Genomic DNA, 115,343 nt, shown 5'->3' on the forward strand with positions numbered 1-115,343 from the left:
AGTAATTCACCCGAATACACGCTTAAATGTTTACTTGAGCAAATTGCCTGACTATTATTGGCGCACTGTCCCTGTCATCAGCGTTCTACATAAGGTAGTCCACATGTCCCTGATCAACGAATACCGCGCCACCGAAGAAGCCATCAAAGAGCTGCAAGCCCGTTTGAAGAATCTGTCCCAAGACGACAAACTGAAAACCGAGCTGGAATTTGAAGGCAAACTGCGCACCTTGATGGGTGAATACTCCAAGTCCCTGCGCGACATCATCGCGCTGCTCGATCCAGAGTCGAAAGTTAAAGCACCGCGTGGCGCTGTGAAAACTACCGGCACCAAACGTGCTCGCAAGGTCAAGCAATACAAAAACCCGCACAACGGTGAAGTGATTGAAACCAAAGGTGGCAACCACAAGACGCTGAAAGAGTGGAAAGCCAAGTGGGGCGGTGACGTGGTTGAAGGTTGGTCCACTCTGCTCGGCTAAGCCTTGCCAGGTCCTGCCTGATTTGCGACACCCTGAAACGCCAGCTTGCTGGCGTTTTTTTATTGCCGAAACAATTGCGCAATTATTTTCCTACAGATTCATCCGCTGCGCTAAAGCATCGACATACTCTTGCCATTGATCCAGCACCTCACGCTGAATCGATGTAGCACTAATCATCAACTCTCGTCGCGCAAGATTAAATGATTCCAGGGTATTGGGAGCGCCCCATTGTGCGTCCGACAAACGTTGCTGACAGAAAAGTTTCCAGCGTTGTTGCTCCTCGTGACTCAAGGTTTCAGCAAAGTTACGGGCGCGGTAGCGAAATAACAATTCCGGTAAACGGTGATCATCAAAGGGCCACTGTTGACGGGCGAGTTGTGCAGGTTCTGCGGCCCTGACTTGTTCACACAAGCGGCGGTCGCGGTCGCCGATAAAACCAGCGTACAGCTGCTGCTCGGGATCTTCATTTGCGGCAAAATCGTCCTCGGCATAAATAGCCATCAACTTGTCACGCCATACATCCTGTGCGTCAGTTAGCCGCAGCGCGCGTGCTTGATAACTGTCCATATCCAACTGCAACCGCTCACAGTCCTGGGCACGCAGCACACTCAAAGGGGCGACCACCGGACAACGGTTGATATGCACCAACTTGAGCGGCACAGGCAGTTCGCCCTCGGCCAGTTCGTCGCGGCGCGTATAGAGACGCTGACGTAAAGTTTCAGCGTCCAGCGCAAGCAGCCCCTGTGGATCGAGCCCCAGGTCGCACACGATCAAGGCATTGCGGTTGCGCGGGTGCCAGGCCAGCGGCAGCACCACACCCAGATAGTGACGCTCGGCGGAAAAGCGCCCGGAGATATGTACCATCGGCTGCAGCAGGCGTACCTGGTCCATGACGCGTTGCTTGCTGCGCAGTTGAAAGAGCCAGTCGAACAGCTTGGGCTGTTTCTTACGGACCAGGCGAGCCAGTGCAATCGTGGCGCGTACGTCTGACAACGCATCGTGCGCCTGGCCATGATCAATCCCGTTGGCCTGCGTCAGGCGATCAAGCTTGAGGGTGACGCGCCCGTCCTGTTCGGGCCAGGTGATCCCTTCGGGGCGCAACGCGTAGGCCGTGCGGACCACATCGATCAAGTCCCAGCGGCTGTTGCCGCCCTGCCATTCCCGCGCATAAGGGTCGAAAAAATTGCGGTAAAGGCTGTACCGCGTCATTTCATCATCAAACCGCAAGGTGTTGTAACCGGCGCCACAGGTGCCGGGGGCTGCCAGCTGCGCGTGCACACGGGTCATGAAGTCGGCCTCGGCCAGGCCCTTTTGCGCCAGTATCGCAGGCGTGATGCCTGTAATGGCACAGGCTGCCGGATGAGGCAGGATATCGTCGCTTGGCAGGCAAAACAGGTTGACCGGCGCGTCTATCTCGTTGAGGTCGTGATCGGTACGAATACCGGCGACCTGAAGAGGGCGATCGCTGCGAGGATTGATGCCGGTGGTTTCATAGTCGTACCAGAAAATCGAGGTCACGGGCCATTCCTGAGCTGAAGATTGCTAAAGTCTAGGCGCTGCAAGGCGTCCACAGCCAGCGCAAAATCGGCTGTACAAACATCCAGCAAAATCTTGGATGGTTGCTTCCGCCGCCGACGCTGCTAGCATCCGTGTCTTCCAGCCGCTCCGCACTGCCAGGGATCGCGATGCAATCAGCCCCATTGGACACCCGCTACCAGATCGAGACCCCGGAAGGCATCGACCTGCCCCTGCGTCCCGCCGGCCTGCTGCCACGGGCACTGGCCTTTGCCTTCGACCTGGGCGTACGCGGGCTGGCCATGGGTATCCTGCTGGTGCCCTTGGCGCTGTTGGGCAATATCGGCATCGGCCTGGGTTCGCTGCTGCTGTTTCTGGTCAGTTGGTGGTACATGGTGCTGTTCGAAGTGCTTAACCAGGGCTCCTCACCCGGCAAGCAAGTCATGGGCTTGCGCGTGGTGCAGGATGACGGCACCCCCATCGGATGGTCCGCCTCGCTTATCCGCAACCTGCTGCGCTTTGTCGACATGCTGCCTTTCGGCTACTTTTTTGGCGCCGTCAGTTGCCTGCAACATCCCCATTTCAAACGACTCGGCGATCTCGCCGCCGGTACGCTGGTGATTTATCGCCAACAGCCGGCGGCCCGCCCCAAAATACCCCAAGCCGCGCCTTTGGGCCTGCCCTTCACTCTGGAGCTCAACGAACAACGGGCCATCCTTGGATTCGCCGAGCGCCAGGGTGAACTGTCAGCAGAGCGAGTGCACGAACTGGCGTCCATCCTCGCAATGCCCCTGCAGGTGCCAGCGGCGCGCGCCGCAGAGCAACTCAATGGCGTTGCGCGTGGCTTATTGGGGCCGACATGAAGCAGAGCCTGTTCGAAAGCCGTCACCAACCGCAGTGGCAAGCCTTTGCCGAACAACTGAAGCAGTTGGAGCAAGGCAAGCGCAAGGCTGGCGATATGGCCGACTTTCCCCATCAGTACCGGCGCCTTTGCCAGCACCTGGCCCTGGCCCAGGAGCGCGGCTACAGCAGTTACCTGGTCGACCCGCTGCAACAACTGGCATTGCGCGGCCACCAGCAACTGTACCGGCATCGCAGCCGTTTGACCGCGAACATACTGAGCTTCGTATTGGCCGATTTTCCCCGACTGGTACGCGAGCAGTGGCGCTTCGTATTGATCGCCGGGCTGCTGTTCTTCGGCAGCCTGGTGGTGGTTGCGCTGCTGGTGTACCTGTTTCCCGAGTTGGTCTACAGCATTGTCAGCCCGCAGCAGGTCGCCGAGATGCAAGGCATGTATGACCCTGAGGCCAGTCGCCTGGGACGCCTTGCCGACCGCGCCGCCAGTGAAGACTGGATGATGTTCGGTTACTACGTGATGCATAACATCGGGATTGCCTTTCAGACGTTTGCCGCCGGCTTGCTGTTCGGGCTGGGCAGCGTGTTTTTCCTGATCTACAACGGCTTGATCATCGGCGCCATCTCCGGACACCTCACTGAAATCGGCTACGGCCAGACCTTCTGGTCGTTCGTTATCGGCCATGGCGCTTTCGAACTCACTGCCATCGCCCTCGCCGGCGCGGCCGGTCTGCAACTGGGCTGGGCACTGATCGCGCCCGGGCGCCTCACACGCGCCGAATCGCTGCGACTGGCGGCGCGCAAAAGCATGCAGATGCTCTGCGGCGTCATGCTATTGCTGCTGATTGCGGCGTTTATCGAAGCGTACTGGTCGTCCTCCACCACCACGGCCGCCTGGATCAAGTACCTGGTGGGCGCCGTGCTGTGGCTGCTGGTGGCCGCTTACCTGACATTGACCGGACGGACCCGCCATGCGCCTGAGTGACGCAAGCTGCGTGATTCGCCCGCGCACGCCCTGGGAAGCCATGGACCTTGGCGTACTCATGGCCCGTGAGCACCGTTTGCTGCTGATGGCCAGCTGGGCGATTGTAAGCTTGCCGCTATTCATTTTACTTAGTGCCGTGTTTTGGAAATATCCGTCCACCGCTGTGCTTGTTTTCTGGTGGCTGAAACCGGCGTTCGACCGCTTGCCGCTGTACATCCTGTCCAAATCTTTGTTTGGCGAGACTCCCAGCGTCAAGCAGGTCGTACGCCAGTGGCCGCGTCTGCTCAAAGGCCAGTTGTTGAGCAGCTTGATCTGGCGACGGCTCAGCCTGAGTCGCAGCTTTGTGATGCCCGTCAGCCAGCTCGAAGGACTCGATGGCGACGCGCGTCAGAAACGCCTGGGTGTGCTGCTGCAGCGCAACGGTGGAGCCGCACGCTGGCTCACCCTGCTTGGGATGTGCCTTGAAATAACGCTGTGGTTCGGCGCCATGGCATTGTTTTACCTGCTCATCCCCCAGCAGATCGAGCTGGATTGGGACTGGCAACGCCTGGCACAGGCGAGCGGTTCGCAAGCGCTGTGGCTGGAGCACATGAGCAACGCGTTCTATGCATTGATCCTGGTGTTCTGGGAACCGATCTACGTCGCCTGCGGTTTCAGCCTGTACCTCAACCGCCGGACCGTACTCGAGGCCTGGGACCTGGAGCTGGTCTTCCGCCGCCTTCGAGACCGCTTGGGCAGCGTCGCGCCGCTGTTGCTGCTGGTTGCAGGTCTGATGCTGGCGCCCCTCTTCAGCCAGTCGTCCATGGCGGCTGACGCCAGCCCGTCCAAACCGGTCAGCACCCAGGCCGCCAGCCAATCGATCAAGACCTTGCTGGAAAAGCCACCTTTCAAGAATCCAGAGACTGTCACGCGCTATCGTTTCGGCGAAGAAAAAACTGCGGTAAAAAACCAGGCGCGTGGCGATGGCAAACTTCCCGCCTGGCTTGAGGCACTGCTGGACAACTTCAACAGCAGCAGCTTCAAACATCTGGCTCGGGGCCTCGAAGTCCTGTTGTGGAGTTTGCTGGCGGGCGGCGTGGCGCTGCTGGTCTGGCGTTATCGCGACTGGCTGCGCACCTTTGTCAGCCGGCGCGGGCCGCTCAATCTCGACACCGACTTGCCTGTGCCCACGCAATTGTTCGGCCTCGCGGTAGGCGCCGAGACCCTGCCCGACGATATCGCCAGCGCCGCCGCGCAACTGTGGCCCACTCAACCACGTGAGGCCCTCGGACTGCTCTACCGTGGCCTGCTCAGCCGATTGCTGCACGACTTCAACCTGCCGCTGACAAACGCCGATACCGAGGGCCAGGTGCTGGAGCGCATTGAACACTTGCAACAACCAGACCTGCTTTCCTTCAGCAACGACCTGACTCGCCATTGGCAAAACCTCGCCTACGGTCACCGGCTGCCTCCCGCGTTTGCACAACAACAGCTGTGCAGCGATTGGCGCAGCTTGTTCAACGCAGGTGCTGCCCAATGAACCGGCCATTGCTGTGGGTGGGATTGCTACTGGCATGTCTGCTTGGGGCCGGCGGGTTGTTTCTGTGGAGCAAAGCCATTCCGTATGACGAAGTCGTCGACCGCGGCCCCTCGCCGGAGGCGCTGGCCAATCCCTACCTTGCGGCAGAACAGTTCCTGCGCCGGCAAGGCCTTGTGGTTGAGCATGCCAATGGCCTGGATAGGCTCGCCGACCTTCCCGCCGAGGGTAATAGCCTGTTGCTGCTGGGCGAGCGCGGCAACATGACCCCACGTCAGGCAGATCAACTATTGGACTGGGCGAGGTCAGGCGGACACCTGTTACTGGTCGCCGAAGCGCTCTGGGATGACGAGACCGATAAAAGCGGCGACTTGCTGCTCGATCGACTGCACCTCCATCAGTTGTTGAGTGACGAGCCCGAGGAACCGGCTCCCGCGCGCAAGCAGAACACGCCAGACCTGACCAAACTCTATGTCGACAATGAAACCGCACCGGCTTATTTCAGTTTCGACACCGACTTCAACTTGACCGACCCCAGGCATCTGGCCCAGTTTTCCGCCAACAGCGCCAGGGCCAGCCACCTGATGCAGCTCAATCTGGGGCAAGGCCGAGTCACGGTAGTCACCGACAGCGACCTTTGGAAAGCCCCCATAATCGGCCAACACGATAACGCCTGGCTGCTGTGGTACCTGAACCAGGACACGACCGTCACGTTGCTGCTCAACAGTGATGTCGACAACCTGCTCAGCCTGCTGATGCGCTACTTCCCCCAGGCCCTGGTAGCGCTTGCCGCGCTGATTGCCCTGGCACTCTGGCAGGCAGGCATGCGCCAGGGACCGGTGCAGGCGCCGACACCCAGAGCGCGTCGGCAATTGCAGGAACACCTGAAGGCCAGTGCGGACTTTCTGCTGCGCCGCAGTGGCCAGCGCACACTGTTGCAGGCCTTGCAGCGCGATATCCTGCGCGCCGCGCGGCGCCGCCACACCGGCTTTGAACACCTCGATAACGCGGCCCAGTGTCAGGTCCTCGAACACCTCACTCGCCAACCTCCTCACGCCATCAGCCAGGCCCTCGGGCCACTTGCGGCAAAACGGCTTTCCAGCGCCGATTTCAGCCGTCAGGTGGCGTGCCTGCAAACCCTCAGGAATGCCCTATGAGTGAATTTCCCAGCGCCACGCCCCTGACCAGCGCCACCTTGCTACAGGCCAGCGACTTGGCCAACGCTTTGCGCGTTGAACTGCGCAAGGCGGTGATTGGCCAGGACGTGGTGATTGATGACGTACTGACGGCATTGATTGCCGGCGGCCACATATTGCTTGAGGGCGTGCCGGGGTTGGGCAAGACGTTGCTCGTTCGCGCATTGGCCCGCTGCTTCGACGGTGATTTCGCACGTATCCAGTTCACCCCCGACCTGATGCCCAGCGACGTTACCGGTCACGCCGTCTACGACCTGCACACCGAACAATTCAAGCTGCGCAAGGGTCCGCTGTTCACTCACCTGCTGCTGGCCGACGAAATCAACCGCGCGCCCGCCAAAACCCAGGCGGCGCTGCTCGAGGCCATGCAGGAACGCCAAGTGACCCTGGAGGGCGAAGCGCTGCCCATCGGCCAGCCATTCATGGTGCTGGCCACTCAGAACCCCATTGAGCAGGAAGGTACTTATCCGTTGCCGGAAGCCGAACTGGACCGCTTCATGCTGAAGATTCGCATGGACTACCCGGATGCTCGGCAGGAACTGGACATGGTGCGCGAAGTCACGCGCTCCTCGCGTGCCGACATGCTGGATATACAACCGCTGCGTACCGTGCTGCAAGCTGCGGATGTGCTGCACCTGCAGCAGGTCGCTACTGAAATGCCGCTGGATGAGCAGGTGCTCGACTATGCCGTGCGCCTGGCTCGCGCCACCCGCAGTTGGCCCGGGCTGACCATCGGTGCGGGCCCGCGTGCCTCCATTGCCCTGGTCAGCGGCGCCCGCGCACGCGCCCTGTTGCGCGGCGGCGAGTTTGTCACCCCGGACGATATCAAGAGCTGCGCCATGGCAGTGCTTCGTCACCGGGTACGAATCGCTCCCGAACTGGACATCGATGGGCTGGACGTAGACCAGGTGCTCAAGCAACTGCTGGATCAGATTCCAGCACCGAGGCAATGAGCCACCTATGAAGCCAACCCGTCTGCTGCTGATCTGGCTCGGTGTCCTGCTGGGTTTGAGCACCCTGCTGGGTATCGCCGCTGCGTTGCAGTTCAAGCTGCCCGACACCCTGCACCAGGTGGCGTGGGGCCTGTTGCTGGCGCTGTTGCTGCTGGCCCTGCTGGACGCCGTTCGCCTGCGTCGCCGCCCGGGCATTAGCGTGCAACGGCAGATGCCTGGCAGTCTGGCCCTGGGCCGCTGGGGCGAAGTGCGCCTGACCCTGCACCACGATTATCTGCAGCCGCTGACCGTGCAGGTATTCGATCACGTACCCGATGGGCTGAGCGTGGAGAACATGCCTCAACTGGTTGAACTGCGCCCCGGCGCGCACAGCGAGTTGGGCTATCGCGTGCGTCCGCTGCGGCGCGGGCATTTCAGTTTCAGCCGGTGCGAGATTCACCTGCCCAGTCCGCTGGGGTTGTGGTCGGCTCGGCGCTTTGTGGACGTGGCCGATGCCACTCGCGTCTACCAGGACTTCGCGCGCCTGTATGGAGCACAGTTGCTCGGGGTGGACAGCTGGCTGAGCCAACTGGGCGTTCGACAGCATCCGCGACGCGGCTCAGGGCTGGAGTTTCACCAGTTGCGCGAGTTTCGCGAGGGCGACAGCCTGCGGCAGATTGACTGGAAGGCCACCGCACGCCAACGCACGCCCATCGCCCGGGAGTATCAGGACGAGCGCGACCAGCAAATCGTGTTCATGCTCGATTGCGGTCGGCGCATGCGCAGCCAGGATGCCGAGCTCTCCCATTTCGACCACGCGCTCAATGCCTGCCTGCTGCTCAGCTACGTCGCCCTGCGTCAAGGCGATGCGGTGGGGCTGTGCACCTTTGCCTGTGATCAGCCGCGTTACCTGGCGCCCGTCAAAGGCACCGGCCAGTTGACCCTGTTGCTCAATAGCGTCTACGACCTGGATACCACCCAACGCACCGCCGATTATGAAGCCGCTGCCAGCCAACTGCTGGCCCGACAAAAACGCCGTGCGCTGGTTATCGTGGTGAGTAACCTGCGGGACGAGGACGATGAGGCATTACTGACTGCCGTCAAGCGCATCAGCCGCCAACACCGGGTGCTGGTTGCCAGCCTGCGCGAGGAAGTGCTCGACCAACTGCGCCAGTTTCCCGTGCAAACATTGCCCGAGGCACTGGCCTACAGCGGCGCCGTCGATTACCTCACCCGGCGCGACGAATTGCATGATCGTCTGAGCGCCCACGGTTTGACCGTACTGGACACCCTGCCTTCAGCGCTGGGGCCGGCATTGGTGACGCGTTACATGGGCTGGAAAAAAGCTGGGGTGCTGTGAAAAATGCGCACGACCACGGCGAAAGCAAACACACCTGGCCGGGTCGACAACGCGCGGTGTCTAGGCGGAAGCCTGCATGGGATCAAAACTGAAGTAACGCAATAATGCGCTGATCAGTTGGCTGTAATCCGCAGGCGCCGCAACCACACTGAAACCTGAGTCGTAGTGCTGCGGGTTGACGTCCTCACGACTCCACAAACACTCAGCTGTGAGGTCAATTGTCTGAACGTCCCCATTCGCCATGGGGGCCTTCACGCACAGTTCGAACGTCGCGCCGACCATCATCGGCAACTGGCTGATCAACATCAGTCCATCTTCAGACACATTGCCCAGGTAACCAATCGGTTTGTCCGTAAACCGGTTGAATACTTGCAGGAAACGGGACAACTCATGCCGCTCAATACGTCGATCAGTAAACATGATGACTGCCATCCATTGGATATTACTCTGGCCGAGCCAGTGATTCGGAACGGCGATACAGGCCCGCTCTCCCTGAAATTGGCGCGACGAAAGTGTTGCCCATCATCACTATGAATCTACCAATTCCAAGCATTCCATCCGTTTGAAGATAAACACATCAAACAGACATTCAAATAATAGCTTAAGACACGAAACCGGCCAGTGGCAGTGTGACAAATATCGTCAAAGGGATGCGGGCCGGGGTTTAGCGACGCTGGCGCCGGGGTAATGACCCAACTGCTGCAGCGTGTCGAGTCGGGCGCGCGCGCGGTACGCGTATTCGCTGGACGGATACTGGCTGATGATGAACTGATAGGTTTGCACCGCATCCACGAACAGCTTCTGGCGCTCCAGGCACTGCCCGCGCAACATCGAAACCTCCGGCTGCACGTAGCGCCGGGTACGACTTTCACGGTCGACCTGGGACAATTCCAGGGTCACGCGCTCGCAGTCACCCACCTTGTACGCACGGTAGGCGTTGTTCAAATGATGGTCCATGGACCAGCGGGTGCAGCCGACTACACTGACGGCCAGGGCAGCAACGAGCAAAATTCGCATGGGGGTTCTCCTGTCTTGTGCAGTGTATCGACCCCTCGTCGAAAATCTTCAAGGATGTTGTCTATTCAATTGACGCTGAAACGGGCCAATCGTCGATAAGTAGTGCAAACGAACAATGACTACAACCAAAGAGCATAGTAGCCTTCCCCAGCGCTTGAACTCAGGAGTCCGTGCATGTCCGTCCGTCGCACCAAAATCGTCGCCACCCTTGGCCCGGCCAGTAACTCGCCGGAAGTCCTCGAACAGCTGATTCTGGCTGGTTTGGACGTTGCCCGTCTGAACTTCTCCCACGGCACCCCGGACGAGCACAAGGCTCGCGCCAAGCTGGTGCGTGACCTGGCCGCCAAGCACGGCCGCTTCGTCGCATTGCTGGGTGACCTGCAAGGCCCGAAAATTCGTATCGCCAAATTCGCAAACAAGCGCATCGAGCTGAAGATCGGTGACCCGTTCACCTTCTCCACCAGCCATCCGCTCACTGAAGGCAACCAGCAGGTCGTGGGTATCGACTACCCGGATCTGGTCAAGGACTGTGGCGTCGGCGACGAACTGCTGCTCGACGATGGCCGCGTGGTCATGCGTGTCGACACCGCCACCCCGACTGAACTGCATTGCACCGTGATCATCGGTGGCCCGCTGTCGGACCACAAAGGCATCAACCGTCGCGGCGGTGGCCTGACCGCCCCGGCCCTCACTGAAAAAGACAAGGCCGACATCAAGCTCGCCGCCGAAATGGAAGTGGACTACCTCGCGGTGTCCTTCCCGCGCGACGCCGCCGACATGGAATACGCCCGTAAACTGCGCGACGAAGCCGGCGGTACCGCCTGGCTGGTGGCGAAGATCGAACGCGCTGAAGCCGTGGCCGATGACGAAACCCTCGACGGCCTGATCAAGGCGTCCGACGCCGTGATGGTTGCCCGTGGCGACCTGGGCGTGGAAATCGGCGACGCCGAGCTGATCGGCATCCAGAAGAAGATCATCCTGCACGCTCGCCGCCACAACAAAGCGGTCATCGTGGCGACCCAGATGATGGAGTCGATGATCCAGAACCCGATGCCGACCCGTGCCGAAGTCTCCGACGTGGCCAACGCCGTGCTCGACTACACCGACGCCGTGATGCTCTCGGCCGAAAGTGCCGCCGGCCCGTACCCGCTGGAAGCCGTGCAGGCGATGGCGCGTATCTGCGTCGGCGCCGAAAAGCACCCGACCAGCAAGACCTCCAGCCACCGTATTGGCAAGGTCTTCGAAAGCTGCGACCAGAGCATTGCCCTGGCGGCCATGTACACCGCCAACCACTTCCCGGGCGTTAAAGCGATCATCGCCTTGACCGAGAGTGGCTACACGCCGTTGATCATGTCGCGAATCCGGTCCTCGGTGCCGATCTACGCGTTCACCCCGCACCGCGAAGCCCAGGCCCGCGCGGCGATGTTCCGTGGCGTCTATACCGTGCCGTTCGACCCCGCTTCGTTGCCGCCTAATGAAGTCAGCCAGGCCGCCATCGACGAGTTGGTCAAACGCGGCGTTGTGGAGAAAGGCGACTGGGTCATCCTGACCAAGGGCGACAGCTACCACACCACCGGCGGTACCAATGGCATGAAGATTCTGCACGTGGGCGACCCGCAGTTCTGAGTGACACGCTGAAAAACAAAAGCCCCGCCATGTGAATGGCGGGGCTTTTTGCATTTCAAGTGAGCGGATGTGCCGAGTTTGAGGGCCTCTCCGCGGGCAAGTCCGCTCTCACGATGGATCGCTTAGCCCCGGGGCACGAACACATCGGCCAGCAGTTGATTACGCGGCAGGCCTGCCAGGAACAAGCGCTTGGAAAACGCCTCGACGCTGCCGGGGTGCCCGCAGAGTAAAGCCAGGGTTTGCCGGGAAACCACCCGCAGTTGCGCCAACGCCGCGTCCAGCCCTGCTGCCGTCCACAACTCCACCGTCAGATTGGGATGGCTGGCGGCCAGTGCCGCCAGCGGTTCGGCAAGGTAATGGCCGCTGGCATCGTGAGCCAAGTGAATCACGCGGATGGCGCCCTGATGATCGTGGCGCAAGGCTTCGCGCAATACGCCCCACAGCGGGCCCAGCCCCGTGCCGGAGGCCAGCAGCCACAAGGGTCGCGCCTGCCAGTCCGAATCGTAGTGCAGCGCCCCGCCGCGCAGTTCGCCCAGGCGCAGAGGGTCACCCACCGCCAGACGACGCGCCGCATCGCTGAATTGGCCAGGCTGACGGCAATCGAGATGAAACTCCAGAAAGGCGTCTTCCTGCGGCAAGCTCGCCAGCGAATACGGGCGCGCCACCTGCCCCGCCCACAGCACAAGGTGCTGCCCGGCGCGGTAACGCAAACCACGCTCCGGCTGCAGGCGCAGGCGCAGCACGGAGGCATTCAACCAATCGGCCGCCGTCACCTGTGCCGATAAGCCGTCACGCAAGGGATCGAAGGCTTCAACCTGCACATCACCGATCACCTGGCACTGGCAGGCCAGGCGCCAGCCGTCCTGGCGTTGTGCCGGGCTCAGGGCGTCGGGCTGTTTGTCTTCAACGTCGCCGCGACACCTCACGAGACAGGCATGACAACTGCCCGCCCGGCAACTGTAAGGCACGGCCACCCCCGCCTGATTCAAGGCATCCAGCAGGTTGCTGCCGGCAGGGACCGACCAGTGGCGCTCGCCAACATGCAGTTCAGGCATATAACTCTCACCTGTAGAAGCGAGCTTGCTCGCGAAGATCGCTAACGATAACGCGGGGGGCCTGGCGAAACCCATCAAATTCAAGTTTTTCGCGAGCAAGCTCGCTCCTGCAACCCAATCGAGCCAGGCATTCATGAACACAGCCGGATGTATCGCCCACCGCACCGCGTTATACTGCCGCGCCTTTTTAGCGTCGCGCCTGCACCAATGGCGTGCCTTGGAAAGGTGGCCTCAGCCGACCGACGCAGCACTGAAGCCACCTTTATTGAATGTTCCCTTATAGAGGAGCGCGACTCATGACCGTGATCAAGCAAGACGACCTGATTCAGAGCGTTGCCGACGCCCTGCAATTCATCTCCTACTACCACCCCGTGGATTTCATCCAGGCGATGCACGAAGCCTACCTGCGCGAAGAATCGCCAGCGGCCCGTGACTCCATGGCGCAGATCCTGATCAACTCGCGCATGTGCGCCACCGGCCATCGCCCGATCTGCCAGGACACCGGTATCGTCACCGTGTTCGTGCGCGTGGGCATGGATGTGCGTTGGGATGGCGCCACCATGGGTCTGGACGACATGATCAACGAAGGCGTGCGTCGCGCCTACAACCTGCCGGAAAACGTCCTGCGCGCCTCCATCCTCGCCGACCCGGCCGGTGCGCGCAAGAACACCAAGGACAACACCCCCGCCGTGATCCACTACTCCATCGTCCCGGGTAACACCGTGGAAGTGGACGTGGCCGCCAAGGGTGGTGGCTCAGAAAACAAATCGAAAATGGCCATGCTCAACCCGTCCGACTCGATCGTCGATTGGGTGCTCAAGACCGTTCCGACCATGGGTGCCGGCTGGTGCCCGCCGGGTATGCTCGGCATCGGCATCGGCGGCACCGCCGAGAAAGCCGCGGTAATGGCCAAGGAAGTGTTGATGGAATCCATCGACATTCACGAGCTGAAAAAGCGCGGCCCCTCCAACCGCATCGAAGAGATGCGCCTGGAGCTGTTCGAGAAGGTCAACCAACTGGGCATCGGCGCCCAGGGCCTCGGTGGCCTGACCACCGTGCTCGACGTGAAGATCATGGACTACCCGACCCACGCAGCCTCGCTGCCGGTGTGCATGATCCCCAACTGCGCCGCCACCCGTCACGCCCACTTCGTGCTGGACGGTTCCGGCCCTGCGTCGCTGGAAGCACCACCGCTGGACGCCTACCCGGAAATCGTCTGGGAAGCCGGCCCGTCGGCCCGTCGTGTCAACCTCGACACCCTCACCGCCGAAGACGTGCAAAGCTGGAAGCCGGGCGAAACCGTATTGCTCAACGGCAAGATGCTCACCGGTCGCGACGCGGCGCACAAGCGCATGGTCGAGATGCTCAACAAGGGTGAAACCCTGCCGGTGGACCTCAAGGGTCGCTTCATCTACTACGTGGGCCCGGTTGATCCAGTGCGTGAAGAAGTGGTTGGCCCGGCCGGCCCGACCACCGCGACGCGGATGGACAAGTTCACCCGTCAGATCCTCGAGCAGACAGGCCTGCTTGGCATGATCGGCAAATCCGAACGCGGCCCGACTGCGATCGACGCAATCAAGGACCACAAGGCCGTGTACCTCATGGCCGTGGGCGGCGCCGCTTACCTGGTGGCGCAAGCCATCAAGAAGTCGCGTGTAGTGGCCTTCGCCGAACTGGGCATGGAAGCGATCTACGAGTTCGACGTCAAAGACATGCCGGTCACCGTCGCGGTGGACAGCAACGGCGAATCCGTCCATATCACCGGTCCTGCCATCTGGCAGAAAAAGATCAGTGAAAGCCTGGCGGTGGAAGTGCAGTAAGCACACTCCCGCAAAAAGGCGACTGCGGCCCAAGGCCCAGTCGCCTTTTTTATTGTGAATACCGTCAAATGTGGGAGCGGGCTTAACTGAACGACATTGGGGTAAGCCCCCTCCCACACAAGCCCATTCGCCACAGACTCAAGCAGCGCATGCTATGGTGCGCTCCTCCCAACTGCGCCTGCTCATCACCGTATGATCGTGATCCCCCGCCCCCTGCGCCTCACCTTCTACTCCCTGCTGATCATCGCCGGTGCGCTATTGGCCGCCGCCCTGGCAACGCGTCATGCCGAGCGCCAGGCGTTGGTGGACGATGCGACTCGCGCCAATCAGCAGCTCGCGTTGTACGCCAACTCGCTGCACACCCTGATCGAACGTTACCGCGCCCTGCCTGCCGTGCTGGCGCTGGACTCGGAAATGATCCGCGCCCTCAAAGACCCTCTGGATGCCGCGACCCAGGATGTGCTTAACCGCAAGCTGGAGCGCATCAATGCTGCCGCGCAGTCCTCCACCCTGGAACTGATGGACCGCACCGGCCTGGCCGTGGCGGCCAGTAACTGGAACCTGCCGAGTAGCTATGTGGGCCACAACTACGCATTTCGTCCCTATTTCAGCCAGACCCTGAGTCAGGGCACCGGGCGTTTTTATGCGGTAGGGGTGACCACCGGCATACCGGGTTACTTTCTCTCCAGTGCGGTGCTCGACGAACACGGGCAGTTCCTCGGCGCCATGGTGGTGAAGCTGGAATTCCCCGAGCTTGAACGCGAATGGGCCCAAGGCAACGACCTGCTGCTGGTCAGCGACGCGCGCGGGATTGTGTTTATCGCCAACCAGCCGGGCTGGCGCTATCGCAACCTTCGGCCCTTGTCAGGCAGCGACCTGGCCGAACTCAAAGCCACGCGCCAGTACGACAAGAAAAATCTGCAAACGCTGGAAACCAGCACCCTGCAACGCTTCGGCGAAAACAGTCATCTGATGCGCGTCAACGGCCCGAACGGCAATGCCAATTACATCTGGGAGTCCCTGGCCCTCAAAGCCGAGGGCTGGACCCTGCACCTGCTACGCAAACCGCAATTCGCCTTTGAAGACCAACGCAACGCGGGTCTGGCCGCCGCCGGTTCCTGGCTGGCGCTGGTATTTCTGGTGCTGTTCCTCAGCCAGCGCTGGCGCCTGGCCCGTCTGCGCCAGCGCAGCCGCGAAGAGCTTGAACAACTGGTCGAGGAACGCACCCAGGCGCTGCGCACGGCGCAGGACGGCCTGGTGCAGTCGGCCAAGCTGGCAGCATTGGGGCAGATGTCGGCCGCCCTAGCCCATGAAATCAACCAGCCACTGACCGCCCAGCGCATGCAACTGGCAACGCTGCGCCTGCTGCTGGACCACGGCCGCGTGGATGACGCCTACCAAGCGCTCACGCCGCTGGACGATATGCTCACGCGCATGGCCGCCCTCACCGGCCACCTCAAGACGTTCGCCCGCAAGAGCCCCAGCGGCCTGCGCGAACGGCTTGATCTGGCCACGGTGGTCGACCAGTCCCTGCACTTGCTCGACGCGCGCCTGCGTGATGAAGCCATCGGCGTGATGCTTGACCTGACCCGCCCAGCCTGGGTGCGCGGCGACGCGATCCGCCTGGAACAGGTGCTGATCAATCTGCTGCGCAACGCCCTCGACGCCATGGCCGACACGCCGCGCAAGCGCCTGGAGATCCGCCTGCACGCCGATGAACAATGCTGGCAACTGACTGTTGCCGACAGCGGCGGCGGGATTGCCGACGAACACTTGGCCTGTGTGTTCGACCCGTTCTTCACCACCAAGCCGGTGGGCGACGGGCTCGGCTTGGGACTGGCGGTGTCCTACGCTATCGTGCACGAACTGGGCGGGCGCCTGAGCGCCGCCAACCGTGGCGATGGTGCCGTATTCACCCTCACCCTGCCTGTCGCGCTGGAGACACCGGACCTATGTTGAACGCAGTAATTGTGGTCGATGACGAAGCCAGCATTCGCACGGCCGTCGAGCAATGGTTGAGCCTGTCCGGATTTGAAGTGCAGTTGTTCAGCCGTGCCGAGGAATGCCTGGCGCAACTGCCCAGGGATTTCCCCGGTGTCATTCTGAGTGACGTGCGGATGCCGGGCTTGAGCGGCCTGCAGCTGCTGGCCGAAGTGCAACGCCGCGATGTCGACTTGCCGGTGATCCTGCTCACAGGCCATGGCGATGTGCCAATGGCGGTCGAAGCCATGCGCGACGGCGCCTACGATTTTCTGGAGAAACCCTTCAGCCCGCAGGACCTGCTCAACGGTCTGCGCCGTGCGTTGGACAAACGCGGGCTGGTGCTGGAGAACCGGCGCCTGCATCAGCAGGCCGATCATCGCGCGCGGCTGGAAACCAGCCTGCTGGGCGTGTCCAAGGGCCTGCAAACGTTACGGCGCCAGGTCATGGACCTGGCGAGCCTGCCGGTCAATGTGCTGATTCGCGGCGAGACCGGCAGCGGCAAGGAGCTGGTCGCGCGCTGCCTGCATGATTTCGGGCCGCGGGCGAAAAAGCCGTTCGTGGCGCTCAATTGCGCGGCGATCCCCGAGCAGTTATTTGAAGCCGAACTGTTCGGCCACGAAAGTGGCGCGTTCACCGGCGCCCAGGGCAAGCGCATCGGCAAGCTCGAATATGCCCATGGCGGCACGCTGTTTCTGGATGAAATCGAAAGCATGCCCCTGGCTCAGCAGGTGAAACTGCTGCGTGTTTTACAGGAGCAGAAACTGGAGCGACTGGGCTCCAACCAGAGCATCCAGGTGGACCTGCGCATCATTGCCGCCACCAAGCCGGACCTGCTTGAAGAGGCCCGCGCGGGGCGGTTTCGTGAAGACCTGGCGTATCGATTGAATGTCGCCCAACTGCGCCTGCCGCCGCTGCGCGAACGCCGCGAAGATATCCCGCTGCTGTACGAGCATTTTGCACAAAGCGCTGCCGAACGCCTGGGCCGCAACATCGAACCGTTGAGCGGGCCACAGTTGGGTCGCCTGCTCAGCCACGACTGGCCGGGCAATGTGCGGGAATTGGCCAACGTCGCCGAGCGCCAGGTGCTGGGGCTGGGCGAACCGGAACCGGAGGGGATGGATGCCGGCCAATCGCTGGCGGCGCAGCAAGAGGCGTTTGAAGCCCATTGCTTGAAAGCTGCGCTGGCCCGGCATAAAGGCGATATCAAGGCGGTGCTGGCGGAACTGCAACTGCCGCGTCGGACCCTGAATGAAAAGATGCAGCGCCATGGGTTGGCGCGGGAGATGTTTCTCTAGCGGCCTGCGATAGCGCCGACAACCATAAGCGGATTTCCGCTCATCCGCTGCAAACCATCAGCGACTTTCCGCTCAAAAAATTCCCGCCCCCCTTCTGCCCCGGCTCTTTCCCACCTGGCACACCTTCTGCTACAGCCGAACCACGCTGCGTTCGCGCCGCTCCATAAAAACAACTAGATGAAGGATCCTTCAATGGGTAACTCCAACTCTCTGCCTCTGGGCTCGGCGGCTGCGCCGGCAAAAGAACGCACGACGTCAAGCCGTATCAAATCGATCTTCAGCGGATCGGTCGGCAACATGGTCGAGTGGTACGACTGGTACGTCTACGCCGCCTTCTCGCTGTACTTCGCCAAGGCCTTCTTCCCCGCCGGCTCCACCACCGCCCAACTGATGAACACCGCCGCAATCTTTGCCGTGGGCTTTATCATGCGCCCCATCGGCGGCTGGCTGATGGGGCTCTACGCCGATTACAAAGGCCGCAAGGCCGCGCTGATGGCTTCTGTATTGCTGATGTGCTTTGGCTCACTGCTGATTGCCCTGACCCCGGGTTACGACACCATTGGAATCGGCGCGCCGATCCTGCTGGTATTCGCACGCTTGCTCCAGGGCCTCTCGGTGGGCGGTGAGTACGGCACCTCGGCCACTTACCTGAGCGAAATGGCGACCAAGGAACGTCGTGGCTTCTTCTCCAGTTTCCAGTACGTGACCCTGATTTCCGGCCAGCTCATCGCCCTGGCGGTACTGATTGTGCTGCAGAAGGTACTGACCACCGAGCAGCTGTATGCCTGGGGCTGGCGCATCCCGTTCGCCATCGGCGCGCTGTGTGCCGTGGTCGCCTTGTTCCTGCGTCGTGGCATGGAAGAAACCGAGTCGTTCACCAAGAAGGAAAAAGCCAAGGAAAGCGCAATGCGCACCTTGATCCGCCATCCCAAGGAAGTCCTCACCGTGGTCGGCCTGACCATGGGCGGCACCCTGGCTTTCTACACCTACACCACCTACATGCAGAAATACCTGGTGAACACGGTGGGCATGAGCATTTCCGACTCCACCACCATTTCGGCGGCGACGCTGTTTTTGTTCATGTGCCTGCAACCCCTGGTGGGCAGCCTGTCGGACAAGGTCGGTCGACGGCCGATTCTGATCGCCTTCGGCATCCTCGGCACCCTGTTCACCGTGCCGATTCTCACCACCCTGCACACCATCCAGTCCTGGTGGGGCGCGTTCTTCCTGATCATGGCAGCGCTGATCATCGTCAGCGGTTACACCTCGATCAACGCGGTGGTCAAAGCAGAGCTGTTTCCGACCGAAATCCGCGCGCTGGGCGTGGGCCTGCCCTATGCACTGACCGTGTCGATCTTCGGCGGCACCGCTGAATACATCGCGTTGTGGTTCAAGAGCATCGGCATGGAGACCGGCTACTACTGGTATGTGACGGCGTGTATCGCGGTGTCGCTGGTGGTTTACGTGACCATGAAGGACACCCGCAAGCACTCGCGCATTACCACCGACTAAAAGAGCCGACGCGCCAAGAAACGGTGGGAGCGGGCTTGCTCGCGAATGCGCAGTGTCAGTCATCCATTCGATAACTGACAGACCGCATTCGCGAGCAAGCCCACTCCCACATTGGTTATGATGCGTGCCCCAGAACCGAGTACGGAACAGGCCATGTCGGACGATATCCACTTCTACGAACCCGCCAATGGCCACGGCCTGCCCCATGATCCGTTCAACGCGATTGTCGGCCCGCGCCCGATTGGCTGGATTTCGTCCCACGACCGCGAGGGCTGCCTGAATCTGGCGCCCTACAGCTTTTTCAACGCGTTCAACTACATACCGCCGATCATTGGGTTTTCCAGTGTCGGACGCAAAGACAGCCTGAACAACATCGAACAGACCGGCGAGTTTGTCTGGAACCTGGCAACCCGCCCGCTGGCCGAGCAGATGAACCAGAGTTGTGCGGCCGTCTCGCCGCAGGTGGATGAGTTCCAACTGTCCGGCCTGACGCCGGTGGCCTCGAAAATCGTCGGCGTGCCACGGGTGGGCGAGAGCCCGGTATCGTTCGAGTGCAAGGTGACGCAAATCATCCAGTTGCAGCGCGCTGACAAAGAGTTGGTGCCAAGCTGGCTGGTGCTGGGCGAGGTGGTGGCGGTGCACATTGCCAAGTGGCTGCTCAAGGACGGCATCTACGACACCGCCGCCGCCGAGCCGATCCTGCGTGGCGGCGGCCCGGCGGATTACTTCCAGCTGGGTCCGGAGGCGCTGTTCAAGATGTACCGCCCGGGTGCCACCAAACCCTGATTGCAAGGCAACCGAATGTGGGAAGGGGCAAGCGCCTTCCCACGTTTTCAGCTAGCGGCAGCTTCCCACTTCAGCACGCCCTCTTCGTCGACATCGATCAATCGCTCAAGCTGCACGGCGGCCGCGTCATCAGCATCGGACGCCGTCTTGAAGCGCTGCCCGTCAAGGATCTTGTGAAACCGCGGTGCGCCCATGCCGTCCAGGGCTTTGACGGCAACGGCGGCGCTGTAGCCCCCTTCACCCGGTACTACGGCGGAAACGGCTTCGTGATGGGCAAATTGTTTGCGTGCCATGTGGCAGGTCCTGGCCAATTGAAAGTCGGCCATTCTAAACCCTAACCGGCCAGTTGCAGGTACTCGCCATAGGCATTGACGGCCGAGGCGTCGCTGAACGTCTGGAAGTCCATGCTGCGCACCACCCTATCGTTCAACAGTTCGGTGAAGATCATCAGCGCCGGCGAATTGAAGTAGGCACTCATTGCCTGCTCGCTGCTCCAGAAGCCCGAGACCAGCCATACATCGGGATCGGTGTGGGAATGCTGCAACGAAAATTGCAGGCAACCCTGAGCCTGACGGCCCGGTTCGATCAAACTGCTCAAGCGTGCACCGAGTTCGGTGCTGCACCCGCTACGGGCACGGATAAAGGCCATATGGCTCGCGGGAATGGGGGTGGACATGTTCGACTCTCCCGTTGAGAAGTGATGCTCGGCAAGCACTGAGGGGGCGTGTTGCCACAGGATCAACGATAAGGCCGCAGCGGCGCGCGCGGTTAGTCGAATCCTGCAGGCTTATTGCACAATCCTGCGAAAAGCGTAGGGAGGACGTCAGCCGCCCGAGGTTTATTCCAGACCATGCTCAGTATTTTCGGGCGATGACCGCCCTCGTCATTGCCTGATTCACGCCTGCTCGCAGGATCAGGCAAGGATTGAGCAGAATCGACATAACACGCTTGGAAGATCCACCGCTAAGCTCAGGCCATCAACGCAATACGCAGAGGACGTTCCATGTCGTCGCCCGACCCCAAGCATCTTCCCCTCGATGCCGAGATGGAAAAACAGCGCGCTGAACTCGCCAGCATCGTGCAACGCCATACCTGGGAAGAAGGTTCCTACGGCACGGCGATCACCTCGCTGTACCTGAACCGGCAAAACACGCCACGCGACTTCATGCCGGTGCTGGTGGAACCTGCGCTGTGCATCCTCGCCAGCGGCAGCAAGGAAGTGCGCCTGGCTGACGAAATCTTTGCCTACGACCCGCTCAACTACCTGGTGTTTTCAGTGGCGATGCCCGTGGCCGGAAGGATCATCGACGCCACGCCGCAAGACCCCAACCTGTCGGTGCGCATCAATATCGACCCGGCGCAACTGACGGCCCTGATTGCAGAAGCGGGCCCGATGGGCGTGCCTTCGCGACCGACATCGCGCGGGATGTATGTGGACCGCATCGACCACTCGCTGCTCGATGCAGTGCTGCGCCTGGCGCGACTGCTGGACACCCCAAAGGATATCGCGATGCTCGCGCCGCTGATCAACCGCGAGATCCTCTACCGCCTGCTGCGTGGGCCGCAGGGTTATCGGCTGTATGAAATCGCCGTGGCCAACAGTCAGAGCCATCGCGTCAGCCAGGCGATCACCTGGTTGAACGGCAACTATGAGCAACCGTTGCGCATCGATGACCTGGCCAGGGAAGTGAACCTGAGCGTCTCGACCTTGCACCACCGCTTCAAGGCGATCACCGCGATGAGCCCGCTGCAATACCAGAAGCAACTGCGCCTGCAGGAGGCGCGGCGGTTGATGATCGCCGAAGGGCTGGAAGCGTCGGCGGCGGGGTATCGGGTGGGTTATGAAAGCCCGTCACAGTTCAGCCGGGAATACAGCCGGCTGTTTGGTGCGCCGCCCCTGAGAGACCTGGCCCGATTGCGCCAAAGCATCTGATGCGCGCGTAGCACAATGTGGGAGCAGGCTTGCCTGCTCCCACGGTAGTCCTGCGTATATTCAGTCTAATCCGCGGGGGAGCTGCAAGGTGACGCGCAGGCCACCTTCACGCAGGTTCTGCAAACTCACTTCGCCGCCGTGACTATGGGCGATGTTGCGCGCAATCCCCAGCCCCAACCCGTACCCCTGCTGGTGCCCGGCCAGGCGGAAGTGCGGTTCGAACACTTGCTCCAGACGCTGCTCCGGCACGCCGGGGCCTTCATCATCCACATGCAGGATGAACTGCGCGCCATCGTCCTCAATGTGCAAATGGGCGTTCTGCCCATACTTCAAGGCGTTGTCGATCAGGTTGCCGATGCAGCGCTTGAGCGCCAGCGGCTTGCCCGCATACGCCGCCAGGGCATACCCGTTCAGCGTCACGCGACCGTTGCCGTTGGGCGCCAGATAAGGCTCCACCAGGCATTCGAGCACATGATTAAGGTCCACCGGCTGGATGTTCTCGTGGATGTCGGTGTCTTTCACGCATTGCAGCGCGCCCTTCACCAGCAGCTCCAGTTCGTCCAGGTCGCGGCCGAACTTGGTTTGCAGATTTTCGTCTTCGAGCAGTTCCACGCGCAGGCGCAGGCGGGTGATCGGCGTGCGCAGGTCGTGGGAAATCGCACTGAACAACTGGCTGCGTTCGGTCAGGTAGCGACTGATGCGTTCGCGCATGGCATTGAACGCGCGGCCCACTTCCACCACTTCGCTGCCGCCGCCCTCGGCCACCGGCTCCACGTCGGCGCCCAGGGACATGTCCCGCGCCGCCCGGGCGAGGCGTTTGAGCGGACGACTCTGCCAATGCACCAACAGGCCGATAAACAGCAGCAGCAAGCCGCTGGTCAGCACGATAAACCACACCTGCTGCGACGGCAGGCCTTGTTCTTCCAGGCTGGTGTACGGCTCGGGCAACAGCGAGGCGATGTACAGCCACTCGCCGGGGGCAAGCTTGATCTGCGTGACCAGCACCGGCGGGTTCACCGGCTCCAGGGTCAGCGCGTAATGCGCCCAGGAGCGCGGCAGTTCATCGAGCTTGAGGCCGGCATTGAAGATGCGCAGGTCTTCGGCGCTGACGAACTCCACCGAGATCAGCACATCGCCGCCCAGGGTTTGGCGCAGCACCTCATCGACCGCCTGCAACACCGCCTGCTTGCGCGGGGTCTGTGGCAGCACCGCCATGTCCAGCGGTCGATCATTGAGGGTCACGACAAATCGCGTGCCGCCCATGCTGCGCAATTGGTCCAGCACCAAGGGCCGATAGGCCACCGGCAGCGAGCGGAAATAACTCACGCTGGCCGTCATCGAATGCGCCAGGCTGCGGGCGCTGGTGACCAGGCCTTCGAGCTGGGTGGCGCGCAGTTGCGAGACCCAGATCACGCTGGACAGCCCCTGGGCAAACAACACCACGAGCAAGGTCAGCAGGAGCATGCGCCCCAGCAGCGAGCGCGGTACGGGAAAGCGGCGTCGGCGTTCGGTGACCGGCTCAGTGGGCATTGCCGGCAACCACGCTGGCTGCCAGTTGGTAACCGCTGCCGCGCACGGTGCGGATCAGCCTCGGCGGTTTTTCGGTGTCGCGCAGGCGCTGGCGCAGGCGGCTGACGGCCATATCGACGATCCGGTCCAGGGGCATCAGGTCGCGACCACGGGTGGCGTTGCCGATGGTGTCGCGGTCGAGAATCTGTTGCGGATGATCAAGAAACAATTTGAGCAGGGCAAAATCGGCGCCGGACAAAATCACCTCTTCACCGTCCACGTGAAACAGCCGGTGGCTGATCATGTCCAGGCGCCATTCATCGAACACCAGCACATCTGCCGTGCCGCTGCGCTCCTGGCCGAACTGGCAGCGCCGCAACAGCGCCTTGATTCGCGCCTGCAACTCGCGTGGGCTGAAGGGCTTGCCGATATAGTCATCGGCGCCCAGCTCCAGGCCGATCACGCGGTCGGCTTCGTCGGAACTGGCGGTGAGCATGATGATCGGCACCTGCGCCTGACGCGGATGCTGGCGAATCCAGCGGCACAGGCTGAAGCCGTCTTCGTCCGGCAACATCACGTCGAGAATGACCAAGTCGCACGGCGCCTCGTTCATCGCCTGGCGGAACCCCGCGCCGTCAGGCACGCCACGCACCTGGAAGCCGGCGCGACTGAGGTAGGTTTGCAGCAATTCGCGGATTTCCTGGTCGTCGTCGACGAGGAGAATGGATTTACTGATTACGCTCACGGGGGTCCTCCTGGGTGGTGGGGACAAGCTTAAAGCATCTGGTGCCCTTTAGGCCGCTATCGGGGGCACTCAATGCCTACCCAAAGGCCTGCTCAAGCGCCACACCCGCCCCGGTCAGCCCGGAATACGGCGCGGTTACCAGCCACACCGGGACCCCCTTGAAGTAGTCGCTCATGCAGCCCTTGTCCGCAAAGCTTTTGGCGAAACCGCTGTTGATGAAGAAGTCGGCAAAACGGGGGATCACGCCGCCCACGATGTACACGCCGCCGCGCCCGCCGGTGGTGAGTACGTTGTTGCCGGCGACCCGCCCCAGCCAGATGCTGAACTGATCCAACACCTCCATCGCCACCGGGTCGCCAGCCAGACCGGCCGCCGTGATGGCTTCAGGGGTGTCCAGCACCGGCGCGTGCCCATCCACCGCGCAGATCGCCCGGTACAGACGCGGCAGCCCGCCACCGCTCAACGCGGTCTCGGCGCTGACGTGGCCGATCTCGCTGTGAATATGCTGCCACAGCTGGGTTTCGCGCACGCTGCTCAAGGGCAGGTCGACATGACCGCCTTCCCCGGGCAACGCGGCAAAACGGCCCGCACCAAGGTCCAGCAACGTACCCACGCCCAGCCCCGTACCCGGCCCGATCACCACAGCCGGGCGCAATGGCTCCGGCGTGCCTTCGCAGACCACGCGAAATTCATCGGGCTGCAGGCGGGTCATGCCCAGGGCCATCGCCGAAAAATCATTCACCAGCAGCAGCTCATCCACCTGCAAGGCTTGGCAGAACGCCGTCTTGCTCAGGCGCCAGTGGTTGTTGGTGAACCTGAATTCATCACCGCTCACCGGCCCGGCCACCGACAGGCACACCGCGCCGATGTCCCCGATTTCCAGGCCTTCTTCTTTGAGATAAACCTTGATCGCCTCTTCCGGGCTCTGGTGATCCGCCGTGGCGTGCACCCGGATCGAATGCAGCGCCTGATCGCGCCACAACGCAAAACGGGCATTGGTGCCCCCGATATCACCGACCAGCGCTAACTTCACTTAAGCGTCTCCAAGGCAGAGGTAAAGGCGCTGGCGCCCTGCTCTGCGGAGCTTGCGGCCAAGCGCATGAATGCAAACAGCTCACGACCGGCCCCCACGTTATTGCCCAACAGGCCCGTGGCGGGTGCGCGCGCTGCAAATTCTTCGGCGTCCACCTTAAGCTCCAGGGTGCCGGTAACGCCATCCACGCGAATGATATCGCCATCGCGCACGCGCGCCAGCGGCCCGCCGCTCTGGGCTTCGGGGTTCACATGAATCGCGGCAGGGATCTTACCTGACGCGCCGGACATGCGCCCATCGGTGACCAGCGCCACTTTGAAACCTCGGTCCTGCAATACGCCGAGAAACGGCGTCATCTTGTGCAGTTCGGGCATGCCGTTGGAGCGCGGGCCCTGGAAGCGCATCACCGCAACAAAGTCCTTTTCCAGTTGACCGGCCTTGAAGGCATCGGCCAGGTCCTGCTGGTCCTGGAACACCACGGCCGGCGCTTCGACCACCTGGTGCTCCGGCGCCACGGCGGACACTTTCATCACGCCACGGCCGAGGTTGCCTTCCATCACGCGCAAGCCGCCTTCGGGCGAGAACGCTCGAGCCACGGGGCGCAGGATCGTTTCGTCGAGGCTTTCGATGGGGCCTTCGCGCCAGATCAGTTCGCCGTCGACCAGGAACGGCTCCTGGGTGTAACGGCTCAAACCCTTGCCGGCCACGGTGTTGACGTCTTCGTGAAGCAGGCCGGCTTCGAGCAGTTCGCGGATCAGGAACGACATGCCGCCCGCCGCCTGGAAGTGGTTGATGTCAGCCTTGCCGTTCGGATAAACGTGGGACAGGGTCGGCACCACCTCGGAGAGGTCGGCCATGTCCTGCCAGGTGAGGATGATGCCCGCCGACATGGCGATGGCCGGCATATGCAGGGTGTGGTTGGTGGAACCGCCGGTGGCGTTGAGGGCGACGATGGAATTGACGATGGATTTTTCGTCAACGATTTCGCCGATCGGGGTGAAGTTGCCGTTGGCCTTGGTCAGGCGCGTGACCTGGTGCGCCGCTTCGCGGGTCAGCGCGTCACGCAGCGGCGTGTACGGGTTGACGAACGAGGCGCCCGGCAGGTGCAGGCCCATCACTTCCATCAGCAGCTGATTGGTGTTGGCGGTGCCATAGAACGTGCAGGTGCCGGGGCTGTGATAGGACTTCATCTCCGATTCCAGCAGCTCTTCGCGGCTGGCCTTGCCTTCGGCGTAGCGCTGGCGCACATCGGCTTTCTGCTTGTTGGAAATGCCCGACGGCATCGGACCGCCCGGCACGAAGACCATCGGCAGGTGGCCGTAGCGCAGCGCGCCCATCATCAGGCCCGGCACGATCTTGTCGCAGATACCCAGCATCAGCGCGGCGTCGAACATGTTGTGGGACAGCGCGACCGCCGTGGACATCGCGATCACTTCGCGGCTGAGCAGGCTCAGTTCCATGCCAGGCTCGCCCTGGGTGACGCCGTCGCACATGGCCGGGGTGCCGCCGGCGAACTGGCCGACCGAGCCGACTTCGCGCAGGGCTGTCTTGATCTGTTGCGGGAAGTGTTCGTACGGCTGATGCGCCGAGAGCATGTCGTTATATGAAGAAACAATTGCCACGTTGGCGGCATTCATCATGCGCAGACTATTTTTATCTTCAGTGCCGCAACCGGCCACGCCGTGGGCGAAGTTGGCGCATTGCAGCTTACCGCGCATCGGGCCGTCGCTGGCTGCGCCGCGAATGAGCGCAAGGTAGGCCTCACGGGTGGCGCGGCTGCGGGCGATAAGCCGTTCGGTGACCTCAAGGACGCGGGGATGCATGTGTAGAACTCCAGGCTAACGGATGTGGCGACCTGAGTGTCTATGCTGATCAAACGCCCGCGCGCATGGGATGGCAGGAGTGTCGTTTGGATCATCGGACCAGTTGATTCAGGTCACTCGTTGTAGATTGAACAAAATATTGCCACTAAAAAGGCTTGTTTTCTATTTTTATGCGAATAATCTTGTAATTCTTACAACAAATCGACGACAGGCACTTTCCAATGACTCTTCGTATCGCAATCAATGGTTTTGGTCGTATCGGCCGTAATGTCCTGCGCGCACTGTATACCCAAGGCTACCGCCAGGATTTGCAGATCGTCGCCATCAACGACCTGGGCGACAGTTCGATCAACGCCCACCTGCTCAAATTCGACACCGTACATGGCACTTTCGACGCAGAGGTCGCCCACGATCAGGAAAGCCTGACCGTCAATGGTGACCGGATTGCCGTCAGTGCCATTCGCAACCCGGCCGACCTGCCATGGGCCGCGCACAAGATCGACGTGGTGTTCGAATGCACCGGCCTGTTCACCGACCGTGACAAGGCTGCCGCCCATATTACCGCCGGCGCACGCAAGGTGATCATCTCCGCACCGGCCAAGGGCGCGGACGCCACCGTGGTGTACGGCGTCAACCACGACATTTTGCGCCAGTCCCACCAGATCATTTCCAACGCATCCTGCACCACCAACTGCCTGGCGCCCGTGGCTCAGGTGCTGCACCGCGAGCTGGGCATCGAAAGCGGCCTGATGACCACGATTCACGCCTACACCAACGACCAGAACCTCACCGACGTCTACCACACCGACCCGTACCGCGCGCGTTCGGCCACGCAGAACATGATCCCGAGCAAGACCGGCGCAGCCGAAGCGGTGGGCCTGGTATTGCCGGAACTGGCGGGCAAGCTGACCGGCATGGCGGTGCGAGTGCCAGTGATCAACGTGTCGCTGGTCGACCTCACCGTGCAACTGAAAAAAGAAGCCACGGCCGATGAGGTCAACGCGCTGCTCAAGGAAGCCAGCCAGCATTCGAAGATCCTCGGCTACAACACGCTGCCGCTGGTTTCCAGTGACTTCAACCATAATCCGCTGTCGTCGATCTTCGACGCCAACCACACCAAGGCCAGCGGAAAGCTGCTCAAAGTACTGGCCTGGTACGACAACGAGTGGGGCTTCTCCAACCGCATGCTGGATAACTGCCTGGCGCTGTGCAACGCCGAATAAGCCCTGTGGGAGGGGCCTGCCCCTCCCACATTTGCTCGCTATAAGCTCACAGCAATAGCCACTTGCCATTTCAGTTGATGATAAGCATTATCATTTGATTGCAATCGGCCTGGTATCACTGTGAGCCAATCTCGCTTCAACCATGTCTTTCTCACCCAACGGGTGATTCTGCTACGCACCTTGCAGCGGATGGTGAATAACCACAGCACCGCCGAAGACCTGCTGCAGGAAACCTACCTGCGCGTCACCCGGGCCCTGAGCGAGCGCCCGATCGATCATCTCGAACCCTTCGTCTACCAGACGGCGCGCAACCTGGCGCTGGACCACTTGCGCGCGCGCAGGATTCAGGCCCGCACGCTGCAGGAAGATGTGCCGCTGGATGTGCTGCAAAGCGTCGCCTCCCCTGTCAGCACGCCCGAGGACGCCACTCAGGCCGAGCAATTGCTGGAGCATTTGAGCGTTAGCCTCGGCCAGTTGAGCGCGCGCCAACAGCGGATTTTCATCCTCAGCCGCCTGCACGGCTGCAGCTATCAGGAGATTGCCGATCAATTGGACGTGTCCCTGAGCACCGTGCAAAAGGAACTGAAGCTGATCATGGCCATCTGTGTAGGTGTGGCCCAGAGGCTGGATCAGCCGTAAGCTGCATCCGACAGAACTGTGGAACCTGCCCGCAGGAACAATGAATAGAACGTGGCGAAGACCCGAGGCACACCGTGACCAACCCGAATAACCTGCGCCCCCATGAGCTGGCTCATGAGGTGTTGCAAGATGCGGCTATGGACCAGGCGCTCGACTGGCTGATCGCACTGCAGTGCCCGCAACCGGGTCAGCAAGCGGCGTTCGAGGCTTGGCTGGCCAGCGACCCGGCACATGTTCACGCCTTCGCCAGTGCTCAGGCAGCCTGGGGCGGCGCGCCGGTGCACAGTGCCGCCGTCGCCTTGGCCGCGCCGCGCAAACCCGGCGCCTGGCGTCGCATCAAGCCACACTGGAAACCTTTGGCCACCGCCGCCGTGCTGGTGCTGGGTCTGTTCAGCTTCAGCAACCTGCCGGCGCGCTTGCAGGCTGACCACCTCACCGTGGTGGGTGAGCGCCAGCGCCTGCAACTGGACGACGGCTCCAGGGTGCTGCTCAACACCAACTCGGCATTTTCCAGCAGCATCAAGGACCACCAGCGCACTGCGCGCCTGTATCAGGGCGAGGCTTTTTTCGAGGTCATGCCCAGTCGCGGCCTGCCCCTGGAAGTCGATGCCGGCCCGGTGCGGGCCAGCGTGCGCGACACGGCTTTCGCCGTGCGCTACCTCAACGGCGAAGCCCAGGTGCAGGTGCAGCGCGGCGATGTTGACCTGCGCAACACCGTCGACGATGCCCGCGTGCGCCTGAGCGCCGGCGAAAGCATCCGCATCGGCCCCAAGGGCTTTGGCCCGCCTGCCAGACTGGACCCCACCAGGGACCTGGCTTGGGTACAGGGCCGGCTGGTGTTCGAAAACTGCCCGATGAGCGAAGTGCTCGCCGAGTTGCGCCGCTATTATCCAGGCTGGATCGTCAACACCAACGACAAGCTCGCCCGTGTCGCCGTCACTGGCAATTATCGCCTCGACCAGCCGCTGGACGTGGTGCGCTCCCTGGCTCACATCACCTCGGCCAGACTCGCGGAATTCCCGGCGCTGGTCATTCTCAACTAAATGAGAATTATTTTTACTCGATATTAACCGGCGATACGTCTCGTTATAGCCAATGCAACTGATTCCTATTTGGAACAGTGCGCAACTATAAGATTCGTACCTCCGGAGCGTTCACGATGTCCTCTCGTTTCAACCGTCGGTCTTCCTCGCCCGTCCTGTCCCTGCTGACTGCCGCCCTCCTGCTGGCCGGTGCGCCGGTGATGGGCGCCGTGGCGGCCGAGCCGTCCGCGCGCAGCCATGGCAATTACGCGTTCAGCATTGAACAGCAGCCACTGGTCTCGGCGCTCAATGCCTTCACCGCCGTGACCGGCTGGCAAGTCGGCCTGCCAGCCGAGCTGGGCCAAGGTGTGTCATCGCCAGGCGTGCGCGGCGCGCTGCCACCCGAGAAAGCGCTGGAGCGGCTGTTGGTGGGGACCAACCTGAGCTACCGCAAACTGGGCAATAACAACATCGTGCTGGAAAAACGCGCCGCTGGCGGCACCGTCAACCTGCAACAGGTGACCATCAGCGCCACCCGTACCGAGCAGGCGGTGAACAGCGTACCGAGTACCGTCACCGTGCATGAGCGCGAGGAACTGGACCGCCAGAACGTGAACACCCTTCGCGAACTGGTGCGTTACGAACCCGGCGTATCGGTGGGCGGCGCGGGTACTCGCTCCGGCAACGCCGGCTATAACATTCGCGGGATCGACGGCGACCGCATCCTCACCCAGGTCGATGGCGTCGAAGTGCCGGACAACTTCTTCAACGGCCCCTACGCCAAGACCCGTCGCAATTACGTCGACCCGGAAATCGTCAAACGCGTGGAAATCCTCCGTGGCCCGGCCTCGGCCCTGTACGGCAGCAGCGCGATCGGCGGTGCCGTGAGCTACTTCACCCTCGACCCGGACGACATCATCAAGCCAGGCCAGGACGTCGGCGCCCGCCTGAAAACCGGCTACAGCTCCGCCGACGACAGCTGGCTGACCTCCGGCACCGTTGCCGGCCGCGTGCAGGCTGTCGACGGCCTGCTGCACCTGAGCCAGCGCAGGGGTCATGAAACCCAGTCCTACGACGGCAACAACGCCACCGGCCTGGCCCGCACCGGCGCCAATCCGGAGGATGCGCGCACCACCAATGTGCTGGCCAAACTGGGCTGGAACTATGGGGATGACAACCGTCTGGGCCTGACCTACGAAAAGTACAAGGACGATCGCGACGTCAACCTGAAAAACGCAGTAGGCGGGCCGTTCATTGGTGGCCGGGGCTTCAACCTCTACCGCGACCGGCGCGGCAACGACACCATCACCCGGGAACGTTTCGGCCTGGAAAACACCTTCTCCCTCGAATCGCCGATGGCCGACCGCATCAAGACCAGCCTCAATTACCAGATCGCCAAGACCGACCAGACCACCGCCGAGGTCTATCAGTCAGGCCGCCGCGTTCTGCGCACCCGCGACACGCTGTACGAAGAAAAACAGTGGGTCTTCGACGCACAACTGGACAAGGCCTTCCGCCTCGGCGACAGCGATCACCAAGTGACCTACGGCACCACGCTCAAGCAGCAGAAAGTCACCGGTTCGCGCGAAGGCGCCGCCACGTGCCTGGCGGTTGGCAGTGGCTGTACCGCCATCGGTGCACCGAGCCCGCAAGCCGGCGACAGCGTGAAGAAATCCAGTGACTTCCCGGACCCGACCATCAACACCTATTCGCTGTTCGCCCAGGACCAGATCACCTGGGACAAATGGACCTTCCTGCCCGCCGTGCGCTACGACTACACCCAGCTCAAGCCGAAACTGACCCAGGCGTTTCTCAACACCGTAAACCCCACGGGTGCCGATTCGGTCAGCAACAAGGACAAGACCTGGCACCGCGTGACGCCCAAGTTTGGCCTGACCTACGCCCTCACCGATCAATACACCTGGTTCGGCCAGTACGCCGAAGGTTTCCGCACGCCCTCCGCCAAGGCGCTGTACGGCCGCTTCGAAAACCTGAACCTGGGCTACACCGTCGAACCGAACCCCGACCTCAAGCCGGAGACCAGCAAAGGGATCGAAACCGGCATTCGCGGCGCATTCGACGCAGGCTCCTTCGAGATCGCGGTGTTTTATAACAAGTACCGCAACTTTATCGACGAAGACAACGCCGTGGTCGGCGGCACCGTGGAGCAGTTCCAGGCCGTCAATATCAAGCGCGCCACCATCAAGGGCGCCGAAGCCAAGGGCCGCCTCAACCTGGATGCCTATGGCGCCCCGCAGGGGCTCTACACCCAGGGCGCGGTGTCCTATGCCTACGGTCGTAACGATGAAAACGGCGAACCGCTCAACAGCGTCAACCCGCTCAAGGGCGTGTTCGGCCTGGGCTACGACCAGAACACCTACGGCGGCCTGCTGAGCTGGACGCTGGTGAAAAAGCAGCATCGCGTCGACAGCAGCACCTTCCACGCACCGGACGGCGACACCAGCGGCCCCTTCAAGACACCGGGCTTTGGCATCCTCGACCTGACTGCCTACTACAAAGTCAGCCAGGACGTGACCCTCAACGGTGGCCTCTACAACCTCACCGACAAAAAGTACTGGAACTGGGATGACGTGCGCAGCTACGACAGCGTCGGCGAAGCGGCGGTGACAGGCCCGGCCAACCTTGATCGCCTGACCCAGCCCGGCCGCAACGTTGCGATCAACCTGATCTGGGACATCTGACGACACCCGCCTCACCTTGCCGCGATTGTTCAGCGCCGGGGTGAGGATTTTTTACTGTGCAGCGTCTTCTTGTTCGTCTAGTTGATAACCGCTCTTTACGGGGCAACCAGGCGCTACCCTTCTCAAGGACTCTTTCGATGACCGCTTCTCCTACCGCAGAACACCCAAGCCTGCGCTCCCAGCGCCTGAACCAGATCACCCATGCGCCACACACCCGGCTCGACGCCTTGGTCAAGGCGCACGCCCCCTTCGACACCCAGGCCAACTTCGCCCGTTTCGTGGTGGCGCAATATCTGTTTCAGTCGGAACTGGTGGCGCTGTACAACGATGCCGAGCTGATCAACATCATCCCCGACCTTGCCGAGCGCTGCCGCGCCGACGCTGCCCGGCTAGACCTGGGCGACCTTGACACCGAAGTGCCGGCCCCGGTCGCCGGCGCCGTGACAAACCCAAGCAAAGCCGAAGCCCTGGGCTGGCTGTTCGTGTCCGAGGGTTCCAAGCTCGGCGCCGCGTTCCTGATCAAACGCGCCGTGGGCCTTGGCCTGAGCGAAACCTTCGGCGCCCGCCACCTGGGCGAACCGGCTGGCGGCCGCGCCGAAGGCTGGAAACGCTTCACCCGAACCCTCGACGCTCTTGAATTCAGCACCGAAGAGGAAGCCGCCGTGGAAAAAGGCGCGATTGATGCGTTTGTACGCTTCACCGTATTGCTGGAACAAGCGTACGCTAGCGCCCCTGAAATGGCCTGATACCTGAATTGAAATGCGATCAAATGTGGGAGCGGGCTTGCCCGCGAAGACGTCGGCCCAGCAAGCATTGATGTTGACTGACCCGCCGCTTTCGCGGGCAAGCCCGCTCCCACAGGGGGGATCTGCGCTTGACTGACTGGTATTAGGGCTTGTCCATTCCCACAATGAGTTCGCATTTCAAACTGATTTTTTGCTTTATTTTATGTTGCGCACAAACATGACCGGCAAACCCCAATCCACCTCGAAAATCGCACAGATCCTGTTTGGCCTGCTGGCCTACGTCAGCCTGGGCATCGGCCTGGTGGCGATTGTAATCCCGGGGCTGCCCACCACCGAATTCATCCTGCTGGCCGCCTGGGCCGCCACCAAAAGCTCGCCGCGCCTCAGCGCCTGGCTGGAAAACCACCGCCTGTTCGGGCCCATGCTGTTCAACTGGCGCAACGGCAAAATCATCGCGCGCCGCGCCAAAGTCAGCGCCACCGTCAGCATGTTGGTGTGCGCCCTCCTGATGCTGGTGATGCTTGATCACGGCTGGCCGATCTACCTGGCAATTGCCGGCATGAGCCTGGGCAACCTGTGGATCTGGTCGCGCCCGGAACGGCTCGCAGCCCCCGCCCAACGCAGCATGTAGTCTTTTTCCTACCGCTCATCGCCTTGCTCTCACGAATTGATTCATGACGCCGATGTTTCAGGCATAGCGCCGAACGGACTTGGCTCGTCCTGCTTGCACTCCACTACGTCCTTTCGCGAGTTAATCCATGCTCAACACTCTTTCAATTCGTCTGAAAATTGTGCTGCTGTCCGGCCTCTGCCTGCTAGGGGTGATCGCGCTGATCGTGAGCATCAACCTGCGCGAGACCGACAAGAACGATCAACTGACCAGCGACTCAAGCTCGCGCATGCTCACCAGCAACGTGCAGAAACTGCTGCAGGCCAACGCTGCCGAGCAAGCCCTGCAGTTGCAGAAAACCTTCGGCGACAACCTCACCGCCGCGACCGCCCTCGTCGACCAGGTCAGGGACCTGCGCAACCTCGCCACCAAACGCGGACTGGAACCGGCTGCGCTGCGCGAGGAACTCAACCAGAGCCTGAAAACCGCATTCGAGCGCAACAGCAAGGTGCTGGGCATGTGGCTGTCGTTCGAGCCCAATGGCCTGGATGGCCGGGACAGCGAATTCGTCGGCGACAAGGCCCGCGTGTCTAACGAATCAGGACGCTTTGCCAGCTACTGGAGCCGCGCCGGCGGCACAGACGTGAACACCATCATGATCGAGGAAGACCTGAACAAGACCGCCCTCAACCTCAGCGGCACGCCCTACAACATTTGGTACACCTGCTCACGCGATACTCGCAGCACCTGCCTGCTGGACCCTTATGAAGACACGGTCGCCGGCAAGTCGGTGCTGATGACCACCCTGTCCCAGCCATTGATCGTGGACGGCAAGGTGATCGGCGTGGTGGGTGTCGACATCGCCCTCGGAGCCCTGCAAGTGGCCACCGATGCGGCCCAGAAAAACCTGTTCGACGGCGCCGCGCACCTGGAGGTGATCTCCAGCACCGGCCTGATTGCGGCCTACAGCGGCGAGCCGGGCAAGGTCGGCAAGAACCTGGCGGACATCATGGGCGCCGAAGGCAAGGAGGTCGTGCAACTGCTGGCCAGCGACAGCCACGTCAACCGCGAACAGGGCGACACGATCCGTGCGGTCTACCCGTTCAAGCCGATCGCCGATGCCAAGGCCTGGGGCGTGGTGGTCAAGCTGCCCAAACACGTGATGCTGGCTGATTCGATCAAGCTGCAAGGCGTCATCGATGAGGCCCAGGCAGCCAGTGCGCTGTTGTCCATCGGCGTAGGCGTGGGCGCGGGGCTGCTCGGGTTGCTGCTGATCTGGCTGACCGCCACCGGCGTCACCCGCCCCATCAACAGCGTGGCCGCCATGCTCAAGGACATCGCCAGCGGCGACGGCGACCTCACCCAGCGCCTGACGTATACCCGCAAGGACGAACTGGGCGAGCTGGTGAACTGGTTCAACCGCTTCCTCGACAAGCTGCAACCAACCATCGCGCAGATCAAGCAAAGCATCACCGAGGCACGAGGTACGGCGGATCAGTCATCGGCCATCGCCCGCCAGACCAGCGAAGGCATGCAGGTGCAGTTCCGTGAAATCGACCAGGTGGCCACCGCGTCCAACGAAATGAGCGCCACCGCCCACGATGTGGCCAATAGCGCGTCCAATGCCGCCAGTGCGGCGCGAGGCGCGGATCAGTCGGCGCGTGAAGGCATGTCGATCATCGAGCAAAGCACCCGCGACATCACCACCCTGGCCGACGAAGTCAGCAAGGCCGTGAGCGAAGTCGAAGCCCTGGCGGTCAACAGCGAGCAGATCGGTTCGGTGCTGGAAGTGATCCGCAGCATCGCCGAGCAAACCAACCTGCTGGCCCTGAACGCGGCCATCGAAGCGGCACGCGCCGGTGAAAGCGGGCGCGGTTTTGCGGTGGTGGCCGACGAAGTGCGCAACCTGGCCAAGCGCACCCAGGACTCGGTAGAGGAAATTCGCCAGGTCATCGAACGCATCCAGAGCGGCACGCGTGGCGTGGTGGCGACCATGCATTCCAGCCAGCACCAGGCCCAGAGCAATGCCGGGCAGATCCATCAGGCGGTCACGGCGTTGGGCAAGATCAGTGAGGCGGTAACGGTGATCAGCGACATGAACCTGCAGATTGCCAGCGCCGCCGAAGAACAGAGCGCAGTGGCCGAAGAGGTCAATCGCAACGTATCGGCGATTCGCACTGTGACCGAAACCCTGACTGGCCAGGCCACCGAGTCGGCGGCCATCAGCAGCCAACTCAATGCCCTGGCCAGCCAGCAGATGAAGCTGATGGATCAGTTCAAGGTGTAGAGCGACTCCTGGGCTGGTGACGGCCCTGGAGCCGACCGGGATTGTCTGCCGAACGCGGTCAAATGTGGGAGCTGGCTTGCCTGCGAAGGCATCGCCCGGGTTTTCCTGCTGGATTGAGGTGTCTGCATCGCAGGCAAGCCAGCTCCCACAGAGAAGCGGATTGGGGAAAAATCATGCCTTTCATCTGAGGGCGAAACCCAGATCAGCCGTCACCGCAACAACGGATATGCCCCTGTCAAATCAAACCCCAGGCCACCCCTGCACAAACGCCGCCACATCCTCCTTGGGCGCACTACGCGGCGGATTCTGCGGCGTTCCCAGATAAAGAAAGCCAATCACCTCTTCACCCGCCACCAGCCCCAATCCCTTGGCCACATGCGGCGAATACGACAACTCCCCGGTACGCCACACCGCACCAATCCCCTGCGCATAAGCCGCCAGCAAAATGCCATGAGCCGCACAGGCAGCCGCCAGCAGCTGTTCGGATTTGGGTACCTTGAAATGCTCCCGCAGACGCGCAATCACCACCACCACCAACGGCGCACGCAAGGGACCATTCTGGGCCTTGTCGATGACAGCTTGCGGCGCCTGCGCATCATTGAGGCGCGCCGCTTCGGCCAGCAAGGTGCCCATCTGCTCACGGGCAGCGCCTTCCACTGTAAGGAAGCGCCATGGGCGCAGTTGGCCATGGTCGGGCGCGCGCATGGCGGCTGCGAACAGCACGTCGCGCTGCTCCTGGGTCGGTGCCGGCTCCAGCAGACGCGGCACGGAAACACGGTTGAGCAAAGCGTCGAGAGCCTGCATTGGCCACCTCCAGAAAAAATGTGAAGTCATTCTAGCCGGAATGAAACGCGATGCCAGCAAACGATAATTGCTCTTATTCATTGCCCCCGGCCCTGTTAGACTTTGCGACCCCTTTTTCGCCATCGCCTCAGGAAACTCGATGTTCCGTTCGCTTTTTCGCCTGTGCGCAGCATTGATGGCCTTGAGCCTGACCGCCTGCGACGACGCGCCCAGGTTCACCAAGGCAGAGCCTGGGGAAGCGCGGGCCGGTGGTGCAGCGACCGTGAACAAGCGTGACCAGAACGCGTTTTCCCTGCCCTCGGCCAATCTGTCGCCCACGCGTCGCGTGGACTTCAGCGTCGGCAACAGCTTCTTTCGCAGCCCCTGGGTGATCGCCCCGTCCACCACCACCGCCCGCGATGGCCTGGGGCCGTTGTTCAACACCAATGCCTGCCAGAACTGCCATATCAAGGATGGGCGCGGCCACCCGCCCCTGCCCGACGCGCCCAATGCCGTGTCGATGCTGGTGCGCCTGTCCTTGCCGGATACGGCGGACTACGCCAGCCTGATCGAACAGGCCGGCGTGGTGCCCGAGCCGGTGTACGGCGGCCAGTTGCAGGACATGGCCGTGCCGGGCGTGGTGCCGGAAGGCAAAGTGCGGGTGGACTACGCGCCCGTCAACGTCACCTTCAAGGACGGCACCGTCGTCGAACTGCGCAAGCCTGCGCTGCAGATCACCCAGCTCGGCTACGGGCCGATGCACCCGGATACGCGCTTTTCCGCACGCATCGCCCCGCCGATGATCGGCCTGGGCCTGCTCGAAGCCATCAGCGAAACCGATATCCTGCGCAACACCGACCCGAAGACCGCCGACAAGGACGCACTCATCGGCCGCGCCAATCAGGTCTGGGATGACGCCCGGCAAACCACCGTGCTGGGACGTTTTGGCTGGAAAGCCGGACAACCGAACCTCAATCAACAGAATGTTCACGCGTTTTCCGGTGATATGGGCCTCACCACCTCGCTGAGGCCGTTCGATGACTGCACCGACGCTCAGGTCGCCTGCAAACAGGCGCCCAACGGCAATGGCCCCGAGGGTGAGCCGGAAGTCAGCGACAATATTCTGCGTCTGGTGCTGTTCTATACCCGTAACCTCGCCGTACCGGCGCGTCGTGGCGTCGACACGCCGCAGGTGCTGGCCGGGAAAAACCTGTTCTACCAGGCCGGCTGCCAGGGCTGTCACACGCCATCGTTCACCACGGCTGCCCACGCTGCCGAGCCCGAGCTGGCCAATCAGTTGATTCGCCCCTACAGCGACCTGCTGCTGCACGACATGGGCGAAGGCCTGGCCGACCACCGCAGCGAATTCAAGGCCGGCGGCCGCGACTGGCGCACGCCGCCGTTGTGGGGCATCGGATTGACGCAAACCGTGAGTGGCCATACCCAGTTTCTGCATGACGGCCGCGCCCGGAACCTGCTGGAGGCCGTGCTGTGGCATGGCGGCCAGGCAGAGCCGGCGCAGCAGCAAGTGCTGTCCTTCAATGCCGAGCAGCGTGCCGCGTTGCTGGCGTTCCTGAATTCTCTATAAGCTTTGCCCCAATCCGATAAGGGAGCTCGACATGTTCCGTCCCAAGTTGTTGTTCACCAGCCTTGCCGCCCTCGCCCTCGGTGCCTGCTCACCGCAAGACCCGCAGGCCGTGACCTCGGCGGCTATCGCCAAGCAAGTGATCCTGCCGACCTACAGCCGTTGGGTCGACGCCGACCGTCAACTGGCCGTCAGCGCTCTGGCCTACTGCCAGGGTAAAGAGAGCCTGGACACCGCCCGTGCGGACTTCCTCCATGCACAAAAAGCCTGGGCCGAGCTGCAACCGCTGCTGATCGGCCCGCTGGCCGAAGGCAATCGCGCGTGGCAGGTGCAGTTCTGGCCGGACAAGAAAAACCTGGTGGGCCGCCAGGTGGAGCAACTGGTCACCGCGCAGCCGCAGATCGACGGCGCAGCACTGGCCAAGTCCAGCGTGGTGGTACAAGGCCTGTCGGCCTACGAGTACATCCTGTATGACGCCAAAACCGACATCGCCGACGACGCGCAAAAAGCCCGCTACTGCCCACTGCTGATGGCCATCGGCGAGCGCCAGAAAGCCCTGGCCGAAGAGATTTTGGCGAGCTGGAACAGCACCGACGGCATGCTCGCGCAGATGAGCAAGTTTCCCAACCAGCGCTACGCCGATTCCCACGAGGCCATCGCCGACCTGCTGCGCGTGCAGGTGACCGCGCTGGACACCCTGAAGAAAAAACTCGGCACGCCCATGGGGCGCCAGACCAAGGGTATCCCGCAGCCTTTCCAGGCCGATGCCTGGCGCAGCCAGTCGTCCCTGCAAAGCCTGGAGGCCAGCCTCGCTGCGGCGCGCACCGTGTGGGTGGGCGTCGACAACAAGGGGCTGCGTGGTCTGTTGCCGGCCGAGCAGAAGCCGTTGGCCGACAAGATCGACGCCGCCTACGCCGCATCGCTCAAACTGTTCGCCAGCAACCAGCGCACTCTCAACGAACTGTTGAATGATGACGCCGGGCGCCAGCAGCTCAACGATATCTACGACAGCCTCAACGTCGTCCACCGCCTGCACGAAGGCGAGTTGGCCAAAGCGTTGGGCATCCAACTCGGCTTCAATGCCAACGACGGTGACTGATGATGCTCAGGCGACAGGCTTTAGCGGTGGGCAGCATATTGCTCAGTGCCCTCACCCTGGGCGGCTGGACGTTGTTCAAGCAGAAGGACAAGGGCCCGCTGCTGCTGTCGGCGCGCGATGATGCCCATGGCAATCACTATGCCGTGGGCTATCGCCTGGACGGCAAGCCGGTGTTTGCCACCCAGGTTGGCCAGCGCTGCCACGACATCATCAATCATCCGACGCTGCCGATTGCGCTGTTTGTCGCCCGTCGTCCGGGCACCGAGAGCTACCTGATCGACCTGCGTGATGGCGCGCTGCTGCAGACCATTACCTCCAACCCTAACCGTCATTTCTATGGCCATGCGGTCATCCACAAAAGCGGCGAGTGGCTGTACGCCACCGAAAACGACACCGCCGACCCCGGACGCGGTCTGCTTGGCGTATACCGCTTCGAAGGCGAGCGACTGGTGCACAGTGGCGAGATGTCCACCCACGGCATCGGCCCGCATCAGGTGTCATGGATGCCCGACGGCGAGACGCTGGTGGTTGCCAATGGCGGGATTCGCACCGAGGCCGAAAGTCGCGTGGAGATGAACCTCAACGCCATGGAACCGAGCCTGGTGCTGATGCAGCGCGACGGTACGCTGATCAGCAAGGAAACCCTCGCCCAGCCGATGAACAGCGTGCGCCATATGGGCATCGCCAGCGATGGCACCATCCTCACCGGGCAGCAATTCATGGGGCCGTCCCAAGAGCGTTCCGAGCTGCTGGCGATCAAGCGGCCCGGCCAGCCGTTCGTGGCTTTCCCGGTGGCCGATGAGCAGTTGCAGGCGATGGGGCATTACACCGCCAGCGTCGCGGTGCACAGTGAGCTGCGCCTGGTGGCACTGACCGCACCGCGGGGCAATCGCTTCTTTATCTGGGACCTGGACAGCGGCGAGCTGCGCCTGGATGGACCGTTGCCCGACTGCGCGGGTGTGGGCGCGGTGGCGGACGGGTTTGTGGTGACATCGGGCCAGGGGCGCTGCCGGTTCTATGATTGCCGACAGACACAGGTGATCGCCCAACCGCTGGAGTTGCCGGCGGGGCTTTGGGATAACCATCTGCACCTGGCTTGATCTGCGCCTTGACTGAGCCTCTGTGGCGAGCAGGCTTGCGCTAATGCCGTTCAGTTAAGCGCAGTTCCCTGTGGAGAGCAGGCTTGTCCTGCGTTGGGCTGCGCAGCAGCCCCAAAACCAGGCACTGAGCCGTATCAGGTACACCGCGTTTTGCTGGATGGGGGGCGCTTCGCCCCCCAACGCGGGGCAAGCCCGCTCGCCACACAATGCCCGTTCCCATAGGGGATGGACGTTGATTTCAGATCCATTGGCCACAAAAAAAGGGCCTCACGGAGTAAGGCCCTTTCGCGGGTTTCAATCGTTTCAACTTTGCGGCCTCATCCCCTGGGACATCCCGAACATGAACAACAGCAAATCATGATCGGGCCTGGCCGCCACACTCGCCTTGGCAACCCGCGGCAGCAGGCATTGCCCGCTACCTTCAGTTGCGCTGAGCACTTGTGTCCGAGGCAGCTCCCACGCAGCCAGGGCAAGGGCTGACACGCCCAACGCCCCGACCAGGAACAAACCTCGTGCTATTTCTAGCTTCATTTGGTTAAACCCTTGATAGCGCTGCCAAACGCCGTCTCGTAAAAATAGCTCAGTTTCTTCCAGTCGCTATCGCTGAACGACGAATGGCGACGCAGTTGCAGCATATCGTGGGACGCGGCCCGATAAGCGGTCAGGCGCTGGCGGCATTTCTCGAAGTCCAGCAACGCCACTTCCACCTTGGCGGAGTCAACGTCGCCCGTCACCTTCACGAACACGTGCTTGATATACAGGCACCCATGCTGCCAGCGGCCTTTGTGCATGCGAGCCAGGGTCTCGGCCAATTCCTTGAGCAGGCGTTCATGCACCGCTTCGCCATACTGTTGGCGGCCGCCAGCGGCGTACCAGTTTTCGATCTCGTCAAAGCCGTCCAGCGAAGCCGTCACCAACAAGGCTTTCCATTGGTGTTCGGGGTCGCGGCGCGCCTCGCAGAACACCATCTCTGGCACTCGCACGTCCAACAGGCGCAAGCCCTTGAGCGCATCGCGCTCGCGCAACACGGTCGGGCGTCCGAACGGGTGTAGCCAACTGCGATAGATATGCCCGGTCTGGCGCTTGCAGTAGAGCAAGCGGCCGTTGGCGCTGACTACCCGTTGCACACCGCTCTCACCGCCGCGTCGACGGTTGGGTTCCTCGACCCACTCGCCCTGCTGGCGCCAGAAATAATCAAATCGCTCTTCGGGAGCTACATGACTGCCTGCTACGCACTCAACTGCCATCCTGTTACCTCTTGCGCAATACATATACACGCCACATGGCGTAGAGCGGGATGAAATCCAGGGATTCCTGAACACGGAAACCGGCCTGCTCGAATTCTGCCTCAACAGTAGCAGCCGGTAACACAAATCTGTTTTGGTAACCTTCCTGCTCACCTTTTCTGCGACGTCTCACCTCGGCGCGCTTGCGTTTCCAGGCCTTGAAATTGCCGTCCACCCACAGCGAGATGATCACGCTGTCGCGGGTAACCCGCTGGAACTCTCGCAGAATCGCCAGCCTGTGCGTCGGATCACCGATATGGTGCAGCAAACGCATGCAAAAAATGCTGTCGACCGAACTGTCTGGCAAATCAATATCAAAGGCCGATGTCTGCAAAGGCCGTACCCGTTTCACCACATCCGCCGGTTGAGCGAGTGTCGCCACCTTCAACATCGATTCGGAATTGTCCGCACCGATGATCACACGGTTGGGCTTTTCGGCCAGCAGCGGCCAGAAACGACCGGCACCGCACGGCAGGTCAAGCACCAGGCCTGGCTCACCGGCCATGGCCAACGCACCACGCGCCAATTGCTCGTCGCGTTTGTGGGACAGCCGACGCGCCAGATTGTCCTGATGCTTGAGCAAATAATTCTGCGCATGCTGATCATCGTACTTTTCGGAAAATTCGAGCTTGATTGGGGAAGGCATCTTACGTCTCCGTTCACTGATGCCTGCAACCTTAAGCAGCGAACTGTGATCAACAGGTCAATCAAGTGTGAAAAACTTGTCCTGTCTATTCTGATACATTTCAAGACGTTACAAAAAAAGCAGGCGCGAGGATACTCGCCCCTGCAGGCAGCGCTTACGGCTTGGGCGGGTTCAGCTCGACACGAAAGCAGCAACCGCTGGGCTCCATGGTACTCAAGCTGACGCTCCAGCCCTGGTTCTCGCAGATGCGTTGTACCAGGGACAACCCGAGCCCCAGCCCTTCGCCGCGCTTCTCGCTGCCAGTACCACGCACGAACGGCTCGAACATCGCTTCGCGCTTCTCCTCGGGAATGCCCACCCCGGAGTCCTCGACTACAAACCCGCTGGGTTCCAGGGTGAGGCGGATAAAGCCGTGTTCGGTGTAGTGCAAGGCGTTGCGCAACAAATTGCCCATCACCGCGTGCAAAAAGGTGGTGTTGTAACGGGTGTCCAGCGGGCTGCCGGGGTGATAGATCAATTCCAGCCCCTTGCGCTCGATGGGCTCGCGCCAGATGCCGAGCAGGTCTTCAGCCACTTGCGGCAAGGTCACCTGGGGCGACATGGCTTCTTCGCTGTGTTCGGCGCGGGCGAGCATCAGGAAGGTCTGCACCAGTTCACGCATCTCTTCACACGCCCTGGCGATGCGTTGCACCTGGTTGCGTCCGCGCTGATCGATCGCCGGGTTCTCCAGCAGCAGTTCGCAAGAACTGGCCAGCACCATCAACGGCGTGCGCAGTTCGTGGCTCACGTCGCTGGTAAACAGCTGCTCGCGCGACAGCGCCTGGCGCAGGCGGCCCAACGTGGCGTCGAACGCCACGGCGAGCTCACCCACTTCGTCAGCCGCATAATCCGGAGCCAGGGGCGGTGCCAGGCCGAGCAACTGGTCGCGGTGGCGCACCTGGCGTGCCAGTCGCACCACCGGCGCCATCACCTTGCGCGCCAGCACCCAGCCGAGGAATACCGCCAGCGCCAGGCTGAGCACGAAACCCACCAGCACCACGGCAAACAGCACCCGTTCGCGCTCCTCGAAATCGCTCTGATCCTGCAGCAACACATAGCGCCGGCCGTCCACCACTTCGACCATGGCGTGGTACGACAGCGACTCGCGAAACACCTCATGGAAGCCCGGTTCCAGATGGCGAAGGTCCTTGGGAAGCTCGAAGTCGCCCGGCCCGCCGCTGAAATAAAACAGTTGGTCCGGCTCGGGACGGTGGCGCCAGTCTTCAACGCTGTCCATCATCAGCAGGCGTTGCAGGTCGCCGCCCAGGCCGGCCGAGATGAGTTTCTCTTCCACCAGGTGCACCGTGGCAACGATGCCCATGGCGAAGGCCCCCGCCACCAGCGCGCTCATCAGCGCGAACGCGATGATGATCCGCTGGGCAAGGCTTTGCTTAAACTCCATCTCGACCCTCGGCCAGGCGGTAACCCACGCCGTGCACGGTTTGCAGCAGTGGCTTGGCGAACGGCTTGTCGATCACCTGGCGCAATTGGTGGACGTGGCTGCGCAGGCTGTCGCTGTCCGGACAGTCATCGCCCCACAGCGCTTCCTCAAGAATTTCGCGACGCAACACGTGGGGGCTCTTTTGCATCAATACCGCCAGCAACTTGAGGCCGACCGGATTGAGTTTGAGCAGGCGGCCCTCGCGGGTCACCTCAAGGGTGTCGAGGTCGTAACTCAGGTCGCCCACTTGCAGCGCACGGCGCCCGCCACCCTGGGCACGGCGCAGCACGGCTTCGATGCGGGCGGCCAATTCGGACAGCGCGAACGGTTTGAGCAGGTAGTCATCGGCGCCGGACTTAAAGCCTTGCAAGCGGTCATCCAACTGGTCGCGGGCGGTGAGCATGATGACAGGTGTGTCACGCCGCGCGTCTTCGCGCAGGCGCTTGCACAGGGTGTAGCCGTCGATGCCCGGCAGCATGATGTCGAGCACGATCAGGTCGTAATGCTCGGTCGCGGCCAGGTGCAGGCCCGACAGACCGTCCTGCGCACAGTCCACGGTATAGCCCTTGAGCCCGAGATAATCCGCCAGGTTGGCGAGGATATCGCGGTTGTCTTCAACCAATAAAATTCGCATGGGCAATGTCTCCGGACGCGTTAACGGCCATGTTGGCTCGCGCAGCTTAAGGGCAAGCGGAGTTTACGGCTAGGGCTGAGAAGCCAATCGCTTCTGGAAGGACAGCCAATAAAAAGCCCCGCCTGCATCACTGCAGGCGGGGCTTTCGGTACAGGGGGTAAGGCTGGCTTACATCATGCCGCCCATGCCACCCATGCCGCCCATGTCAGGCATACCGCCGCCAGCCGCGCCTTCAGCCTTTGGCTTGTCAGCAATGGCGGCTTCGGTGGTCAGGATCAGGCCACCGATGGAGGCTGCTGCCTGCAATGCCGAACGAGTCACCTTGGTAGGATCCAGGATGCCCATTTCGATCATGTCGCCGTAGACGCCAGTCGCAGCGTTGTAACCGTAGTTACCTTTGCCGTTCTTGACTTCGTTGACCACAACGCTTGGCTCGTCACCGGAGTTGGCAGCGATCTGGCGCAGCGGTGCTTCAACAGCGCGACGCAGTACAGCAATACCAACGTTCTGGTCAGCGTTGTCGCCGGTCAGGTTGGTCAGGGCTTCCAGAGCGCGGATCAGCGCAACGCCACCGCCAGGTACCACGCCTTCTTCGACGGCTGCGCGGGTTGCGTGCAGGGCGTCTTCAACGCGGGCTTTCTTCTCTTTCATTTCAACTTCGGAGCCAGCGCCAACCTTGATCACTGCAACGCCGCCGGACAGCTTGGCCAGACGCTCTTGCAGTTTTTCACGGTCGTAGTCCGAAGACGTTTCGGCAACCTGGGCACGGATCTGACCGATGCGCGACTGGATGTCGCTCTCAACGCCAGCACCATCAACGATGATGGTGTTTTCCTTGGAGATGGTCACGCGCTTGGCGCTGCCCAGGTTTTCCAGGGTGGCGCTTTCCAGGCTCAGGCCGATCTCTTCGGAGATAACGGTACCGCCGGTCAGTACGGCGATGTCCTGCAGCATGGCCTTGCGACGATCGCCGAAGCCTGGCGCCTTGACGGCGGCGACTTTAACGATACCGCGCATGTTGTTCACGACCAGCGTCGCCAAGGCTTCGCCTTCAACGTCTTCGGAAACGATCAGCAGCGGACGGCCGGCTTTGGCAACGGCTTCCAGCACTGGCAGCATTTCGCGGATGTTGGAGATCTTTTTGTCGACCAGCAGGATCAGCGGGCTGTCCAGCTCGGCAACCATGGTCTCAGGCTTGTTGACGAAGTACGGGGACAGGTAGCCACGGTCGAACTGCATGCCTTCTACAACCGACAGTTCGTTTTCCAGGCCGCTGCCTTCTTCAACGGTGATCACGCCTTCTTTACCGACTTTTTCCATGGCTTCGGCAATGATGTCACCGATGGAGCTGTCGGAGTTGGCGGAGATGGTGCCCACCTGAGCGATGGCCTTGGTGTCGGCGCATGGCTTGGACAGGTTTTTCAGCTCGGCAACAACGGCGATGGTCGCCTTGTCGATGCCGCGCTTGAGGTCCATCGGGTTCATGCCGGCAGCGACAGCCTTGTAGCCTTCGTTGACGATTGCCTGAGCCAGAACGGTAGCCGTGGTGGTGCCGTCGCCCGCGTCATCGTTGGCACGGGAGGCAACGTCTTTGACCAGCTGCGCGCCCATGTTTTCGAAACGGTCTTCGAGCTCGATTTCTTTTGCGACGGAAACGCCGTCCTTGGTGATGGTCGGAGCGCCGAAGCTCTTCTCGATGATCACGTTACGGCCTTTCGGGCCCAGGGTCGCTTTTACTGCGTCAGCCAGGACATTGACACCGGTGAGCATTTTTTTGCGGGCGGAATCGCCGAATTTAACTTCTTTAGCAGCCATGATCGATATTCCTTAAATACTTTGTAGTAACGGGAAAATGAGCGGGGAAATCAGTCTTCCAGAACAGCGAGAATCTCGTTCTCAGCCATAACCAGCAGGTCTTCGCCGTCGACTTTCACAGTGTTGCTGCCCGAGTAAGGGCCAAATACAACCTTGTCACCGACTTTAACGGCCAGCGCACGTACGTCACCGTTTTCCAGAGTCTTGCCTGGGCCTGCAGCGACGATCACACCGTGGTTGGCTTTTTCAGCAGCCGAACCTGGCAGAACGATACCGCCAGCGGTTTTCTTTTCTTCTTCGCTGCGACGGATTACGACGCGGTCGTGCAGAGGACGAAGCTTGCTCATTGTCGATCTCTCCTAATTGTGTTTTTCATCGGCCGGTATCAGTACCGGCGGGTTGTAATCCGGCTGTGCCGGTCGCGTCTCGCCAGGCAAGACGCGGAAGTCTGTCTGGCGTTGCCACCAGAAAACCTTTCGGTGACCGATACATAAGGGCGCACAAGCTTATTACAAGGGGCCGAGACGGATTTTTTTGCATCGCCCCCTAACGAGGCACGGCACCCGAAGGTGCCGTGCCGGTGAAGCGTTATTTGTTGTCGCGGTGTTCGAACTCGCCTTCGATTACGTCGCCTTCACGCCCCAGGGGCTGGCGCGGTGCCGGACCGCCACGGGGTTGCAGGTCGTCGGCGAACGCGCGTTGGCGCATCGCAGCCTCTTCGGCACGCTGGCGCATCTTGCCGGCCAGCCGCTTGCGGGTGAACGGCAGCAGCATCACCAGGCCGACCACGTCACTGATAAAGCCGGGCAGGATCAACAGGCCGCCGGCCAGGGCCATCACCAGGCCTTCGAGCATGGTCTGGGCAGGCAGTTCGCCACGATTCAGGCTTTCACGGGCACGCAACGCCGTGGCCAGGCCGGCGACGCGCAGCACCAGCACGCCAAGCATCGAGCCGAGAATGATCAGCAACAGGGCCGGGAAAAACCCGATTGCACTGCTGACTTGAACGAAGACGAACAGCTCCAACACCGGGAATAGCAGAAAGAGCAATAAAAAAGGGCGCATCAAATGGTTCCTCAACGCAAGAATGCCTTGCCAGTCCACCTTAGATGACGTCGCCATTGTGTGAATTCAAGCGCTGACGGGCTCTTTTTTCGGCCAGGCCGCAGCATGGGCCAGTGAAACCAGGGCCTCTCGCACCTGTGTCGGCGTATTGCAAGGTGTTGCAAACGGCAACCAGTGCAACGACTGGCCGATACGCAGGTGCAGACCTTCGCCGTCGATGCCGGCCAATTGGGCGGGTTCGCGGGTCGGCAAGTCGGCCAGTTGCACGTAGTGAGCAATGGCCTTGGAGTGATCGCTGTTCATGTGTTCGATCATGTTGCGTTCGGCCTTGCCGGCGAACGGATTGGCCAGGGTCAGTTGGTCGACCCAGTGAATAGCGCCGAACCCGCCGATATAGCGGTGCCGCACGGGCTTGAGTACCCAGAAGTCGAAATCGTGGGCCTTGTGGTAGTTGGCTGAATCGGGGAAGTAGCGGTAATAACGCTCGGCGGCGGCCTCGATGGCCGCGGCGTCTTCGAGCTTTTCGGCTTCGGCGAGGTACGTCAGACGCCCCACGGCCTGCACATCATCGGCCTCGCGCTCGCCCACCAGCAGCGAGCACTTGGGATCTTTTTGCAGGTTATGGGTGTGCTGGGCGATCCGGCTGATGAGGATCAGCGGCCGGCCCTGCTCGTCCAGGCAATAGGGCACGACCGAACCGAACGGAAAGCCGGGCATGGCTTTGGAGAGTGTGGAAAGAGCCCCACGGTATTCCTTGAGCAACAGCTCTCGGGCGTTTCTGGCAACTTGCGCGCTCAACGTATGACTCCTCGTGTATTCCATCGCCCATGTTTTATGGGAATGGATCTCAACACACGGTAATCAATCTGCGCGCCGGTTGCCAGCCACTGCCCTGCCGCCCCCGACTTTATTACCAGGCCACGCCAAAGCCTGCGGTGTAGCGGGTTTTGCTCAAGTCGCTTTGTTCTTCACCGCTGACCACATCGCGCTCGGCCTTGAGGTTGAGCGACGCCCATTCGGTGACCTTGTAGCGCAGACCGATTTCCGCATCCAGCGAGTAATCGGCCGGTGCATCGATTGGTTTGCCCAGTTCGCCGTTGGTGAAGAATTCCACGGTCTTGCCGACCAGATAGCGGTTGTAGTTCCACTTCATGGCCAAGGAATAGAAGTTGTCCTTGCCGCCGTTGGCATATTCGTAATCGGTGCGGTTGACCAGCGAGCCAAGGGAGAACGCGCCCAGTTCGTCATCCCAGAACTGGTAGCCCGGGCCGGTGCCAACGGTGCGCTGGCGCGCCAACTCTTCAACCTTGTCGCGCTTGTAGGTCAGGCGCCCCTGCCAGAACCAATGTTCGGTGATGAAACGGTCAAGGTCGTATTCCAGGGCCCAGTTGTCGGTGGTGGTGACGTCGTCCTGGAACTCGCGGTTGTATTCGCCCTGCCCGGTATGACGCCATTGGCCATGGCGCGCGGTTGTCTTGAAGTCGACGTCGTAGTCGTTGGTGTCCCGTTCGGCGCGCTTGTAGTCCAGAGCCATGTCCACGTTGCCTTTCCACACCAGGTCCTGGATCACCGGCTTGGGCTTGAGGATCTGCTGGATGCTCGCCAGCTCAACGGTCTTGGGGGCTTCGCCATTGGCCAGCACCACTTTGCCATCGTCGGCAGGCTTCAGGGATTTGGCCTTCTCACCGCTGTAGGCGTCCTGCTTGACCAGCAGTTCCTGGTCGCTCTCCAGGGTTTTCACCTGTTTCCAGTCCACCGGGATTGCGCCGCCATAGCTGGTCTGGATCAGCAGCTTGCCGCCATCGAAGACCTTGATCTTGCCCGTCAGGCGGTCACCATTCTTCAGCCAGACGGTATCGGCGAGCACGGGGGTTGAGGCGCTGAAAACAGCGAGGCACAGCAGAGTTCTGGACAACATAAGCGGATTCGGGGCTCAGGGTTGGCGAAAAAAGGACGATTATCGTGTTAGATAGCTAGCACTGACTCAAGTATGAATGTTCAGTTCAACCAACGCCCTCATTTTTACAGACGTTTCTGACAGATAGACAGACGATCTCAACGGATGGACCCACAGTGATTCAAGCTGCCGATACCCCGCAAAGCCCCGCCGACATGCGCCGCACGGCGTTATACCTGACCCTGGCGAATGTCCCCGAAGGCTGTGTGGTGAGTTACGGCGAACTGGCGCACCTGGCAGGGCTGGGTCGCGCTGCACGCTGGGTGGGGCGCACTCTCAGCCAGTTACCGGACGACACGCGCCTGCCCTGGCATCGGGTGCTGGGTGCCGGTGGTCGGATAAGCCTGCCGGCGGGCAGCGCCTCGGGCGACGAGCAACGCGCACGTTTGCGGGCTGAGGGCGTTACAGTGCGCAACAATCGTGTGGATATTCAGCGCCATGGCTGGCGCCCGGTAGAGCACAGCGGTTAGAGTGCGCGCTTTGTTTCCCGTGAATCTGAGGCAGACTCCAGCCCATGCCCCGTAAAACCTGGCGCGCCGCGCTCGCTGCCTATGCCAGCCCTTCGACGCTTGTTCTGTTGTTGCTCGGCTTTGCCGCCGGCCTGCCTTACATGTTGGTGTTTTCAACGCTTTCAGTGTGGCTGCGCGAGGCCGGTGTGGCCCGCGAAACCATCGGCTATGCGAGCTTGATCGGCCTGGCGTACGCCTTCAAATGGGTCTGGTCGCCGCTGCTCGACCAATGGCGCCTGCCCCTGCTCGGCAAACTCGGACGTCGTCGCTCCTGGCTGGTACTTGCCCAATCGCTGGTGATCCTTGGATTGATCGGGATGGGCTTTTGCGACCCGCAAAAGCATTTGTCGTGGTTGATCGCGATTGCGGTGGTCGTGGCATTCGCATCGGCCACCCAGGATATCGCGGTGGATGCCTATCGCCTGGAAATCGCCGACGACAGCCGCCAGGCCGCCCTGGCCGCCAGCTATATGTCCGGTTATCGCATAGCCGCCCTGCTCGCCACGGCGGGCGCACTGTTCTTTGCCGAGGGTTTCGGCTCAACGGGTTTCAACTACAAGCATTCGGCGTGGACCGGCACCTATGTACTGTTCGGCGCGCTGATGGTGCCCGCGCTGCTGACCACCCTGTTCATGCGCGAACCCAACGTACCGCTGCGCACCCAGTTGCAGGCCGGGCGCTACAGCTTCATGCATCAGCTTGTGTCTGTGTTTGTGCTGATCGTGCTGCTGGTGTCGGTGCCAGCGATGTTCACTCAGTTGTACAACACCGATTTCGCCAGCGTGCTGTTCCAGGGCGTGAGCCTGTGGCAATTGTTGCTGGAGGACCGCGCCTTCCTGCGCGCCATTCTCTACATCATCCTCACTGCGCTGTGCCTGTCGACCATGGGCCGCCGGGGCCTGGCCCCGGTGCTGACGCCGGTCAACGACTTTATCCTGCGCTACCGCTGGCAGGCGTTGCTGCTGCTCGGGCTGATCGCGACCTATCGCATGTCGGACACCGTCATGGGCGTGATGGCCAACGTGTTCTACATCGACCAGGGCTTCACGAAGGATCAGATTGCCGGCGTCAGCAAGATCTTCGGCCTGATCATGACCCTGGTCGGCGCCGGCATGGGCGGACTGCTGATTGTGCGGTTCGGCATCCTGCCGATCCTGTTTATCGGCGGCGTGGCCTCGGCCGCTACCAATCTGCTGTTCGTGATGCTCGCCGACATGGGCCCCGACCTGCAGATGCTGATCTTCACCATCTCACTGGACAATTTCAGCTCGGGCCTGGCGACCTCGGCGTTCGTGGCCTACCTGTCGAGCCTGACCAACCTCAAGTTCTCCGCCACGCAATACGCCCTGCTCAGCTCGATCATGCTGCTGCTGCCACGCCTGATCGGCGGCTACTCGGGGGTGATGGTGGAGAAGTTCGGCTATCACAATTTCTTCCTGATCACCTGCATGCTGGGTGTGCCGACGCTGCTGCTGATTGCGCTGCATTGGTATCAGGAGAATCGGCGGGCGCGATTGAATCCTCCCGCCGAAGAGTGACACGCCTCGGTCAATGTGGGAGCTGGCTTGCCTGCGATGCAGACACCTCGGTACGTCAGGCACGCCGCGTTGACGCCATCGCAGGCAAGCCAGCGCCCACCTGAAGCCCTCCCTTTCTGATGCCTGTACTCCGGCAGCAACCGCCCGTACAATCCCAAGTCATTTCAAGTCCAAGCAACCGACAACGGCCTACCATGCGTACCAGTCAATATTTGCTCGCCACACAGAAAGAAACGCCTTCCGACGCGGTTGTGATCAGCCATCAGCTGATGCTGCGCGCCGGCATGATCCGCAAACTGGCCTCGGGCCTGTACACCTGGCTGCCCATGGGTTTGAAGGTGATGCGCAAGGTCGAGGCCATCGTTCGCGAAGAGATGAACGCCGCCGGTTCTCTGGAAGTGTTGATGCCGAGCACCCAACCGGCTGAGCTGTGGCAGGAATCCGGGCGCTGGGAAGAGTACGGCCCTGAGCTTTTGCGCTTCAAGGACCGTCATGGCCGCGATTTCTGCGCCGGCCCGACCCACGAAGAAGTGATCACCGACCTGATGCGCAACGAGCTGAGCAGCTACAAGCAGCTGCCGCTGAACCTGTATCAGATCCAGACCAAGTTCCGTGACGAAATCCGCCCGCGCTTCGGCTTGATGCGTGGCCGTGAATTCATCATGAAGGACGCGTATTCGTTCCACGCTGACCAGGCCTCGCTGCAGGTCACCTATGACCGCATGCACCAGGCCTATTGCAACGTGTTCACGCGCCTGGGCCTGAAATTCCGCCCGGTTGAAGCGGACAACGGCTCCATCGGCGGCGCCGGCTCCCACGAATTCCACGTACTGGCCGAATCCGGTGAAGACGATATCGCCTTCAGCAACGGTTCCGACTACGCGGCGAACATCGAGAAAGCCGAAGCTGTGCCACGGGAAACTTCCCGCCCTGCGGCGGCTGAAGAACTGCGCCTGGTGGATACGCCCGAGACCAAGACCATCGCGGCCCTGGTGGAAAAATTCAATCTGCCGATTGAAAAGACCATCAAGACCCTGATCGTGCGCGCCGAGGAAGAAGGCAAGCTGATCGCCCTGGTGATCCGTGGCGACCACGAGCTCAACGAAATCAAGGCGGCCCAGCAACCTGGCGTGGCCAGCCCGCTGGTGATGGCCACCGATGCCGACCTGCGCGACGCCATTGGCGCCGGTGCTGGTTCCCTCGGCCCGCTGAACCTGCCGTTGCCGATCATCATCGACCGCTCGGTGGCACTGATGAGCGACTTCGCCATCGGCGCCAACATCGATGACAAGCACTACTTCGGCGTGAACTGGGAGCGTGACCTGCCCGTTCCGACCGTGGCCGACCTGCGCAACGTGGTGGCCGGCGACCCGAGCCCGGATGGCAAGGGCACCCTGGAAATCAAGCGCGGCATCGAAGTCGGGCACATCTTCCAGCTGGGCAACAAGTACAGCAAGGCGATGAAGTGCGAAGTGCTGGGCGAGAACGGCAAGCCGATCACCCTGGAAATGGGCTGCTACGGCATTGGTATTTCTCGCGTGGTGGCCGCTGCCATCGAGCAGAACAACGACGACAAGGGCATCATCTGGAGCGACGCACTGGCGCCGTTCCAGGTTGCCCTGGTGCCGCTGCGCTATGAAACCGAGCAAGTGCGCGAAGCCACCGACAAACTGTATGCCGAACTCACGGCCGCCGGTTTCGAAGTGCTGCTGGATGATCGGGACAAGAAAACCAGCCCGGGCATCAAGTTCGCCGACATGGAGCTGATTGGCATCCCGCACCGGATCGTGGTCAGTGACCGCGGCCTGGCCGATGGCAATCTGGAATACAAAAGCCGGACCGAAGCCGAAGCCCAACCGTTGCCGGTGGCTGACGTGCTGTCTTTCCTTCAGGCGCGTATTCGTCGCTGAAAACCAGATCAAGAGAAGTCATGTTCAAGCGAAACACCAGAGCCCTGGGGGGCGCCGCCTTGTGCGGCGCCCTGCTGGTCAGCGGCTGCGCCAACCAGATGTCACAACGCAGTGAGCACGAGGAGCGGGTCGAGCGCAAATTGCTCGATCACAGCCTGCAGATCGATGTAGGCGAGCCCAAAGTGCTGGAGCTGCCGCAGCGCCGGGTTCGCATTCACGAACAGAAGACCTTCGAAGTCACCGAATTCGAAGTCACCCGCCGCTACGACCGCTACACGCCCTACCAGCCCTGGCGCAAACTCTATGAGATGCCCCTGGGAGCCGTCGCCCTGGTGGCAGGCGCGGGAGCCAATGTGGCGAACATCTTCGCCCTCGGCAAACTGCCTGACAGCATGACCCACGACTGGCTGATCTACGGCGTGGACGGCCTCAACCCGTTCATGAACGTGCAGTCCCACGGTCGCGCGCAGCAGAACCTCGCCGGCATCGATGAAGTCCAGCGCGACAAGCGCCTGGAGTATTCGAGCCTGCCATGGAGCGAGCGCCCGGTGCAGGTCACTGCTGGCAGGCAAACCCACGAGCTGACCACCGACCGCAACGGCGTGCTGCGCCTGAACCTGCTGGACAGCCCGTTTGCCGAGCAGGACCTGAATCACATCACCACCCTGCTGATCAGCGTGCAGGATGGCCAGGACGATGTGCATTCGGATGCTTCCCTGGCGGTCAGCAGCGGCCTGCGCGGCAAGTTGCTGGAAGCCCACGGGCTGATTTTTGACGACCTGGAAGATGACGAAGTGAGCCAGTGGGTGCACCGGGTCAAGCGTCTGTCGGAGTTGGGCCTGGAAGAGGAAGCCAGCGAGCTGGAGCAGAGCCTGATCGAACTGACCCGCAATGATCCGGAGCTGCAGCAGGAGTTTCTGCAAGCGCTGACCAAGGAGGCGGGGCGGCTGGTGGCGGATCCCGGCGCCCGCTGAGTTTTCGCAAACGCTGTAAATCTAAATGTGGGAGGGGGCTTGCTCCCTCCCACATTTTGCTCCGGGTTTCTACCAGGAGAATTCCAACTGTTCATTGCCGCCGCTGAGGTCGAGCAACCGCACGCCAATCCCCAACAACCGCACCGGCTTGCCACCGCGATTGAACGCCTGCGTCATCAGCTGTTGATAACTCTCCAGATCCCGCCCTGCCCCGGCCTGCTCCAGCGTTGTCTGGGTAAAGTCATGAAATTTCACTTTCACGAACGGCTTGCCCGCGCGGTAGCTGCTGTCGATGCGCGCCATGCGCCCGGCCAGGGTGTCCATCAGTTCGGGCAGCTTGGCCAGGCAACTGGCAAGATCGGGAAGGTCCGTATCGAAGGTATTTTCCACGCTGATGGATTGTCGCCGACTGTCATTGTGCACCGCGCGTTCATCGATCCCGCGAGCCAGGCTCCACAAGCGCTCACCGAAACTGCCGAATTCACGCACCAGCGCCAGCTTGTTCCACTCACGCAACTGCAGGCAGTCCTCGATGCCCAGACGCGCGAGCTTGTCGGCGGTGACCTTGCCAACACCGTGCAGTTTGCTGACGCGCAACTGGGAGACAAAATCTTCGATCTGGTCCGGGGTAATCACAAACAGGCCGTTGGGTTTTTTCCAGTCGCTGGCGATCTTGGCCAGGAACTTGTTCGGCGCCACGCCGGCGGACACGGTGATGTGCAATTGATTGGAGACGCGGCGACGGATGTCCTGGGCGATGCGGGTGGCGCTGCCACCAAAATGCGGGCTGTCGGACACATCGAGGTAGGCTTCATCCAGCGACAGCGGCTCGATCAGATCGGTGTAGTCACGAAAGATCGTCTGGATTTCCTTCGAGGCTTCTTTATAGGCGTCCATGCGCGGCTTGACGATGGTCAGGTCCGGGCACAGTTTCAGCGCATGGCGTGACGACATGGCCGAGCGCACACCGTAAGCCCGCGCCTCATAGTTGCAGGTGGCGATCACTCCGCGCCGATCCGCAGACCCACCCACCGCCAACGGTTTTTGCGCCAGGCTCGGGTCATCGCGCATCTCGATGGCGGCGTAGAAGCAATCACAGTCGACGTGGATGATTTTGCGCTGCGTCATATAAAAACAGGGGTGTATTCCAACGGAAGGCCAGTATCGCACTCACCCCTGTATATAGCACCAGTAGTTTGATTCTTCCGCTTGAGCGGTAGGAAATTTACCCGATGAATATGTTTTCTCAATCGAATTGGAGCCACCGATAGAGCTGAGAAGCCCAGCCATACTGGGCCGGCGCCGCTAAAAGCGCTCCAGTGGAGAGCTAACCGATTGAACCACAAGCGCTTTTCTTCTATTTACGGGTTGACACACTCGCGTTCCTCTGTAGAATGCCGACACACAGACGCGGGATGGAGCAGTCTGGTAGCTCGTCGGGCTCATAACCCGAAGGTCGTCGGTTCAAATCCGGCTCCCGCAACCAAACATCAAAAAAGGCTACTCGAAAGAGTGGCCTTTTTTGTGCGTGCCTGTTTTATCAACGCCAGCATCGTGTCCGCTTAAAAACGGACTGCCGGGTGGTCCGACGCTGAGCAAGCCCGCTCGCCATAAACCTGTGTTCAATCGACCACTTAGGCGTCAGGCGTGGATTAATCACACTTATTTGCCGCGTCGGCCTATTAACGGTTGACACCTCGTCGCCGGACTGTACAATGCCGCCCACAGACGCGGGATGGAGCAGTCTGGTAGCTCGTCGGGCTCATAACCCGAAGGTCGTCGGTTCAAATCCGGCTCCCGCAACCAAACATCAGAAAAGGCTGCTCGAAAGAGTGGCCTTTTTTGTATCCGATGAAAAAGTTCTTCTTAAACAATGACCTGGCATCTTTCATGAAACCCTCCACGGTTTGTTGAGTCCATCTCATTGCACGCTATGCTCAATGTTCAAGCACTACCCTCTACGACCAATGGCCGCTGTCGCCGCCCCCGGTGTTCCGCGTTAACATTTGTACTTATTTTGTCCATAGGGATTGGTAACTTGGCTGGATACCTCCATCCTGTCGCGCACAATCCACGAGGTGATTGATGCGCGCCAACTCGTCTGAACCACAAGAGACCGTCACAGCGGAACAACCGATCGCTCCCGGCCGTTTGCGCTGGCTGGATCTGTTGAGCAAATACCGTCAGCCCATCGGGCTGGCCGTGACCTTGCTGCTGTTCGCTATTGCCCTGATCGCCTGTCGACACCTGCTGCTGGAGCTGGACCTCTACGCGCTCCACGACTCGATCCTGGAAGTGCCCAGGCCCGCCCTGCTCGGTGCCTTCGGCGCGGGCGTCGCAGGCTTCATCATTCTGCTGGGCTATGAGTTTTCCGGTGCGCGCTATGCCGGGGTGAAACTGCCTGCCAAGACGCTGACCCTCGGTGGTTTTACCGCCTTTGCCATCGGCAATGCGATTGGCCTGTCGATGCTCTCCGGCGGGTCGGTGCGCTACCGTCTATATGCACGCCACGGCGTCGGCGCCTCAGAAGTCGCGCACATGACCGTGTTCGCCAGCCTTGCGCTGGGCTGCGCCCTGCCACCGCTGGCTGCCCTGGCCACCTTGAGCAACCTGCCGGCGGCCTCGACCTACCTGCATTTGCCGCAAAGCCTGCTCGGAGGTGTGGCCGGCGCCGTGCTGCTGTTGTCGGCCGCGCTGTGCATCGGCATCTACCGCCGTCGCCTGCCGGAACAACCCTACCCGGACAACCTGCTGGTCAGGGCCGGGCGCCGCACCTTGCGCCTGCCGGGTCGCCGCCTGACCTTCCTGCAACTGATCATCACCGCGCTCGATGTGGCCGCTGCCGCCACCGTGCTCTATATGTTGCTGCCGGAAGCGCCGCCCTTCGGCCCGTTCCTGCTGGTGTACCTGCTGGCCCTGGCCGCCGGCGTACTCAGCCACGTACCGGGCGGCGTCGGGGTGTTCGAGGCGATCCTGCTGGCGGCGTTTGCCGACAAGCTCGGTGCTGCGCCATTGGCCGCCGCGCTGCTGCTGTACCGCATGATCTACGTGGTGCTGCCGCTGCTGATCGCCTGTGTGTTCCTGCTGGTCAATGAAGCCCAGCGCCTGTTCCAGACCCAGCAGAGTCTGCGGGTTGCTTCAGGGCTGGCGGCGCCAGTGTTGGCCGTACTGGTTTTTTTGTCCGGCGTGGTCCTGCTGTTCTCTGGCGCCACGCCCGAAATCGACTCACGCCTGGAAAACATCGGCTTCCTGATTCCCCACCGCCTGATTGACGCCTCGCACTTTGGTGCCAGCCTGATCGGCGTGCTGTGCCTGTTGCTGGCCCAGGGCCTGCGTCGACGCTTGTCGGCCGCCTGGATGCTGACCATGGTGCTGCTGCTGACGGGCGCCCTGCTGTCGCTGCTCAAGGGGTTCGACTGGGAAGAAGCCAGTCTGATGACCATGACAGCGGTGCTGCTGGCGATCTTCCGCCGCTCGTTCTACCGCGCCAGCCGCCTCACCGAGTTGCCGTTCTCGCCGCTTTACCTGGTGGCCAGCGTGTGCGTACTGGGTGCGTCGATCTGGCTGCTGCTGTTCGCCTATCAGGATGTGCCTTACAGCCATCAGCTGTGGTGGCAGTTCACCCTCGACGCCAACGCGCCGCGCGGCCTGCGCTCGCTGCTGGGCGCCGCGGTGCTGCTGGTGATCGTGTCGCTGACCTGGCTGCTGCGCACCGCCCGTCCGATCATTCACCTGCCGACCCCGGACGAACTGGAGCGCGCCACTCGCATCCTGATGGCGTCATCGCAGCCCGATGGCGGCCTGGCACTGACCGGCGACAAAGCCCTGCTGTTCCACCCCAACGACGAAGCCTTTCTGATGTACGCCCGTCGCGGGCGCAGCCTGGTGGCCTTGTACGACCCCATCGGCCCGACCCAGCCACGCGCCGAAATGATCTGGCAGTTCCGCGACCTGTGCGACATCCACCACGCGCGTCCGGTGTTCTATCAGGTGCGCGCCGAAAACCTGCCGTACTACATGGACATCGGCCTCACCGCGATCAAGCTGGGCGAAGAAGCCCGGGTCGACCTCAAGCGCTTTGACCTGGAAGCGAAGGGCAAAGAGATGAAGGACCTGCGCTACACCTGGAACCGTGGCACCCGGGACGGCTTGTCCCTGGAGATCTTCGAGCCAGGCCAGGCGCCAATGGACGAGCTCAAGGTCATCTCCGATGCCTGGCTGACCGGCAAGAATGTGCGCGAAAAGGGGTTTTCCCTGGGACGCTTCAGCGACGACTACCTCAAGCACTTTCGCATCGCGATCATTCGCTTCGAAGGGCGTACGGTGGCCTTCGCCAATTTGCTCGAGACCTACAACCACGACCTGGCCAGCCTCGACCTGATGCGCGCGCACCCCGATGCGCCAAAGCTGACCATGGAATTCATGATGGTCGGCCTGATCCAGCATTATAAGAACCACGGCTACGCCCGCTTCAGCCTCGGCATGGTGCCGTTGTCGGGCCTGCAACCACGCCGTGGCGCACCGTTGACCCAGCGCCTGGGTTCGATGGTGTTCCGCCGTGGCGAGCAACTGTATAACTTCCAAGGTTTGCGCCGCTTCAAAGACAAATTCCAGCCTGACTGGGAACCTCGTTATATGGCCGTGCCCGCCGGACTTGATCCGCTGGTGGCACTGGCCGACACCGCCGCCCTGATCGCGGGCGGCTTGACTGGATTGGTGAAACGCTGATGATTCGACGTTCCTGGCGGTATGTATTGGCCATCGTGGTGTTGCTCGCCCTGATCGCAGGCGGCGGCTTCTGGTACTGGACCCGCCCTGCCCCGCAGCCGGTGCTGGAGCAGATGCCCCAGGCCGATGGCACGGTGATGACCCTTGTGACCCCCGCTGCCGCAGCCAAAGCCCGCGTGGCCGTGGCAGTGCCGGCTGATCAAACCCTGACCGACAGCCAACTGATCGCCCTGAGCCAGGGCGGCAAGGCGCAGATTGTCCAGGTGATCCTGCCAAAGGACGACTGCAAGCTACAGGAACAGGCGCTGCAAACTGCCCTGAGCCAGCTCAAGGGCCCCGCGACACTGGTCAGCGGCATCGGCCCTGGCGCCGCCCTCGCCTGGCGCTGGCTGGCCACCCAGAACGACGACAAGGCCAACGCCATCTCCGTCGGCTTCGCCCTGGTGCAGGAAGGCTGCAAGGACCCGCTGCCGAAAACCGCCGCCCATGGCAACTGGCTGGTTGCATGGAACGATAACCCTGACGATGAAAGCGCCAGCTTCGTACGGGATACTCCGCGCGCCACCACCAGCATCAGCGACTACGACATCCATTACCCGCAAGTGCTGAACAATGAGCTGCGCAAGCAACTGGTGGGTTCGGACAACGGCGGCCTGGCCATCCCGGTCGTCGAAGTGCCTGCCGGTCAAGCCAAGGACACTGTCACCCTGTTCCTCTCCGGTGACGGCGGCTGGCGCGACCTGGACCGCGACGTGGCCGGTGAAATGGCCAAGATCGGCTACCCGGTCGTGGGCATCGACACCCTGCGCTACTACTGGCAGCACAAGAGCCCGGAACAAAGCGCCAAGGACCTCACCGAGCTGATGCAGCACTACCGGCAGAAATGGGGCACCAAGCGTTTCGTGCTGACTGGCTATTCGTTTGGCGCCGACGTACTGCCGGCGATCTACAACCGTCTGCCGGAAAATGAACAGCAGCGGGTCGATGCAATCATCCTGCTCGCATTCGCCCGCACCGGCAGCTTTGAAATCGAAGTGGAAGGATGGCTGGGCAACGCCGGCAAAGAGGCCGCCACCGGCCCGGAAATGGCCAAGTTGCCACCTGAGAAAGTGGTGTGCATCTATGGCGCCGAAGAAGTCGACGAGAGCGGCTGCACCGACAAGACGGCCGTGGGTGAGGCGTTGAAATTGCCGGGCGGGCATCACTTCGACGAGAACTATCCGGCGCTGGCCAAGCGCCTGGTGGAGATCATCGTGAAGCACCAGGCTAAAACCGAATAACGCAGGCTTTACGCTGTACACCATGTGGGAGGGGGCTTGCTCCCGATAGCGGTGGATCAGTCAACATCTTCAGTGACTGACTCTCTGCAATCGGGAGCAAGCCCCCTCCCACATGTGTTTTGTATTGTCGGTAATACCTAGCGTGGCTCGATGTGGGCGATCATCAATTGCACAGTCTCGTTGCCGCGAAACTCGTTTACATCGAGCTTGTAGGCCAATTCCACCCAACGTACGGTCGGGTTCGGCCAGACTTCACGGTCCACTCCAAACGCAATGCCGTCGAGCTTCAGCGAACCGCATTCGCTCTTGAGCACCACCTTCAGGTGCCGCTCGCCCACCACGCGCTGCTCCACCAGCTGGAACACACCATGGAACACCGGCTCGGGAAAGTGCTGTCCCCACGGCCCGGCATGGCGCAGCGCGCGGGCCAGTTCCAGGTGAAATTCTTCCACGGCCAGGGTGCCGTCTGTCAGCAGGCGGCCGGTGAGGTCTTCTTCGCGCAGTTGACGACGCACTTCGGCATCAAAGGCCTGCGCAAACAACGGAAAGTTCACCTCGGGCAGTGTCAGCCCTGCCGCCATGGCGTGGCCGCCGTATTTGGCGATCAGGTTGGGGTGCTGGCTGGCCACCACGGCCAGCGCATCACGAATATGAAAGCCCTGCACCGAACGCCCTGAGCCCTTGAGCAAACCATCGCCCGCATCGGCGAACGCAATGGTGGGGCGAAAATAGCGCTCCTTCATGCGCGAGGCCAGGATACCGATCACGCCCTGGTGCCACTCCGGATCGAACAGGCACAAGCCATAGGGCATCGACTCCACCGGCAGGTCTTTGAGCTGGGCCAGGGCCTCGCGCTGCATGCCTTGCTCGATGGACTTGCGGTCCTGGTTCATGCCGTCCAACTGCGCGGCCATTTCCCGGGCGGCAGCCATATCGGTGGTGAGCAGGCATTCAATGCCCAGACTCATATCGTCCAGACGACCGGCGGCGTTGAGCCGTGGCCCGAGGATAAACCCGAGGTCGGTGGAGGTGATGCGTGCCGCGTCGCGCTTGGCCACTTCAAGGATCGCCTTGATCCCTGGCCGGGCGCGACCGGCGCGAATGCGCTCCAGGCCCTGATGCACCAGGATGCGGTTATTGGCATCCAGCGGCACCACGTCGGCGACGCTGCCCAGGGCCACCAGGTCGAGCAGATCACCGATGTTCGGTTGCGGCTTGTCAGCGTACCAACCCAGGTCGCGCAAGCGCGCACGCAGGGCCATCAGCACATAGAAAATCACGCCAACGCCAGCCAGAGCCTTGCTGGGGAACTCACAGCCCGGCTGGTTCGGGTTGACGATCGCGTCGGCAGCCGGCAATTCGTCACCCGGCAAGTGGTGATCGGTGACCAGCACCTTGAGCCCCGCCGCCTTTGCCGCCGCCACGCCTTCGACGCTGGAAATGCCGTTGTCCACGGTGATCAGCAACTGCGGCTCACGCTGCAACGCCACGGCGACGATTTCCGGGGTCAGGCCATAGCCATATTCGAAGCGGTTGGGCACCAGGTAATCCACATGGGCCGCGCCGAGCAAGCGCAGGCCCAGGGTGCCCACGGTGCTGGCAGTGGCGCCATCGGCATCGAAGTCACCGACGATCAGGATGCGCTGGCGCTGTTCCAGGGCGACCACCAGCAGGTCCACCGCCGCGTCGATGCCCTTGAGCCGCTGATAGGGAATCAACTGCTTGAGGCTTTTATCCAGCTCGACCTCGGACCGCACCCCGCGCGCAGCGTAGAGGCGGGTCAACAGCGGTGGCAAATCACCGAGAAACGGCAGGACAGCGGGCAACGGACGGGGATCGATACGCATGGGACGGGATGGGATCTCTATGGGGGATTTTAGCTTCAAGCTTGCAGCTGCAACGCTTCAACCGCGCTCGCCAACCAGCCATTGCAATTGCACTTCATGCTGACCACGGTCGTCGGTGACGAAGATCGTACCTTCACTGATCATCACATCCCACTTGATCACCCGTGGCATGTCCTTGGCCAACACCTCGAGGATTTCCTGGGGCACGGCGGCGATGTGCACGTTCTTCAGATTATTGGCCACCGGGACCACCTTGCCTTCCCACACACGCAGGCTGCCGTAGGCCAGCAGGCTGGTGCGTTCGGTACGGCGCGAGCACCAGGTCAGGCGGTCGGCATCCGGCTGGCCGACTTCAATCCAGTGCAACACCCGATCATCCAGGCTTTTTTCCCATAGGGCAGGCTCATCAACATCCGACAGACCGCGCCCGAACGCCAGTTGCTCGTTGTACCAAAGGGCGTACGCCAGCAGGCGCACGGTCATGCGCTCTTCGGTTTCCGAAGGGTGGCGGGCGATGGTTTGTTTGACGCTCTCATACACCGAACGGTCAAGGTCAGTGAGGTTGAGTTCGAATTTGTAGGTCGTGGACGGCTGGGCCATGAACGGGCTTCTAGAGACAGGGAAAGGCGGCCAGTCTAACCGATGGAGAGCGCATTCAACGAATCCTGCGCTGCATCATCCTTATCCCTGAATGGCGCGCCTATGTTAAAAGCATCCCATCCCCTCCCCGCCCAGCGCAGACAAGGATCACCATGTCGTTTAATGCCAAGCCGCTTGCCGGCCTCAAAGTCATCGAACTCGGCACCCTCATCGCCGGCCCGTTTGCTTCGCGTATCTGCGCCGAGTTCGGTGCCGAGGTGATCAAGGTCGAGTCGCCGGACGGCGGCGACCCACTGCGTAAATGGCGCAAGCTGTACGAAGGCACTTCGCTGTGGTGGTTCGTGCAGGCGCGCAACAAGAAGTCGCTGACGCTGAACCTCAAACACCCTGATGGCCTGGCGATTCTCAAGCAGTTGCTGGCAGACGCCGACATCCTGATCGAAAACTTCCGCCCCGGCGTGCTGGAAAAGCTCGGGCTGGGATGGGAGACCCTGCATGCGTTGAACCCGAAACTGGTGATGGTGCGCCTTTCGGGATTTGGCCAGACCGGGCCGATGAAAGACCAGCCGGGGTTCGGCGCCGTGGGCGAGTCCATGGGTGGGCTGCGCTACATCACCGGCTTCGAGGACCGACCGCCAGTGCGCACGGGCATCTCCATCGGCGATTCGATTGCCGCGCTGTGGGCGGTGATCGGCGCATTGATGGCGTTGCGACATCGTGAGGTCAATGGAGGGCTAGGCCAAGTGGTGGATGTGGCGCTGTATGAAGCCATCTTCGCCATGATGGAAAGCATGATCCCGGAGTTCGATGTGTTCGGGTTTATCCGCGAGCGCACCGGCAATATCATGCCCGGCATTACACCGTCCTCGATCCACACCAGCGCCGACGGCAAGCATGTGCAAATCGGCGCCAACGGCGACGCTATTTTCAAGCGTTTCATGTCGGCTATCGGCCGTGAAGACTTGGCGAACGATCCGCAACTGGCCAGCAATGACGGGCGTGACAGCCGTCGCGACGAGCTGTACGGCGTCATTGATCGCTGGGTCAATTCGCTGCCGCTGAAGCAGGTGGTGGAGCAGTTGAACAAGGCCGACGTGCCTGCCAGCCGAATCTACAGCGCCGAAGACATGCTCGGCGATCCGCAGTTTCTCGCACGGGAAATGTTCCTCAAGGCGCAGTTGCCGGGCGGCAAGGACTTCAAGATGCCAGGCATCGTGCCCAAGCTTTCGGACACGCCGGGCAGCTGTGAATGGGTCGGGCCGCAATTGGGCGAGCACAACGCTGTATTGCTGACCGAGCTGGGCTATGACACGGCGGCGATTGCCAGTCTGCGTGAACAGGGGGCGATCTGACGCAGTGACAAATCGCGGGCAAAAAGAAACCCTGAAGTGTGGGGAGACACTTCAGGGTTAAACGTGGCCTTACAATGACCGGTACAACAAGCCACAAACACCGGAGCACAATGTTTGCTCTTGCTGTTAAAAAATCTGACCGAGCATGCTGTGGGAAGTTTCCATCAATAAACAATTCTTCATGCCAGCGCCGCACCGCGTGTCTGTGCCGCACTGCGCAAGGCCGCGATAACCGAAGGCTCCACGCGCCCTTCGGCAATTTTGATGTCGCGCAGCAGGCAATCCACCACGTCCACGAGCAAACGCTTATCCATCAATTGAAACGGGTCGACTTCACGCTCGACCACGATAGCGCCGGCCGGATTCTTCACGGTCACCAGGCTCTCGCCCTGCACACCAGAGGTGGTCAGCGTAACCTGATAAGGGCTCAGTGCTTCTGCGAGCAATAGGCTGATACTTTCCATCTCGATCACCACTCAATAGTTCGGGAACAATCGTCTTAACGGGTGCTGCATCTATCCTAAGTGACTGGTTCTGACGTAGGAAAGTTCGCTTTTTCGTCTTTCAAAGGTTGCAGGGGGATGACGAGACCAGCATGCGCTTGCAACATGACAGGCAAAAAACGGCGGCACATAACTGCTTACGCAATGGGCTGCTGTTTTGGGGCTTGCCGGGAGTTGAGTCTGGAGGTGAATCCTATACTCGGTGAGCGCTGCACGACTGGAGCATGGCAAAAGGCCCCTATTGCGAAGGATGATTACGATGGTGGAAAACAAAGAGGAGCAGGCAACAATGGAGAGGATGCATGCCGATGTAAGGCGGATCTACGCCGAGATATCACGCATGCAGGCAGAGCGAGACAAGCTCAAGTCCGAGTCACTTAAGATTACCTGTGAAACGTTCTGGTACCCCATGGGGGTGGCGATGGCCGTAGTCGCAACCATCGCTTCAATCACCGGAGTGGCAATCAAACTGCTTATGTAATCAGGACGCTGCCGGGCCTGCCACACACAAAAACGCCGCTGCCCCAGGGATGGGAAAGCGGCGTTTCGATTTTCGCGGGATGCCTTACAAAGGCTTACCTCGATTGCCATGCTGGCTGACAAACGCCTGCACCGCCTTCAGGTCATTGGCCAGCACTGTGCAGCGCTCTTCACGCTCAAACAGGTCGGCCATGTGCTTGGGCAACTCCAGCGCCTTGCCAACGCCGGCCTTCTCCACCGCTTCCGGGAATTTGACCGGGTGCGCGGTGCCGAGGATCACCATCGGAATATCCAGGCTGCGACGGCATTCGCGTGCTGCCTTAACGCCGATGGCAGTGTGCGGGTCGAGCAGTTCACCGGTCCGGGCATAGACTTCAGCGATGGTTTCGCAGGTTTGCGCGTCGTCCACCGCCAGGGAATCGAACAGCTTGCGGGTTTCGGTCCAGCGCTCCTGCTCGACGCTGAAACCGCCACCGCTCCTGAACGTGCTCATCAGATCGGCGATGGCGGCACCATTGCGACCGTGCATGTCGAACAGCAGGCGCTCGAAGTTCGACGAGACCATGATGTCCATCGACGGCGACAGCGTGGCGTGCAGGGTTTCCTTCACATACCCGTTGCCGCTCATGAAGCGATGCAGGATGTCGTTGCGGTTGGTGGCGACGATCAACTGGTTGATCGGCAGGCCCATGTTGCGCGCCAGGTAGCCGGCGAAGATGTCGCCGAAGTTGCCGGTCGGTACCGAGAACGATACCGAACGGGCCGGCCCGCCCAACTGCAGCGAGGCATGGAAGTAGTAGACGATCTGGGCCATGATCCGCGCCCAGTTGATCGAGTTCACCGCCACCAGGCGCGTGCCTTTGAGGAAGCTCTGGTCGGCAAAGCTGTTCTTGACCATCTCCTGGCAGTCATCGAAGTTGCCTTCGATGGCGATATTGTGGATGTTCTCGCCGAAAATCGTGGTCATCTGACGACGTTGCACCTCCGACACGCGCTGGTGCGGGTGCAGGATGAAAATGTCGACGTTCTCGCAGTGCTTGCAGCCTTCGATGGCCGCCGAGCCGGTATCACCGGAGGTGGCGCCCATGATGACCACGCGCTCGCCGCGCTTTGCCAGCACGTAATCGAGCAGACGACCCAACAGTTGCAGGGCGAAATCCTTGAACGCCAGGGTCGGACCGTGGAACAGCTCAAGCACCCACTCGTTACCGTCCAATTGGCGCAACGGTGCGATGGCACTGTGGGAAAACACGCCGTAGGTTTCTTCCAGGATCTTCTTGAAGTCCGCGTCCGGGATGCTGCCCGTGACGAACGGGCGCATCACCCGGAACGCCAGCTCGTGATACGGCAGGCCAACCCATGAAGCGATTTCTTCCTGGGTGAAACGTGGCAGGTTTTCCGGCACATACAGGCCGCCGTCGGTGGCGAGACCTGTCAGTAAAACGTCTTCGAAATTCAGGGCCGGTGCCTGGCCGCGGGTACTGATGTAGCGCATGGGGGCAAACCTTCGTTTTGGGCTTCAAGCTTTAGGCTACACGCTGCAAGTTGGAGCAGATCTGCTTTTACTTGCAGCGTGCAGGTTAACGCTTGCCGCTTGATTAATTGAGATGTTCGACACGAATCCGTACCACCGGACCAACCACGCCCTGCAACGCTTCCATGGCGGCGATGGCTTCGTTGATATGCCGTTCAAGCACACGGTGGGTCAGCAGGATCATCGGCACCTGGCCGTTCTGCTCCTCGACTTCCTTCTGCATGATCGACTCGATGTTGATCCCGCGCTCCGACAGGATGCTGGCCACCTGGGCCAACACGCCCGGATGATCCTGGGCCTGGATGCGCAGGTAGTAAGCACTTTCGCACGCTTCAATCGGCAGGATCGGGTGGGCCGACAGCGAGTCCGGCTGGAAGGCCAGGTGCGGCACGCGGTTTTCCGGGTCACTGGTCATGGCGCGGACCACGTCCACCAGGTCGGCGATCACCGACGAGGCGGTCGGCTCCATGCCGGCACCGGCACCGTAGAACAGGGTGGAGCCGGCGGCGTCGCCGTTGACCATCACGGCATTCATCACCCCGTTGACGTTGGCGATCAGGCGATCAGCCGGTATCAGCGTCGGGTGCACACGCAACTCGATGCCCGCCGGGGTGCTGCGCGCCACGCCAAGGTGCTTGATGCGGTAGCCCAAGGCTTCGGCGTAGTTCACGTCGGCGGTGGTCAGCCGGGTGATGCCTTCGGTGTAGGCCTTATCGAACTGCAGCGGGATACCGAACGCAATGGAGGCCAGGATAGTCAGCTTGTGGGCCGCGTCGATGCCTTCCACGTCAAAGGTCGGGTCAGCTTCGGCGTAACCCAGGGCCTGGGCTTCGGCGAGCACATCCTCAAAGGTACGGCCCTTCTCGCGCATCTCGGTGAGGATGAAGTTACCGGTGCCGTTGATGATGCCCGCTACCCAGTTGATGCGGTTGGCGGACAGGCCTTCGCGAATGGCCTTGATCACCGGTATGCCACCGGCCACGGCGGCTTCGAACGCAACGATCACACCCTTCTCGCGCGCCCTGGCGAATATTTCGTTGCCGTGTACGGCAATCAGCGCCTTGTTGGCAGTGACCACGTGCTTGCCATTTTCGATGGCCTTGAGCACCAGTTCGCGCGCCACGGTGTACCCGCCCACCAACTCGATGACGATATCGATTTCAGGGTTGGTGGCAACAGCGAAGACGTCGTTGGTAATCGCAATACCGGTCGTTTGGAACTGAGGCTTTGGCGAACGCGTGGCAATCTGCGCCACTTCAATCCCGCGACCTGCACGGCGGGATATTTCCTCAGCATTGCGCTGAAGTACGTTGAAGGTGCCGCCACCGACGGTCCCTAACCCACAGATGCCTACTTTGACCGGTTTCACTGAAGAACTCCCCATGAAACGGCCGACGCTAGGTCGGCCGTGGAAAACAGCCGCACAACCGCGGCTTTCAATTAGTGGCCCGCAGGTTTGGCGGCGAGCCCTGATCGTCGAATATACGACGATACTGGTTTATTTGGCATTCAACGCCAGTTTGGCAACTTGCGGTGCCGGCTGGTAGCCCGGAATCACCTGACCGTCAGCCAAAACGATGGCCGGTGTACCGTTCACGCCGATGGACTGACCGAGGGCAAACTGTTTGGAAACCGGATTGGCACATTTTGCCGCCTTGATTTCCTTGCCATCGACCATCTTGTCCATGGCGGCTTTCTTGTCAGCCGAGCACCAGACCGCCTGCAACTGCTCGTCACCCGGCGAGCCCAGGCCCTGACGCGGGAACGCCACATAACGCACCTCGACACCCAGCTTGTTCAGCGCCGGCACTTCGGCGTGCAGTTTGTGGCAGTACGGGCAGGTGGTGTCGGTAAACACGGTGATGTGGGTCTTGGTCTCGCCGATTGCCGGGTACACCACGGTCTCGGCCACCGGAATGCCGTTGATCAACTTGGAGACGCCCAGGCGTTCGGCTTTCTCGGTCAGGTTGACCGGCTTGCCATCCTTGAGCTGGAACAGGTAGCCCTGGACGATGTACTGGCCATCGGCACTGGCGTACAGCACGCGACTGCCCTTGAGCTTGACTTCATACAAGCCGGCCATGGGGCTGGCGCTGATGCTTTCGATGGGCGTATCGAGCTGCAGGTTGGCCAGGCTCTTGCGAATGGTCTGCTCGGCGGCGTCATCGGCGAAGGCAACGCTGGAAACCAACGCAATGGCTGCGGCGGCAATAATCTGGATCAAGCGCATGGAAACTCCTGAGGGGCAGATGCAGGGACGGTGCAGTCAAGCCGATTGGAAACTCGGGGCCGGACCGTCGCCTTTGCTAACCGGCAAAGCCTACCACAGTTGGGCCGCAGGGCAGCTCGCAGCGGCATAAATTGGGCGTTTTCAGCCGCGTGGGTGGTGCCTGGCATGCATATCCTGCAAGCGTGCCCGCGCAACGTGGGTATAAATCTGGGTGGTGGACAAGTCGCTGTGGCCGAGCAGCATTTGCACCACCCGCAAATCGGCACCGTGATTGAGCAAATGGGTGGCGAAGGCATGGCGCAAGGTATGCGGCGACAGGGTCTTGCCGATCCCGGCGACCTTGGCCTGGTGCTTGATACGGTGCCAGAAGGTCTGACGCGTCATCTGCTCACCGCGCTGGCTGGGGAACAGCACATCGCTGGGACGTCCGCCGAGCAGCTCATGGCGCGCGTCGCGCATGTAGCGCTCCACCCACACAATCGCCTCCTCGCCCATGGGCACCAGACGCTCCTTGCTGCCCTTGCCCATCACCCGCAGCACGCCCTGGCGCAGGTTGATCTGCTCAAGGGTCAGGCTGATCAGCTCGGTCACTCGCAGGCCGCACGCGTAAAGCACCTCCAGCATGGCACGGTCACGCTGACCGATGGCTTCGCTCAGGTCAGGGGCGGCGAGCAAGGCATCGACGTCGGCCTCTGACAGCGACTTGGGCAATGGCCTGCCCAGTTGCGGCATGTCGATCTGCAGGGTCGGGTCGAGAGTGATGAGCTTTTCCCGCAGCAAATAACGGTAAAAGCCGCGCACCCCCGAGAGAAATCGTGCAGTGGAACGCGGCTTGTAGTTTTGCTCCAGGCGCCAGGCCAGGTGATCGAGGATCAGCTCGCGACCGGCATTGATCAGCTCGAGGTGCTTTTCCTGCAGCCAGCCATTGAACAAGGCCAGATCGCTGCGATAGGCCTGGCGAGTGTTGTCCGACAGGCCTTTTTCCAGCCAGAGGGCGTCGAGGAAGTGGTCGATCAGAGGGTGGTCGATGGCGGGCATGGGGACTCAGGCTGATGGCGGTGGTATCGGGTAGATCCTATCGCAGGCAAGCCAGCTCACCTATGTTGATAGGTAAACATATTCAAGTGCGGGAGCTGGCTTGCCTGCGATGGCTGCGACGCGGTTGCGGGCCAGTCAACAAATCCCGGGCACAAAAAAGCAGCCCGAAGGCTGCTTTTTTCTGCATCGGAAAGCTGGACTTAAGCCAGTTTTTCCTTGATGCGAGCTGCTTTACCGGACAGGTCACGCAGGTAGTACAGCTTGGCTTTACGTACGTCACCGCGACGCTTGACGGCCATGCTGTCGATTTGCGGGCTGTAGGTCTGGAAAGTACGCTCTACGCCAACACCGTTGGAGATTTTACGAACAGTGAAAGCACTGTTCACACCACGGTTACGCTTGGCGATTACCACGCCTTCGAACGCTTGCAGACGCGAACGGTCGCCTTCCTTCACTTTCACCTGAACGACAATGGTGTCGCCCGGGGCAAAGGTAGGGATCTCTTTGGTCATCTGCTCTGCTTCGAGTGCAAGGATGATTTTGTTAGTCATGCTGTGCTCCTAAGGTAAGTCATTGGACCTACCATCGATACGTTGTTAACTATCGTCCCGCGCGAGGATGTATTCCTCGAGCAGCTTCTTCTCTTCTCCAGAAAGCGAGCGGCTATCCAGAAGATCGGCGCGTCGTTCATAGGTCCGACCAAGGGACTGCTGTAAACGCCAACGCCGGATGTGTGCGTGATTGCCACTTAGCAACACGTCGGGAACACGCTGATCCGCATACACCTCCGGGCGGGTGTAGTGCGGGCAATCCAGCAAACCATCCGTGAAGGAATCTTCCTCCGCAGAGTCCGCATGCCCTAAAGCTCCAGGCAGCAGCCGTGTAACCGCATCTATCAGGACCATCGCCGGCAGCTCACCGCCAGACAGGACATAGTCCCCAATCGACCACTCTTCATCGACATGAGCGTCAATAAAACGCTCGTCAATGCCTTCATAGCGACCGGCAATCAGGATTAATGCTTCCTCATTCGCCAGTTCGCGGACCCCAGCCTGTTTCAGCTGACGGCCTTGAGGGGACAGGTAAATTACCTTCGCCTTCTCCCCGGCAGCTGCCTTGGCCTGAACCAATGCGTCTTCCAGGGGCTTGATCTTCATCACCATGCCCGGGCCACCGCCAAATGGGCGATCGTCCACAGTGTGATGCCGATCCGTCGTGTAGTCTCGCGGATTCCAACAGGTGAGCTGCAACAGCCCCTGCTTCACCGCCCGACTGGTGATGCCGTACTCGCTGATGGCGGAAAACATCTCGGGAAACAAACTGATCACTTCAATGCGCAAATTAGCCACGCTTAGAAGTCCGCGTCCCATTCCACCTTCATCTCGCCTGCGGCCAGGTCGACGGCCAACACGCAATGCCCTGTATAGGGCAACAGCCGTTCGCGATCATCCAGGCTGCCAGCGCAAGGCTTGACCACCATTACATCATTGGCGCCGGTTTCCAGAAGGTGATCGATTTTCCCGAGCAATTGCCCCAGTTGATCAATGACCTTCAGACCTTCCAGCTGGTACCAGTAGTACTCGCCGTCGGTCAATTCAGGGAACAGGTTGCGCGGCACGCAGATCTCATAACCGGCCAGAAGACGAGCTTCTTCACGGTCATCAAGACCCTTGAGCTTTGCGACCAGGAACTTGTCGCTCCCGCGTCCACTGACCAGCTCGACCTGTTTCACACTACCTTCGCGCTTGAGCGTCCAGGTTTTGTACTGCAACAGGTTTTCAGTCGGATCAGTAAAGGAATACACCTTCACTTCGCCGCGAACGCCATGAACAGAGTAAATCTTGCCGATAACGATCAAATCATCAGCAACAGCTGGCGTCGCGTTCATATTGCTCAGGCTGCGGCCTTAGCCGAGTCCTTCAACAGCTTTGCAACGCGCTCGGATGGCTGTGCACCCACGCTCAGCCAGTAGGCTACGCGCTCTTGGTTCACGGACAGACGAACTTCTTGACCACGAGCGATCGGGTTGAAGAAACCAACCTGTTCCTTGTGCGAACCGTCGCGCGGGTTGCGGCTGTCGGTTACGGTCAAGTGGTAAAACGGGCGCTTTTTGGAGCCGCCAAGGGCAAGACGGATTGTTAGCATGTGAACATCGTTCCTGTAGTCGGTGCTGCAAATCTAAATGCACAGCGGGCATAGGTGCCCGAAAGGCCGCATATTCTAAGGAATATCCGGACTTTTGCAAATGTCTTTTTCCGGCGCCTACCCGCGTGCCATTCAGATCTGCTATAGAGCCGTCGGTTAAAACGGCGAGTCAGCCCCCGCCAACGGCGGGTTTGCTGGAGATCCCACATCCGTGTGGGTCGCAGCGCAAGCAGTGCCTGCGCTCGAATACTTTACATTTTAGGCATGCCGCCGCCGGGCAACATACCGCCCATGCCGCGCATCATCTTGGCCATCCCGCCCTTGGCGGAGAATTTCTTCATCATCTTCTGCATCTGCTTGTGCTGCTTGATCAAGCGACCGATGTCCTGCACCTGGGTGCCGGACCCCATGGCGATCCGGCGCTTGCGCGAACCGCTGATCAGCTCAGGGTCGCGGCGCTCGGCCGGGGTCATGGAATTGATGATGGCTTCCATCTGCTTGAACTGCTTCTCTGCCGCGCCCTGGGCGTTGCCCATCTGCGCCAGGTTCACACCGCCGATGTTCGGCAGTTTGTCCATCAGGCCGCCGAGGCCGCCCATGTTCTTCATCTGCTGAAGCTGATCACGGAAGTCTTCGAGATCGAAGCCCTTGCCCTTCTTCAACTTCTTGGCCAGCTTGTCGGCCTTGTCCTTGTCGAGGGTGGCTTCGGCCTGCTCGATCAGGCTGAGCACGTCGCCCATGCCGAGGATGCGCGAAGCAATACGCTCAGGGTGGAACGGCTCGAGCGCTTCGCTCTTCTCGCCCATACCGATGAACTTGATCGGTTTGCCGGTAATGGCCCGTACCGACAGCGCGGCACCACCACGGGCATCGCCGTCGACCTTGGTGAGGATCACGCCGGTCAGCGGCAGCGCATCACCAAAGGCCTTGGCGGTGTTGGCCGCATCCTGGCCTGTCATGGCGTCGACCACGAACAGCGTCTCGACCGGGTTGATCGCGGCATGCAGCGCCTTGATCTCGCCCATCATCTCTTCGTCGATGTGCAGACGACCGGCGGTGTCGACGATGACCACGTCGATGAATTTGAGCTTCGCTTCTTTAATAGCCGCGTTGGCGATGTCGACCGGCTTCTGGCTCAGGTCCGACGGGAAGAAGGTCACGCCCACTTCGCCCGCGAGCATTTCCAGCTGCTTGATGGCGGCCGGACGATAAACGTCAGCCGACACCACCATCACCGACTTCTTCTTGCGCTCTTTAAGGAAGCGCGCCAGCTTGCCAGCGGTGGTGGTTTTACCTGCACCCTGCAGACCAGCCATCAGCACGACGGCCGGCGGCACGGCGCTGAGGTTCAGGTCTTCGTTGGCTGCGCCCATCAGGCTTTCGAGTTCGGCCTGGACGATCTTCACGAACGCCTGGCCCGGCGTCAGGCTGCGCGACACTTCAGTGCCGACCGCACGTTCCTTGACCGAGTTGACGAAGTCCTTGACCACCGGCAGGGCGACGTCGGCTTCCAGCAACGCCATGCGCACTTCGCGCAGGGTGTCTTTAATATTGTCCTCGGTCAGCTTGGCCTTGCCGGTAACGTGGCGCAGCGTCTGCGAGAGACGGTCAGTCAGGTTTTCAAACATGCGCGATCCTTTCAGGCCCCATTCATCGAAATGCTTTGGTAGACCGAGGTAATGACGGCCCAGGCTGTGGTAAATCGCTATTAAAAACAGCGCTCGGCGAGCCTGCGGCGTGGGCAGGTCGCGGATTATAGCGAAGACTGCGCCCATGCACACCCGCTGTCTGGCCCGGGAGTCTTTCGTGCAACGGCGGTGTATGCCAAACTCAGCGCCTTTCGGGCTTTCCTTTCAGGATTTATGCTTCCCTTGTCACCCAGTTTGCTACCCAGCCTCGCCGCCGCCATCCTGTATGCCGCTGCGACCCTCTACCAGGGCACCCGCCTGGCCAAATGCGTCAAGGCCGACAAACGCCTGCTCGCAGGCCTTGGCGGCCTCGCCCTGGTGGCGCACGTCGCCAGCCTCCTTACCCACCTGATGACACCGATCGGCCTGGGCCTGGACTTCTTCAGCGCCGCCAGCCTGATCGCGGCTGCCGTGATCGGCCTGACGCTGATCGCCTGCACGCGCATCCCGGTGGAAAACCTGCTGGTGCTGCTGTTTCCGCTGGGCATGCTCACGGTGCTGCTCGCACAGTTCGCCCCTACCGGTACGGTGCAGGTGATCGATGAGGAGCCGGGAATCCTGTCGCATATCCTGCTGTCGATCCTGGCCTACGGCATGTTCACCATCGCGGTGTTCCAGGCCCTGCTCCTGCTGTTGCAGGATCACCAGCTCAAGCACAAGCACCCTTCGGGCCTGATCAAAAACTTCCCGCCGCTGCAAACCATGGAAAGCCTGTTGTTCGGGTTCCTGTGGGCCGGCTGGACGCTGCTGTCGCTGTCGCTGATTTCCGGCTGGCTGTTCGTCGAGAACCTGTTTGCCCAGCACCTGGTGCACAAGACCCTGCTGGCCTGCCTGGCCTGGGTGGTGTTCAGCGTGCTGCTATGGGGCCGCAACCGCCTCGGCTGGCGCGGGCACAAGGCAATCCGCTGGACCCTGGCCGGTTTCTGCCTGCTGATGCTGGCCTATTTCGGCAGCAAGCTGGTTCGCGAATACATCCTGCATATCTGACGGGCAGCAAACATGGACAACTTGCCCCTGGGGCCGATGCTCGCGGTAATCGCCCTGCTGGTGTTATGGGCCGCGCTGTTTACCGCCATCGAAACCGCACAGCAGCACCTGCTGGCGCTACGCCCCGGCACACGCCAGGGTGACAAGGCGGCCGCACGCCTGAACTTCCCGCGCAACAGCCTTATCCTGTGCAACACCCTGTGCCGGGGCATGGTGGTGATGCTCTGCACCCTGCTGGCGATTTATGCCTGGGAGCACAATGGGCCGTGGCTCGGCTGGGCGATCTCCAGCGCCCTGCTGCTGGTGCTGGCCGACTACCTGCCCCGCGCCCTGGCCATCCGCTACCCTCAAGCGGTGCTGGGGTTTGGCAATGCACTGCTGGGCGTGCCGTTGAAACTCCTCTATCCACTGGCCTGGCTGCTCAATGGCCTGGGCCTGTCGCTGCTGCGTCCGTTCGCACGCAAACCCGGCGTGGTGAAACACAGCGATGACCCCCTGCCTGATCATGACGACGAGCCGCAAGCCGATACAGATGAAGACCGCACGCCTGGCATGCCCGGCATCCATGCCCTGGACAACATCACGGTCAATGACATCCTGGTGCCGCGCAGTGAAGTGGATGGCATCAACCTGGATGATTCGATCGACGAGATCATCGAACAACTGCGTACCAACCCGCGCACTCGCCTGCCGGTGTTTCACAGCGACATCAACCAGGTCGAAGCCGTGCTCAATACCCGCCAGATCCAGCACCTGCTGCCCGATGCCAGCCTGAGCAAAGACGCGCTGCTGGCAGCCTGCCACGAACCTTACTTCGTCCCGGAAAGCACGCCATTGCAACTGCAACTGCTGAACTTCCACAAGCAGCAGCGGCGCCTGGGCATGGTGGTGGATGAGTACGGCGAAGTGATGGGTATCGTCACCCTGGAAGATATCCTCGAAGAAATCGTCGGCGAGTTCGAAAGCGAGCAGATTGCGGACAATCCGCATATCGAGGCCCAGACTGACGGTCGCTACATCATTGACGGCGCCGCCTCGATCCGCGACCTGAACAAGAGCCTGACCTGGCACCTGCCCAGTGACGGACCCAAGACCCTCAACGGCCTGGTGACCGAAGCACTGGAGACCATTCCGGATTGCGCGGTGTGCCTGAAGATCGGCCGGTATCGCCTGGAAATCCTCGAGACCGAGGACAACCGGGTCAGCAAGGTGCTGATCTGGCATACCCATCGCGTACCTGTCGCCGTCTGACGGATTTGCGGTGGCTGCTGCGCCCCTGTTGTTCCTATAATCCCCGCGAGCCCCGCCCACCCAGCCCATGGGTGTTCGACCAATAACAATGACCGCCAGGGATACCTCATGACCACCACGTATAACGAGGCAGCGCCTGCCGCCCCGAGCAATTCGACCGCACGGGTTGCCACCGCAAGCATTGTCGGCACCGCCATCGAGTTCTACGACTTCTATATCTACGCCACCGCAGCCGCGCTGGTGATTGGCCCGGTGTTCTTCCCGCAGACCTCCGGTACCGCGCAGATGCTCGCGTCGTTCCTGACCTTCGGCATCGCCTTTATCGCCCGTCCGCTGGGCTCGGCGCTGTTTGGCCACTTCGGCGACCGCATCGGCCGCAAGTCGACACTGGTCGCTTCGCTGCTGCTGATGGGCGTGTGCACCACGCTGATCGGCTTGCTGCCCGGCTACGACAGCATCGGCGCCTGGGCGCCGATTCTGCTGTGTGTGCTGCGCTTCGGCCAGGGCCTGGGCCTTGGCGGGGAATGGGGCGGCGCGGCGTTGCTGGCCACCGAGAACGCCCCCAAGGGCAAGCGCGCCTGGTTTGGCATGTTCCCGCAACTGGGCCCGTCCATCGGGTTCCTGGCGGCCAATGGCCTGTTCCTGATTCTGGCGATGAGCCTGAACGATGAGCAGTTCCGCAGTTGGGGCTGGCGTATTCCATTCATCCTCAGCGCGGCGCTGGTGATGGTCGGCCTGTACGCACGCCTGAAGCTGCATGAAACGCCAGTGTTCGCCAGTGCCGTGGCCAAACAGGCGCCGGTGAAAGTGCCGCTGGTGGAGCTGTTCAGCCAGCATTGGCTGCCGGTGCTGCTGGGCGCCGCGTCGATGGTGGTGTGCTACGCGCTGTTCTATATCACCACGGCGTTTTCCCTGAGCTATGGGGTGTCGACGCTGGGCTACAGCCGCGAAACCTTCCTCGGCCTGCTGTGCTTTGCGGTGCTCTTCATGGGCCTGGCGACACCACTGGCGGCGCTGGCCAGTGATCGTTACGGACGCAAGCCGGTGCTGATCGTCGGCGCGGTGCTGACGATGCTGTCGGGCTTTACCATGGAACCGCTGCTGACCCAGGGCTCGACCTGGGCGGTCGCCTTGTTTCTGGCGCTGGAGCTGTTTCTGATGGGCGTGACGTTCGCGCCAATGGGCGCGTTGCTGCCGGAGCTGTTCCCGACCCGCGTGCGTTATACCGGCGCATCAGCGGCCTATAACCTGGGTGGCATCGTGGGGGCTTCAGCGGCCCCCTTCTTCGCGACCAAGCTGGTGGCGATGGGTGGGCTGAGTTATGTGGGTGGGTATGTGTCGGCGGCGGCGCTGATCAGCTTGATTGCGGTGCTGTGCCTGAGAGAGACGCGGGATAATGATCTGAACAAGGTGGCCTGATAGACCACTATCGGGAGCAAGCCCCCTCCCACATTTGATCGGGTTCACAGGATTGGATTTGTGAATACATTCAAATGTGGGAGGGGGCTTGCATCCCGATGCTTTCAGAGCTCTACAACAACAGCCTTCGAAGCACGGGTCGCCTTGGCTCGAGCAGCCTCAATCGACTCATCCCGCGCCAACGCCACACCCATGCGGCGCTGGCCATTCACTTGCGGCTTGCCAAACAACCGCAACGCCGTATCGGGCTCGCTCAACGCCGCGCCGAGGTTGGCAAACGCGGTCTGCGTCGACTGCCCCTCTACCAGAATCACCGCCGATGCCGAAGGGCCAAACTGACGAATCAACGGAATCGGCAGGCCCAGAATGGCGCGCGCGTGCAGGGCAAACTGCGAGAGATCCTGGGAAATCAGGGTCACCAGGCCTGTGTCGTGGGGGCGCGGCGACACTTCGCTGAACCACACCTGATCCCCTTTGATGAACAACTCCACACCAAACAGGCCACGACCGCCCAAGGCTTCGGTCACGGCTTTGGCGACGCGCTCGGATTCGGCCAGAGCCACCGGGCTCATGGCCTGGGGCTGCCAGGATTCCTGATAGTCGCCCTTCTCCTGACGATGCCCCACCGGCGCACAGAACGTGGTACCGCCGATATGGCGCACGGTCAGCAGGGTGATTTCGTAGTCGAAGTCGATGAAGCCCTCGATGATCACGCGACCTTTGCCAGCACGTCCGCCCTCCTGGGCGTAATCCCAGGCTTTCTGCACGTCATCGGCGCTGCGCAACAGGCTCTGGCCCTTGCCCGACGAACTCATCACCGGCTTGACCACGCACGGAAAACCCAGCGCCTGCACGGCCTGGCTGTAGTCCTCGAAGGTGTCGGCGAAGTGATACGGCGAGGTCGGCAGGTCCAGCTCTTCGGCAGCCAGGCGACGGATGCCTTCACGGTTCATGGTCAGCGAGGTGGCACGCGCGGTCGGGATCACGGTGAAGCCTTCGGCTTCCAGCTCAACCAGGGTGGCGGTGGCGATGGCTTCGATTTCCGGCACGATGAAGTGCGGTTTTTCCGCCTCGATCACCGCACGCAGAGCTGCGCCATCGAGCATGTTGATCACATGGCTGCGATGCGCCACCTGCATGGCCGGCGCGTTGGCGTAGCGATCCACGGCAATCACTTCAACGCCCAGGCGCTGCAGCTCGATCACCACTTCCTTGCCCAGCTCACCGCAGCCACACAGCATTACGCGGGTCGCGGTTGGCGACAATGGAGTTCCGATTCGGGTCATCTCAGGTCCTCAGGGGAGCGGATCATGGGGAGAAAGGCCGGCATTTTACATGAACTGTAAAAATTGGCCTCAGTTGACGACAGCCCGTTTACGCATGCGCCAGGCCATCACCAGCCACACCACGGTCACCCCGGCGAACTTCGACACCAACGCCGTGCCTGCCACGGCCGGGGTCAGCGCGCCGATCAGGCCGAAGAAGATGAAGGTATCCAGAGGAATGCTCAGCGCCGAGCTGATCCACAGGCGGTCGTGCAACGGGCGCTTGGTGATGCTGAACACCAACCAGTCGATGCATTCGGACACCGCGAACGCCGTGGCGCTGGCCAGGGCGATGGACGGGTCGGAGGTGATGTAGGACAGCACCAGCGCGGCCAGCATGGCAATGATCGCGCCGTGGCCAAAGCGGGTTTGCACCATGTCGCGCAGGATGAACACCAGCCCGCCCCAGGCGGACCAGATGACGTCCAGGTGCGGGGCGGTGGAGAAGGCGAAGTTGATCAGCACGACGCTGCTGATGTAGGCGATCAGGAAGAGCATGGGGGTAGGGCCTGTGGGTAATTATGTTGTCAGAGAAGGCCTCATCGCAGGCAAGCCAGCTCCCACCCTGGAGGGGGTTCACATCGCTTGCTCTGTGAATACATTCCAGGGTGGGAGCTGGCTTGCCTGCGATAGCGGCCTGTCAGGCGCCGGACTTCCCCGGCATCATAAACACCAAACCATCGGCCACCGCCCGCTCATGACACAACCCCAGCACCACCCGACGCTCGGCATTGTCCATACGGCTCCAGCGCGTAATTTCATCCACCTTGCGCTGGCAGCCGGTGCAGATATCGTCATCATCCAACGCACAGATACTCACACACGGCGAGGCGACAGGACGTTCGGCCGGGTTCATTCCTGCTGCTCAACCAGGTCACGCGCGTACCGCTGGGCGTTGTGCACATAGTGGGCAGCGCTGGCTTCGAGCATGCGCTTTTGCGCCTCGGTCAGCTCACGCACCACCTTGCCCGGCGAGCCCATCACCAGTGAGCCGTCGGGGATGTCCTTGCCTTCACCGATCAGCGAATTGGCGCCGATGATGCAGTGCTTGCCGATTCTGGCGCCATTGAGGACCACCGCATTGATGCCGATCAGGCTGTAGTCACCCACCGTGCAGCCGTGCAGCATGGCGTTATGGCCGATGGTCACGCCGGTGCCCAGGGTCAGCGGGTAGCCCATGTCGGTGTGCATCACGCTGCCGTCCTGCACGTTGCTGTTCCTGCCGATCAGGATCAGTTCGTTGTCGCCCCGCAACACCGCGTTGAACCACACGTTGGCGCCCTCCTCCAGCTTGACCTTGCCCACCAGCGTGGCATTGGGTGCCACCCAGCTGTCGGGGTGCGTCTCGACGCGGGCGTCGCCCAGGCGGTATTTCATGGTGTGTCCTCGCGGCTTGCCATTTGGGTGATGGCTTAGATATTGATGAAGCTCTTGGGCGGTTCGTGCAGGCTGATCCTGGCATCGTCATACAGCAGGTTGATCAGCTCGACGATCATGATGGCGGTCAGCCCCCAGATCTTGTACTCGCCAAACCGATAGCTCGGCACGTACCAACTGCGGCCCTGATAATCGATGCGATGAGTGTGTTCGCGCGGGTCCTGACGGAAAAAATCCAGTGGCACACTGAAAACAGCGGCAATTTCGGCGTCGTTGGCCAGGTACTCGACGTAATCGGGAACCACCCCCACATAAGGCGTAACGCGAATGCCATGCAGGGAGATCAGCGGGCTCAAGGGGCCGATCACCTCCACCAGGCCCGGCGGCAGGCCGATTTCCTCTTCGGCTTCACGCAGCGCGGTGAAAATCAGGTCCGGGTCTTCGGGGTCACGGCGCCCGCCGGGAAACGCGACTTCGCCGCCATGGGTCGACAGCCCGCTGGCGCGCAGGGTCAGGATCAGCTCGGGTTCGTCGCTGCGGGTGATGGGCACCAGCACAGCGGCCTCGGGGAACCGCCCGTCGGTCTCCAGCGTGTGCGGCGTGTGATTGCTTACCCGGCGAAGTAGCTCGTCCAGCATGAGTCATCTCGGTCTGTTGGCTACCTCGCATCATGCACCAAAGCCAGCGGGCGCCCAACCCCAAAACCGCAAGCCTGTCGTGAAACGACAACTTGCAGGAACGCCTGGCACCAAGCCAAGATGCACGCACTCTCCAGGAACCCGAGCATGAACTTCTGCAGCCAGTGCGGCAAACCGGTCACCCAACGCATCCCCGATGGCGACGCGCATCTGCGTTATGTGTGCGATCACTGCCACACCATCCACTATCAGAACCCCAATATCGTCGCCGGCACGTTGCCGGTCTGGGGCGACAAAGTGCTGCTGTGCCGCCGTGCCATCGAGCCGCGCCTGGGCTACTGGACCCTGCCTGCGGGCTTCATGGAAAACGGCGAAACCGTCGAACAGGCCGCCGTGCGCGAAACCTTTGAAGAAGCCTGCGCGCGCATACGCAATTTGCAGGTCTACACGTTAATCGACGTGCCCCATATCAATCAGGTGCATATTTTTTACCGCGCAGAGCTGGTCGACCTGGACTTCGCCGCCGGCATCGAAAGCCTTGAGGTGAAGCTGTTCGACGAGGCCGATATCCCCTGGTCCGACCTGGCTTTCCGCACGGTTGGGCGTACCCTGGAATGCTTTTTTGCCGACCGTCTGCAACGGACCTTCCCGGTGCGTAGCGAAGCGGTGCCACCCATGTCGAAAATCGCCCGGTCCTGATCCGGCTCCCAGGAAATCGTGTCAATGCGTTGGTTGCTTGCTCTGCTCTGCCTGTCGTTCGCCACGCTATCGCCGGCGTCCACCCTGGAAACCCTGGGCGGCAAACCGGTGGAAAAAGTCCTGGTACTTAAATCTGCCCACCAATTGCAGTTGATCAACGACGGCAAGCCCCTCAAGACCTACCGCATCTCCCTGGGCAAGAACCCCAAGGGCCACAAGCTGATCGAGGGCGACCGCCGCACGCCGGAAGGCTTTTATTGGCTCGACTGGCGCAAGGTCAGCGATCGCTACAACCTGGCCATGCACATTTCCTACCCCAATATCAGCGACGCCGCCCGCGCCCGCCGCGAAGGCGTGAAGCCGGGCAGCATGATCATGATCCACGGCACACCCGACACCGAAGACTACCCGGAGCAGTGGTTCCACACCCTGGACTGGACCGATGGCTGCATCGGCATGCGCAATGTCGACATGCGCGAGGTATGGAACCTGGTCAAGGACGGCACCCTGATCGAGATCCGCCCCTGATCCTCAACCGCTCGTAAAATAATTCGAAATAAATTCCCGCCCCTGGCAGCGCCCGCCGGTGAATACCAGTTCACCGCGCGGGCTTGCGCCGTTCTGCGCGCCATAAAGACCTCTCTAATACCACTTGATACCAGGCCCCAATACAGGGCCCTGAAACCGCCACCTGCACGATTTTGGGTGCATTGACATGGTATCTAAGTGGTATTAGTTTCCGGCCAATACCGGGCGACAACACTCCAAATAACGCATCGGACACTCACTCATGAACCCCATCCTGGCCTTGCGCCCCGACGACACACAGTCCACGCCGCTCTACCTGCAGCTGGCCCGCAACCTGGAAGCGGCCATCCATGCCGGCGAGTGGAAATCGGAGCAGGCCTTGCCTTCCGAGCGCGTACTCAGCGAGCAATTGAGTATCTCGCGGGTCACCGCACGCAAAGCCCTGCAAGTGCTGTTTTCCCAGGGCCTGATCCGCCGCAGCCAGGGCTCCGGCACCTTTATCACGCCACGCCTTGAACAACCGCTGTCGCGCCTCTCGGGCTTCAGCGAAATGCTGCGCCTCAAGGGGTTTGTGCCCAGCTCGCATTGGCTGGAGCGCGATATCACCCCGCCAACCCACGAAGAGCTGATCCGTCTCGCCCTGTCGCCCACCGACAAGGTCGCGCGCCTCAAGCGTTTGCGCAAAGCCGATGACACGGTCATGGCCATCGAAATGACCACCCTACCCGCCTCGGTGCTGCCGCAGCCGCAGGCATTGGGCAATTCGCTCTACGAATACCTGGAAGGCATCGGCAAGCCCATCGTGCGCGCCCTGCAGCACGTGCAGGCGATCAACGCGTCGGACGAGTTCGCCGCCCTCGTGGGCATCGCCCCCGGCACCGCCATGCTGCTGAGCTGCTGATGTCCCGTGTCGGCTACACCGCCGACAACACGCCGATTGAAATCACCGATACCTATTGCCGCAACGACTACTACGACTTTGTCGCAGAGCTGCGCCGCCATGACTACTCCGCTGAGCTGCGGCTCTAGAGAACTGCCCATGTCCGAAGACAATATCCTCACACCCCACGGCTGGATTCGCGGCCGCCTGGTGCACGAAAACGGCCGGGTGAGCGCCATCCAAGGCACGCCCTGCGATCCGGCCGACAACGACTTGCCTTACCTGCTGCCGGGCTTTATCGACCTGCATGTGCACGGCGGTGGCGGTGCCGACATCATGGAAGGCGCCCAAGCCTTCGAAACCATCACCCGCACCCACGTGCGCTTCGGCACCACCTCATTACTGGCCACCACCATGACCGCGCCGGTGGAGGACATTTCCCGAGTACTCGGCCAGCTCGGCACCTTCTGCGAGCAACGCCCGTCCGGCAGCGCGCGGGTGCTCGGCGTCCACCTGGAAGGCCCCTACATCAACCCGGGCAAACTCGGCGCCCAGCCCAACTTCGCCCACACCGCCTTGATGGCCGAAGTGGAGGCTTACCTGGCCCTGGCGCCGATCCGCGTGATCACCATCGCGCCGGAAATCGCCGGCCACGCGGCATTGATCCGCGCCCTCAGCGAACGCGGCGTGCGCATGCAGATCGGCCACACCCTGGGCAGCTATGAAGAAGGCGTGGCCGCCCTCGAAGCCGGCGCCACCAGCTTCACCCATTTGTACAACGCCATGAGCCCGCTGCATCACCGCGAACCCGGCATCGTCGGCGCCGCGCTGGCCCACGCCCAATACGCCGAACTGATCCCGGACCTGCTGCATGTGCACCCCGGCGCCATGCGCGTGGCCCTGCGTTCGATCCCGTGCCTGTACTGCGTGACCGACTCCACGGCCGCCGCCGGCATGCCCGACGGCGAATACAAGCTGGGCAGCCACACCGTGACCAAATGCCTGGGCGGTGTACGCCTGGCCGACGGCACCCTGGCTGGCAGCACGCTGACCATGGACCAGGCGCTGCGCAACCTGGTGAAGATCGGCCTGCCCATCAGCGAAGCCTCACAACGCCTGTCGCAATTTCCTGCGGACTACCTGGGCCTGCCGGAGCGCGGCCGCCTGCAACCCGGCAGCTTTGCCGACTGCGTGCGCCTGGACCGCGCCCTGACCCTCACCGACGTAATGGTCGAAGGAGAAACCATTGACTTCAAAAATGCTTGAAGAGGCCTTGGCCTCCGCTGATGCCGTCGCCGCACAACTGCAACGGCTCGGCCCGCCACTGGAGAACATCGCCGGGCACCTGCGCCGCCAGCCGCCGCAGGTGGCGATGACCATCGCCCGGGGCAGTTCGGACCATGCCGCCAGCTACTTCGCCTACCTCGCCATGCAGCATGTGGGCATCCCGGTGGCGTCGCTGCCGATGTCGGTGGTGACCCTGTTGCAGGCGCCGTTGCAGGTCACAGGCCAGGTGGCGTTCGGCTTCTCGCAGTCGGGACAGAGCCCGGACCTGGTCGACAGCCTGCGCCTGCTGCGCAAGCGCGGAGCCTTGAGTATCTCGCTGGTCAACGCCGAGGACTCGCCGCTGGAAGCCACCTGCGAATTCCACGTGCCACTGTGCGCCGGGCCGGAACTCAGCGTGGCGGCGACCAAAAGCTTTATCGCCACCCTCAGCGCCAGCGCGCAGTTGATCGGGCACTGGAGCCAGGAAGCCGATTTGCTGCAGGCATGCCGCGCCTTGCCCGATGAGTTGCGTGCAGCTGCCACACAGGATTGGACCCAGGCCATCGAGGCCCTGAAGGACAGCCAGCGCCTGATGGTGATCGGCCGTGGCGCCGGATTTGCGGTGGCCCAGGAAGCCGCGCTCAAGCTCAAGGAAACCTCGGCAATCCAGGCCGAAGCCTTCAGCAGCGCCGAAGTGCGCCATGGGCCGATGGCCTTGATCGACGAAAACTACCCGCTGCTGGTATTCGCCCCGCGCGGTGCCGAGCAGGCCGGCCTGCTGAGCCTGGCCGCCGATATGCGCCAACGCGGCGCTCGGGTGTTGCTGGCCGCGCCGGACGATGTCATCGAGCGCGACCTGACCTTGAGCCGCGCCGAGCACCCGAGCCTGGACCCGATCCTGGCCATCCAGAGCTTTTACGTGATGGCCGCAGGCCTCGCTGAAGCACGGGGCATGGACCCGGACCAGCCGCGTCACCTGAGCAAAGTTACCCGCACTCACTGAGTGGTGTTTTCCTGATGAGTACCGTGCCCATGTCCAACAACAATAATGTTTTGACCCTCAGCGCCCCCCTCAGTGGGCCGATGCTGGCCTTGGGCAGCGTCCCCGATGACGTGTTCGCCAGCGGCGCGCTGGGCGACGGTATCGCCATCGACCCGTTGAATGACTGCCTGCATGCGCCGTGCGACGGGGTCATCATCCACGTCGCCCGCACCGGGCATGCGTTGACGATTCGCGCGGCAAACGGCGCCGAATTGCTGATGCACCTGGGCATCGACACCGTGGAGCTGGGTGGCGAAGGCTTTGAGCTGCTGGTTGAGCACGGCGCGCAGGTGAGCGACGGGCAAGCGCTGATGCGCTTTGACCTGGACCGCATCGCGCGACGGTGCAAGAGCCTGGTGAGTCCGATCATTCTGACCAACAGCGAGCGCTTTGAACTGACGCCGTGTGCATTGAAAACCGTGAAGGTTGGCGAGCCATTGATGCGGGTCTCTGTGCGTTCGTCAATTTCCGCTGAAGCCGCTGTGGATAACCTCGGCGTCGAGGCCAGCGCCAGCGTACGCATGACCCATCGCGGCGGTCTGCATGCGCGCCCGGCGGCGCTGATTCGCAAAACGGCAGCTGGCTTCAGCAGCCAGTCGCACTTGCACTTCGCCGGTCAATCCGCCGCCTGCGATAGCCTGATTGGCCTGATGGGCCTGGGCATTGGCGAGGGCGATGAAGTGCGCGTCAGCTGTCACGGCAACGATGCCGATGCGGCGTTGCAGGCATTGGTGGCAGCCTTGTCCGTGGCGATCAGCGAAGCCCGTCAGGCTGAGGCTGTTGCCGCCGCGCCACACCGGGTCAGCAGCGAAGCCGGCGTGCTGCAAGGCGTGTGCGCCGCACCCGGCCTGGTGTGCGGGCCGTTGATCCGCCTCAGCGGTATTGAGCTGCCTGCCGATACCGGTGGCCATCGCGTCAATGAACAACTCAAACGTCTGGACGCAGCACTGGAGCAGGTACGCGGCGAAATCCGCAACACGCTGGCGCTGGCTCGGCAGCGCAAAAACGCCGAGGAAGAAGACATCTTCGCCGCCCACCTGGCCCTGCTGGAAGACCCGGCGTTGCTTGGCGCCGCCAGCGCATCCATCGAACAGGGCAGCGCCGCCACCCATGCCTGGCGCGATGCAATCCAGGCCCAATGCGCGGTGTTGCTGGCGGTGGGCAAACCGTTGTTCGCCGAGCGCGCCAATGACCTGCGCGACCTGCAACAGCGCGTGTTGCGCGTCTTGCTCGGTGAAGCCTGGCACGTCGAATTACCGGCGGGAGCGATTGTCAGCGCCCATGAGCTGACGCCCTCGGACCTGCTGCAACTGAGCGCGCAACAGGCCGTCGGTATCTGCATGGCCGAAGGCGGCGCGACCTCCCATGTAGCTATTTTGGCGCGGGGCAAAGGCCTGCCCTGCGTGGTGGCGTTGGGCACCGAACTGCTCGATGTGCCCCAGGGTCAGCGCGTGGTGCTGGACGCCGCCAACGGTCGCCTGGAACTGGCGCCCAGCGAGGCGCGTCATGTCCAGGTGCACCAGATTCGCGACGCACAGCAACTGCGTCGCCGACAGCAACAAGCCCAGGCTCAACTGCCGGCCCTCACCACCGATGGCGTGAGCATTGAAGTGGCCGCCAACGTCGCCTCCAGCGCCGAGGCCCAGGTAGCCTTCGAAAACGGTGCCGATGGCGTGGGTCTGCTGCGCACCGAATTCCTCTTCGTCGACCGCCGCACCGCGCCGGATCAACAGGAACAGCGCCAGGCGTACCAGGACGTGCTGGATGCCATGGGCGATAAATCGGTGATCATCCGCACCATCGACGTGGGCGGCGACAAGCAGCTCGACTACCTGCCACTCCCCGCCGAAGCCAATCCGGTGCTGGGCCTGCGCGGTATTCGTCTGGCCCAGGTGCGGCCCGATGTGCTCGACCAGCAACTGCGCGCGCTGCTGCAAGTATCGCCGCTCGGACGCTGCCGCATTCTGCTGCCGATGGTCAGCGAGGTGGATGAATTGCTGCAGATCCGCCAGCGCCTGGATGAACTGTGCGCCGAGCTGGGCCTCACACAGCGCCCGGAACTGGGCGTGATGATCGAAGTGCCCGCCGCCGCGCTGATGGCCGAGCAGCTCGCGCGGCATGCCGACTTTTTGTCCATCGGCACCAATGACCTGTCCCAGTACACCCTGGCCATGGACCGCGACCACGCCGGCCTGGCGGCACGGGTCGACGCGTTGCACCCGGCCCTGCTGCGGCTGATCGCCCAGACGTGCGCGGGGGCAGCGACGCACGGGCGTTGGGTGGGTGTGTGCGGTGCGCTGGCATCCGATCCATTGGCGACACCGGTGCTGATCGGCCTGGGGGTCAGCGAGCTGTCGGTAAGCCCGCTGCAGATCGGCGAAATCAAGGACCGCGTCCGCCACCTGGACGCGGCGCATTGCCGGCAACTGAGCCAGGGCCTGCTAGACCTGAGCAGCGCCAAGGCCGTTCGCCACGCGTGTCAACACCACTGGCCGCTGAGCTGACAACAACAAAAAAGGAGACACGCCATGTATCAACATTTTATCGAAGGCCTGCAACGGCTGGGCCGCGCCTTGATGCTGCCGATCGCGATTCTGCCGATTGCCGGCCTATTGCTGCGCCTGGGCGATACGGACCTTTTGAACATCGCGGTAATGCACGATGCCGGGCAAGCGATCTTTGCCAACCTGGCGCTGATCTTCGCCATCGGTATCGCCGTGGGTTTTGCCCGCGACAACAACGGCACGGCGGGCCTGGCCGGGGCGATTGGTTATCTGGTGATGATCTCCACGCTCAAGGTGATGGACACCACCATCAACATGGGCATGCTCGCCGGTATCGCCAGTGGATTGATGGCCGGCGCGCTGTATAACCGCTTCAAGGACATCAAGTTGCCGGAGTACCTCGCCTTTTTTGGCGGGCGACGATTCGTGCCGATTGTCACGGGGTTCAGCGCGGTTGGCCTGGGCGTGATCTTTGGGCTGATCTGGCCGCCGATCCAACAGGGCATCAACAGCTTCGGCGCGTTGCTGATGGAAAGCGGCAGCCTCGGCGCCTTCGTGTTTGGTGTGTTCAACCGGCTGCTGATCGTCACCGGGCTGCACCATATCCTCAACAATATGGCGTGGTTCGTGTTTGGCACCTTTACCGACCCGGTCACCGGCGCAGTTGTCACAGGCGACCTGACGCGCTACTTCGCCGGCGATCCCAAAGGCGGCCAGTTCATGACCGGCATGTTCCCGGTGATGCTGTTCGGCCTGCCAGCGGCGTGCCTGGCGATGTACCGCAATGCGCTGCCGGAGCGGCGTAAAGTGATGGGCGGGATTTTCCTGTCGATGGCGCTGACGTCATTCCTCACCGGGGTGACGGAGCCGATTGAATTTGCATTCATGTTTCTGGCGCCGTTCCTGTACCTGATCCACGCGGTGCTCACCGGCCTGTCGATGGCCGTGACCAACCTGCTGAATATCCACTTGGGCTTTACCTTCTCCGGTGGGTTTATCGACATGGTGCTGGGTTGGGGCAAGTCCACCAACGGCTGGCTGGTGTTCCCGGTGGGAGCGGCGTATGCGGTGATTTACTACAGCGTGTTCAGCTACTGCATTCGCCGTTTCAACCTGAAAACGCCGGGCCGGGAAGATATCCAGGTGGTGCAGGCCGAGGTGATGAGCGACAACCAGCGGGCTACGGCTTATATCCAGGCCTTGGGCGGTGCGGACAATCTGCTGAGTGTAGGCGCCTGCACCACGCGGTTGCGGCTGGACATGGTCGATCGCAACAAAGCAGTGGATGGGGAGTTGAAAGCGCTGGGCGCCATGGCGGTGGTGCGGCCGGGTAATGGCGGGAGTTTGCAGGTGGTGGTCGGGCCGATGGCTGACAGCATTGCTGATGAAATTCGCCTGGCGATGCCGTCATTTGTTGCCAGTGCGCCGGTTGCGCCTGTGGATAAGCCAGCCGCGGTGAATGTGCAGGAGGCCGAGAAATGGCTGAGTGCACTGGGTGGACGAGCCAATGTGCGGCAGCTGGAGGCAGTGGCGATGACGCGGTTGCGGGTGGAGCTGGGGGATGATTCGCGGTTGTCTGAAGCTCAGCTCATTACGCTTGGTTGCCAGGGTGTGAGTCAGCTTGAGAGCGGTGTTTGGCACCTGTTGATGGGTGACAAGGCGTCCGGGTTGGGTGAAGCGTTGGAGCGGTTGGTGACTCGTCCGATCAACGCCTGATATCCCCTGTGGCGAGCAGGGTTTCGCTGTTCAGGCAGGTTAGGACGGTGAAGATTTGGTCGGTGGGCAGGGAGTCAGATGGGGGATTTGGGCTGTCTTCGATCATGGTAAACCTCTGGTGTGAAGTAAGAACTACCAGCATCACTTGCAGATGATGGGTGGCAGCTGCGTACGGGCCTGCAAGACCGAGAGTCACCAGCAAGTCTCGGTAGACCCGAAGGTCTCCCGCACACAGCCGCCATAAATGGCGACCATGAAAAAGCGCCGCAATTATAAAGGCGCTTGTGACTAACTGGTGAGGTTTCGGCGGGCTTGCAGTCCCGGTCGCTGAATTGGCAGTGACTGGCGAAGGTTAGTTGTGCGAGTTCCGACGGACAACCTGAAGGCTTGTGGGAAAGGTCTGAGGTGCCTGCACCACCGCCATCGCAGGCAAGCCAGCTCCCACCGTCGATTGGTGCATGACAGGACGACACGTTCAAACTGTGGGAGCCGGGCTTGCCCGCGATGAGGCCTTCACAGCCAACAAAAAACCCGCCGGCCAAACTGGCCCAGCGGGTTTCTCATTCATGCAGCCAACAGATCAAAAATCCGCCAACTGCCACACCTCATACGCCGGTGTCTCATACGGGTGGCTCAGCTTCAACGCAGCCACAACAGCCACGATCAACTCATCCGCCACTACCAGCTCAACCTTCCATTCTTCAACCACTTCAACCTGGCCGACCTCCCCGATAAACGGCTGGCTGTCGTCCAACGCGCGGAACTGGCCCTGGCCGAGTACTTGCCAGGCGCAGCTGTCGTAGTTGCCGATGCGCCCGCCGCCGGCGGCGAAGACGGCGGCTTTCACCGTCTCCACGTGGCTTGCGGGTACAAAGAAGGCGAGCTTGTACACGGCCTCAGTTCACCCAAACGCGGGCGTTACGGAACATGCGCATCCACGCGCCGTCTGCGTCCCACTCTTCCGGGCGCCACGAGTTCTGTACGGCGCGGAACACGCGTTCCGGGTGCGGCATCATGATGGTCACACGGCCGTCGCGGCTTGTAAGGCCGGTGATCCCGCGCGGCGAGCCGTTCGGGTTGGCCGGGTAGCCTTCGGTGACCTTACCGTGGTTGTCGACGAAACGCAGGGCGACGGTGCCGGACAGGTCGGCTTCGAGCAGCGCTTCTTCGCTGCTGAATTCGGCGTGGCCTTCACCGTGAGCGATGGCGATTGGCATGCGCGAACCGGCCATGCCCTGCAGGAAGATCGAGTTGGACTCCTGCACCTGCACCATGGCAACGCGCGCTTCGAACTGTTCGGAACGGTTGCGCACAAAGTGCGGCCAGAACTCGCTGCCGGGGATCAGTTCGCTGAGGTTGGACATCATCTGGCAACCGTTGCACACGCCCAAGGTGAAGCTGTCGTTGCGCTCGAAGAAACCCTGGAACGCATCGCGGGCACGGCTGTTGAACAGGGCCGATTTGGCCCAGCCTTCACCGGCTCCCAGCACGTCGCCGTAGGAGAAACCGCCACAGGCGACCAGGCCTTTGAACTCATTGAGGTCAACGCGCCCGGCGAGGATATCGCTCATGTGCACGTCGATCGCATTGAAGCCAGCACGGTCGAACGCGGCAGCCATTTCCACCTGGCCATTGACGCCCTGCTCACGCAGCACGGCAACCTGTGGGCGGATGCCTTTTTTGATGTAGGGCGCGGCCACGTCCTGGTTGACGTCGAAGCTGAGCATGGTGCTCAGGCCCGGGTTGTCTTCTTCCAGGATCGCGTCGAATTCCTGCTCGGCGCAGTCGGCGTTATCACGCAGGCGCTGGATCTGATAGCTGGTCTCGGACCACTGACGTTGCAGCAGGCGGCGCTGGCCGGAGAACACGGTGTCGCCATTGAACGAGATATTGACTTCACCGTTGTTGATCGGCTGGCCGATCACCGCCACGCAGTCATCCAGGCCGGCGGCGCTGAATTGGGCGAGTACGTCCGGGGTCGCGTCCTGGCGCACCTGGATCACGGCGCCCAGCTCTTCGTTGAACAGGATGCCGTTGATTTCAGAGGCATCCTCGGCAACGCTGTCGAGCACGATATTCAGGCCGCAGTGACCGGCAAACGCCATTTCCACGACGCTGGTGAGCAAGCCGCCGTCGGAACGGTCGTGATACGCCAGCAGGTGGCCATCGGCGTTGAGGCCCTGGATCACGGCGAAGAAGGCTTTGAGGTCTTCGGCGTCATCCACGTCCGGCGCGTGTTTGCCGAGCTTGCCATGGGTTTGCGCGAGGATCGAGGCGCCCATGCGGTTCTGGCCACGGCCCAGGTCGATCAGGATCAGATCGGTGGTGCCCTTGTCCATGCGCAGTTGAGGGGTGAGGGTCTGGCGGATGTCGGTGACCGGCGCAAAACCGGTAACGATCAGCGACAGCGGCGAGGTGACGCTCTTGTCGGTGCCGTCTTCGTTCCAGCGAGTGGCCATGGACATGGAGTCCTTGCCCACCGGAATGGTGATACCCAGTTCCGGGCACAGCTCCATGCCGACAGCCTTGACGGTGTCGTAGAGGCGCGCGTCTTCACCGGGGTGGCCAGCGGCCGACATCCAGTTGGCCGACAGTTTGATGTCGGACAACTTACCGATGCGCGAGGCGGCGATGTTGGTGAGGGTTTCACCAATGGCCATGCGGCCCGACGCCGGGGCGTCCAGCAGGGCCAGCGGTGTGCGCTCGCCCATGGCCATGGCTTCACCGGTGTACACATCGAAGCTGGTGGCGGTGACGGCAACGTCGGCCACCGGAACCTGCCATGGGCCGACCATTTGGTCACGGGCAACCAGGCCGGTGATGGTGCGGTCGCCGATGGTGATCAAAAAGCTTTTGCTCGCCACGGCCGGGTGGTGCAGCACGCGCTCGATGCTATCGGACAGGTCCAGGGCGCTTGGGTCGAAATCATCGCCCAGCTCGCTTTCACGTACCGCCGAACGGTGCATGCGCGGGGCTTTGCCCAGCAGCACTTCCAGCGGCATGTCCACCGGGCTGTTGCCGAAGTGGCTGTCAGTCACGGTCAACTGCGGCTCGGCGGTGGCTTCGCCAACCACGGCAAACGGGCAGCGCTCGCGTTCGCAGATGGCCTGGAAACGCGCGAAGTCGTCAGGGCCGACGGCGAGTACGTAGCGCTCCTGGGATTCGTTGCTCCAGATTTCGTGAGGGGCCATGCCCGGCTCGTCGTTTGGAATGTTGCGCAGTTCGAAACGGCCACCACGGTCGCCATCGTTGACCAGTTCCGGGAAGGCGTTGGACAAACCGCCGGCGCCGACGTCGTGGATGAAGCTGATCGGGTTCTTGTCACCCAACTGCCAGCAACGGTCGATGACTTCCTGGCAGCGACGCTCCATCTCGGGGTTTTCGCGCTGTACGGAAGCGAAGTCCAGGTCTGCCGAGCTGGTGCCGGTGGCCATGGAAGAGGCCGCGCCGCCGCCCAGGCCGATCAGCATGGCCGGGCCGCCGAGCACGATCAGCTTGGAGCCGACCAGAATCTCGCCTTTCTTGACGTGCTCTTCACGGATGTTGCCCATGCCGCCAGCCAACATGATTGGCTTGTGGTAGCCGCGCACTTCATCGCCACGGGGGGTGGTGATGGACTGTTCGAAGGTACGGAAGTAACCGGTGAGTGCCGGGCGCCCGAATTCGTTGTTGAACGCGGCGCCGCCCAGCGGGCCTTCGATCATGATGTCGAGTGCGGTAACGATGCGCTCAGGCTTGCCGTACGGCACTTCCCACGGTTGTTCGAAACCCGGGATCTGCAGGTTGGACACAGTGAAACCGGTAAGGCCCGCCTTTGGCTTGGCGCCACGGCCGGTGGCGCCTTCGTCGCGGATTTCGCCGCCGGAACCGGTGGCTGCGCCGGGGAACGGGGCAATCGCGGTCGGGTGGTTGTGGGTTTCAACCTTCATCAGGATGTGCACCGGTTCCTGCATCGCGCCGTACTGGCGGGTCTCGGGGTCCGGGAAGAAGCGGCCGGCAACGGAGCCGACGATCACCGAGGCGTTGTCCTTGTAAGCCGACAGCACGCCTTCGCTGTGCATCACGTAGGTGTTCTTGATCATGCCGAACAGGCTTTTTTCCTGGCTCTGGCCGTCAATGTCCCAACTGGCGTTGAAGATCTTGTGACGGCAGTGCTCGGAGTTGGCCTGGGCGAACATCATCAGTTCGATGTCGTGGGGGTTGCGCGCAAGGCCAGTGAAGGCGTCGACCAGGTAGTCGATCTCGTCTTCGGCCAGGGCCAGGCCCAGTTCGGTGTTGGCCTTCTCGAGGGCGGCGCGGCCACCGCCGAGCACGTCAATCGCGGTGAGCGGCTTGGGCTCGGCGTGGCTGAACAGGCCGGCAGCCTGTTCCAACTGGCTGACGATGATCTGGGTCATGCGGTCGTGCAGGCTGCTGGCGATCAACTCGGCCTCGGCCTCGCTGAACTGCCCGGCGACGTAGAAGGCGATGCCGCGTTCCAGGCGCTGGATTTTGTCCAGGCCACAGTTGCGGGCGATGTCGCTGGCCTTGCTCGACCAGGGCGAGATGGTGCCGAACCGCGGCAGAACCAGGAACAAGCGGCCCGCGGGCTCTTGAACGGGAACGCTGGGACCGTACTTCAGAAGGCGTGCCAGCACTTGCTGTTCGTCGGCGGTCAACACGCCGGTCACATCGGCGAAGTGAGCAAATTCAGCATACAGGCCTGTAACCGCTGGAACCTTCTGGCTCAGTTGCTCAAGGAGTTTGCTGTGGCGAAAGGCAGAAAGGGCAGGAGCGCCGCGCAGGATCAACATCTTCGGGACAGCCTCGGAGGGGGTGTGCTTTGAGGCCGTGCATTCTAGCGTAAACCTTCGCCAACGGCACCCGAAACGGCACCGCTGGCCGTTGCCGGACGTCAGTTGGCAGCCGTCGCACCCTATCGGGGCAAAATCCTCGGCGTTGGGCGCAGTTATTTTAACCGTCACAATCGTGCGCCAAGCCACGTTTCTGCGGGCTGCAGCACAGTTTTCGCGGCGCTAGCAGACAAGTGCGCCGCTGTCGAGATATGGCGCCACGGGCCGTTTGCGTATACTGCGCAGATGTTCTCCCCAACTGCTTTGCGCCCGCGATGCGCCAAATGGCTGCTCGCAACCGGACTCTTCCTGATGCTCAGCGCCTGTGTTGACAAACCCAGCACGCTCGAACGAATCAAGGAGGATGGCGTATTGCGGGTGATCACCCGGAACAGTCCCGCTACTTATTTCCAGGACCGCAACGGTGAAACCGGTTTCGAGTACGAGTTGGTCAAGCGCTTTGCCGATGACCTGGGCGTGAAGCTCGAGATCGAGACCGCCGACAATCTCGACGACCTGTTCGGCCAACTGGGCAAACCCAACGGCCCGGTGCTCGCCGCCGCAGGCCTGGTGCGCAGCGAGCCGCGCCAGCAACAGGTGCGCTTCTCCCATCCGTACCTGGAAGTGACGCCGCAGGTTATCTACCGCAACGGCCAGTCACGCCCCACCAACGCGGCGGACCTGGTGGGCAAGAAGATCATGGTGCTCAAGGGCAGCACCCACGCCGAACAACTGGCGGCGCTGAAAAAACAGAACCCGGCCATCGACTACGAAGAATCCGATGCCGTCGAGGTGGTCGACCTGCTGCGCATGGTGGACGAGGGGCAAATCGACCTGACCCTGGTGGACTCCAACGAAGTGGCGATGAACCAGGTGTACTTTCCCAACGTGCGCGTGGCCTTCGACCTGGGCAATGCCAGCAACCAGAGCTGGGCCGTGGCCGCAGGTACCGACAACAGCCTGCTCAACGAGATCAACAGCTACCTCGACAAGGTGGAAAAGAACGGCACCCTGCAGCGTCTCAAAGACCGCTATTACGGGCATGTCGATGTACTCGGCTATGTCGGCGCCTACACCTTCGCCCAGCACTTGCAGCAACGCCTGCCCAAATACGAGAAGCATTTCCGGGCCTACGCCAAGGAAGAAAAGGTCGATTGGCGGCTGCTGGCGGCCATCGGCTATCAGGAATCGCTGTGGCAACCGGCCGTCACCTCCAAGACCGGCGTGCGCGGCCTGATGATGCTGACGCAGAACACGGCGCAGGCGATGGGCGTGTCCAATCGTCTGGACGCCAAACAAAGCATCATGGGCGGCGCCAAGTACCTGGCCCGGATCAAGGATGAGCTGGACGACAAGATCGCCGAACCGGACCGCACCTGGTTCGCCCTCGCCGCCTACAACGTGGGCACTGGCCATCTGGATGACGCGCGAATCCTGGCGAAGAAGGAAGGCCTGAACCCGAACAAGTGGCTGGACGTGAAGAAGATGCTGCCGCGCCTGTCGCAGAAGCAGTGGTACAGCAAGACCCGCTACGGTTATGCCCGTGGCGGTGAGCCGGTGCACTTCGTGGCGAACATCCGGCGTTACTACGACATCCTCACCTGGGTGACGCAGCCGCAGCTTGAGGGCAATCAGGTGGTGGAAGGCGACCTGCATGTACCGGGCGTGGACAAGAGCAAGCCGCCGGAAGACAATCCCAAGCTCTGAACACAGCACAAGCCCCCTCCCACATTTGGATCTCCATTGTTGGGTGGATCTGCATTCGGGCTTAAAGGCCAGTGATCAGGTGTACGACACCGCCTGACAATACCATCACCCCCGGCACCCCCGCCGTTTTTAACGCCGCCTCATCCAACCGCCCCGCCTCCTGCAATTGCACCCTCACCCGTGTCAGCGCCACCCGTTGCTGCGACTTGAGGTTATCCACCCCGCCCAAGGCACTCAGCACCTCGGCCGACAACAGCCCAGGCACTGGCGCGGTGTCCGTCTCGGCGATCAGGTCCGGGGTCAGCGCCTTCCAGAACGCCTGCTTCAATTTATCCAGCATATTCAGTTCTCCCGCACAGGTGAGGTGTCGACGGTGGCCGCGTGAAATTGGCGCAGGGCCTCGCGCACGTGGGCGGCCTCTTCCAGGCCCAGTACTTGCCGGGCGATAAGCTGGCAGTCGCTCAGTGCACGCTCACGCACCGTGGCCTTGATGGTGGGAATGAGCGGCACGCTGACCGACAGCTCGTCCACCCCCAGCCCGATCAATAGCGGCACCGCCAGCACTTCGGACGCCAACGCGCCGCACACGCCCACCCACTTGCCGTGGGCATGGGCGGCCTTGACGGTGCTGGCGATCAGCCGCAGCACTGCGGGGTGAAAGCTGTCGGCCTGGCTGGCCAGCCGTGGGTGGTCGCGGTCCATGGCCAGGGTGTACTGGGTCAGGTCGTTGGTGCCAATGGAGAAGAAATCCACGTGAGGCGCAAACACATCCGCCATCAGCGCGGCGGACGGCACTTCGATCATGATGCCCAGCTTGGGCAACTCACTCAGACCCAGCGCCTGCGCCTCCTCTTCAAGCATCTTGCGCGCCAGGTGCAGCTCCGACAGCAGGCTGACCATCGGCAACATGATATGCAGCCGCGCCAGCCCGGCACTGGCGAGGATCGCTCGGAGCTGTTCGCGCAACAGCTCGGGACGCTCCAGGCACAGGCGAATGCCGCGCAGCCCGAGAAAAGGATTGGCCTCGGCATCCATCGGCACATACGCCAGCGGTTTGTCGCCGCCGACGTCGAGGGTGCGCACCACCAGGCTTCGCTCGGTGCCCAGGGCACGGGCGATGGCGCTGTAGGTGTCCGCCTGTTCCTCGTGGCTTGGCGCGCGGTTGCGGTCCAGGTAGAGGAACTCCGAGCGCAGCAGGCCGACGCCCTCGCCGCCCAGGGGCAGGGACTGTTGCACTTCCTGCAACGAGGCGACGTTGGCGGTGATGTCGATGCGATGCCCGTCACGTGTTGTGGCAGGCGCTGACGCCTGCGCCATGTCCCGCTCACGCCGCTGCAGTTGCTGTTCACGCTCCACTTGCAGTGCTTCGATTTCGGCCAGGTCCGGCTCCAGGTGCAATTCGCCCTTGTCGGCGTCGAGCAATACCTGCTTGCCGTTGGTCAGGGCCAGCACCTGCATCGACACGCCACACAGTGATGGCAGGCCAAGGGCGCGGGCCAGGATCGCGACGTGGCTGGTGGCGCCACCACCGACGGTGACAAACCCCAGCACTTTGCCGGTATCCAGGCCGGCGGTTTGCGACGGTGTGAGTTGCTCGGCGATCAGGATCGCGCGCTCGGGCAGTTCCCAGGTGCTGTCCTGAATGCCCAGGATCAGCTTCAGTACGCGCCGACCGACATCGGCCAGGTCCGCCGCCCGCTCGGCGAGCAACGCATTGCCCATGCCGAGGAACAGCTTGGCGGTTGACGTAGTGGCACTGTTCCAGGCGTAGGCGGCGCTCTTGCCCTTGGTAAGCAGGCCATGGGCCTGCTCCAGCAAAGTGGGGTCGTCGAGCAGTTCCTGATGGGCGCGGAAGATTTCCGCCTGGGCACTGCCGGCCGCCTTGTCCTGAAGCGCCTGCAAGGCTTCGGTGGCGGCCAGCAGCGCGCGGGTGAGCGTTGCGTGTTCAAGCGAGGTGCCGGCGCCTTCTTCGGTGATGTGCAGCGCGGGTTCGGCCACTTGAAAGACCTGGCCGAACGCCGAGCCCGGTGACGCACAGACACCACGCAGCAACGTCGCCGACGTATCGGGCGTGGCCACTTGCGCTGCCTGCGGCGCAGCCTCGACGGTCTCGCCGCAACCCTGCGCCAACAGAGTCACCACTGCCTTGATCGCCGCGTCGGCATCCTCCCCCGCCGCGCTCACCTGCAAGGTATCGCCCTGCGCGGTTTGCAACGCCATGATCGCCACCAACGATTTGGCATTGGCGCGCTGGGCTTGCTTGTGCAGATGAACAGTGGCCTTGAAACCCTTGGCCGTCTGCGCCAGCACCGCCGCGGGGCGCGCGTGCAAACCGTTGGCATTGGGCAAGGTCAGCGGCTCCGAGAACACGGCATCGCCCTGCTCTTCACATGCCGCGTCACTGGCCTGGGCGGGCGACACCTGCATCAATGGCTGCCCGAGCGCTACCGTGTCGGCTTCCGGCGCCAGCAGCACAAACGGTTCGCCGCTCGCCACCAGCATCAGCGTGAGCAAGCTGCGGGCATTGAGCACCACGTAATCGGCATCGAACTCGATCAGCGCCTGCCCCGCCTCCACCCGCTGGCCGTCCACGACCAGCCGGGTGAAGCCCTTGCCGGCCAGGTGCACCGTGTCCAGGCCGATATGCATCAGTACCTGCACACCGTTGTCGTCGGTGACGCTGACAGCATGCCCGGTGTCCTGAATGTTGCTGATCACCCCGGCGAGCGGCGCGCAGAGGGTCTGCGAGGTAGGGTCGATGCACAGGCCATCGCCAATCATGCGGCTGGAAAATACCGGGTCGGGCACCTGTTCCAGCGTCAGCAACACACCGGACAGGGGCGCCAGCAGTTCCAGAGGTTTGGATGGGGTCATGACTTCACCTGTTGTTTTTTGAATGGGTTCGCGTTCATTTCCACCAGTATTCAACCTGCACCCCCACGTTCGAACCATGCCGCGCGCTGCCGTAGGCACCGGTGTCGGACAGCGCCGAACCGGCCGCCAGCTCATTCGCCGCACGCTTGGCCGCGCCGTTCCAGCTCGCATAGGTGTAGTACAAACGCACTTCCGGCCGTGCCCAGAATTCCGGGCCTTTGGGCGACCAGGTAGGCGCGAAGGTGAATTTGCTCAGCTTGCGTGTGCCGCCAGCGGCTTCGACCTGATCATGACCGAGTTCGGTGACCAGTTTGAATTGCTCGGTAAGCGCATACGCGGGGCGCACGCCGATGGACATCCAGGTCTGGTCCTGGCTGCCAGGGCGAATATCCTTCTGGTACACCGCCTCGACCTGCCCACCGAAACGCGGGGTCACTTGCCAGTCGAAGAATTCGACGGCACGGTAACTTTTGCTGCTCTTGTCGAGGAAGGTATTGCCGGTGTAGCCCAGGCCCGTGCCCGGGCCTTCGCCGTATTGCAGGGCAAATTTGCTCTTGCCGCCCAGAAACGCCGTCTGCACATGCTGCGCGGTCAAGGCCCAGCCGCTGTTGGTGTCGCGCCCGCCGGCCTTGGCGATGTAACTCAAGCCCAATTCCAGCTCGCCGCCGGGGTTGGTATTGAAGCCGGCGACGTTGAAGTCGTGACGGGTGGCGTATTCCTTCTGGTACAGGTTGTCCTTGCGCGACAGCGCGTAGCTGTACTTGAGGCCGCCGATCAGCACGTCCTCGATACCGCCGCCGGTGGCGCTCTGGTTCCAGTAATAGAAGTCGGAAATATGGATGTCGTTACGTTTGTAGTAACGCCGCCCGGCCCACAGCGATCCGCCGTTAAGGGCGGGCAAATTGGACCACTGTGCATACATCTGCGGCATACGCGCCGTGCCGTGGTCTTCGCCCTGAAATCTGAGGGCGCGGTCATATTTGTTGTACAGCGACGCCATCGCATCGACGCTGAGTACCGAACCATCGTCGAGAGTCAGCAGGTCCTGGCGCAGTTCCAGTTCGCCGTATTGCTCGCATTCGTTGCCCAAGCGGTATTTGGTCTGCGCACCGGGCAACTGGAAACATTGCTGCTTGCCACTGCCCGTGGACGTCCCCACGCCGCTGCGCAAATAGCCGGCAAATTCCAGCGCCTGGGCGCCCAACGGCAGGCTCAGACAGGAGGCAACGAGGCCCAGCTTTATTGTTGTTTTCATGACGCACTCCACTCATTTTTATTATGTTTTTTGAAGCGCCCCTGCACGCTCATGCAGGGGTTGCAGCGAGGATCAGTCCTTGAGGTGCAGCACAAAGGATTCGTAAGGACGCAAGGCCACCGTGCCCGTGCGCGCCGGGCAATCGGGGTAGTTGCTGATCAGCAGGCGTTGCTCTGTCGACGCATTGATCACATGGTCAGGCAGCTGGATATCGCAGGGCTGACCATAAAAGTTGTTGATCACCAGCAAACGTTCGCCATGGCCTTCGCGCAGGTACGCCCAGACCTGCCGATGGCCTTGCAGCAACTCGCGGTAAACACCTTCCTGGATCAGCGGTTCGCAACGGCGCAAGGCGATGAGCGTGCGGTAGTGATGCAGCACTGAATCCGGATCATCGCGCTGGCAGTCGACGTTGATCTGCGCCGCATTGGCCGGGATGCCGATCCACGGTTCGCCGCTGCTGAAGCCGGCGTTCGCCTCGCGGCTCCATTGCATCGGTGTGCGCCCGTTGTCGCGGGACTTCTGCATGATCGCCGCCATGCTCGAGGCCTCGGATTCACCGGCATCGCGCTTGAGACGGAAAATATTCAGGGTCTCCACATCGCGGTAGTGCTCGATATGGTCGAACCCCGGATTGGTCATGCCCAGCTCTTCACCCTGGTACACAAACGGCGTGCCCTGCAAAAAGTGCAGCGCGGTGGCGAGCATCTTGGCCGATACCACGCGATACTCGCCGTCGTCACCAAAGCGCGAGACCACCCGCGGCTGGTCATGGTTACACCAGAACAGCGCGTTCCAGCCGCCGCCGGCCTGCATGCCCAACTGCCAGTCGGAGAAAATGCGTTTGAGCTGCAAAAAATCGAAGTCGGCCTTCACCCACTTCTGCAAGTTCGGGTAGTCGACTTTCAGGTGATGAAAGTTGAAGGTCATCGACAGTTCTTTCGACTCCGGCCGCGAGTAGCGGATGCAGTGTTCGAGGCTGGTGGATGACATCTCGCCGACGTTGATCAACTCGTGGCCTTCGAAGACTTCGCGGTGCATTTCCTGCAGGTACTGGTGCACGTTCGGACCGTCGGTGTAGAAGCGCCGGCCATCACTGCTGTCTTCGGGGAAATCGGCGGGCTTGGAAATCAGGTTGATCACGTCCAGGCGGAAACCGCCCACGCCCTTGTCGCGCCAGAAGCGCATCAGCTTGAACACCTCGGCGCGCACGTTGGGATTGTCCCAGTTGAGGTCGGCCTGGGTATGGTCGAACAGGTGCAGGTAATACTGGCCGGTCTGCGCTTCGTACTCCCAGGCCGAGCCGCCGAACTTGGACTCCCAGTTGTTCGGCTGGTCGCGCCAGATGTAGAAGTCGCGGTACGGATTGTCGAGGCTGCTGCGCGCCTGCTGGAACCATTCGTGCTCGATGGAGGTGTGGTTGACCACGATATCGAGCATCAATGTGATACCGCGTTTGGCTGCTTCGCCGATCAGCAACTCGCAGTCGGCCATGGTTCCGTAGCTGGGGTCGATGGCGTAGTAATCGCTGATGTCGTAACCGTTGTCGCGCTGCGGCGAGCGCAGGAATGGCGTGATCCACAGGCAATCGACGCCCAGCCACTGGAGGTAATCGAGCTTGTCCACGATGCCGAGCAGGTCACCGGTGGCGTTCCCCGCGTGACTGTGGAAGCTTTTGGGGTAGATCTGATAGATCACCGAGTGTTGCCAGTGTTGCATGGCGGGTTCCTTCAGTAGATTTTGTGCCGTGGAGGAAGTACTCATCGGGAGCAAGCCCCCTCCCACACTTCAAATGCATTCCAACTGTGGGAGGGGCTTGCTCCCGATAGCGGCAGGTCAGGCAACCCTGTACCCCGGCCGAACGATCTTCATGCTCAACACACAGGTCAACGCAAACGGCACGACCATCGCGATCACCATGCCCACCACGAATACCGGGATGGCGCTCGGCACGATCGAGATAAACCCAGGCAACCCGCCCACGCCGATGGCCGAGGCCTGCACCTTGTTCAGTGCGAGGAAAATGCTGCCCAGGGCCGAGCCCAGCAGCGCGGCATAGAACGGAAACTTGAAGCGCAGATTCACGCCAAACATCGCCGGCTCAGTGATGCCGAAATAGGCGGAAATCGCCGAGGTCGAGGCCATGCTCTTGTCCCGCGCATTGCGCGTCATGTAGAACACCGCCAGCGCGGCGCTGCCCTGGGCCAGGTTGGACATGACGATCATCGGCCAGATAAAGGTGCCGCCCTGGGTGGAGATAAGCTGCAGGTCGACCGCGAGGAACATGTGGTGCATGCCGGTGATCACCAGCGGCGCATAGAGCAGGCCGAAAATCGCGCCGCCGAGCATGGGCGCGATCTCGAACAGGGTGACCAGGCCTTCGGTGATCAGGATGCCGAGATGACGCGTCACGGGGCCGATGATCGCCAGCGCCAGCACGCCGGTCACCACGATGGTGGTGATCGGCACCACCAGCAACTGAATGGCATTGGGCACCCGGGCCCGCAGCCATTTTTCGATCACGCTCATCACAAAGGCGGCCATCAGGATCGGCAAAATCTGCCCCTGGTAGCCGACCTTCTCGATCCGGAACCAGCCGAAAATATCGAAGTACGGCAGGCTCTGGCCGTCCAGCCCGGCGACGGCCTTGCCGTAGTTCCAGGCGTTGAGCAGGTCGGGGTGCACCAGCATCAGGCCGAGCACGATGCCGAGGATTTCACTGCCGCCGAACCGCTTGGCCGCCGACCAGCCCACCAGCGCCGGCAGGAACACGAACGAGGTGTTGGCCATCAGGTTGATCAGGCTCCACAGACCGTCCAGGTTCGGGTATGCCTCCAGCAGCGTCTGGCCCTCGATGAACATGCCCTTGGCGCCCATCAGGTTGTTAATGCCCATCAGCAGGCCGGCGATGATGAGCGCGGGCAGGATCGGCATGAACACGTCGGAGAACACTCGCACCAGACGCTGCATGGGGTTGGTCTTGTCGCCGCCGGCTTTCTTCACGTCGGCGATGGTGGCCGCCGCCAGACCGGTCAGCTCGCGCAGGGCGGCGTAGACCTTTTCCACTTCGCCGGGGCCGATTACCACCTGGAACAGGCCACCGGTGAAGAACGAGCCCTTGACCAGATCGACCTGATTCAACGCGCTGCCCTTGACCAGGCTGGGGTCCTTGAGCGCCAGACGCAGGCGCGTCACGCAGTGGGCGGCTTGCTCAAGATTGTCGCGCCCGCCGAGGTTGTCGAGGATCTCGCGGGCGATGTTGGAATAGTCGTGGCTCATGCTTGTGGTATCCACTTTGATTTTTTTATTGAGGGCAGCCATTGGCAGCACGCCGAGGACAAAACTACTCGTACAGACGAGTTAAAGCAATAACTCGTCTGTACGAGTTACAAAATGCTTAATTTTCCCATTTTGAAGTAAGACATTTCTGATCACCCACCCGCGCCCAATGGACAAACCCCACCTCTGCCACTAAGGTTCCTGCCTTGAACGCGCCGTTCACCTTCATAAAGCCGGCACAGAGCCATCCCCATGAGCAAATACAACCAGATCTATACGGATCTGCTTGCCAGCATCACCACTGAACGCCTGCAGCGCGGCACGCGCCTTCCCTCCGAAACCGAACTGATGGACAGCTACCAGGCCAGCCGAGGCACCGTGCGCCGCGCCATCGAGCAGTTGCAGGAGCGCGGGTTCGCGCAAAAGATCCACGGCAAGGGCACGTTCGTACTGTCACCCAACCCCATCGAATTCCAACTGGGCGGCATCGTCAGCTTCCATGAAACCCACGCCGATCTGGGCGATGACGTACACACCGACGTCGTCGAATTCACCCAACTGCCGCTGGAAGGCGCGCTGCTGCAGCACATCGAAGCCGAACCCGGCACCCTGATCACCCGCATCAAACGGGTGCGGCGCATTGGCGGCAAACGGGTGATCCTGGACATCAACCACTTCATCGCCGACCTGCTCCCCGGGCTGGATCGCTCGATTGCAGAGCAGTCGATCTATGCGTTTATCGAAGAAAAGTTACAGCTGCAGATCAGCTACGCGCAGCGCACCATCGAAGCCCTGCCCCGCAGCAAGGACGACCAGACGCACCTGGACCTTGACGGGCAGAGTCATGTGATTGTGGTGAGTAACCAGACGTTTTTGCAGGATGGGCGGCAGTTTGAGTACACCGAGTCGCGGCATACGTTGGATAAGTTTTATTTTTCGGATGTGGCGCGGCGGTAGACTGAGCGTGACGGTATCGAGGGATACTCAATCGATGATGTAGCCTCGACGCTGATCAAACTCCTCATATTTTTTTGAAATCGCAGGATCATCGGAGCACCCCTCAACAGTGTCCGTTGCTGCCAGACCATTCAATCCTCTGACAGAATGAATAGCAGCCTCCCAGACAGCCGGCTCAAGCGGTGGCTCGATAAAGTCGCTCAGGTACGCATCCAGAATGCTCTTCCCCGGGGTCTCAATCTCTTCACTCAGTGCCAGCAGGTAAGCAGCCTTGTCAGTTCTGCTCCAACTGATCGAGAACCCGGCACGATGACAAAGGACCGAATGCACTACCAGCATCGTTCTCCCATTTCCATCAAGGAACGGATGGCCATAGGCGAAAAATCCCATCACCAGACCCGGCGATTGCCTTAGCAAAGCTTTATCCTGCCCAAGACGAAGGCCTTCCTCCACGGCTCTCCGGGCTTCATAGGGCAGGCAAAAACAAGTGCCCGCTTTTGAGATAGCCAGATCAGGAGAAGTCGTCATCCTGTCGCTACCGGCCCAAGGGTAAAGGTCGCCAAACAGAATTGCGTGTACCTTGAGGAAATCGTGATAAGTGAGCTTTTTTTTCCTGGACAAGTAGGCCATCGCGTCCGCGAGGTTCGCGGTAAACAGGTCGTGCTCCAGCTGCTTGACGATATTGAGGTTTTTTTCACCCACTACATTTCTGAGATAACCCCTTGCGTCGAAATCCTTGAATGGGTCAAACACGCTGCTTTTCCCTCAAGTAATTTGTGAGCAGGTGAACCGCTTCCAATCCAGTAACTTTCTTCTGTTTCTTCAGTGCGATTACCAAACTCTCAATCACGTCAGTGCGGACATCGTCGCCCGAAAGTCGGGAAACATTTTCGGCCCATTCATCTGCGTAGGTCCTGGTATAAGCAACCTGACAGGAGTCCGCCAGATCCATTACGTAACGCCGAAGGCCTGACGTCGGGATGATGAGTGCTCCGGTTTTTGGATGGCGCCTTACGGAGCTATTTGCATTGCGGGGAGAGGAGAGCTCGTTGACGTAAACCACCGATCGTCCGCCAAGTGACAGCTTGCGACGGATGCGGCGACTACCTTTTACCCATATTTTTGCGTCTTTTGACACAGTTGACCGCTCGGTACCGGCAGAGGCGCTGATACCCAATCGACGAAAAACCTCAACGGCGAGTGTTTCAAGGTCTGCTGTAGGCGTGATGACTCCCGTGAGAGGGTTGCGGGAAGCCTTTGCATAAATACCGATGCCCATCCTGGCAATCAGGCCTTTGCGCATTAGCTGATCCAAGCCGACAGAAACCTGCGAATGCCCACCAAGCTTCGCAACATCCGTGCGCAGGATCACGTTTCCCTGGATGCCATTGATGGCAGCCTGCATACGATCTTCAAGCTTCATGTACAGACCTCGGTATCAGTTCGCTCACATGCATTTTAAACGGCGCTAGTGCCGGCAGAATCGATTATGGGAAAGCCTTGGTCATTCTCCAACCTCTATTGCAAAAACGCAAAACCTTGGCCAATCATGCCGCCGTTAACATAGTCGCCGGAAAACGATCTGGCGTTTCTCAGCCCTGTTGTTCTGGCGAAGCAACTTGTCACCATTGAAGGTATGCCGCCACCTGACAAAAAACGACGCAATTGCCTAGAATGCGTCCGTGGCTATGGAACACCTTCCTTCTAACCTCCTATGACCTAGGGGTTTCGCTCTCCACACTGCGCCTGCTGCTTGCAGGCGTTTTTACATCAGTTGTAAAACGATGCTGCAGCCCCTACACGACGGCGGCCAAAGGAGAAAATCAAGCATGAATCAAGGGATATTCCTGCGTCGTCGTAGCAAAGTCCATGTGCCGATAGGTACTGGCGGCGCCACGCGTGCTCAGGTTGCGTCGGCTGTTCGGGAAATTGCGGCGTTCCGATGCGTACTATCAGAATCTCTGATCGAGCAAATCGGCCTATTGTCAGCGACAGAGCTTAAGTATTGGCTGCGCGAAATCGTTGGAGTCCTTCGGCGGGAGACTGGCGCCCATGTACACCACCGACCGTTCTATCCTGATTTTCCCGAGCAAGTTCTAAAGGCATCAGAGGCGGAGTTGTACCTTAACGCGGTAATCCACTACCTCACGCTTGCACGTTTACCGGCAACTGAAGACTCTCGTCCCGCGATGCTTGAAGGCAACTTCATATCCCGCGTTATTGAACCGGGAAGCGTCTCCGAGTTCGACTCACTGCTGGAACCGCTGATTTCATCACGCACCTCGCTTTCCGAACAGGACGCTGCCGATGTCGCCTGGTTCATCCGAACCTACAAAAGCGATGTGTTCCGCCTGCTACCTGAGACCGTACCGTTCCGGGAAATCCGTGCGCAGGTTGGCGGCGCACTTATCCTGCATGTAGCCGGCGATGTACGGGTAAACGCATTCCTGGAAAGAAACGTGGAAACGACGACCGACGTGCTACGACTTGCGGTCGCGCTGACTGGCGGAGACGTGTCACTGACCACAGCGTCGACACGCTTCACCGCAATGAAGCGCTCGATGCGCCGTCTGCTGCTGCGCCTGCTGGACCGCATACCCAATGCCACAGAAGACGTCATGCGACATGCCGAGCGATGGAAACGCCTGGCTGAGGTACTGCATCCGGGCGACTACGCCGACAAGTACCCAGCAGCGTTAGCCGCCATCACGGCAGCACGTCGCAACGAAGCGCGGGGCTCATTTGGATCGCGTGTCGAGACATTGTTCGCACAGCGTCATATTGCCACTCTCACGTCCCTGCTGCAGAGCCGACCTGGTGAGTTCGCACGACGACTGGATGCGACTCTGCGGCGAGCCACAGAACAAGAGTCGGTTCTCGATGCATTCGAGACGGTTGCCCCACAGGTGTCCTCGCCTGTTCTGCTGCAGTTGCTGGCTCAGGTAAGCGCCCCCCGCCCCCTCCCCTTGCGGGCCTTCACCCCCAAAGGTGCGTTTGCCAAAATCTATGGCATCGAGGATCGACGCGAACCTCCCCCTCCCGACGTGCTCGCACGGGCAACAAGCCTCTGCGAGGCCGCTCTGGTAAAGCGTTTTGCGTCACTTCCCTCACTGGGTCGCTGCTTCATCGACCCAGCGTTACGCGACTACCGAGTACCATTAGCGCAGCGCGCCTCATCGAAGTCGATGCGTACGCTGGTGCGGGGCAGTCGGTTGCCTATGCCGGACACACGTTTCATTCGCCTGTTCCTGTGGTGGAAGAACGGCAGTGGACGCACGGACATCGACTTGTCCGCAGCCTTTTTCGACGCCGACTTCGTATTCAAAGAAACGGTCGCGTATTACAACCTCAAAAGTTTCGGCGGCTACCATAGCGGCGACATCGTCACCGCGCCCGAGGGCGCTTCGGAATTTATAGACCTTGACCTGGATGTTCTCGTCGAGAAAGGCATCCGCTATGTTGTTACATCCATCAACTCATTTACCCAACAACCGTACTGCGACCTTCCAGAATGCTTCGCAGGCTGGATGGCCCGCGCCGACGTGGCGGCGGGTGAAGTATTCGAGCCGCGCTCCGTGTTCGACCGTATCGACATCGCATCCGACACGCAAATCTGCCTGCCTTTCGTGATGGACCTGCAGGAACGACGGATGATTTGGGCCGATCTGGGGCTAACTTCATCTGCGCGGTGGAACAACGTCAACAATAACCTCAGTGGCGTATCGTTGATGCTACGGGCCTTGATACACACACCAAGGCCGGACCTGGAAACGCTGTTCGATTTACATGTGCGAGCCAGGGGAGAACGGGTGGCCTCGGCGCAGCAGGCACAGGCGATCTTTGCGCCCGACCAAGGAATAACTCCGTTCGACACGGATTTAATTCGATCGCAGTTTCTTTAATCTCTACGCCAATTCCTGCAGTTTATTAAACGATATAGGTAACTTTTTCGCTTTCTACCGGACAACAAAAATGCCAGTCAGCTATCACAACCCGCCGAGGCCTCCATTGGTAATGGTGCATGATGACTTGATGAGCAAATACTTTTCTTGTTGTCAGACCTGCGTCTATAAAGTCTGGATGGTAATGATCAGCGCGCTGCTCATCGCCTGCCAATCACCGCGCGAGGCACTGCAACATCTGGCTGAAGAGCACGACCGGCAATTGGAGGTATTGTCGGGCCCCAGATTCCCCCTCGTCATACTTGCGCCGCACACTGCAGAAAAGATGACTCGCCTGCGTGTCTACCTGGAAGGCGATGGCCATGCCTGGGCGACGGCGAATCGACCCAGCCTGGATCCGAGCCCGCACAATTTATTAGTGCCACGGCTGGCGGTGAGTGATCCGACACCGAATGCGTACCTGGCACGCCCCTGCCAGTTCGTCATGACCGCAGCCTGTCAACCCGCACTCTGGACCGATCGACGATTTTCCCAGGAAGTAGTCACCCGCCTCAGCCAGGCGCTGGACGAGTTAAAACGAAGATATGGCAACAGCGAGTTCGAACTGGTGGGATATTCCGGTGGAGCCGCTCTCGCATTATTGTTAGCGGCGCAGCGCAGTGATGTTACTCAGGTACAAACCCTTGCTGGCAATCTCAGTCCACGTCTATGGGCGACGATGAAAGGATTGTCGCCGCTCGACGGCTCACTGGATCCGTTGGACTATCGTGATCGACTCGCTTTGGTACCCCAGCGTCATCTCATCGCAGAAGCAGACCTGATTATTCCGGCGGGTTTAGCTGACAGGTACCAACAGGCGCTTGGCTCTCCCCTCTCCCAATGCATCCAGGTACCAGAAGCGAGCCATGACAGGGGGTGGGAAGCGACATGGAGCCGATGGGCTGAAACGCCGTTGGCACCTGAGATCAAACGCTGAGAAGTTCGTTTAAAAAAATCCGAATAGTGCCGGACTCGGGCGAGACCGCAACCGCACATCTAAAGTTCCACTTATTGCTAAAAAGCCTCGTGGAACCTTGAAAAAACACTCACAGCGTCGCGTTTTCAGCTTTTTTTCTTCATTGATTCTTTTTTTATGATGAATCTTCTTACACGCATCGTGTAAATTCGCACGCGCTTGAATCAGCCATTTACTGACAAGCTGGCAGGGAAGCCAAAAAAAGACGCTGACGCGTAGGTTGTTCCCTGTCAGTTTCTGCCCTGTAAGGATACTGCCTTGAACACTTCCCACCTGCGCCGCTCGTTGCTGGCGCTGTCCGTCGCGGCTGCCGCTGCCACGGTCCATGCCGCACCCGCAGCCGACCTCAACTATGATCTGAGCACAGGGGCATACACCAGCTCCGGTGATGTTTTCAATAACGCCACCTTCAGCGGGACCTCGCAAAATGCAGGTGTAGTGCTGAACAACTTGACCCTGGCGGGCAACCTGGTCAACCAGGGCAAAATCAACCTGACGGCTGCGACCCCCACCTACTTCCCGTCCGGTATCGCCATGACCCTCGATTCCAACGTCGGTGGCGACGTGATAAATAATGGTGACATTACGGTGAGCGGCAACGCCGTCGTCGGGCTGGACGTGTATCTGGCGAAGATCGCCGGTGAAGTGAACAACAATGGCAACATCACTGTGACTGGCGAACAAGCCGAAGGCATGCTGATCACCTCAACCCAGGCGCGCGTCAATAACTCGGGCACTATCACCGCGCGTGGCATCGACTCTATCGGTATTGACGTCGAGAAGGCCCGCTTTACCGGTCAGATGACAGGCGCTCCCTTCCAGAGTGATATCAACAACAGCGGGACTATCTCCGCTGACGGGATCGGCATCCGCTTTCGCAGTCTCGACACTTCCGGCGGTTTCGACACCCTCTCCATCAGGCAAACAGGTGGCCTGATCGAAGGCGGCACTGCAGCAATTTCGGCGGACGACAATGCCTCCCCGTCGTACTTTTACTGGCAAGGTGGTCAGGTCAAGGGTGACCTGCTGGGCCTGAGTGGTGTGCTGGTACAAGGGGACGCAATGTTCGATGGCTCGACCATCCGCGCCGGTTTCGTCGATATCGACGGTGGCCGCCTGACGCTGCTTCGCCCGCAAACCACGATTGTGGGCGACCTCGATATGGACAGCGACACTGCGCGCCTGCGCCTGCTGCTGGATAACAACACGCTGCCCAACACGCCGATCCTGAAAGTCACCGGCAATACCTTCTTCTCTCCAGGCAGCCAGATCGAACTGCAGGCTCGCTCCGACGACTTCCGCACGTCGACCCAGGGCACCCGCTACACCCTCATCAACTCTGGCACCTGGGAAGAGCCGCAGAACCTGTCCGTGGTTTCCTCCTCGGCGCTGCTTGAGGTAAGGAACTTCGGCATTGAAGGCCAGGACGTGAAAGCACTGGTTGCCACTCGCAGTGATGAGGTGATCACGCAAGACCTGCTGGGTGCCCGTGGATCGCGCAACGCGGTGAACGCCATCAAGCCATTCAAGAACACGGTTCTGGGCCTGATGGACGAAAGCGATCCGGTATTCCAGAGTTTCGCCAACGCCACCACCCGTGAAGACCTGGCCAAACTTACCGAAACCCTGACCCCGGACGTCAGCCGTGGGGTGATCAACGCCGCCACCAACAGCCAGAACCTGGTCGCAGGTGCCATCAACCGCCGCGCCAGCAAAACCCGTAACGGTTTGTCCTCCGGAGACGTCCTGGCAGAAAAAGGCGTGTGGATACAGGCGCTGTCCAGCGATGCCAACCAGGACAGCCGCCACGGTATCGACGGCTACGACACCAACACCCACGGCATCGCCGTGGGTGCCGACGGCAAGCTCAACACCGACACCACCGTTGGCCTGGCTTACAGCTACCTGACCAGCGACGTCAAATCCGACCTCGGCAAAAAAACCGACGTGAGCGGTCATGCACTGACCCTGTACGGCAACTGGGCCCGCGACAACTTCTTTGTCGACACCTCGCTGATGTACGGCTGGAACGACAACGAGTCCAAACGCTACATCGCCGGCACTCGCGCCAAGGCCGACTACGACAGTGAGATCTTCGGCTTCAACGCACTGGCAGGCTATACGCTCCAGCTGGACAAGCAGTGGCTGCTCGAACCACAGGTCGGGGCGCGCTATGCCAATGTCTCGATTGATTCGTACCGTGAAAAAGGCAGCTCAGCCGCCCTCAACGTCGGCAGCCAGCGCTATGAAATCGGCGAAATGGGCCTGGGCGCTCGCCTGGCGGCCGCTTTTGACCTAGGTGCTGGCAGCCTGGAACCGGAAGCCAAGCTGATGGCCTGGCACGATTTCATCGGCGACAAAGCCGGCACCACTTCCACCTTCGTGCTCGGCGGCACCCCGTTCACCACCACAGGCACAACACCGGCGCGCGACAGCTACGAGCTGGGACTGGGCGCCAACTACCGCGTGGGCGCGTGGAGTGTGGGAGGGATGTACAACTACCTGACCAGCAGTGGTTTCGACGCCGACACCTTCACTGCGAACGTGCGTTACGACTTCTGATTAACGCCTTCGCCTGAAACAACAAAGCCGGCTGATGCGGGCTTTTTTGTTTCAGGCCGTGGGTAACGCCTACAGCGACTCACCCTACGGCGTCTCACACTTATACGAGTCAGCCCATCAGGAAGAACGCCATGTTCACGAGGAGCCTGCTGCTGAGTTTTTGCGCTGTTTTACTGGTTGGCTGCACGGGACGGGGCTTCCAACCGCCACCCGGGGACTACACACAGTGGTACAAAAAGGGGCTAACCCAATCGGGCGTTGACAACGCCATGCGTGCTTGCGGGTATACCAATCTTGATGGCGCAGGCGACAAGTCGCCGATTGATGTGGTGCTGACGCGCTTCTACTGCATGAAGGATGCGGGTTTTATCCGCACGGACGATCTGGACCTGTGCAAGCTAGGCCGTATTGGCGAATCGCCGGTGTGCGACGGCCGCCGTTAACCCATCACCAAAAGGACACTGGGAATGAACACTCTACGCAACGGACTGTATGGCGCCGCATTGGCCCTGGCGGCAACAGCGCTGGGCGGTTGCGCCTCCTCGGCCGCGATCACCGGCGAGCCTGGGGTAAACATGGGCGACAGCTATCAGAAGGTGCTCGCGGTGGTCAGCCGCAACAATACCGTGACCAAACAGGTCGATGGCCAAGGCTTCCGGGCGGAGGGTTACTCAGCAATGTTCAAGGACTGTCGCGTCAAGTACTTCCTGTTCCAGGACGCAGATGGTTTGCAGCGCGTGAGCTATGAGCCGGCGCCGCATCTGTCGGTCAGCGCCAACTGCCGTCAGCCTTAACTTCCCCCTGCGAGTCGATACCCGATGAGACTGTTGCCTGTAATCCCCGCCGTGCTGTTGCTAGCGCTCGGCGGCTGCGGCCAAGTGGCAAACGTGCGTTCGCTGTCCACTGGCTACGTGCCCCCGCAAGGCGGCGAGACTGCCCGTATCCGCCTGCTCACCGACGGCTTGGTGCGCGCCGTGCCGGGGCGTGACTGTCTCGACTGGAACGTGCCCGGCGCGGGGGTGATGGCGTCGGCGAAACCCGGCTTCCCCGACCATAACGGCGAAAACCTCGGCATTCCCGGACCGATCTTTTCGTGGGCCGGTGCGGTCTCGTCGGAGCTGGTGGTGCCGGCGAACAAGCCGATCGCGTTCCATTATCTGGGGCGCCTGCAATATTCCCGGCAGTGTGCCAGGACCATGACCTTCGTGCCTCGGCCTGGCGTGGACTACATGGTGCAGGCCACCATGTCGGCGAACTGTTCGTTCCAGCTGGATGAATTGGAGGCGGGTGGCAAACAGTGGGTCATGGCCCAACCGCAGCCAGCGGAGAAGGTGTCGATGTGCAACGCGACTGATAACTTGTAGACCGAAATCTGCGTGGGTTGAAGGCTGCGCGTGAAGTTATTCAAGACACATACCATACGGGAGATGGGCAAACAGTTATTACTGACATCTGCGCGGCTAAGCGCTCTCGATACCATGTCGGCATTCCTTATCCGGGACAGGGTATCGATGGAGCTTTCTCACATATGTACAATGTGCGCCATTAACAATGCCATTAATGACGTAGTAAAGATCACTATCAACTCTTATTTTTTACAATAAAATCAGATAGTTGACGAAAAACCTCACTCCCACTCGAACATAAACAACCATAAAAAGTCTTTAAAAATCATATTTTTATTTTAATTTTTTCAGCTGATACCACGAAAAATGCCATTAACGAAAAGCTGTTTTCGCACGCATTGCATTACTCATGCAGTTCGGTCATCGGTTAGGAGCAAAAACTTGCGTCACATATTTTTCCGTTATTCGAGTTGATTGGTGACCATCTCTACGCCGCCGCCCCATTCAGCCAGGACTTCGGCACCGCATGCGGAGCAGGCCTTAGTCAGCTCGGGCGATGATTAAGGCAGATGCAAGTTGGCCATACACGGTGCAGCTATACACGCAGAGAACAAGCGGATTAGTGCTGGACGACATGGCTGACTTTTCCCGAATTACTGCGCGGCCAGCCGCACGTCCAGCCCCGACTCGTCATCGAGGTCGAGTTTGCGCAATGCTTCAAGCACTGCCTCGGAATGGTCGCGGGCCTGAACACCTTCAAACCGTTTGCCTTCCTGGTACACCTCCCAATGTTTCATCGTATTGCCTCTTCTTTCCTCTTTTAGTTCAAATAGCCCTTGCTGGAGCCCAAGCCTGACGGCATGTAGGAAAACTTCCTGCAACACCGTAAACAGCGGCGCAAGATCTACCGGGACATTTCACCTGCGAGACCATAAGACCGTGCGCCGCATCAACAGGGCAAATGCCTCGTGCGCTACGAACCCCTAAGATCAGCACAACCCCGCTAATGAGGCGCGAGCATTCCTCGATATGCTCGATCCAGGTATTAATATCTAGCAAACTATCTGATTCGCTTGCCTCAGCACTCGCAATACGCGTGAAGATCGTCACATTCCTGAGCGTTTTCCTGAGCGTTGTTATCGCAGCCTTGCCCGTCACGGAACTTTCGGGCTAAGCCTCCATCAGAGCGTATGACTAAATGTAGGAACTTTCGTTTTCTGCTCGTCGAAACCTTTACATTTTTCTATTTTCTTCAGTGCCACTGCCGTTCCAGGCGGTTCACTTATTGTGCCTCTGATTCTGATCACAAGGATGTGAAATGCCTGCGGACTCACGCTGCCCACTGCACAAGCTTGGCCCCTCTCGATATGTCGTGGGGCTGGCCCGCTTGTCGTCGATGAATGCAAGACACCTCGCGCTGACGGCGCTGGCAGTGTGGACACTCTTTACGACCGCCACCGCTCAGGCTGCCGGGCCTGAAGAGGAATTACTGCGTCAGCAGGAGCGTGAACGCGCGCTGCGTGATCAACTGGAATCGCGGCCCGATGTGCGTCTTCAGGCACCTTCGCTCGACGAAGGCGGCTCTCGTCTTCCCGTAAAAGAAGCGCCCTGCTTCGCCATTAAAGACATCCGCCTGATTGGCGACGCATCCGAGAAGTTTCAATGGGCGCTGAAGGCCGCCAACCCCGAGGAAGACCCCGCAGTGGGGCGTTGCCTGGGTGGCGCGGGCATCAACATGACGATGAAGCGCATGCAGAATGTGATCATCCAGGCGGGATTTGTCACCACCCGCGTGCTTGCCGAAGCGCAGGACCTCAACAGCGGAATTCTGGTGCTGACAATCGTGCCGGGGCGCATCCGCGAAATCCGCTTTGCCGAAGGCACCAGCCGTCGCGCAACCCTATGGAATGCGATGCCTGCCAACCCCGGCGACCTGCTTAACCTGCGCGATATCGAACAGGCGCTGGAAAACT

99 protein-coding genes, 2 tRNA genes and 1 pseudogene (1 of these 102 only partly in view) are annotated in these 115,343 nt (G+C 61.2%); 53 read left to right on the top strand and 49 right to left on the bottom strand.

Annotated elements, in window-relative coordinates; translation table 11 throughout:
* The first annotated feature begins 103 nt into the window (after window positions 1-103).
* Window positions 104-478: a histone-like nucleoid-structuring protein MvaT gene (gene mvaT, locus H045_RS15515; RefSeq protein WP_003237642.1), complete on the top strand. Its 375-nt coding sequence runs from the start codon at window positions 104-106 to the stop codon at window positions 476-478.
* 90 nt (window positions 479-568) lie between these two features.
* Here the strand turns inward: mvaT and sbcB are convergent, their stop codons facing one another.
* Window positions 569-1,996, bottom strand: coding sequence for an exodeoxyribonuclease I (gene sbcB, locus H045_RS15520; protein WP_003237640.1), 1,428 nt, complete (start codon window positions 1,994-1,996; stop codon window positions 569-571).
* 167 nt (window positions 1,997-2,163) lie between these two features.
* On the opposite strand from sbcB, the gene H045_RS15525 reads away from it, so the two are divergent.
* From H045_RS15525 to H045_RS15550, 6 genes are read left to right on the top strand one after another with little or no spacing between them, the layout of a single operon-like run.
* Complete coding sequence (locus tag H045_RS15525; RefSeq protein WP_041931521.1) at window positions 2,164-2,856, top strand: RDD family protein; 693 nt, start codon at window positions 2,164-2,166, stop codon at window positions 2,854-2,856.
* Entirely contained in the window at window positions 2,853-3,833 is a 981-nt protein-coding gene (locus H045_RS15530) for a stage II sporulation protein M (protein ID WP_015372853.1), read from the top strand. The genes H045_RS15525 and H045_RS15530 overlap by 4 nt, the downstream gene beginning before the upstream one ends.
* Window positions 3,820-5,352: a DUF4129 domain-containing protein gene (locus tag H045_RS15535; protein WP_041931522.1), complete on the top strand. Its 1,533-nt coding sequence runs from the start codon at window positions 3,820-3,822 to the stop codon at window positions 5,350-5,352. Before H045_RS15530 ends, H045_RS15535 begins: the two co-directional genes overlap by 14 nt.
* Window positions 5,349-6,506, top strand: a complete 1,158-nt coding sequence (locus tag H045_RS15540) for a DUF4350 domain-containing protein (RefSeq protein WP_015372855.1) — start codon at window positions 5,349-5,351, stop codon at window positions 6,504-6,506. The genes H045_RS15535 and H045_RS15540 overlap by 4 nt, the downstream gene beginning before the upstream one ends.
* Window positions 6,503-7,498 carry an AAA family ATPase gene (locus H045_RS15545; protein WP_015372856.1) on the top strand — a complete coding sequence of 332 codons (996 nt, stop codon included), beginning with the start codon at window positions 6,503-6,505 and terminating at the stop codon, window positions 7,496-7,498. The genes H045_RS15540 and H045_RS15545 overlap by 4 nt, the downstream gene beginning before the upstream one ends.
* A gap of 7 nt (window positions 7,499-7,505) precedes the next feature.
* Window positions 7,506-8,837, top strand: a complete 1,332-nt coding sequence (locus H045_RS15550; protein WP_015372857.1) for a DUF58 domain-containing protein — start codon at window positions 7,506-7,508, stop codon at window positions 8,835-8,837.
* A 60-nt stretch (window positions 8,838-8,897) separates the two neighbouring features.
* Here the strand turns inward: H045_RS15550 and H045_RS15555 are convergent, their stop codons facing one another.
* Together H045_RS15555 and H045_RS15560 are read right to left on the bottom strand one after the other, a co-directional pair.
* Window positions 8,898-9,257, bottom strand: a complete 360-nt coding sequence (locus tag H045_RS15555) for a PilZ domain-containing protein (protein WP_003237625.1) — start codon at window positions 9,255-9,257, stop codon at window positions 8,898-8,900.
* A gap of 222 nt (window positions 9,258-9,479) precedes the next feature.
* The gene (locus tag H045_RS15560; RefSeq protein ID WP_003237623.1) at window positions 9,480-9,854 is read right to left on the bottom strand and encodes a tol-pal system YbgF family protein; all 375 of its coding nucleotides are present in this window, start codon (window positions 9,852-9,854) and stop codon (window positions 9,480-9,482) included.
* Between the two features lie 174 nt (window positions 9,855-10,028).
* Here H045_RS15560 and pyk point away from each other — a divergent pair, with 174 nt between their 5' ends.
* Complete coding sequence (gene pyk / locus H045_RS15565) at window positions 10,029-11,480, top strand: pyruvate kinase (protein WP_003237621.1); 1,452 nt, start codon at window positions 10,029-10,031, stop codon at window positions 11,478-11,480.
* A 122-nt stretch (window positions 11,481-11,602) separates the two neighbouring features.
* Here the strand turns inward: pyk and H045_RS15570 are convergent, their stop codons facing one another.
* A complete protein-coding gene (locus H045_RS15570; RefSeq protein ID WP_015372858.1) occupies window positions 11,603-12,535 on the bottom strand; it encodes an iron-sulfur-binding ferredoxin reductase in 933 nt (310 codons plus the stop codon).
* A 296-nt stretch (window positions 12,536-12,831) separates the two neighbouring features.
* Here H045_RS15570 and H045_RS15575 point away from each other — a divergent pair, with 296 nt between their 5' ends.
* The 5 genes from H045_RS15575 (at window position 12,832) to H045_RS15595 (ending at window position 19,931) form a co-directional block, all read left to right on the top strand.
* Window positions 12,832-14,355 (top strand): fumarate hydratase, encoded by a 1,524-nt coding sequence (locus tag H045_RS15575; protein WP_003237617.1) that lies wholly within the window; start codon window positions 12,832-12,834, stop codon window positions 14,353-14,355.
* Window positions 14,356-14,547: 192 nt separating this feature from the next.
* Complete coding sequence (locus tag H045_RS15580; RefSeq protein WP_015372859.1) at window positions 14,548-16,314, top strand: sensor histidine kinase; 1,767 nt, start codon at window positions 14,548-14,550, stop codon at window positions 16,312-16,314.
* Window positions 16,308-17,633, top strand: coding sequence for a sigma-54-dependent transcriptional regulator (locus H045_RS15585; protein ID WP_015372860.1), 1,326 nt, complete (start codon window positions 16,308-16,310; stop codon window positions 17,631-17,633). Before H045_RS15580 ends, H045_RS15585 begins: the two co-directional genes overlap by 7 nt.
* A 192-nt stretch (window positions 17,634-17,825) precedes the next feature.
* Complete coding sequence (locus H045_RS15590; protein WP_003237611.1) at window positions 17,826-19,145, top strand: MFS transporter; 1,320 nt, start codon at window positions 17,826-17,828, stop codon at window positions 19,143-19,145.
* Between the two features lie 153 nt (window positions 19,146-19,298).
* The gene (locus tag H045_RS15595) at window positions 19,299-19,931 is read left to right on the top strand and encodes a flavin reductase family protein (protein ID WP_003237609.1); all 633 of its coding nucleotides are present in this window, start codon (window positions 19,299-19,301) and stop codon (window positions 19,929-19,931) included.
* A gap of 47 nt (window positions 19,932-19,978) precedes the next feature.
* Here the strand turns inward: H045_RS15595 and H045_RS15600 are convergent, their stop codons facing one another.
* Window positions 19,979-20,257 (bottom strand): hypothetical protein, encoded by a 279-nt coding sequence (locus tag H045_RS15600; RefSeq protein WP_041931523.1) that lies wholly within the window; start codon window positions 20,255-20,257, stop codon window positions 19,979-19,981.
* Window positions 20,258-20,265: 8 nt separating this feature from the next.
* Window positions 20,266-20,607, bottom strand: coding sequence for an antibiotic biosynthesis monooxygenase family protein (locus tag H045_RS15605; RefSeq protein ID WP_003237605.1), 342 nt, complete (start codon window positions 20,605-20,607; stop codon window positions 20,266-20,268).
* A 327-nt stretch (window positions 20,608-20,934) separates the two neighbouring features.
* Between H045_RS15605 and H045_RS15610 the strand changes: the two genes are divergently transcribed.
* Window positions 20,935-21,864: an AraC family transcriptional regulator gene (locus H045_RS15610; protein ID WP_003237603.1), complete on the top strand. Its 930-nt coding sequence runs from the start codon at window positions 20,935-20,937 to the stop codon at window positions 21,862-21,864.
* Window positions 21,865-21,924: 60 nt separating this feature from the next.
* On the opposite strand, the gene H045_RS15615 is transcribed toward H045_RS15610, so the two are convergent.
* The 4 genes from H045_RS15615 to edd all read right to left on the bottom strand — a co-directional run bounded on the left by H045_RS15615 (window position 21,925) and on the right by edd (window position 26,974).
* The gene (locus H045_RS15615; RefSeq protein WP_003237601.1) at window positions 21,925-23,394 is read right to left on the bottom strand and encodes an ATP-binding protein; all 1,470 of its coding nucleotides are present in this window, start codon (window positions 23,392-23,394) and stop codon (window positions 21,925-21,927) included.
* The gene (locus H045_RS15620; RefSeq protein WP_003237599.1) at window positions 23,384-24,118 is read right to left on the bottom strand and encodes a response regulator; all 735 of its coding nucleotides are present in this window, start codon (window positions 24,116-24,118) and stop codon (window positions 23,384-23,386) included. The genes H045_RS15615 and H045_RS15620 overlap by 11 nt, the downstream gene beginning before the upstream one ends.
* Window positions 24,119-24,194: 76 nt before the next feature.
* Window positions 24,195-25,151: a glucokinase gene (locus tag H045_RS15625; protein WP_003237597.1), complete on the bottom strand. Its 957-nt coding sequence runs from the start codon at window positions 25,149-25,151 to the stop codon at window positions 24,195-24,197.
* Window positions 25,148-26,974, bottom strand: coding sequence for a phosphogluconate dehydratase (edd, locus tag H045_RS15630; protein WP_003237596.1), 1,827 nt, complete (start codon window positions 26,972-26,974; stop codon window positions 25,148-25,150). The genes H045_RS15625 and edd overlap by 4 nt, the downstream gene beginning before the upstream one ends.
* A gap of 221 nt (window positions 26,975-27,195) precedes the next feature.
* Here edd and gap point away from each other — a divergent pair, with 221 nt between their 5' ends.
* The 7 genes from gap (at window position 27,196) to H045_RS15665 (ending at window position 36,203) form a co-directional block, all read left to right on the top strand.
* The gene (gap, locus tag H045_RS15635) at window positions 27,196-28,197 is read left to right on the top strand and encodes a type I glyceraldehyde-3-phosphate dehydrogenase (protein ID WP_003237594.1); all 1,002 of its coding nucleotides are present in this window, start codon (window positions 27,196-27,198) and stop codon (window positions 28,195-28,197) included.
* Window positions 28,198-28,317: 120 nt separating this feature from the next.
* Entirely contained in the window at window positions 28,318-28,836 is a 519-nt protein-coding gene (locus tag H045_RS15640; protein WP_003237592.1) for an RNA polymerase sigma factor, read from the top strand.
* A gap of 74 nt (window positions 28,837-28,910) precedes the next feature.
* Window positions 28,911-29,879 carry a FecR family protein gene (locus H045_RS15645; RefSeq protein ID WP_015372862.1) on the top strand — a complete coding sequence of 323 codons (969 nt, stop codon included), beginning with the start codon at window positions 28,911-28,913 and terminating at the stop codon, window positions 29,877-29,879.
* Between the two features lie 116 nt (window positions 29,880-29,995).
* A complete protein-coding gene (locus H045_RS15650; protein ID WP_015372863.1) occupies window positions 29,996-32,560 on the top strand; it encodes a TonB-dependent receptor in 2,565 nt (854 codons plus the stop codon).
* 137 nt (window positions 32,561-32,697) lie between these two features.
* Window positions 32,698-33,306, top strand: a complete 609-nt coding sequence (locus H045_RS15655; RefSeq protein ID WP_015372864.1) for a biliverdin-producing heme oxygenase — start codon at window positions 32,698-32,700, stop codon at window positions 33,304-33,306.
* A 217-nt stretch (window positions 33,307-33,523) separates the two neighbouring features.
* Window positions 33,524-33,937, top strand: coding sequence for a YbaN family protein (locus tag H045_RS15660; RefSeq protein WP_003237585.1), 414 nt, complete (start codon window positions 33,524-33,526; stop codon window positions 33,935-33,937).
* Window positions 33,938-34,064: 127 nt separating this feature from the next.
* Entirely contained in the window at window positions 34,065-36,203 is a 2,139-nt protein-coding gene (locus H045_RS15665; RefSeq protein WP_003237581.1) for a methyl-accepting chemotaxis protein, read from the top strand.
* A gap of 240 nt (window positions 36,204-36,443) precedes the next feature.
* Here H045_RS15665 and H045_RS15670 read toward each other — a convergent pair whose 3' ends face one another.
* A complete protein-coding gene (locus tag H045_RS15670) occupies window positions 36,444-37,007 on the bottom strand; it encodes a nitroreductase family protein (protein WP_015372866.1) in 564 nt (187 codons plus the stop codon).
* Between the two features lie 139 nt (window positions 37,008-37,146).
* Here H045_RS15670 and H045_RS15675 point away from each other — a divergent pair, with 139 nt between their 5' ends.
* The 3 genes from H045_RS15675 to H045_RS15685 are packed head-to-tail and all read left to right on the top strand — an operon-like array spanning window position 37,147 to window position 40,770.
* Entirely contained in the window at window positions 37,147-38,574 is a 1,428-nt protein-coding gene (locus H045_RS15675; protein WP_015372867.1) for a di-heme oxidoreductase family protein, read from the top strand.
* Between the two features lie 31 nt (window positions 38,575-38,605).
* Window positions 38,606-39,670, top strand: a complete 1,065-nt coding sequence (locus tag H045_RS15680) for an imelysin family protein (protein WP_003237575.1) — start codon at window positions 38,606-38,608, stop codon at window positions 39,668-39,670.
* A 2-nt stretch (window positions 39,671-39,672) separates the two neighbouring features.
* On the top strand, window positions 39,673-40,770 hold the full coding sequence (locus tag H045_RS15685; protein WP_015372868.1) for a DUF1513 domain-containing protein: 1,098 nt from the start codon (window positions 39,673-39,675) through the stop codon (window positions 40,768-40,770).
* Window positions 40,771-41,073: 303 nt separating this feature from the next.
* Here the strand turns inward: H045_RS15685 and H045_RS15690 are convergent, their stop codons facing one another.
* From H045_RS15690 to H045_RS15735, 10 genes are all read right to left on the bottom strand, one after another.
* The gene (locus H045_RS15690; protein ID WP_003238867.1) at window positions 41,074-41,301 is read right to left on the bottom strand and encodes a hypothetical protein; all 228 of its coding nucleotides are present in this window, start codon (window positions 41,299-41,301) and stop codon (window positions 41,074-41,076) included.
* Entirely contained in the window at window positions 41,298-42,017 is a 720-nt protein-coding gene (locus H045_RS15695; protein ID WP_003238868.1) for a lipopolysaccharide kinase InaA family protein, read from the bottom strand. Before H045_RS15695 ends, H045_RS15690 begins: the two co-directional genes overlap by 4 nt.
* Before the next feature lie 4 nt (window positions 42,018-42,021).
* On the bottom strand, window positions 42,022-42,702 hold the full coding sequence (locus H045_RS15700; protein WP_003238871.1) for a class I SAM-dependent methyltransferase: 681 nt from the start codon (window positions 42,700-42,702) through the stop codon (window positions 42,022-42,024).
* A gap of 154 nt (window positions 42,703-42,856) precedes the next feature.
* Entirely contained in the window at window positions 42,857-44,143 is a 1,287-nt protein-coding gene (locus tag H045_RS15705; protein WP_003238873.1) for a sensor histidine kinase, read from the bottom strand.
* Complete coding sequence (gene colR, locus H045_RS15710; protein ID WP_003175870.1) at window positions 44,133-44,816, bottom strand: two-component system response regulator ColR; 684 nt, start codon at window positions 44,814-44,816, stop codon at window positions 44,133-44,135. The genes H045_RS15705 and colR overlap by 11 nt, the downstream gene beginning before the upstream one ends.
* Window positions 44,817-44,984: 168 nt before the next feature.
* On the bottom strand, window positions 44,985-46,631 hold the full coding sequence (gene groL, locus H045_RS15715) for a chaperonin GroEL (protein ID WP_003238874.1): 1,647 nt from the start codon (window positions 46,629-46,631) through the stop codon (window positions 44,985-44,987).
* A 50-nt stretch (window positions 46,632-46,681) separates the two neighbouring features.
* Complete coding sequence (locus tag H045_RS15720; RefSeq protein ID WP_003175874.1) at window positions 46,682-46,978, bottom strand: co-chaperone GroES; 297 nt, start codon at window positions 46,976-46,978, stop codon at window positions 46,682-46,684.
* A 241-nt stretch (window positions 46,979-47,219) separates the two neighbouring features.
* On the bottom strand, window positions 47,220-47,696 hold the full coding sequence (locus H045_RS15725; protein ID WP_015372869.1) for an FxsA family protein: 477 nt from the start codon (window positions 47,694-47,696) through the stop codon (window positions 47,220-47,222).
* 66 nt (window positions 47,697-47,762) lie between these two features.
* Window positions 47,763-48,494 (bottom strand): HugZ family pyridoxamine 5'-phosphate oxidase, encoded by a 732-nt coding sequence (locus tag H045_RS15730; RefSeq protein WP_015372870.1) that lies wholly within the window; start codon window positions 48,492-48,494, stop codon window positions 47,763-47,765.
* A 112-nt stretch (window positions 48,495-48,606) separates the two neighbouring features.
* A complete protein-coding gene (locus tag H045_RS15735; RefSeq protein ID WP_015372871.1) occupies window positions 48,607-49,614 on the bottom strand; it encodes a DUF481 domain-containing protein in 1,008 nt (335 codons plus the stop codon).
* Window positions 49,615-49,808: 194 nt separating this feature from the next.
* Between H045_RS15735 and H045_RS15740 the strand changes: the two genes are divergently transcribed.
* The 4 genes from H045_RS15740 to H045_RS15755 all read left to right on the top strand — a co-directional run bounded on the left by H045_RS15740 (window position 49,809) and on the right by H045_RS15755 (window position 54,584).
* Complete coding sequence (locus H045_RS15740) at window positions 49,809-50,123, top strand: MGMT family protein (protein ID WP_186351163.1); 315 nt, start codon at window positions 49,809-49,811, stop codon at window positions 50,121-50,123.
* A gap of 44 nt (window positions 50,124-50,167) precedes the next feature.
* Window positions 50,168-51,700, top strand: coding sequence for an AmpG family muropeptide MFS transporter (locus H045_RS15745; RefSeq protein ID WP_003238884.1), 1,533 nt, complete (start codon window positions 50,168-50,170; stop codon window positions 51,698-51,700).
* Between the two features lie 194 nt (window positions 51,701-51,894).
* On the top strand, window positions 51,895-53,610 hold the full coding sequence (locus H045_RS15750; protein WP_003238887.1) for a proline--tRNA ligase: 1,716 nt from the start codon (window positions 51,895-51,897) through the stop codon (window positions 53,608-53,610).
* Window positions 53,611-53,630: 20 nt separating this feature from the next.
* The gene (locus H045_RS15755; RefSeq protein ID WP_015372872.1) at window positions 53,631-54,584 is read left to right on the top strand and encodes a hypothetical protein; all 954 of its coding nucleotides are present in this window, start codon (window positions 53,631-53,633) and stop codon (window positions 54,582-54,584) included.
* A gap of 69 nt (window positions 54,585-54,653) precedes the next feature.
* Here H045_RS15755 and dinB read toward each other — a convergent pair whose 3' ends face one another.
* On the bottom strand, window positions 54,654-55,712 hold the full coding sequence (gene dinB / locus H045_RS15760) for a DNA polymerase IV (RefSeq protein WP_015372873.1): 1,059 nt from the start codon (window positions 55,710-55,712) through the stop codon (window positions 54,654-54,656).
* A gap of 281 nt (window positions 55,713-55,993) precedes the next feature.
* Here dinB and H045_RS15765 point away from each other — a divergent pair.
* The 4 genes from H045_RS15765 to H045_RS15780 all read left to right on the top strand — a co-directional run bounded on the left by H045_RS15765 (window position 55,994) and on the right by H045_RS15780 (window position 60,592).
* A tRNA-Met gene (locus H045_RS15765) sits at window positions 55,994-56,070 on the top strand.
* Between the two features lie 243 nt (window positions 56,071-56,313).
* Window positions 56,314-56,390, top strand: a tRNA-Met gene (locus tag H045_RS15770).
* A 279-nt stretch (window positions 56,391-56,669) separates the two neighbouring features.
* Window positions 56,670-59,312 carry a bifunctional lysylphosphatidylglycerol flippase/synthetase MprF gene (mprF, locus tag H045_RS15775; protein WP_015372874.1) on the top strand — a complete coding sequence of 881 codons (2,643 nt, stop codon included), beginning with the start codon at window positions 56,670-56,672 and terminating at the stop codon, window positions 59,310-59,312.
* Window positions 59,312-60,592, top strand: coding sequence for a virulence factor family protein (locus tag H045_RS15780; protein ID WP_003238896.1), 1,281 nt, complete (start codon window positions 59,312-59,314; stop codon window positions 60,590-60,592). The genes mprF and H045_RS15780 overlap by 1 nt, the downstream gene beginning before the upstream one ends.
* A 137-nt stretch (window positions 60,593-60,729) precedes the next feature.
* On the opposite strand, the gene recJ is transcribed toward H045_RS15780, so the two are convergent.
* Window positions 60,730-62,439 carry a single-stranded-DNA-specific exonuclease RecJ gene (gene recJ, locus H045_RS15785; RefSeq protein ID WP_015372875.1) on the bottom strand — a complete coding sequence of 570 codons (1,710 nt, stop codon included), beginning with the start codon at window positions 62,437-62,439 and terminating at the stop codon, window positions 60,730-60,732.
* Between the two features lie 57 nt (window positions 62,440-62,496).
* Entirely contained in the window at window positions 62,497-63,039 is a 543-nt protein-coding gene (locus tag H045_RS15790; protein WP_003238901.1) for a YaeQ family protein, read from the bottom strand.
* Between the two features lie 152 nt (window positions 63,040-63,191).
* On the opposite strand from H045_RS15790, the gene H045_RS15795 reads away from it, so the two are divergent.
* The gene (locus tag H045_RS15795) at window positions 63,192-64,391 is read left to right on the top strand and encodes a CaiB/BaiF CoA transferase family protein (RefSeq protein ID WP_015372876.1); all 1,200 of its coding nucleotides are present in this window, start codon (window positions 63,192-63,194) and stop codon (window positions 64,389-64,391) included.
* Window positions 64,392-64,570: 179 nt separating this feature from the next.
* Here H045_RS15795 and H045_RS15800 read toward each other — a convergent pair whose 3' ends face one another.
* Window positions 64,571-64,855, bottom strand: a complete 285-nt coding sequence (locus tag H045_RS15800; RefSeq protein ID WP_003238906.1) for a DUF3509 domain-containing protein — start codon at window positions 64,853-64,855, stop codon at window positions 64,571-64,573.
* A gap of 298 nt (window positions 64,856-65,153) precedes the next feature.
* On the opposite strand from H045_RS15800, the gene H045_RS15805 reads away from it, so the two are divergent.
* Window positions 65,154-65,375 carry a hypothetical protein gene (locus tag H045_RS15805; protein ID WP_015372877.1) on the top strand — a complete coding sequence of 74 codons (222 nt, stop codon included), beginning with the start codon at window positions 65,154-65,156 and terminating at the stop codon, window positions 65,373-65,375.
* An 84-nt stretch (window positions 65,376-65,459) separates the two neighbouring features.
* Here H045_RS15805 and thrC read toward each other — a convergent pair whose 3' ends face one another.
* The 9 genes from thrC to ffh form a co-directional block, all read right to left on the bottom strand.
* Window positions 65,460-66,869: a threonine synthase gene (gene thrC / locus H045_RS15810; protein ID WP_003238910.1), complete on the bottom strand. Its 1,410-nt coding sequence runs from the start codon at window positions 66,867-66,869 to the stop codon at window positions 65,460-65,462.
* A gap of 103 nt (window positions 66,870-66,972) precedes the next feature.
* On the bottom strand, window positions 66,973-68,277 hold the full coding sequence (locus H045_RS15815) for a homoserine dehydrogenase (protein ID WP_003238913.1): 1,305 nt from the start codon (window positions 68,275-68,277) through the stop codon (window positions 66,973-66,975).
* A 129-nt stretch (window positions 68,278-68,406) separates the two neighbouring features.
* Window positions 68,407-69,138 carry a thioredoxin fold domain-containing protein gene (locus tag H045_RS15820; protein ID WP_003238915.1) on the bottom strand — a complete coding sequence of 244 codons (732 nt, stop codon included), beginning with the start codon at window positions 69,136-69,138 and terminating at the stop codon, window positions 68,407-68,409.
* Between the two features lie 141 nt (window positions 69,139-69,279).
* Entirely contained in the window at window positions 69,280-70,176 is an 897-nt protein-coding gene (gene xerD, locus H045_RS15825; protein WP_015372878.1) for a site-specific tyrosine recombinase XerD, read from the bottom strand.
* A gap of 200 nt (window positions 70,177-70,376) precedes the next feature.
* Window positions 70,377-70,727: a 50S ribosomal protein L19 gene (gene rplS, locus H045_RS15830; protein WP_003175895.1), complete on the bottom strand. Its 351-nt coding sequence runs from the start codon at window positions 70,725-70,727 to the stop codon at window positions 70,377-70,379.
* A gap of 45 nt (window positions 70,728-70,772) precedes the next feature.
* On the bottom strand, window positions 70,773-71,546 hold the full coding sequence (gene trmD / locus H045_RS15835; protein WP_169895696.1) for a tRNA (guanosine(37)-N1)-methyltransferase TrmD: 774 nt from the start codon (window positions 71,544-71,546) through the stop codon (window positions 70,773-70,775).
* Window positions 71,528-72,064, bottom strand: coding sequence for a ribosome maturation factor RimM (gene rimM / locus H045_RS15840; RefSeq protein WP_015372879.1), 537 nt, complete (start codon window positions 72,062-72,064; stop codon window positions 71,528-71,530). Before rimM ends, trmD begins: the two co-directional genes overlap by 19 nt.
* A gap of 5 nt (window positions 72,065-72,069) precedes the next feature.
* Window positions 72,070-72,321, bottom strand: coding sequence for a 30S ribosomal protein S16 (rpsP, locus tag H045_RS15845; protein WP_003238923.1), 252 nt, complete (start codon window positions 72,319-72,321; stop codon window positions 72,070-72,072).
* A 251-nt stretch (window positions 72,322-72,572) separates the two neighbouring features.
* Window positions 72,573-73,949, bottom strand: a complete 1,377-nt coding sequence (gene ffh / locus H045_RS15850; protein WP_003193965.1) for a signal recognition particle protein — start codon at window positions 73,947-73,949, stop codon at window positions 72,573-72,575.
* A 234-nt stretch (window positions 73,950-74,183) separates the two neighbouring features.
* Between ffh and H045_RS15855 the strand changes: the two genes are divergently transcribed.
* The 3 genes from H045_RS15855 (at window position 74,184) to H045_RS15865 (ending at window position 77,666) form a co-directional block, all read left to right on the top strand.
* Window positions 74,184-74,996, top strand: coding sequence for a cytochrome C assembly family protein (locus tag H045_RS15855; protein ID WP_003238926.1), 813 nt, complete (start codon window positions 74,184-74,186; stop codon window positions 74,994-74,996).
* Between the two features lie 12 nt (window positions 74,997-75,008).
* Complete coding sequence (locus tag H045_RS15860; RefSeq protein ID WP_015372880.1) at window positions 75,009-76,247, top strand: transporter associated domain-containing protein; 1,239 nt, start codon at window positions 75,009-75,011, stop codon at window positions 76,245-76,247.
* 108 nt (window positions 76,248-76,355) lie between these two features.
* The gene (locus H045_RS15865; protein WP_003238929.1) at window positions 76,356-77,666 is read left to right on the top strand and encodes an MFS transporter; all 1,311 of its coding nucleotides are present in this window, start codon (window positions 76,356-76,358) and stop codon (window positions 77,664-77,666) included.
* A gap of 104 nt (window positions 77,667-77,770) precedes the next feature.
* Here H045_RS15865 and purT read toward each other — a convergent pair whose 3' ends face one another.
* From purT to H045_RS15890, 5 genes are all read right to left on the bottom strand, one after another.
* Window positions 77,771-78,952 carry a formate-dependent phosphoribosylglycinamide formyltransferase gene (purT, locus tag H045_RS15870; RefSeq protein WP_003238931.1) on the bottom strand — a complete coding sequence of 394 codons (1,182 nt, stop codon included), beginning with the start codon at window positions 78,950-78,952 and terminating at the stop codon, window positions 77,771-77,773.
* A 69-nt stretch (window positions 78,953-79,021) separates the two neighbouring features.
* On the bottom strand, window positions 79,022-79,489 hold the full coding sequence (locus H045_RS15875; RefSeq protein ID WP_015372881.1) for a VUT family protein: 468 nt from the start codon (window positions 79,487-79,489) through the stop codon (window positions 79,022-79,024).
* A gap of 142 nt (window positions 79,490-79,631) precedes the next feature.
* Entirely contained in the window at window positions 79,632-79,847 is a 216-nt protein-coding gene (locus H045_RS15880) for a DUF1289 domain-containing protein (protein WP_015372882.1), read from the bottom strand.
* Entirely contained in the window at window positions 79,844-80,368 is a 525-nt protein-coding gene (locus H045_RS15885; RefSeq protein ID WP_003238937.1) for a gamma carbonic anhydrase family protein, read from the bottom strand. Before H045_RS15885 ends, H045_RS15880 begins: the two co-directional genes overlap by 4 nt.
* Window positions 80,369-80,403: 35 nt before the next feature.
* Complete coding sequence (locus H045_RS15890; protein ID WP_003238938.1) at window positions 80,404-81,006, bottom strand: CoA pyrophosphatase; 603 nt, start codon at window positions 81,004-81,006, stop codon at window positions 80,404-80,406.
* Between the two features lie 147 nt (window positions 81,007-81,153).
* On the opposite strand from H045_RS15890, the gene H045_RS15895 reads away from it, so the two are divergent.
* The 7 genes and pseudogenes from H045_RS15895 to nagE all read left to right on the top strand — a co-directional run bounded on the left by H045_RS15895 (window position 81,154) and on the right by nagE (window position 89,641).
* On the top strand, window positions 81,154-81,705 hold the full coding sequence (locus tag H045_RS15895; RefSeq protein WP_015372883.1) for an NUDIX hydrolase: 552 nt from the start codon (window positions 81,154-81,156) through the stop codon (window positions 81,703-81,705).
* Between the two features lie 24 nt (window positions 81,706-81,729).
* A complete protein-coding gene (locus H045_RS15900; RefSeq protein ID WP_015372884.1) occupies window positions 81,730-82,233 on the top strand; it encodes a L,D-transpeptidase family protein in 504 nt (167 codons plus the stop codon).
* Window positions 82,234-82,495: 262 nt separating this feature from the next.
* Window positions 82,496-83,262 (top strand): annotated as a pseudogene (locus H045_RS15905) (GntR family transcriptional regulator).
* A 10-nt stretch (window positions 83,263-83,272) separates the two neighbouring features.
* Window positions 83,273-84,379, top strand: coding sequence for an N-acetylglucosamine-6-phosphate deacetylase (gene nagA / locus H045_RS15910; RefSeq protein WP_015372885.1), 1,107 nt, complete (start codon window positions 83,273-83,275; stop codon window positions 84,377-84,379).
* Window positions 84,372-85,382, top strand: coding sequence for an SIS domain-containing protein (locus tag H045_RS15915; RefSeq protein WP_003238948.1), 1,011 nt, complete (start codon window positions 84,372-84,374; stop codon window positions 85,380-85,382). The genes nagA and H045_RS15915 overlap by 8 nt, the downstream gene beginning before the upstream one ends.
* A gap of 29 nt (window positions 85,383-85,411) precedes the next feature.
* The gene (ptsP, locus tag H045_RS15920; protein ID WP_015372886.1) at window positions 85,412-87,925 is read left to right on the top strand and encodes a phosphoenolpyruvate--protein phosphotransferase; all 2,514 of its coding nucleotides are present in this window, start codon (window positions 85,412-85,414) and stop codon (window positions 87,923-87,925) included.
* Window positions 87,926-87,949: 24 nt separating this feature from the next.
* A complete protein-coding gene (gene nagE, locus H045_RS15925; RefSeq protein ID WP_015372887.1) occupies window positions 87,950-89,641 on the top strand; it encodes an N-acetylglucosamine-specific PTS transporter subunit IIBC in 1,692 nt (563 codons plus the stop codon).
* 580 nt (window positions 89,642-90,221) lie between these two features.
* On the opposite strand, the gene H045_RS15930 is transcribed toward nagE, so the two are convergent.
* Both H045_RS15930 and purL read right to left on the bottom strand, forming a co-directional pair.
* Window positions 90,222-90,533, bottom strand: coding sequence for a YqfO family protein (locus tag H045_RS15930; protein WP_015372888.1), 312 nt, complete (start codon window positions 90,531-90,533; stop codon window positions 90,222-90,224).
* Between the two features lie 4 nt (window positions 90,534-90,537).
* Entirely contained in the window at window positions 90,538-94,434 is a 3,897-nt protein-coding gene (purL, locus tag H045_RS15935) for a phosphoribosylformylglycinamidine synthase (RefSeq protein ID WP_015372889.1), read from the bottom strand.
* A gap of 285 nt (window positions 94,435-94,719) precedes the next feature.
* Between purL and mltF the strand changes: the two genes are divergently transcribed.
* Window positions 94,720-96,180, top strand: coding sequence for a membrane-bound lytic murein transglycosylase MltF (gene mltF / locus H045_RS15940; RefSeq protein ID WP_003238082.1), 1,461 nt, complete (start codon window positions 94,720-94,722; stop codon window positions 96,178-96,180).
* A gap of 61 nt (window positions 96,181-96,241) precedes the next feature.
* Here the strand turns inward: mltF and H045_RS15945 are convergent, their stop codons facing one another.
* The 5 genes from H045_RS15945 to treP form a co-directional block, all read right to left on the bottom strand.
* The gene (locus H045_RS15945; protein WP_003238083.1) at window positions 96,242-96,520 is read right to left on the bottom strand and encodes a PTS sugar transporter subunit IIB; all 279 of its coding nucleotides are present in this window, start codon (window positions 96,518-96,520) and stop codon (window positions 96,242-96,244) included.
* Between the two features lie 2 nt (window positions 96,521-96,522).
* The gene (gene ptsP, locus H045_RS15950; protein ID WP_015372890.1) at window positions 96,523-99,054 is read right to left on the bottom strand and encodes a phosphoenolpyruvate--protein phosphotransferase; all 2,532 of its coding nucleotides are present in this window, start codon (window positions 99,052-99,054) and stop codon (window positions 96,523-96,525) included.
* Between the two features lie 34 nt (window positions 99,055-99,088).
* Window positions 99,089-100,309 carry a maltoporin gene (locus tag H045_RS15955; RefSeq protein ID WP_015372891.1) on the bottom strand — a complete coding sequence of 407 codons (1,221 nt, stop codon included), beginning with the start codon at window positions 100,307-100,309 and terminating at the stop codon, window positions 99,089-99,091.
* Between the two features lie 72 nt (window positions 100,310-100,381).
* Window positions 100,382-102,028 carry an alpha,alpha-phosphotrehalase gene (gene treC / locus H045_RS15960; RefSeq protein ID WP_015372892.1) on the bottom strand — a complete coding sequence of 549 codons (1,647 nt, stop codon included), beginning with the start codon at window positions 102,026-102,028 and terminating at the stop codon, window positions 100,382-100,384.
* A gap of 117 nt (window positions 102,029-102,145) precedes the next feature.
* A complete protein-coding gene (gene treP, locus H045_RS15965) occupies window positions 102,146-103,588 on the bottom strand; it encodes a PTS system trehalose-specific EIIBC component (RefSeq protein WP_032871515.1) in 1,443 nt (480 codons plus the stop codon).
* Window positions 103,589-103,840: 252 nt separating this feature from the next.
* Between treP and treR the strand changes: the two genes are divergently transcribed.
* Window positions 103,841-104,545: a trehalose operon repressor gene (gene treR, locus H045_RS15970; RefSeq protein WP_003238088.1), complete on the top strand. Its 705-nt coding sequence runs from the start codon at window positions 103,841-103,843 to the stop codon at window positions 104,543-104,545.
* Window positions 104,546-104,572: 27 nt separating this feature from the next.
* Here treR and H045_RS15975 read toward each other — a convergent pair whose 3' ends face one another.
* Together H045_RS15975 and H045_RS15980 are read right to left on the bottom strand one after the other, a co-directional pair.
* Complete coding sequence (locus H045_RS15975) at window positions 104,573-105,298, bottom strand: Fic/DOC family protein (protein ID WP_015372893.1); 726 nt, start codon at window positions 105,296-105,298, stop codon at window positions 104,573-104,575.
* Complete coding sequence (locus H045_RS15980; protein WP_015372894.1) at window positions 105,291-105,968, bottom strand: hypothetical protein; 678 nt, start codon at window positions 105,966-105,968, stop codon at window positions 105,291-105,293. Before H045_RS15980 ends, H045_RS15975 begins: the two co-directional genes overlap by 8 nt.
* A gap of 406 nt (window positions 105,969-106,374) precedes the next feature.
* Here H045_RS15980 and H045_RS15985 point away from each other — a divergent pair, with 406 nt between their 5' ends.
* From H045_RS15985 to H045_RS16010, 6 genes are all read left to right on the top strand, one after another.
* Entirely contained in the window at window positions 106,375-108,447 is a 2,073-nt protein-coding gene (locus H045_RS15985; RefSeq protein WP_015372895.1) for a TerD family protein, read from the top strand.
* 130 nt (window positions 108,448-108,577) lie between these two features.
* Entirely contained in the window at window positions 108,578-109,423 is an 846-nt protein-coding gene (locus H045_RS15990) for an alpha/beta hydrolase (RefSeq protein WP_049818591.1), read from the top strand.
* 297 nt (window positions 109,424-109,720) lie between these two features.
* Window positions 109,721-112,024: an autotransporter family protein gene (locus H045_RS15995; protein ID WP_015372897.1), complete on the top strand. Its 2,304-nt coding sequence runs from the start codon at window positions 109,721-109,723 to the stop codon at window positions 112,022-112,024.
* A gap of 131 nt (window positions 112,025-112,155) precedes the next feature.
* Window positions 112,156-112,467 (top strand): hypothetical protein, encoded by a 312-nt coding sequence (locus H045_RS16000; RefSeq protein ID WP_015372898.1) that lies wholly within the window; start codon window positions 112,156-112,158, stop codon window positions 112,465-112,467.
* A gap of 24 nt (window positions 112,468-112,491) precedes the next feature.
* A complete protein-coding gene (locus H045_RS16005) occupies window positions 112,492-112,818 on the top strand; it encodes a hypothetical protein (RefSeq protein ID WP_015372899.1) in 327 nt (108 codons plus the stop codon).
* A gap of 24 nt (window positions 112,819-112,842) precedes the next feature.
* Window positions 112,843-113,388 (top strand): hypothetical protein, encoded by a 546-nt coding sequence (locus tag H045_RS16010; protein WP_049818592.1) that lies wholly within the window; start codon window positions 112,843-112,845, stop codon window positions 113,386-113,388.
* Between the two features lie 635 nt (window positions 113,389-114,023).
* Here the strand turns inward: H045_RS16010 and H045_RS25110 are convergent.
* Complete coding sequence (locus H045_RS25110) at window positions 114,024-114,167, bottom strand: hypothetical protein (RefSeq protein WP_157169964.1); 144 nt, start codon at window positions 114,165-114,167, stop codon at window positions 114,024-114,026.
* Between the two features lie 599 nt (window positions 114,168-114,766).
* On the opposite strand from H045_RS25110, the gene H045_RS16015 reads away from it, so the two are divergent.
* A protein-coding gene (locus tag H045_RS16015; protein WP_015372901.1) for a ShlB/FhaC/HecB family hemolysin secretion/activation protein crosses the window boundary here: on the top strand, window positions 114,767-115,343 show its 5' end (the start). The gene runs 1,127 nt beyond the window's last position; the window shows 577 of its 1,704 coding nt (coding positions 1-577); its start codon is at window positions 114,767-114,769; its stop codon lies beyond the right edge, outside the window.

Source organism: Pseudomonas poae RE*1-1-14 (genome assembly GCF_000336465.1).
In the GTDB taxonomy this organism is placed as follows: domain Bacteria; phylum Pseudomonadota; class Gammaproteobacteria; order Pseudomonadales; family Pseudomonadaceae; genus Aquipseudomonas; species Aquipseudomonas poae.

Excerpts from the sequence above, each read along its gene's own strand:
- mvaT (WP_003237642.1), top strand. The coding sequence starts at position 104 with ATGTCCCTGATCAACGAATACCGCGCCACCGAAGAAGCCATCAAAGAG.
- H045_RS15525 (WP_041931521.1), top strand. The coding sequence starts at position 2,164 with ATGCAATCAGCCCCATTGGACACCCGCTACCAGATCGAGACCCCGGAA.
- H045_RS15530 (WP_015372853.1), top strand. The coding sequence starts at position 2,853 with ATGAAGCAGAGCCTGTTCGAAAGCCGTCACCAACCGCAGTGGCAAGCC.
- H045_RS15535 (WP_041931522.1), top strand. The coding sequence starts at position 3,820 with ATGCGCCTGAGTGACGCAAGCTGCGTGATTCGCCCGCGCACGCCCTGG.
- H045_RS15540 (WP_015372855.1), top strand. The coding sequence starts at position 5,349 with ATGAACCGGCCATTGCTGTGGGTGGGATTGCTACTGGCATGTCTGCTT.
- H045_RS15545 (WP_015372856.1), top strand. The coding sequence starts at position 6,503 with ATGAGTGAATTTCCCAGCGCCACGCCCCTGACCAGCGCCACCTTGCTA.
- H045_RS15550 (WP_015372857.1), top strand. The coding sequence starts at position 7,506 with ATGAAGCCAACCCGTCTGCTGCTGATCTGGCTCGGTGTCCTGCTGGGT.
- H045_RS15555 (WP_003237625.1), bottom strand. The coding sequence starts at position 9,257 with ATGTTTACTGATCGACGTATTGAGCGGCATGAGTTGTCCCGTTTCCTG.
- H045_RS15560 (WP_003237623.1), bottom strand. The coding sequence starts at position 9,854 with ATGCGAATTTTGCTCGTTGCTGCCCTGGCCGTCAGTGTAGTCGGCTGC.
- pyk (WP_003237621.1), top strand. The coding sequence starts at position 10,029 with ATGTCCGTCCGTCGCACCAAAATCGTCGCCACCCTTGGCCCGGCCAGT.
- H045_RS15570 (WP_015372858.1), bottom strand. The coding sequence starts at position 12,535 with ATGCCTGAACTGCATGTTGGCGAGCGCCACTGGTCGGTCCCTGCCGGC.
- H045_RS15575 (WP_003237617.1), top strand. The coding sequence starts at position 12,832 with ATGACCGTGATCAAGCAAGACGACCTGATTCAGAGCGTTGCCGACGCC.
- H045_RS15580 (WP_015372859.1), top strand. The coding sequence starts at position 14,548 with ATGATCGTGATCCCCCGCCCCCTGCGCCTCACCTTCTACTCCCTGCTG.
- H045_RS15585 (WP_015372860.1), top strand. The coding sequence starts at position 16,308 with ATGTTGAACGCAGTAATTGTGGTCGATGACGAAGCCAGCATTCGCACG.
- H045_RS15590 (WP_003237611.1), top strand. The coding sequence starts at position 17,826 with ATGGGTAACTCCAACTCTCTGCCTCTGGGCTCGGCGGCTGCGCCGGCA.
- H045_RS15595 (WP_003237609.1), top strand. The coding sequence starts at position 19,299 with ATGTCGGACGATATCCACTTCTACGAACCCGCCAATGGCCACGGCCTG.
- H045_RS15600 (WP_041931523.1), bottom strand. The coding sequence starts at position 20,257 with ATGGCCGACTTTCAATTGGCCAGGACCTGCCACATGGCACGCAAACAA.
- H045_RS15605 (WP_003237605.1), bottom strand. The coding sequence starts at position 20,607 with ATGTCCACCCCCATTCCCGCGAGCCATATGGCCTTTATCCGTGCCCGT.
- H045_RS15610 (WP_003237603.1), top strand. The coding sequence starts at position 20,935 with ATGTCGTCGCCCGACCCCAAGCATCTTCCCCTCGATGCCGAGATGGAA.
- H045_RS15615 (WP_003237601.1), bottom strand. The coding sequence starts at position 23,394 with ATGCCCACTGAGCCGGTCACCGAACGCCGACGCCGCTTTCCCGTACCG.
- edd (WP_003237596.1), bottom strand. The coding sequence starts at position 26,974 with ATGCATCCCCGCGTCCTTGAGGTCACCGAACGGCTTATCGCCCGCAGC.
- gap (WP_003237594.1), top strand. The coding sequence starts at position 27,196 with ATGACTCTTCGTATCGCAATCAATGGTTTTGGTCGTATCGGCCGTAAT.
- H045_RS15650 (WP_015372863.1), top strand. The coding sequence starts at position 29,996 with ATGTCCTCTCGTTTCAACCGTCGGTCTTCCTCGCCCGTCCTGTCCCTG.
- H045_RS15655 (WP_015372864.1), top strand. The coding sequence starts at position 32,698 with ATGACCGCTTCTCCTACCGCAGAACACCCAAGCCTGCGCTCCCAGCGC.
- H045_RS15660 (WP_003237585.1), top strand. The coding sequence starts at position 33,524 with ATGACCGGCAAACCCCAATCCACCTCGAAAATCGCACAGATCCTGTTT.
- H045_RS15665 (WP_003237581.1), top strand. The coding sequence starts at position 34,065 with ATGCTCAACACTCTTTCAATTCGTCTGAAAATTGTGCTGCTGTCCGGC.
- H045_RS15670 (WP_015372866.1), bottom strand. The coding sequence starts at position 37,007 with ATGCAGGCTCTCGACGCTTTGCTCAACCGTGTTTCCGTGCCGCGTCTG.
- H045_RS15675 (WP_015372867.1), top strand. The coding sequence starts at position 37,147 with ATGTTCCGTTCGCTTTTTCGCCTGTGCGCAGCATTGATGGCCTTGAGC.
- H045_RS15680 (WP_003237575.1), top strand. The coding sequence starts at position 38,606 with ATGTTCCGTCCCAAGTTGTTGTTCACCAGCCTTGCCGCCCTCGCCCTC.
- H045_RS15685 (WP_015372868.1), top strand. The coding sequence starts at position 39,673 with ATGCTCAGGCGACAGGCTTTAGCGGTGGGCAGCATATTGCTCAGTGCC.
- H045_RS15690 (WP_003238867.1), bottom strand. The coding sequence starts at position 41,301 with ATGAAGCTAGAAATAGCACGAGGTTTGTTCCTGGTCGGGGCGTTGGGC.
- H045_RS15695 (WP_003238868.1), bottom strand. The coding sequence starts at position 42,017 with ATGGCAGTTGAGTGCGTAGCAGGCAGTCATGTAGCTCCCGAAGAGCGA.
- H045_RS15700 (WP_003238871.1), bottom strand. The coding sequence starts at position 42,702 with ATGCCTTCCCCAATCAAGCTCGAATTTTCCGAAAAGTACGATGATCAG.
- H045_RS15705 (WP_003238873.1), bottom strand. The coding sequence starts at position 44,143 with ATGGAGTTTAAGCAAAGCCTTGCCCAGCGGATCATCATCGCGTTCGCG.
- colR (WP_003175870.1), bottom strand. The coding sequence starts at position 44,816 with ATGCGAATTTTATTGGTTGAAGACAACCGCGATATCCTCGCCAACCTG.
- groL (WP_003238874.1), bottom strand. The coding sequence starts at position 46,631 with ATGGCTGCTAAAGAAGTTAAATTCGGCGATTCCGCCCGCAAAAAAATG.
- H045_RS15720 (WP_003175874.1), bottom strand. The coding sequence starts at position 46,978 with ATGAGCAAGCTTCGTCCTCTGCACGACCGCGTCGTAATCCGTCGCAGC.
- H045_RS15725 (WP_015372869.1), bottom strand. The coding sequence starts at position 47,696 with ATGCGCCCTTTTTTATTGCTCTTTCTGCTATTCCCGGTGTTGGAGCTG.
- H045_RS15735 (WP_015372871.1), bottom strand. The coding sequence starts at position 49,614 with ATGTTGTCCAGAACTCTGCTGTGCCTCGCTGTTTTCAGCGCCTCAACC.
- H045_RS15740 (WP_186351163.1), top strand. The coding sequence starts at position 49,809 with ATGCGCCGCACGGCGTTATACCTGACCCTGGCGAATGTCCCCGAAGGC.
- H045_RS15745 (WP_003238884.1), top strand. The coding sequence starts at position 50,168 with ATGCCCCGTAAAACCTGGCGCGCCGCGCTCGCTGCCTATGCCAGCCCT.
- H045_RS15750 (WP_003238887.1), top strand. The coding sequence starts at position 51,895 with ATGCGTACCAGTCAATATTTGCTCGCCACACAGAAAGAAACGCCTTCC.
- H045_RS15755 (WP_015372872.1), top strand. The coding sequence starts at position 53,631 with ATGTTCAAGCGAAACACCAGAGCCCTGGGGGGCGCCGCCTTGTGCGGC.
- dinB (WP_015372873.1), bottom strand. The coding sequence starts at position 55,712 with ATGACGCAGCGCAAAATCATCCACGTCGACTGTGATTGCTTCTACGCC.
- mprF (WP_015372874.1), top strand. The coding sequence starts at position 56,670 with ATGCGCGCCAACTCGTCTGAACCACAAGAGACCGTCACAGCGGAACAA.
- H045_RS15780 (WP_003238896.1), top strand. The coding sequence starts at position 59,312 with ATGATTCGACGTTCCTGGCGGTATGTATTGGCCATCGTGGTGTTGCTC.
- recJ (WP_015372875.1), bottom strand. The coding sequence starts at position 62,439 with ATGCGTATCGATCCCCGTCCGTTGCCCGCTGTCCTGCCGTTTCTCGGT.
- H045_RS15790 (WP_003238901.1), bottom strand. The coding sequence starts at position 63,039 with ATGGCCCAGCCGTCCACGACCTACAAATTCGAACTCAACCTCACTGAC.
- H045_RS15795 (WP_015372876.1), top strand. The coding sequence starts at position 63,192 with ATGTCGTTTAATGCCAAGCCGCTTGCCGGCCTCAAAGTCATCGAACTC.
- H045_RS15800 (WP_003238906.1), bottom strand. The coding sequence starts at position 64,855 with ATGGAAAGTATCAGCCTATTGCTCGCAGAAGCACTGAGCCCTTATCAG.
- H045_RS15805 (WP_015372877.1), top strand. The coding sequence starts at position 65,154 with ATGGTGGAAAACAAAGAGGAGCAGGCAACAATGGAGAGGATGCATGCC.
- thrC (WP_003238910.1), bottom strand. The coding sequence starts at position 66,869 with ATGCGCTACATCAGTACCCGCGGCCAGGCACCGGCCCTGAATTTCGAA.
- H045_RS15820 (WP_003238915.1), bottom strand. The coding sequence starts at position 69,138 with ATGCGCTTGATCCAGATTATTGCCGCCGCAGCCATTGCGTTGGTTTCC.
- xerD (WP_015372878.1), bottom strand. The coding sequence starts at position 70,176 with ATGCCCGCCATCGACCACCCTCTGATCGACCACTTCCTCGACGCCCTC.
- rplS (WP_003175895.1), bottom strand. The coding sequence starts at position 70,727 with ATGACTAACAAAATCATCCTTGCACTCGAAGCAGAGCAGATGACCAAA.
- trmD (WP_169895696.1), bottom strand. The coding sequence starts at position 71,546 with ATGGGACGCGGACTTCTAAGCGTGGCTAATTTGCGCATTGAAGTGATC.
- rimM (WP_015372879.1), bottom strand. The coding sequence starts at position 72,064 with ATGAACGCGACGCCAGCTGTTGCTGATGATTTGATCGTTATCGGCAAG.
- rpsP (WP_003238923.1), bottom strand. The coding sequence starts at position 72,321 with ATGCTAACAATCCGTCTTGCCCTTGGCGGCTCCAAAAAGCGCCCGTTT.
- ffh (WP_003193965.1), bottom strand. The coding sequence starts at position 73,949 with ATGTTTGAAAACCTGACTGACCGTCTCTCGCAGACGCTGCGCCACGTT.
- H045_RS15855 (WP_003238926.1), top strand. The coding sequence starts at position 74,184 with ATGCTTCCCTTGTCACCCAGTTTGCTACCCAGCCTCGCCGCCGCCATC.
- H045_RS15860 (WP_015372880.1), top strand. The coding sequence starts at position 75,009 with ATGGACAACTTGCCCCTGGGGCCGATGCTCGCGGTAATCGCCCTGCTG.
- H045_RS15865 (WP_003238929.1), top strand. The coding sequence starts at position 76,356 with ATGACCACCACGTATAACGAGGCAGCGCCTGCCGCCCCGAGCAATTCG.
- purT (WP_003238931.1), bottom strand. The coding sequence starts at position 78,952 with ATGACCCGAATCGGAACTCCATTGTCGCCAACCGCGACCCGCGTAATG.
- H045_RS15875 (WP_015372881.1), bottom strand. The coding sequence starts at position 79,489 with ATGCTCTTCCTGATCGCCTACATCAGCAGCGTCGTGCTGATCAACTTC.
- H045_RS15880 (WP_015372882.1), bottom strand. The coding sequence starts at position 79,847 with ATGAACCCGGCCGAACGTCCTGTCGCCTCGCCGTGTGTGAGTATCTGT.
- H045_RS15885 (WP_003238937.1), bottom strand. The coding sequence starts at position 80,368 with ATGAAATACCGCCTGGGCGACGCCCGCGTCGAGACGCACCCCGACAGC.
- H045_RS15890 (WP_003238938.1), bottom strand. The coding sequence starts at position 81,006 with ATGCTGGACGAGCTACTTCGCCGGGTAAGCAATCACACGCCGCACACG.
- H045_RS15895 (WP_015372883.1), top strand. The coding sequence starts at position 81,154 with ATGAACTTCTGCAGCCAGTGCGGCAAACCGGTCACCCAACGCATCCCC.
- H045_RS15900 (WP_015372884.1), top strand. The coding sequence starts at position 81,730 with ATGCGTTGGTTGCTTGCTCTGCTCTGCCTGTCGTTCGCCACGCTATCG.
- nagA (WP_015372885.1), top strand. The coding sequence starts at position 83,273 with ATGTCCGAAGACAATATCCTCACACCCCACGGCTGGATTCGCGGCCGC.
- H045_RS15915 (WP_003238948.1), top strand. The coding sequence starts at position 84,372 with ATGCTTGAAGAGGCCTTGGCCTCCGCTGATGCCGTCGCCGCACAACTG.
- ptsP (WP_015372886.1), top strand. The coding sequence starts at position 85,412 with ATGTCCAACAACAATAATGTTTTGACCCTCAGCGCCCCCCTCAGTGGG.
- nagE (WP_015372887.1), top strand. The coding sequence starts at position 87,950 with ATGTATCAACATTTTATCGAAGGCCTGCAACGGCTGGGCCGCGCCTTG.
- purL (WP_015372889.1), bottom strand. The coding sequence starts at position 94,434 with ATGTTGATCCTGCGCGGCGCTCCTGCCCTTTCTGCCTTTCGCCACAGC.
- mltF (WP_003238082.1), top strand. The coding sequence starts at position 94,720 with ATGTTCTCCCCAACTGCTTTGCGCCCGCGATGCGCCAAATGGCTGCTC.
- H045_RS15945 (WP_003238083.1), bottom strand. The coding sequence starts at position 96,520 with ATGCTGGATAAATTGAAGCAGGCGTTCTGGAAGGCGCTGACCCCGGAC.
- ptsP (WP_015372890.1), bottom strand. The coding sequence starts at position 99,054 with ATGACCCCATCCAAACCTCTGGAACTGCTGGCGCCCCTGTCCGGTGTG.
- H045_RS15955 (WP_015372891.1), bottom strand. The coding sequence starts at position 100,309 with ATGAAAACAACAATAAAGCTGGGCCTCGTTGCCTCCTGTCTGAGCCTG.
- treC (WP_015372892.1), bottom strand. The coding sequence starts at position 102,028 with ATGCAACACTGGCAACACTCGGTGATCTATCAGATCTACCCCAAAAGC.
- treP (WP_032871515.1), bottom strand. The coding sequence starts at position 103,588 with ATGAGCCACGACTATTCCAACATCGCCCGCGAGATCCTCGACAACCTC.
- treR (WP_003238088.1), top strand. The coding sequence starts at position 103,841 with ATGAGCAAATACAACCAGATCTATACGGATCTGCTTGCCAGCATCACC.
- H045_RS15980 (WP_015372894.1), bottom strand. The coding sequence starts at position 105,968 with ATGAAGCTTGAAGATCGTATGCAGGCTGCCATCAATGGCATCCAGGGA.
- H045_RS15985 (WP_015372895.1), top strand. The coding sequence starts at position 106,375 with ATGAATCAAGGGATATTCCTGCGTCGTCGTAGCAAAGTCCATGTGCCG.
- H045_RS15990 (WP_049818591.1), top strand. The coding sequence starts at position 108,578 with ATGAGCAAATACTTTTCTTGTTGTCAGACCTGCGTCTATAAAGTCTGG.
- H045_RS16000 (WP_015372898.1), top strand. The coding sequence starts at position 112,156 with ATGTTCACGAGGAGCCTGCTGCTGAGTTTTTGCGCTGTTTTACTGGTT.
- H045_RS16005 (WP_015372899.1), top strand. The coding sequence starts at position 112,492 with ATGAACACTCTACGCAACGGACTGTATGGCGCCGCATTGGCCCTGGCG.
- H045_RS16010 (WP_049818592.1), top strand. The coding sequence starts at position 112,843 with ATGAGACTGTTGCCTGTAATCCCCGCCGTGCTGTTGCTAGCGCTCGGC.
- H045_RS25110 (WP_157169964.1), bottom strand. The coding sequence starts at position 114,167 with ATGAAACATTGGGAGGTGTACCAGGAAGGCAAACGGTTTGAAGGTGTT.